The 111,216-nt window shown below is 52.8% G+C and carries 125 protein-coding genes and 9 tRNA genes (2 of these 134 cut by a window edge); 32 read left to right on the top strand and 102 right to left on the bottom strand.

Annotation, left to right across the window (positions count from 1 at the left end):
* The 22 genes from BA6348_RS11065 to BA6348_RS10965 form a co-directional block, all read right to left on the bottom strand.
* A protein-coding gene (locus tag BA6348_RS11065) for a copper amine oxidase N-terminal domain-containing protein (protein WP_122953029.1) crosses the window boundary here: on the bottom strand, positions 1–512 show its 5' portion. 520 nt of this gene lie to the left of the window's left edge; 512 of the gene's 1,032 nt are visible here — the first part of the coding sequence; it begins with the start codon at positions 510–512; the stop codon falls past the left edge of the window.
* Between the two features lie 26 nt (positions 513–538).
* The gene (locus BA6348_RS11060) at positions 539–808 is read right to left on the bottom strand and encodes a hypothetical protein (RefSeq protein ID WP_122953030.1); all 270 of its coding nucleotides are present in this window, start codon (positions 806–808) and stop codon (positions 539–541) included.
* Between the two features lie 518 nt (positions 809–1,326).
* Positions 1,327–2,700 (bottom strand): phage portal protein, encoded by a 1,374-nt coding sequence (locus BA6348_RS11055; RefSeq protein ID WP_122953031.1) that lies wholly within the window; start codon positions 2,698–2,700, stop codon positions 1,327–1,329.
* A gap of 12 nt (positions 2,701–2,712) precedes the next feature.
* Positions 2,713–4,302 (bottom strand): phage terminase large subunit family protein, encoded by a 1,590-nt coding sequence (locus BA6348_RS11050; RefSeq protein ID WP_307723488.1) that lies wholly within the window; start codon positions 4,300–4,302, stop codon positions 2,713–2,715.
* A gap of 55 nt (positions 4,303–4,357) precedes the next feature.
* Positions 4,358–4,747: a hypothetical protein gene (locus tag BA6348_RS11045; protein ID WP_122953033.1), complete on the bottom strand. Its 390-nt coding sequence runs from the start codon at positions 4,745–4,747 to the stop codon at positions 4,358–4,360.
* Positions 4,744–4,980 (bottom strand): hypothetical protein, encoded by a 237-nt coding sequence (locus tag BA6348_RS11040; protein ID WP_122953034.1) that lies wholly within the window; start codon positions 4,978–4,980, stop codon positions 4,744–4,746. Before BA6348_RS11040 ends, BA6348_RS11045 begins: the two co-directional genes overlap by 4 nt.
* Before the next feature lie 230 nt (positions 4,981–5,210).
* On the bottom strand, positions 5,211–6,677 hold the full coding sequence (locus tag BA6348_RS11035) for a TOTE conflict system archaeo-eukaryotic primase domain-containing protein (RefSeq protein ID WP_122953035.1): 1,467 nt from the start codon (positions 6,675–6,677) through the stop codon (positions 5,211–5,213).
* Between the two features lie 46 nt (positions 6,678–6,723).
* On the bottom strand, positions 6,724–6,915 hold the full coding sequence (locus tag BA6348_RS11030; RefSeq protein WP_122953036.1) for a hypothetical protein: 192 nt from the start codon (positions 6,913–6,915) through the stop codon (positions 6,724–6,726).
* Positions 6,916–6,979: 64 nt separating this feature from the next.
* Entirely contained in the window at positions 6,980–7,795 is an 816-nt protein-coding gene (locus tag BA6348_RS11025) for a hypothetical protein (protein WP_122953037.1), read from the bottom strand.
* 117 nt (positions 7,796–7,912) lie between these two features.
* Positions 7,913–8,095 carry a helix-turn-helix domain-containing protein gene (locus BA6348_RS11020; RefSeq protein WP_122953038.1) on the bottom strand — a complete coding sequence of 61 codons (183 nt, stop codon included), beginning with the start codon at positions 8,093–8,095 and terminating at the stop codon, positions 7,913–7,915.
* A 79-nt stretch (positions 8,096–8,174) separates the two neighbouring features.
* Entirely contained in the window at positions 8,175–9,065 is an 891-nt protein-coding gene (locus BA6348_RS11015) for an SU10 major capsid protein (RefSeq protein WP_122953039.1), read from the bottom strand.
* 59 nt (positions 9,066–9,124) lie between these two features.
* Positions 9,125–9,547 carry a hypothetical protein gene (locus BA6348_RS11010; RefSeq protein ID WP_122953040.1) on the bottom strand — a complete coding sequence of 141 codons (423 nt, stop codon included), beginning with the start codon at positions 9,545–9,547 and terminating at the stop codon, positions 9,125–9,127.
* 12 nt (positions 9,548–9,559) lie between these two features.
* The gene (locus BA6348_RS11005; RefSeq protein WP_122953041.1) at positions 9,560–9,772 is read right to left on the bottom strand and encodes a BhlA/UviB family holin-like peptide; all 213 of its coding nucleotides are present in this window, start codon (positions 9,770–9,772) and stop codon (positions 9,560–9,562) included.
* Positions 9,773–11,279: 1,507 nt separating this feature from the next.
* Positions 11,280–11,564, bottom strand: a complete 285-nt coding sequence (locus BA6348_RS11000) for a hypothetical protein (RefSeq protein WP_129552190.1) — start codon at positions 11,562–11,564, stop codon at positions 11,280–11,282.
* A gap of 513 nt (positions 11,565–12,077) precedes the next feature.
* Positions 12,078–12,347, bottom strand: a complete 270-nt coding sequence (locus BA6348_RS10995; RefSeq protein ID WP_122953042.1) for a hypothetical protein — start codon at positions 12,345–12,347, stop codon at positions 12,078–12,080.
* Between the two features lie 13 nt (positions 12,348–12,360).
* On the bottom strand, positions 12,361–12,552 hold the full coding sequence (locus BA6348_RS10990; protein ID WP_122953043.1) for a hypothetical protein: 192 nt from the start codon (positions 12,550–12,552) through the stop codon (positions 12,361–12,363).
* A 223-nt stretch (positions 12,553–12,775) separates the two neighbouring features.
* Positions 12,776–13,696, bottom strand: a complete 921-nt coding sequence (locus BA6348_RS10985) for a tyrosine-type recombinase/integrase (protein WP_122953045.1) — start codon at positions 13,694–13,696, stop codon at positions 12,776–12,778.
* Positions 13,697–13,827: 131 nt separating this feature from the next.
* Positions 13,828–13,903 (bottom strand) — tRNA-Val (locus tag BA6348_RS10980).
* 44 nt (positions 13,904–13,947) lie between these two features.
* A tRNA-Ile gene (locus BA6348_RS10975) sits at positions 13,948–14,024 on the bottom strand.
* Positions 14,025–14,176: 152 nt separating this feature from the next.
* Positions 14,177–14,581, bottom strand: coding sequence for a hypothetical protein (locus BA6348_RS10970; protein WP_129552189.1), 405 nt, complete (start codon positions 14,579–14,581; stop codon positions 14,177–14,179).
* A gap of 210 nt (positions 14,582–14,791) precedes the next feature.
* Positions 14,792–14,932 (bottom strand): hypothetical protein, encoded by a 141-nt coding sequence (locus BA6348_RS26655; RefSeq protein ID WP_155808619.1) that lies wholly within the window; start codon positions 14,930–14,932, stop codon positions 14,792–14,794.
* Positions 14,933–14,950: 18 nt separating this feature from the next.
* Positions 14,951–15,541, bottom strand: a complete 591-nt coding sequence (locus BA6348_RS10965) for a phosphatidylglycerophosphatase A family protein (protein WP_005828254.1) — start codon at positions 15,539–15,541, stop codon at positions 14,951–14,953.
* Between the two features lie 246 nt (positions 15,542–15,787).
* Here BA6348_RS10965 and BA6348_RS10960 point away from each other — a divergent pair, with 246 nt between their 5' ends.
* The gene (locus tag BA6348_RS10960; protein ID WP_005828252.1) at positions 15,788–16,492 is read left to right on the top strand and encodes an alpha/beta hydrolase; all 705 of its coding nucleotides are present in this window, start codon (positions 15,788–15,790) and stop codon (positions 16,490–16,492) included.
* Positions 16,493–16,494: 2 nt separating this feature from the next.
* Here BA6348_RS10960 and BA6348_RS26650 read toward each other — a convergent pair whose 3' ends face one another.
* Positions 16,495–16,653: a hypothetical protein gene (locus BA6348_RS26650; RefSeq protein ID WP_005828250.1), complete on the bottom strand. Its 159-nt coding sequence runs from the start codon at positions 16,651–16,653 to the stop codon at positions 16,495–16,497.
* 149 nt (positions 16,654–16,802) lie between these two features.
* On the opposite strand from BA6348_RS26650, the gene BA6348_RS10955 reads away from it, so the two are divergent.
* The 5 genes from BA6348_RS10955 (at position 16,803) to BA6348_RS27320 (ending at position 19,075) form a co-directional block, all read left to right on the top strand.
* Positions 16,803–17,312 (top strand): YjcG family protein, encoded by a 510-nt coding sequence (locus tag BA6348_RS10955; RefSeq protein ID WP_005828248.1) that lies wholly within the window; start codon positions 16,803–16,805, stop codon positions 17,310–17,312.
* Between the two features lie 81 nt (positions 17,313–17,393).
* The gene (locus BA6348_RS10950) at positions 17,394–17,846 is read left to right on the top strand and encodes a GNAT family N-acetyltransferase (protein ID WP_025846609.1); all 453 of its coding nucleotides are present in this window, start codon (positions 17,394–17,396) and stop codon (positions 17,844–17,846) included.
* A 178-nt stretch (positions 17,847–18,024) separates the two neighbouring features.
* Positions 18,025–18,543, top strand: coding sequence for a TetR/AcrR family transcriptional regulator (locus tag BA6348_RS10945; protein ID WP_005828244.1), 519 nt, complete (start codon positions 18,025–18,027; stop codon positions 18,541–18,543).
* Positions 18,544–18,701: 158 nt separating this feature from the next.
* On the top strand, positions 18,702–18,869 hold the full coding sequence (locus BA6348_RS27325) for a hypothetical protein (protein WP_242507476.1): 168 nt from the start codon (positions 18,702–18,704) through the stop codon (positions 18,867–18,869).
* The gene (locus BA6348_RS27320) at positions 18,833–19,075 is read left to right on the top strand and encodes a DUF3995 domain-containing protein (RefSeq protein ID WP_242507475.1); all 243 of its coding nucleotides are present in this window, start codon (positions 18,833–18,835) and stop codon (positions 19,073–19,075) included. The genes BA6348_RS27325 and BA6348_RS27320 overlap by 37 nt, the downstream gene beginning before the upstream one ends.
* A gap of 388 nt (positions 19,076–19,463) precedes the next feature.
* On the opposite strand, the gene BA6348_RS10935 is transcribed toward BA6348_RS27320, so the two are convergent.
* On the bottom strand, positions 19,464–20,309 hold the full coding sequence (locus BA6348_RS10935) for a PHP domain-containing protein (RefSeq protein WP_122953047.1): 846 nt from the start codon (positions 20,307–20,309) through the stop codon (positions 19,464–19,466).
* A gap of 109 nt (positions 20,310–20,418) precedes the next feature.
* On the opposite strand from BA6348_RS10935, the gene BA6348_RS10930 reads away from it, so the two are divergent.
* Positions 20,419–20,778 carry a YugN family protein gene (locus BA6348_RS10930; RefSeq protein ID WP_005828236.1) on the top strand — a complete coding sequence of 120 codons (360 nt, stop codon included), beginning with the start codon at positions 20,419–20,421 and terminating at the stop codon, positions 20,776–20,778.
* On the opposite strand, the gene BA6348_RS10925 is transcribed toward BA6348_RS10930, so the two are convergent.
* Both BA6348_RS10925 and BA6348_RS10920 read right to left on the bottom strand, forming a co-directional pair.
* Positions 20,748–21,692, bottom strand: coding sequence for an MBL fold metallo-hydrolase (locus BA6348_RS10925; protein WP_005828234.1), 945 nt, complete (start codon positions 21,690–21,692; stop codon positions 20,748–20,750). The two genes, BA6348_RS10930 and BA6348_RS10925, sit on opposite strands and share 31 nt — an antisense overlap.
* Positions 21,689–22,468: a YitT family protein gene (locus BA6348_RS10920; RefSeq protein ID WP_005828232.1), complete on the bottom strand. Its 780-nt coding sequence runs from the start codon at positions 22,466–22,468 to the stop codon at positions 21,689–21,691. Before BA6348_RS10920 ends, BA6348_RS10925 begins: the two co-directional genes overlap by 4 nt.
* 244 nt (positions 22,469–22,712) lie before the next feature.
* On the opposite strand from BA6348_RS10920, the gene BA6348_RS10915 reads away from it, so the two are divergent.
* Together BA6348_RS10915 and BA6348_RS10910 are read left to right on the top strand one after the other, a co-directional pair.
* Complete coding sequence (locus BA6348_RS10915) at positions 22,713–24,083, top strand: hemolysin family protein (protein ID WP_035987282.1); 1,371 nt, start codon at positions 22,713–22,715, stop codon at positions 24,081–24,083.
* Positions 24,084–24,187: 104 nt separating this feature from the next.
* On the top strand, positions 24,188–26,671 hold the full coding sequence (locus BA6348_RS10910; RefSeq protein ID WP_122953061.1) for a UvrD-helicase domain-containing protein: 2,484 nt from the start codon (positions 24,188–24,190) through the stop codon (positions 26,669–26,671).
* Between the two features lie 149 nt (positions 26,672–26,820).
* On the opposite strand, the gene fabI is transcribed toward BA6348_RS10910, so the two are convergent.
* The 3 genes from fabI to BA6348_RS10900 all read right to left on the bottom strand — a co-directional run bounded on the left by fabI (position 26,821) and on the right by BA6348_RS10900 (position 28,663).
* A complete protein-coding gene (gene fabI / locus BA6348_RS10905) occupies positions 26,821–27,594 on the bottom strand; it encodes an enoyl-ACP reductase FabI (protein WP_005828227.1) in 774 nt (257 codons plus the stop codon).
* 119 nt (positions 27,595–27,713) lie between these two features.
* Positions 27,714–27,866, bottom strand: coding sequence for a hypothetical protein (locus BA6348_RS26645; RefSeq protein WP_005828225.1), 153 nt, complete (start codon positions 27,864–27,866; stop codon positions 27,714–27,716).
* A gap of 68 nt (positions 27,867–27,934) precedes the next feature.
* Complete coding sequence (locus BA6348_RS10900) at positions 27,935–28,663, bottom strand: ZIP family metal transporter (protein ID WP_007784557.1); 729 nt, start codon at positions 28,661–28,663, stop codon at positions 27,935–27,937.
* 256 nt (positions 28,664–28,919) lie between these two features.
* Here BA6348_RS10900 and BA6348_RS10895 point away from each other — a divergent pair, with 256 nt between their 5' ends.
* The gene (locus BA6348_RS10895; protein ID WP_005828220.1) at positions 28,920–29,537 is read left to right on the top strand and encodes a MerR family transcriptional regulator; all 618 of its coding nucleotides are present in this window, start codon (positions 28,920–28,922) and stop codon (positions 29,535–29,537) included.
* A 160-nt stretch (positions 29,538–29,697) separates the two neighbouring features.
* Positions 29,698–30,786, top strand: coding sequence for an HD-GYP domain-containing protein (locus BA6348_RS10890; RefSeq protein ID WP_005828218.1), 1,089 nt, complete (start codon positions 29,698–29,700; stop codon positions 30,784–30,786).
* Between the two features lie 66 nt (positions 30,787–30,852).
* Here BA6348_RS10890 and trpB read toward each other — a convergent pair whose 3' ends face one another.
* Together trpB and BA6348_RS10880 are read right to left on the bottom strand one after the other, a co-directional pair.
* Positions 30,853–32,019, bottom strand: a complete 1,167-nt coding sequence (gene trpB / locus BA6348_RS10885) for a tryptophan synthase subunit beta (RefSeq protein ID WP_005828216.1) — start codon at positions 32,017–32,019, stop codon at positions 30,853–30,855.
* Between the two features lie 158 nt (positions 32,020–32,177).
* Positions 32,178–32,882 (bottom strand): TerC family protein, encoded by a 705-nt coding sequence (locus tag BA6348_RS10880; RefSeq protein ID WP_051556843.1) that lies wholly within the window; start codon positions 32,880–32,882, stop codon positions 32,178–32,180.
* 99 nt (positions 32,883–32,981) lie between these two features.
* Here BA6348_RS10880 and BA6348_RS10875 point away from each other — a divergent pair, with 99 nt between their 5' ends.
* From BA6348_RS10875 to BA6348_RS10850, 6 genes are all read left to right on the top strand, one after another.
* Positions 32,982–33,503: a hypothetical protein gene (locus BA6348_RS10875; protein WP_005828212.1), complete on the top strand. Its 522-nt coding sequence runs from the start codon at positions 32,982–32,984 to the stop codon at positions 33,501–33,503.
* 170 nt (positions 33,504–33,673) lie between these two features.
* Positions 33,674–35,098, top strand: a complete 1,425-nt coding sequence (gene pdxR / locus BA6348_RS10870) for a MocR-like pyridoxine biosynthesis transcription factor PdxR (RefSeq protein WP_122953048.1) — start codon at positions 33,674–33,676, stop codon at positions 35,096–35,098.
* Positions 35,099–35,842 (top strand): AzlC family ABC transporter permease, encoded by a 744-nt coding sequence (locus BA6348_RS10865; protein ID WP_122953049.1) that lies wholly within the window; start codon positions 35,099–35,101, stop codon positions 35,840–35,842.
* Positions 35,839–36,150, top strand: a complete 312-nt coding sequence (locus BA6348_RS10860) for an AzlD domain-containing protein (RefSeq protein WP_122953050.1) — start codon at positions 35,839–35,841, stop codon at positions 36,148–36,150. Before BA6348_RS10865 ends, BA6348_RS10860 begins: the two co-directional genes overlap by 4 nt.
* A gap of 89 nt (positions 36,151–36,239) precedes the next feature.
* Positions 36,240–36,719, top strand: coding sequence for a chemotaxis protein CheW (locus BA6348_RS10855; RefSeq protein WP_007784566.1), 480 nt, complete (start codon positions 36,240–36,242; stop codon positions 36,717–36,719).
* Positions 36,720–36,873: 154 nt separating this feature from the next.
* On the top strand, positions 36,874–37,752 hold the full coding sequence (locus BA6348_RS10850; RefSeq protein WP_025845848.1) for a M23 family metallopeptidase: 879 nt from the start codon (positions 36,874–36,876) through the stop codon (positions 37,750–37,752).
* A gap of 102 nt (positions 37,753–37,854) precedes the next feature.
* Here BA6348_RS10850 and BA6348_RS10845 read toward each other — a convergent pair whose 3' ends face one another.
* From BA6348_RS10845 to BA6348_RS10810, 7 genes are all read right to left on the bottom strand, one after another.
* The gene (locus tag BA6348_RS10845; protein ID WP_003842325.1) at positions 37,855–38,523 is read right to left on the bottom strand and encodes a hypothetical protein; all 669 of its coding nucleotides are present in this window, start codon (positions 38,521–38,523) and stop codon (positions 37,855–37,857) included.
* A 48-nt stretch (positions 38,524–38,571) separates the two neighbouring features.
* Positions 38,572–39,168 carry an RNA 2',3'-cyclic phosphodiesterase gene (gene thpR, locus BA6348_RS10840; RefSeq protein WP_005828918.1) on the bottom strand — a complete coding sequence of 199 codons (597 nt, stop codon included), beginning with the start codon at positions 39,166–39,168 and terminating at the stop codon, positions 38,572–38,574.
* 99 nt (positions 39,169–39,267) lie between these two features.
* Complete coding sequence (locus BA6348_RS10835) at positions 39,268–39,750, bottom strand: hypothetical protein (protein WP_005828919.1); 483 nt, start codon at positions 39,748–39,750, stop codon at positions 39,268–39,270.
* A 148-nt stretch (positions 39,751–39,898) separates the two neighbouring features.
* On the bottom strand, positions 39,899–40,939 hold the full coding sequence (locus BA6348_RS10830) for a hypothetical protein (protein ID WP_122953051.1): 1,041 nt from the start codon (positions 40,937–40,939) through the stop codon (positions 39,899–39,901).
* Positions 40,932–41,741 (bottom strand): 5'/3'-nucleotidase SurE, encoded by an 810-nt coding sequence (gene surE / locus BA6348_RS10825; protein WP_025845854.1) that lies wholly within the window; start codon positions 41,739–41,741, stop codon positions 40,932–40,934. The genes BA6348_RS10830 and surE overlap by 8 nt, the downstream gene beginning before the upstream one ends.
* Before the next feature lie 224 nt (positions 41,742–41,965).
* Positions 41,966–42,391, bottom strand: a complete 426-nt coding sequence (locus BA6348_RS10815; protein ID WP_005828922.1) for a tellurite resistance TerB family protein — start codon at positions 42,389–42,391, stop codon at positions 41,966–41,968.
* 104 nt (positions 42,392–42,495) lie between these two features.
* Positions 42,496–44,292 carry an SgrR family transcriptional regulator gene (locus BA6348_RS10810; RefSeq protein WP_122953062.1) on the bottom strand — a complete coding sequence of 599 codons (1,797 nt, stop codon included), beginning with the start codon at positions 44,290–44,292 and terminating at the stop codon, positions 42,496–42,498.
* Positions 44,293–44,432: 140 nt separating this feature from the next.
* Between BA6348_RS10810 and BA6348_RS10805 the strand changes: the two genes are divergently transcribed.
* A complete protein-coding gene (locus tag BA6348_RS10805) occupies positions 44,433–45,662 on the top strand; it encodes an MDR family MFS transporter (protein ID WP_122953052.1) in 1,230 nt (409 codons plus the stop codon).
* Positions 45,663–45,671: 9 nt separating this feature from the next.
* Here BA6348_RS10805 and BA6348_RS10800 read toward each other — a convergent pair whose 3' ends face one another.
* The 5 genes from BA6348_RS10800 to BA6348_RS10780 form a co-directional block, all read right to left on the bottom strand.
* A complete protein-coding gene (locus BA6348_RS10800; protein ID WP_005828925.1) occupies positions 45,672–46,469 on the bottom strand; it encodes an ABC transporter ATP-binding protein in 798 nt (265 codons plus the stop codon).
* The gene (locus BA6348_RS10795) at positions 46,462–47,394 is read right to left on the bottom strand and encodes an ABC transporter permease (protein WP_026557500.1); all 933 of its coding nucleotides are present in this window, start codon (positions 47,392–47,394) and stop codon (positions 46,462–46,464) included. The genes BA6348_RS10800 and BA6348_RS10795 overlap by 8 nt, the downstream gene beginning before the upstream one ends.
* Before the next feature lie 28 nt (positions 47,395–47,422).
* Positions 47,423–48,475, bottom strand: a complete 1,053-nt coding sequence (locus BA6348_RS10790; RefSeq protein ID WP_005828927.1) for an ABC transporter substrate-binding protein — start codon at positions 48,473–48,475, stop codon at positions 47,423–47,425.
* 90 nt (positions 48,476–48,565) lie between these two features.
* Positions 48,566–49,573: an ABC transporter substrate-binding protein gene (locus BA6348_RS10785; protein WP_005828928.1), complete on the bottom strand. Its 1,008-nt coding sequence runs from the start codon at positions 49,571–49,573 to the stop codon at positions 48,566–48,568.
* A gap of 126 nt (positions 49,574–49,699) precedes the next feature.
* Positions 49,700–51,022 (bottom strand): hemolysin family protein, encoded by a 1,323-nt coding sequence (locus BA6348_RS10780; RefSeq protein ID WP_007784581.1) that lies wholly within the window; start codon positions 51,020–51,022, stop codon positions 49,700–49,702.
* A 141-nt stretch (positions 51,023–51,163) separates the two neighbouring features.
* On the opposite strand from BA6348_RS10780, the gene BA6348_RS10775 reads away from it, so the two are divergent.
* From BA6348_RS10775 to BA6348_RS10765, 3 genes are all read left to right on the top strand, one after another.
* Entirely contained in the window at positions 51,164–52,828 is a 1,665-nt protein-coding gene (locus BA6348_RS10775) for a DNA repair helicase XPB (protein WP_122953053.1), read from the top strand.
* 53 nt (positions 52,829–52,881) lie between these two features.
* Complete coding sequence (locus BA6348_RS10770; protein ID WP_005828931.1) at positions 52,882–53,451, top strand: RNA polymerase sigma factor; 570 nt, start codon at positions 52,882–52,884, stop codon at positions 53,449–53,451.
* Between the two features lie 103 nt (positions 53,452–53,554).
* Positions 53,555–54,832, top strand: coding sequence for a 2-oxoacid dehydrogenase subunit E2 family protein (locus BA6348_RS10765; protein ID WP_235694719.1), 1,278 nt, complete (start codon positions 53,555–53,557; stop codon positions 54,830–54,832).
* A gap of 213 nt (positions 54,833–55,045) precedes the next feature.
* Here the strand turns inward: BA6348_RS10765 and BA6348_RS10760 are convergent, their stop codons facing one another.
* The 4 genes from BA6348_RS10760 to BA6348_RS10745 all read right to left on the bottom strand — a co-directional run bounded on the left by BA6348_RS10760 (position 55,046) and on the right by BA6348_RS10745 (position 57,840).
* Positions 55,046–55,306 (bottom strand): DUF2573 family protein, encoded by a 261-nt coding sequence (locus BA6348_RS10760; RefSeq protein WP_005828933.1) that lies wholly within the window; start codon positions 55,304–55,306, stop codon positions 55,046–55,048.
* An 81-nt stretch (positions 55,307–55,387) separates the two neighbouring features.
* Positions 55,388–55,831: a small multi-drug export protein gene (locus tag BA6348_RS10755; protein WP_005828934.1), complete on the bottom strand. Its 444-nt coding sequence runs from the start codon at positions 55,829–55,831 to the stop codon at positions 55,388–55,390.
* Between the two features lie 87 nt (positions 55,832–55,918).
* On the bottom strand, positions 55,919–56,914 hold the full coding sequence (locus BA6348_RS10750; protein ID WP_007784592.1) for an ABC transporter permease subunit: 996 nt from the start codon (positions 56,912–56,914) through the stop codon (positions 55,919–55,921).
* Positions 56,911–57,840 (bottom strand): ABC transporter ATP-binding protein, encoded by a 930-nt coding sequence (locus BA6348_RS10745; protein ID WP_122953055.1) that lies wholly within the window; start codon positions 57,838–57,840, stop codon positions 56,911–56,913. Before BA6348_RS10745 ends, BA6348_RS10750 begins: the two co-directional genes overlap by 4 nt.
* Positions 57,841–57,970: 130 nt before the next feature.
* Here BA6348_RS10745 and BA6348_RS10740 point away from each other — a divergent pair, with 130 nt between their 5' ends.
* Positions 57,971–58,759 (top strand): GDSL-type esterase/lipase family protein, encoded by a 789-nt coding sequence (locus tag BA6348_RS10740; protein ID WP_005828940.1) that lies wholly within the window; start codon positions 57,971–57,973, stop codon positions 58,757–58,759.
* On the opposite strand, the gene BA6348_RS10735 is transcribed toward BA6348_RS10740, so the two are convergent.
* The 9 genes from BA6348_RS10735 to BA6348_RS10700 form a co-directional block, all read right to left on the bottom strand.
* A complete protein-coding gene (locus BA6348_RS10735; protein ID WP_007784596.1) occupies positions 58,751–59,986 on the bottom strand; it encodes an MDR family MFS transporter in 1,236 nt (411 codons plus the stop codon). The genes BA6348_RS10740 and BA6348_RS10735 overlap by 9 nt on opposite strands.
* 229 nt (positions 59,987–60,215) lie before the next feature.
* The gene (locus tag BA6348_RS10730; RefSeq protein ID WP_005828944.1) at positions 60,216–61,064 is read right to left on the bottom strand and encodes a YtnP family quorum-quenching lactonase; all 849 of its coding nucleotides are present in this window, start codon (positions 61,062–61,064) and stop codon (positions 60,216–60,218) included.
* A 68-nt stretch (positions 61,065–61,132) separates the two neighbouring features.
* Positions 61,133–61,429 carry a hypothetical protein gene (locus tag BA6348_RS10725; protein ID WP_005828946.1) on the bottom strand — a complete coding sequence of 99 codons (297 nt, stop codon included), beginning with the start codon at positions 61,427–61,429 and terminating at the stop codon, positions 61,133–61,135.
* Between the two features lie 164 nt (positions 61,430–61,593).
* Positions 61,594–63,636, bottom strand: a complete 2,043-nt coding sequence (locus tag BA6348_RS10720) for an oxidoreductase (RefSeq protein ID WP_369750403.1) — start codon at positions 63,634–63,636, stop codon at positions 61,594–61,596.
* Positions 63,637–63,842: 206 nt separating this feature from the next.
* Positions 63,843–64,310: a hypothetical protein gene (locus BA6348_RS10715; RefSeq protein WP_005828949.1), complete on the bottom strand. Its 468-nt coding sequence runs from the start codon at positions 64,308–64,310 to the stop codon at positions 63,843–63,845.
* A gap of 86 nt (positions 64,311–64,396) precedes the next feature.
* Positions 64,397–64,708: a hypothetical protein gene (locus BA6348_RS10710; RefSeq protein WP_005828950.1), complete on the bottom strand. Its 312-nt coding sequence runs from the start codon at positions 64,706–64,708 to the stop codon at positions 64,397–64,399.
* A 204-nt stretch (positions 64,709–64,912) separates the two neighbouring features.
* The gene (locus tag BA6348_RS10705) at positions 64,913–66,385 is read right to left on the bottom strand and encodes an LCP family protein (protein ID WP_005828952.1); all 1,473 of its coding nucleotides are present in this window, start codon (positions 66,383–66,385) and stop codon (positions 64,913–64,915) included.
* 217 nt (positions 66,386–66,602) lie between these two features.
* A complete protein-coding gene (locus BA6348_RS26640) occupies positions 66,603–66,740 on the bottom strand; it encodes a hypothetical protein (protein WP_005828954.1) in 138 nt (45 codons plus the stop codon).
* Positions 66,741–66,794: 54 nt separating this feature from the next.
* The gene (locus tag BA6348_RS10700) at positions 66,795–67,748 is read right to left on the bottom strand and encodes a carbohydrate kinase family protein (protein WP_005828955.1); all 954 of its coding nucleotides are present in this window, start codon (positions 67,746–67,748) and stop codon (positions 66,795–66,797) included.
* A 274-nt stretch (positions 67,749–68,022) separates the two neighbouring features.
* Here BA6348_RS10700 and BA6348_RS10695 point away from each other — a divergent pair, with 274 nt between their 5' ends.
* Positions 68,023–69,240 carry an MFS transporter gene (locus BA6348_RS10695; protein WP_005828957.1) on the top strand — a complete coding sequence of 406 codons (1,218 nt, stop codon included), beginning with the start codon at positions 68,023–68,025 and terminating at the stop codon, positions 69,238–69,240.
* An 83-nt stretch (positions 69,241–69,323) separates the two neighbouring features.
* On the opposite strand, the gene BA6348_RS10690 is transcribed toward BA6348_RS10695, so the two are convergent.
* The 7 genes from BA6348_RS10690 to BA6348_RS10660 all read right to left on the bottom strand — a co-directional run bounded on the left by BA6348_RS10690 (position 69,324) and on the right by BA6348_RS10660 (position 76,809).
* Complete coding sequence (locus BA6348_RS10690; RefSeq protein ID WP_122953056.1) at positions 69,324–71,393, bottom strand: YecA family protein; 2,070 nt, start codon at positions 71,391–71,393, stop codon at positions 69,324–69,326.
* Between the two features lie 81 nt (positions 71,394–71,474).
* Complete coding sequence (locus BA6348_RS10685; RefSeq protein WP_005828962.1) at positions 71,475–71,747, bottom strand: hypothetical protein; 273 nt, start codon at positions 71,745–71,747, stop codon at positions 71,475–71,477.
* Positions 71,744–72,736 (bottom strand): hypothetical protein, encoded by a 993-nt coding sequence (locus BA6348_RS10680; protein WP_007784604.1) that lies wholly within the window; start codon positions 72,734–72,736, stop codon positions 71,744–71,746. Before BA6348_RS10680 ends, BA6348_RS10685 begins: the two co-directional genes overlap by 4 nt.
* A 204-nt stretch (positions 72,737–72,940) precedes the next feature.
* The gene (locus BA6348_RS10675; RefSeq protein WP_005828966.1) at positions 72,941–74,497 is read right to left on the bottom strand and encodes a YcdB/YcdC domain-containing protein; all 1,557 of its coding nucleotides are present in this window, start codon (positions 74,495–74,497) and stop codon (positions 72,941–72,943) included.
* 191 nt (positions 74,498–74,688) lie between these two features.
* The gene (locus tag BA6348_RS10670; RefSeq protein ID WP_005828967.1) at positions 74,689–75,639 is read right to left on the bottom strand and encodes a 3'-5' exoribonuclease YhaM family protein; all 951 of its coding nucleotides are present in this window, start codon (positions 75,637–75,639) and stop codon (positions 74,689–74,691) included.
* A gap of 16 nt (positions 75,640–75,655) precedes the next feature.
* Entirely contained in the window at positions 75,656–76,186 is a 531-nt protein-coding gene (locus BA6348_RS10665) for a YkvA family protein (RefSeq protein WP_005828969.1), read from the bottom strand.
* Complete coding sequence (locus BA6348_RS10660) at positions 76,183–76,809, bottom strand: DedA family protein (protein ID WP_005828971.1); 627 nt, start codon at positions 76,807–76,809, stop codon at positions 76,183–76,185. The genes BA6348_RS10665 and BA6348_RS10660 overlap by 4 nt, the downstream gene beginning before the upstream one ends.
* Before the next feature lie 189 nt (positions 76,810–76,998).
* On the opposite strand from BA6348_RS10660, the gene BA6348_RS10655 reads away from it, so the two are divergent.
* Positions 76,999–77,487, top strand: coding sequence for a DUF2062 domain-containing protein (locus BA6348_RS10655; RefSeq protein ID WP_122953057.1), 489 nt, complete (start codon positions 76,999–77,001; stop codon positions 77,485–77,487).
* A gap of 82 nt (positions 77,488–77,569) precedes the next feature.
* Here the strand turns inward: BA6348_RS10655 and BA6348_RS10650 are convergent, their stop codons facing one another.
* The 4 genes from BA6348_RS10650 to nadE form a co-directional block, all read right to left on the bottom strand.
* Positions 77,570–77,791, bottom strand: coding sequence for a hypothetical protein (locus BA6348_RS10650; protein ID WP_007784614.1), 222 nt, complete (start codon positions 77,789–77,791; stop codon positions 77,570–77,572).
* Between the two features lie 66 nt (positions 77,792–77,857).
* Positions 77,858–78,373: an MBL fold metallo-hydrolase gene (locus tag BA6348_RS27315; protein WP_007784616.1), complete on the bottom strand. Its 516-nt coding sequence runs from the start codon at positions 78,371–78,373 to the stop codon at positions 77,858–77,860.
* On the bottom strand, positions 78,333–78,680 hold the full coding sequence (locus BA6348_RS27310) for an MBL fold metallo-hydrolase (protein ID WP_238501288.1): 348 nt from the start codon (positions 78,678–78,680) through the stop codon (positions 78,333–78,335). Before BA6348_RS27310 ends, BA6348_RS27315 begins: the two co-directional genes overlap by 41 nt.
* Before the next feature lies 1 nt (position 78,681).
* On the bottom strand, positions 78,682–79,434 hold the full coding sequence (gene nadE / locus BA6348_RS10640; RefSeq protein ID WP_007784620.1) for an NAD(+) synthase: 753 nt from the start codon (positions 79,432–79,434) through the stop codon (positions 78,682–78,684).
* 134 nt (positions 79,435–79,568) lie between these two features.
* On the opposite strand from nadE, the gene map reads away from it, so the two are divergent.
* Positions 79,569–80,315: a type I methionyl aminopeptidase gene (gene map / locus BA6348_RS10635; protein ID WP_122953058.1), complete on the top strand. Its 747-nt coding sequence runs from the start codon at positions 79,569–79,571 to the stop codon at positions 80,313–80,315.
* A 202-nt stretch (positions 80,316–80,517) separates the two neighbouring features.
* On the opposite strand, the gene BA6348_RS10630 is transcribed toward map, so the two are convergent.
* Positions 80,518–80,757: a hypothetical protein gene (locus tag BA6348_RS10630; protein WP_007784622.1), complete on the bottom strand. Its 240-nt coding sequence runs from the start codon at positions 80,755–80,757 to the stop codon at positions 80,518–80,520.
* 352 nt (positions 80,758–81,109) lie between these two features.
* Between BA6348_RS10630 and BA6348_RS10625 the strand changes: the two genes are divergently transcribed.
* Together BA6348_RS10625 and BA6348_RS10620 are read left to right on the top strand one after the other, a co-directional pair.
* Positions 81,110–82,120 (top strand): LLM class flavin-dependent oxidoreductase, encoded by a 1,011-nt coding sequence (locus BA6348_RS10625; RefSeq protein WP_005835467.1) that lies wholly within the window; start codon positions 81,110–81,112, stop codon positions 82,118–82,120.
* Position 82,121: 1 nt separating this feature from the next.
* Positions 82,122–82,757: a TetR/AcrR family transcriptional regulator gene (locus BA6348_RS10620; protein ID WP_007784624.1), complete on the top strand. Its 636-nt coding sequence runs from the start codon at positions 82,122–82,124 to the stop codon at positions 82,755–82,757.
* A gap of 242 nt (positions 82,758–82,999) precedes the next feature.
* On the opposite strand, the gene BA6348_RS26635 is transcribed toward BA6348_RS10620, so the two are convergent.
* Both BA6348_RS26635 and BA6348_RS10615 read right to left on the bottom strand, forming a co-directional pair.
* Positions 83,000–83,173, bottom strand: coding sequence for a hypothetical protein (locus BA6348_RS26635; RefSeq protein WP_005835464.1), 174 nt, complete (start codon positions 83,171–83,173; stop codon positions 83,000–83,002).
* 198 nt (positions 83,174–83,371) lie between these two features.
* Positions 83,372–83,719, bottom strand: coding sequence for a PspC domain-containing protein (locus BA6348_RS10615; RefSeq protein WP_007784626.1), 348 nt, complete (start codon positions 83,717–83,719; stop codon positions 83,372–83,374).
* 178 nt (positions 83,720–83,897) lie between these two features.
* Between BA6348_RS10615 and BA6348_RS10610 the strand changes: the two genes are divergently transcribed.
* A complete protein-coding gene (locus tag BA6348_RS10610) occupies positions 83,898–84,140 on the top strand; it encodes a hypothetical protein (protein ID WP_005835460.1) in 243 nt (80 codons plus the stop codon).
* A gap of 77 nt (positions 84,141–84,217) precedes the next feature.
* On the opposite strand, the gene BA6348_RS10605 is transcribed toward BA6348_RS10610, so the two are convergent.
* From BA6348_RS10605 to BA6348_RS10580, 6 genes are all read right to left on the bottom strand, one after another.
* A complete protein-coding gene (locus BA6348_RS10605; protein ID WP_122953059.1) occupies positions 84,218–84,844 on the bottom strand; it encodes a flavin reductase family protein in 627 nt (208 codons plus the stop codon).
* Positions 84,845–84,868: 24 nt separating this feature from the next.
* Complete coding sequence (locus BA6348_RS10600; RefSeq protein ID WP_026557510.1) at positions 84,869–86,026, bottom strand: homogentisate 1,2-dioxygenase; 1,158 nt, start codon at positions 86,024–86,026, stop codon at positions 84,869–84,871.
* A 24-nt stretch (positions 86,027–86,050) separates the two neighbouring features.
* Complete coding sequence (locus BA6348_RS10595; protein WP_122953060.1) at positions 86,051–86,980, bottom strand: fumarylacetoacetate hydrolase family protein; 930 nt, start codon at positions 86,978–86,980, stop codon at positions 86,051–86,053.
* 340 nt (positions 86,981–87,320) lie between these two features.
* On the bottom strand, positions 87,321–88,247 hold the full coding sequence (locus BA6348_RS10590; RefSeq protein ID WP_005835452.1) for an RluA family pseudouridine synthase: 927 nt from the start codon (positions 88,245–88,247) through the stop codon (positions 87,321–87,323).
* Positions 88,248–88,329: 82 nt separating this feature from the next.
* Complete coding sequence (locus BA6348_RS10585) at positions 88,330–88,827, bottom strand: hypothetical protein (protein WP_005835450.1); 498 nt, start codon at positions 88,825–88,827, stop codon at positions 88,330–88,332.
* Between the two features lie 96 nt (positions 88,828–88,923).
* Positions 88,924–89,699, bottom strand: a protein-coding gene (locus BA6348_RS10580; protein ID WP_198508421.1) for an IS5 family transposase whose coding sequence is annotated in 2 segments (ribosomal slippage) — positions 88,924–89,372 and positions 89,372–89,699 — 777 coding nt in all. Because the reading frame shifts where the segments join, the coding sequence is not laid out codon by codon here.
* Positions 89,700–89,817: 118 nt separating this feature from the next.
* Here BA6348_RS10580 and BA6348_RS10575 point away from each other — a divergent pair.
* Positions 89,818–90,354, top strand: coding sequence for a GNAT family N-acetyltransferase (locus BA6348_RS10575; RefSeq protein ID WP_005835448.1), 537 nt, complete (start codon positions 89,818–89,820; stop codon positions 90,352–90,354).
* 17 nt (positions 90,355–90,371) lie between these two features.
* Here BA6348_RS10575 and BA6348_RS10570 read toward each other — a convergent pair whose 3' ends face one another.
* The 5 genes from BA6348_RS10570 to BA6348_RS10550 all read right to left on the bottom strand — a co-directional run bounded on the left by BA6348_RS10570 (position 90,372) and on the right by BA6348_RS10550 (position 93,541).
* Positions 90,372–91,070: an MBL fold metallo-hydrolase gene (locus BA6348_RS10570; protein WP_026557512.1), complete on the bottom strand. Its 699-nt coding sequence runs from the start codon at positions 91,068–91,070 to the stop codon at positions 90,372–90,374.
* Positions 91,071–91,072: 2 nt separating this feature from the next.
* Positions 91,073–91,705 (bottom strand): TetR/AcrR family transcriptional regulator, encoded by a 633-nt coding sequence (locus tag BA6348_RS10565; RefSeq protein WP_122953080.1) that lies wholly within the window; start codon positions 91,703–91,705, stop codon positions 91,073–91,075.
* A 212-nt stretch (positions 91,706–91,917) separates the two neighbouring features.
* Positions 91,918–92,439 carry a thiol peroxidase gene (tpx, locus tag BA6348_RS10560; RefSeq protein ID WP_005835444.1) on the bottom strand — a complete coding sequence of 174 codons (522 nt, stop codon included), beginning with the start codon at positions 92,437–92,439 and terminating at the stop codon, positions 91,918–91,920.
* An 88-nt stretch (positions 92,440–92,527) separates the two neighbouring features.
* A complete protein-coding gene (locus tag BA6348_RS10555; protein ID WP_005835441.1) occupies positions 92,528–93,061 on the bottom strand; it encodes a hypothetical protein in 534 nt (177 codons plus the stop codon).
* A gap of 48 nt (positions 93,062–93,109) precedes the next feature.
* Positions 93,110–93,541 carry a gamma-glutamylcyclotransferase family protein gene (locus BA6348_RS10550; protein ID WP_005835440.1) on the bottom strand — a complete coding sequence of 144 codons (432 nt, stop codon included), beginning with the start codon at positions 93,539–93,541 and terminating at the stop codon, positions 93,110–93,112.
* A gap of 129 nt (positions 93,542–93,670) precedes the next feature.
* On the opposite strand from BA6348_RS10550, the gene pyc reads away from it, so the two are divergent.
* Together pyc and fliD are read left to right on the top strand one after the other, a co-directional pair.
* Positions 93,671–97,117 carry a pyruvate carboxylase gene (pyc, locus tag BA6348_RS10545; protein ID WP_007784636.1) on the top strand — a complete coding sequence of 1,149 codons (3,447 nt, stop codon included), beginning with the start codon at positions 93,671–93,673 and terminating at the stop codon, positions 97,115–97,117.
* Positions 97,118–97,190: 73 nt separating this feature from the next.
* Positions 97,191–98,441: a flagellar filament capping protein FliD gene (gene fliD, locus BA6348_RS10540; protein WP_122953079.1), complete on the top strand. Its 1,251-nt coding sequence runs from the start codon at positions 97,191–97,193 to the stop codon at positions 98,439–98,441.
* 69 nt (positions 98,442–98,510) lie between these two features.
* On the opposite strand, the gene ytfJ is transcribed toward fliD, so the two are convergent.
* The 14 genes from ytfJ to BA6348_RS10470 all read right to left on the bottom strand — a co-directional run bounded on the left by ytfJ (position 98,511) and on the right by BA6348_RS10470 (position 108,696).
* A complete protein-coding gene (gene ytfJ, locus BA6348_RS10535) occupies positions 98,511–98,969 on the bottom strand; it encodes a GerW family sporulation protein (protein WP_005835438.1) in 459 nt (152 codons plus the stop codon).
* A gap of 116 nt (positions 98,970–99,085) precedes the next feature.
* On the bottom strand, positions 99,086–99,751 hold the full coding sequence (locus tag BA6348_RS10530) for a DUF2953 domain-containing protein (protein ID WP_007784639.1): 666 nt from the start codon (positions 99,749–99,751) through the stop codon (positions 99,086–99,088).
* 66 nt (positions 99,752–99,817) lie between these two features.
* Positions 99,818–100,789, bottom strand: a complete 972-nt coding sequence (locus BA6348_RS10525) for an S-layer homology domain-containing protein (RefSeq protein ID WP_005835435.1) — start codon at positions 100,787–100,789, stop codon at positions 99,818–99,820.
* A 217-nt stretch (positions 100,790–101,006) separates the two neighbouring features.
* Complete coding sequence (gene sleB / locus BA6348_RS10520; RefSeq protein ID WP_025848941.1) at positions 101,007–101,654, bottom strand: spore cortex-lytic enzyme; 648 nt, start codon at positions 101,652–101,654, stop codon at positions 101,007–101,009.
* Positions 101,655–101,755: 101 nt separating this feature from the next.
* On the bottom strand, positions 101,756–102,106 hold the full coding sequence (gene spoVAE / locus BA6348_RS10515) for a stage V sporulation protein AE (protein WP_005835433.1): 351 nt from the start codon (positions 102,104–102,106) through the stop codon (positions 101,756–101,758).
* Between the two features lie 16 nt (positions 102,107–102,122).
* On the bottom strand, positions 102,123–103,127 hold the full coding sequence (spoVAD, locus tag BA6348_RS10510) for a stage V sporulation protein AD (RefSeq protein WP_025848938.1): 1,005 nt from the start codon (positions 103,125–103,127) through the stop codon (positions 102,123–102,125).
* A gap of 3 nt (positions 103,128–103,130) precedes the next feature.
* On the bottom strand, positions 103,131–103,604 hold the full coding sequence (gene spoVAC / locus BA6348_RS10505) for a stage V sporulation protein AC (RefSeq protein WP_122953078.1): 474 nt from the start codon (positions 103,602–103,604) through the stop codon (positions 103,131–103,133).
* An 18-nt stretch (positions 103,605–103,622) separates the two neighbouring features.
* On the bottom strand, positions 103,623–104,483 hold the full coding sequence (locus BA6348_RS10500; RefSeq protein ID WP_007784646.1) for a DUF421 domain-containing protein: 861 nt from the start codon (positions 104,481–104,483) through the stop codon (positions 103,623–103,625).
* Between the two features lie 70 nt (positions 104,484–104,553).
* On the bottom strand, positions 104,554–104,760 hold the full coding sequence (locus tag BA6348_RS10495) for a DUF1657 domain-containing protein (RefSeq protein WP_005835427.1): 207 nt from the start codon (positions 104,758–104,760) through the stop codon (positions 104,554–104,556).
* A gap of 155 nt (positions 104,761–104,915) precedes the next feature.
* Positions 104,916–105,119: an alpha/beta-type small acid-soluble spore protein gene (locus BA6348_RS10490; RefSeq protein ID WP_005830919.1), complete on the bottom strand. Its 204-nt coding sequence runs from the start codon at positions 105,117–105,119 to the stop codon at positions 104,916–104,918.
* Positions 105,120–105,173: 54 nt separating this feature from the next.
* Complete coding sequence (locus BA6348_RS10485; RefSeq protein WP_005830917.1) at positions 105,174–106,328, bottom strand: MGDG synthase family glycosyltransferase; 1,155 nt, start codon at positions 106,326–106,328, stop codon at positions 105,174–105,176.
* Positions 106,328–106,909 carry a YkoP family protein gene (locus BA6348_RS10480; RefSeq protein WP_005830916.1) on the bottom strand — a complete coding sequence of 194 codons (582 nt, stop codon included), beginning with the start codon at positions 106,907–106,909 and terminating at the stop codon, positions 106,328–106,330. Before BA6348_RS10480 ends, BA6348_RS10485 begins: the two co-directional genes overlap by 1 nt.
* A 74-nt stretch (positions 106,910–106,983) precedes the next feature.
* A complete protein-coding gene (locus BA6348_RS10475) occupies positions 106,984–107,634 on the bottom strand; it encodes a TerC family protein (protein ID WP_005830914.1) in 651 nt (216 codons plus the stop codon).
* A gap of 286 nt (positions 107,635–107,920) precedes the next feature.
* Positions 107,921–108,696, bottom strand: a protein-coding gene (locus BA6348_RS10470; protein ID WP_207212834.1) for an IS5 family transposase whose coding sequence is annotated in 2 segments (ribosomal slippage) — positions 107,921–108,369 and positions 108,369–108,696 — 777 coding nt in all. Because the reading frame shifts where the segments join, the coding sequence is not laid out codon by codon here.
* Positions 108,697–108,860: 164 nt separating this feature from the next.
* Between BA6348_RS10470 and BA6348_RS10465 the strand changes: the two genes are divergently transcribed.
* Positions 108,861–109,880, top strand: coding sequence for a sensor histidine kinase (locus BA6348_RS10465; protein ID WP_340640809.1), 1,020 nt, complete (start codon positions 108,861–108,863; stop codon positions 109,878–109,880).
* Positions 109,881–110,406: 526 nt separating this feature from the next.
* On the opposite strand, the gene BA6348_RS10460 is transcribed toward BA6348_RS10465, so the two are convergent.
* The 7 genes from BA6348_RS10460 to BA6348_RS10430 all read right to left on the bottom strand — a co-directional run.
* Positions 110,407–110,480 (bottom strand) — tRNA-Gly (locus BA6348_RS10460).
* Between the two features lie 12 nt (positions 110,481–110,492).
* Positions 110,493–110,580, bottom strand: a tRNA-Leu gene (locus tag BA6348_RS10455).
* A 29-nt stretch (positions 110,581–110,609) separates the two neighbouring features.
* Positions 110,610–110,686: transfer RNA gene (locus tag BA6348_RS10450), tRNA-Pro, on the bottom strand.
* Between the two features lie 11 nt (positions 110,687–110,697).
* A tRNA-Arg gene (locus BA6348_RS10445) sits at positions 110,698–110,771 on the bottom strand.
* A 154-nt stretch (positions 110,772–110,925) separates the two neighbouring features.
* Positions 110,926–111,001: transfer RNA gene (locus tag BA6348_RS10440), tRNA-Gly, on the bottom strand.
* A gap of 69 nt (positions 111,002–111,070) precedes the next feature.
* Positions 111,071–111,157, bottom strand: a tRNA-Leu gene (locus BA6348_RS10435).
* A gap of 21 nt (positions 111,158–111,178) precedes the next feature.
* Positions 111,179–111,216 (bottom strand) — tRNA-Lys (locus BA6348_RS10430) (it continues 38 nt past the right edge of the window).

Raw genomic sequence — 111,216 nt, 5'->3', positions numbered from 1 at the left:
AGATTATATTTTTGCTCTAATTCCTTTTTCATCTTGTTATAACTGGCATAAGGATCAACTGCTATCAGTTGTGTTTTATCTATTTTTACGATATTTGCAATTGGCTCAAACTTAACCTCGTAATTAAATAACTGGGTAATAAGTGATGAAGGAACCATAAGCGTACCATTGACAACCTTGGGTGGAAAATCCATTAAGAAAGGTTTTCCATCTAGTTTTCCTAAATCTTTATTCGGGCTAATCTCAATTCTAATAGTGTCAAACTGATAACCTTTTAGGGTGCTTGTTGATTGATCCCATTCGACTTTAATATCTAAATTCTCAAAGACAGCTTTTGCTGGAATAAATATGGTACCACCATCTACTATTCCATTTTGTCCTTGTATTGCTTTATCATTTATCTTGACTGTAACAGGTGGGTAATCTTCTGCTGATCCGACTTTTTCAAATCCTAATACACTCAACAGCAAAGTAAGGACGAAGAAACATTTAATAAGTCGGCTATGTCTCATAGATTATCCTCCATATGCATATGGCACTAAGCAACTGGTTTGTTAATCTTATTTTTGATTTCTTCTAAAATATTTATCTTCTTATAGATATCAGATAAAAGTTCAATAACTTCAGCGAAGCCATGCAGAATTATTGTCGAAAAAATTGAAGCAACCCATACATAAATTGCAATACTCCAACTAAAATCCCTTGTGATATTACCTGCTACTATTCCGGCAATGATACCAACTACAACTTGAATATTAGCGACTGTTTTAACCGCTTTTGCTTTACCATTTTGATACTGTTCCGACATGAATAAAACCCTCCTTATAGAAATTATAGGAGGATTTTACCATACAATTAGGGCTTCTTGATCAATTTGTCGAAAAATTCTAGTATGTGGTCATGGGAAAAGAAAAACGCTCACCAGTGATTGGTGAATGGCCAGAATATTATTCGCTTAAAGTGTGTGTAAAATGATATGCTAGGCCGCCCTTTTTCCACTTAGGGGTATCGAACAATCCCAATGAAAACTTGATTTTATCACGTCTATTCCCGAACATTCCCCAGATTAAAACCGTTGATAATGTTAGTTATCAACACCTGACCACAAAACAGGCAAAAAATAGACCACAATCTCTATGAGTTAGTGGTCAACATATTAACAAATAAGCTGTCAAACTGGATCAAACAACAAAAGGCAGCAGAAGGAACGCAAAAATTTAAAAAAATCACGTTCCCTGCTATTTATTTTTATTGTTTCATCAGATGAAACGATTAGTATAACATGTGTGGGCGAGTGGACATTATCCCTTTCTACTCAATCCCTTATCATTCTTGCATTTGTTGCCCATCTTTATTTCCTAAATCATCAGATTTCTTATCATCTTTATCTTTTTTATTTCCCATATTATTTTCCATCTGTTCTTCTCTAAGTCGATCCATCTCTTGTGCCTTATTTGACGTATATGGGTTCTGCTCAACGGCTGTTTCCAAACTAAGCATATTAATACTACGCAGCTTAACGATGTTATCAACAATTTCAGTTCTATTCTTAGGACGAGCATATTGGAATATTAACTCTAATTCATCGAAATCATCTTGATTAACCGCAATTCCTTTTAACTCCATTAACTTCTTAAACACCTTTAACCTTTCCATTAACCCTTCTTTAAGCCATGATTCATTTAATGCACCACGTACATCCGCTACAGAATAGAGTAGAAGTAAGGACGTTTCTGAGATATTGCTCAACTCAACTGATGACATAGCAATGCCAGGTGTATTAGAAATTGTCAAAAGGGCTTGATATATCGTCCCGTATATCTCTTTGAAACTCATGTGATCCAGTTTATTGGATATCATATCTGCCGTAGAACCGTCATCTAAATTCAACGCATTACCGACCAAATGCGGATTAAACCCATCCCCTTTTAGGATCTGGCCTGATATAATCATTAGTGGATTGTGGTGTTTGTAAAATGAATCAGAAAATTTAGATAATACATCTTCTAGCTGATCAATTAATGGAATAATATCCTCTAAACTGCTGCGCCCACTATTCTCGTCCAATTCGTTCTGGTCATTCTTATACCTGATTGGAAGGCCACTAATATTCGTAAACTCTGCAACCTTCCTTAATTGTCCACCTACATCGTCCCATTTCTCAATCCGATCTTCATAAAACACATTGTAGTAAGAGCATCCATCAACTACATAATGTTCAATGAATCCAATATATTTATTATCCGGCGAAATGACTTCATATCCATCCTCCGGCTTTACGATATAGCTCTGAATATCCTTATTTTCATCCAGATAGCAAACTTCCCAACACATCCCATATTTAATCACATTGTCCAGAATCTTTTTCGTTACCCTATCATAGTTACCTTTCCGCCACACCTTCTTAAACTTCTTAACTGTTGCATCTTTGCCGGAAATAGTGATCGGGTTACCTAACAAGTATGTTGATTCAAAGTTTAGTATATTTTTTGCCAGATTTAGAACAATGGTTCTAGGGTAGTATTCTTTTCCGTTCCATACTTCTACACTCCGATTCAAGATTTTATGTTTGCCGTTCAGATATTCTCGTAAGTCAAGTACATGATTGACACGTTGTTGATGATATACCTTTTTGCATTCCTCCACAAACCATTCTAGATTCCCGTCAAATTTTTCTAAAACGTATTGTTGAATACTCATTTACTGACCTCCTTACGCAATATCAACATAATATTTATTTTGTTTCATCGCTTGGCACGCAAGCGCAGCCGCCACGATCAAATCGTCGTGATTACCTTCACCTTTTTTATTGTTCATTTTTCCGTCTACTTCTTGGAATATCTGCATCTGTTGAAGGGTTTCTTTACAGTGGAGATTAATAAAACCCCTTTCAAATTGTTCTTTAAAGTCACTAATCATGATTGATTTAGAAGTATTCGTTGTTGTCCAGCCCAATTGAAGCTTCTTTTTGCCTTTCTGATCGAATACTTTCTGCTTCAAAAGGTTCATGTATTCATAATCTTTCCGTAGACGTTCAATTAATGGTAGACCCAGGTTATTCCTTTCGATAGCAAGGTAAGCATAGTTACACCATTTCCCGATTGTATCCACTATTTCAGCAAAAAGATAAACAGGTACTTTGTTATGATAAAAACTCAGCACCTGTTCGCCTTCATTATCAAAAATGGTTACTGTTGAATAGTCGCCACCTGATCCACTGGCAGTATCCACTCCACCAAACATTTTGATTCCCTTTTTAGGCAATTTGTAGATGTACAATCCTCTGTTTATATATAGCTTTAAAACGTCTGGTAACTGGCTATATACTTCATTCGTTGAAAGTGGCTCTAAAATGTAATTCAGACGTTCTAACACTTTGGATTGGTCGAAAACACTTTGACCCGTAGAAATAAATGATTCCATTGGATTGCTAGGATACTCCTGATAAAACTCCTGCAAAGTCATATCAAGCAATTTATATCTACGCCACATCAGGAAACGTAAATTAGCACCTTTTTCAAATAGGATCTTCTCATCTGGCTCTAAATCCTTTTCTCTGAGCCGATTCCCTTTATTGTTTGCCTTAAACCATTCTTCCGCTTCGTCATGTTGATTGCGATTCTGTTCTTTATATAATTCATGATAGAACGGTATGAAATAAGGTTTATACTTTGAGTTGCCCTTGTAGGCAGACATAAACAACTTATAATAATGGTTGTTTGTCCCATTACTTGTCGTTTCTATGGTCAGTTTTCCATTGTCAATCAATGCCTGTTCAACGGATAGTAACTGTTTCTCTTGATTGGCATAATGGGCAAATTCTGAAAGGTGTGTCCATGTCGGACTAAAGCCCCTAGCAATTTCTTTGTTGCCTGCCACTGCACAAACAACTCGGCTACCATTTTCAAATAATAATTCATCTCTCGAATCCCTTTTTGTTTCGGGAAATAAGTCAGGGTATTGATCTCTTGGTAGCCACATGTTCATCTTTTTCAGTGTCTCAAATAAATATTTAGACGAATCTGTTTTATACGAAACAATCAAAATACTCTCGTTCTCCCTTGTGCAACAACGCCAAAGTGCCGCTGCGAGCATGTATGTAGATACGCCCGCTTTTCTCGCTTTATTCACCACAACAAAACGATTATTCTCTATTAACTCATCCAATTCAATTTGTGCTGAGTTTAGGTTAAACTTTACTTTCTGGTTTTTTGTGTCTGTAATATAAATGAAATTCTTGGCAAACAGTTCAAATGAACCCATTATCTTTTCAAGTTTTTGTTTTTTAGTTAGTGCAGCCACCGTTTCACATCCTTTCAGGTAAAACAATAAAGGGAGTGCCATATTAGACACCCCACTACAGTTCTAAATCGTCATCTTCTTCCTCTTGTTCAACAATATTTCCAAACGCTTTTAAAGCTTGTTGTTTATGATGTTCAATTTCTTTCTGGAGAGTAAGCAACAACTTAACCGCTTTTTCATCACCTTTAACCGCTTTATCCCTTACGGCTTCGTACATGTCAATTAAATCCTGTGCGGTTTTTGTCGCCAATACCATGCTGGCTATATTTTTAAATTCGTCAGTACGCTCCCATTTATGGAAACTGTTCATCGTCTTTTTGTTTACGGTTTTCAAAAACTCTTCCTCGGTCATGGTCTTGTTTGTGTCATACCAAAGGTTAAACCGATACTTTATGTATTGTTGCTTCGGAAACGGTAACTTGGCAATTACATCATATATGTTCATTGTGTGTCACCACCTTGATACTTTTCCAGCATTCTTTCTAAAGCAGCTCTAACATCATAATTAGGATCGTATTCAATCCCGTATTTCTCCATTAATCGCGTTAATGTTGCATTTACATCAATATTGGGATCATATTTGATTCCGTACTTTTCAGCCATTGCTGTAAGTTTACGGTTCGTTTCCTTTAAGCTATCTAATATCTCGTCCAATTCCTTCAAGTGTTTATTATCCATAGAGAAAATCCTCCTTAGTTTTGTTTTAAAATAGAAAAGGTGACTACCTTGATAAATAGCCACCATGAATAACTCAATTCCCAGTATTCCTATTGGATATTAAATATGTATGTACGAAATCACTATTAATACATTATTTATTATTTTAGCAATCTTTTTGGGGAGGATTTTTGCTTTCAGGGAATGAGCATACAATTAGTTGAACATGTCATAAATTCCAACTAATAATTTTAACCAACTAAACTTTCATATTGTCGTCTAGGTAATATCTTCTTCAATTCCTTATCAGTGAAATAGAATTTCAGACAATCAGAAAAATCATTTTGCTTATTTGGTATATAATTCTCAAAATCCAAACTTGGATTGTCATTACGTTCGGCAGAATTCTGCCACACGATGTTCATTCGATATAAATTTGGCAACTTTTTCTGTAATCCTTTTCCTTTTTGTTTCCTGTTACGTTCAACTACTTCAATGACTCCAAGTTCAATTAGTTTATTTACTTGTCGCTGTACCGCTTGGTCATACAATCCAGTAACCTTCTCAATATCCTTAAACGTCATATAAAAAACGCCTTGTGCATTAGCAAAGCGTTTAGAGTGTATCAACATAGCGTATGCAATTAGCTTCTGATTCTTCTCTGGACAATGTTCGATTATCCATTTGATTTCAGTGTAGGTTACAGTTAAATCTTTAACATTGGCTGTCAAATTGTAATTTTTCTCATACATATTTTTTACTGTGCGGTCAATTTCTTTGTAACACTCTTCCAGCTTGGTTGTATATGTATCTGGATTCTGCAATTCCATCCATTTATACAATTCTACAATCGTTTGTTCCTGCTCAAGTCCCATGTACTTAAAATACAATCCGACTAGGAATATTGAATTGTTACGGCTTCCTTGTATCTGTAATCCATTGTGTAACAAGTTAATTGCCCGATCAATCGAATAATCTTCATTTGGTTCATAACTTGGTAATGGTTTATGTTGTGCAAGTGCATCCTCTGTCTGGATTATGGTTTTCTTCTTGATTTTTTCGCCACTTTCACCAATGATATCAATGATTGTTTCAGATTTCATTTTTTCAATGGATAATAGGTATTCTTGGCTTTCTTGTGCATCCATTACCCTTAAACCATCTTCAATCAAACAGAATCCGCAAAAGTTACCTGTTCTTTGGTGTATGCCAAGCGGTATTTTAACGCCTAATTTATCCGTTACCCGAAATTCTACTTTATTTGCTTCGTCAAAGTATTGTTCTATATCTGATTGAGATATGGCGTATTGGAAAAACTTCTCGGCGTAATCGACTCGGATTAAATCCTCAAAGAATAAATCAATATGATAGCCCTTGTTACCGCTATAACTTATGTAGTGTTTAATTCCTAATCCATTTAGTGTATTGGCGACATTGTATGTAATCCATTTTGCCATTTGTTTATCTTGAAAATCTACATCAAACGTCATAAACTTACTGAAAAACTTTGCAAAAGTTCCAATTGTATATTCACCTTCAAGATGTTTTTCAAATTGCCAATCTTGAAGCGGTTTTACCTTTTTACCTTTACTGTTAATGTGTCCTGCTGTATATTGCCGATATCCAATTGGCTCTTTATATTGGATTAGATAATGCTTCCGTTGAATAAAATATAAGTCATTCAGTTTGTTAATGATTATTTTTTGGTCAATTGTCAATGTCTCATCTCCCTTGGTCTTAAACGAAAGAATGTAGCCACGTTGACTACGCTTGTTTTTGTTGCTCTCTCATTGCCTTATAATCCCTTAACCCTTGAGACAATTCTTCCGTCTGTTCAAATAGCCAAAAATGTTGACCATCCTTTGGGCTGATTGCCTGTGTAATAAATGGAATACCTTTAATGTGTTTTAAATAGCTTGCAACTGAACCGTTATAGCAGAAGAAAAATGATTTCATTGTTGAATCCCCCTGTTTAATAAATGAAGGGATGCACCATTGGTACACCCCATTAAGATAGCTTTTATAAAATTATCTTCTCAGTAAATGACACATGATCTTGTGATGTCAAAGCAAATGAAAATATCTTATCCATGTCATACGTCTTTTTACCAACGATATCTTCACCTTTGCGCTTATATGCTCTAACATGTTGAAATTCATCTGTAGGCAAAGATATGTCGAAATCAAAAAAACCTTGCAGCTCGGCAAGGTTAATGTTGGTTTGAAGCTTTCCATTTCCATTGATTCTAATTTTCCCATGCAGATTATACGCATAGATGACTTTATACATCTCATCCATAGTATGACGATTAAGTACGTCAATTAATTCTTCAAAACCTAGTTCTCTCAGATAATGATTATGTATGTAATTGAATCGTTTACTATAATGGCCTTTAAAAGCAACATCCACCGCAAGTAATATTGCTTTACCACGGTCTGATTGTGGAAGCGGTATGTCATAGTAAGACCAAATTTGAAGTAATGTTGAACCAGCATATTTATTACCATAATGTCCACGATGATTCTTTTTAATGTTATTTATGTTTGCTGATTGCGGATTAAAGTAGTCGCTTGCGCTCATCATCGTTAAATGATTATCCCAACATTTATGCTTAACCAATGCCATATCTACGCCTATTGGCTCTTTACAATTGGTTAAATTGATGCCAAACATATCGTGAAAATCATAAAACCAATTGATATTGTATCCTTTGATAGCTTTAAGCAGGGAACATCCTAGCAAGGTATCAATATCGTCACCTAGGACGGTATCAAACTTCCCAAACTCTTGATCAGCACACCAAATTGGATACTTCTGTTTTAATTCTTGTTTCATATGCGACTATGCCGATTAAACATAGACGCTTCCTACTAATATTATTGCTGTGCTTCCTCCCTAGACATTCAGCATAGGGAGAAAGCGTTATGTTGTGTCGTGCATATTACACCTCCATTAATCTGATTTGTATATCTCAATAAATTGTTTGTATTTGTCTAATTTATTTTTTGAAATCTCACATGTGTTACATTCCCAACGGCTTAATAAACTGATTGAGCAGCCAATATATTTGGCAATCTGAATCAATCGGATGCGTTTCTGTTTACGTTTGAGCATCCATTGTTCTCTTTCTGTCATGTTAATCATTTCCTCCCAAAAATGATTTGAAAAGAGGATAGAGCGATTAAGCCCTATCCCCATCTATGTATCTATGAAATTATGCTTTAAGTGTGTAAACGGCAACTGCTTTCTTAGAAGCAACTTTCAATGTTCCTTCAGCCACAACATGACCACGAACTGAATCGCCAACTTTGGCGAGTGGCTCGAATCGAGCATCACGAAGGAATGCAAGAGAAAGGTAATTAGGATCAAATACAGTCAACCTGTCAGCAGAAGCATGACGAGAAAGAATCAGATTTAGATTTCCGTAATTTGTTCGGATTGTGTCAACGACAAGACCAAATACATTTTGCTGAGCAATGTAGTTGTATTTATCTTTGTATAGTGCATCAATCTGTTCTTTCATGTCAGCATTGACCAATCCAAAGTATTCTCCAGTTGGCAGACCTTGATCCCAAAGCTTTTTAACCGTTGCTTTTACCTCATCTTCTGTAATCTGACCGCTTGTTGCACCAGTAATCATATTTGCAGGATCAGCCCAACCTTCAAGACCTTGCATCTTACGGATGAAAGGAGCAGTAGAACCGTCATTTTTTACACCTTTAGTTACCGCTTTTTCAAGGTTGACCTTTAACTCTGTAAGGCGATCCGCAACCTCAGCGGAGAAAATATTCCCTTGTCCCTGTACGTTAATGGCATTGCTTGTCCCGCTGATGCTAACACCCTTTTGGAAAATCTCAAGTACGTTAGACAATTCAGCACGACCACTTTGATAGAATGTTACACTCTCGTTGCCCTCTGGAACAGAAATGTCTTGGGTGTCATCGAGAACACGTTCACGCCAAGTGTGGACGGTTCCGTTAGCTTTTTCAGTACGTCCTTTTTCCAGCAACAGAGATACAAGAGGAGTATCCTGTACACCGATTTTTGTGATTTCCTTGGAAAGAGAAATAGATTCAGTTGTAGTTAGATTGTTAGATTTGAACATGAAAAATCATCTCCTTAAAATATTTTTAATAAAATGAAAAGTAGCCATACATTAGTTGACTACTTGAACAAACTCGCCAATTTGGATTCGATCATTCCAACGACATTTCCACTCTTTTCATGTTGACTGTATCTATCGGAAACTTTATGACCATTATCAGGTTTGTAACTATTATCAATCTTCATACCGTTAATTATTTCTTTTAGCTTCTTAACCTTCGCAGTAAGTTCATCAGTATCTTTGACTTGAAAGAAATCGGCAAATGCTTCAAGGCCTTCTGACTTAAGCGTTAATTGAATTTCCTTTTGCCACAACTCGGCTTGTTTTTGTTCTAATGCCTTTTCAGCATCAGATTTCTCGGCTGGCTTATACTTTGCCAATTCAGTTTGAATCGGATTCAATACTTCTGACTCCCATTTGGATTTTTCTTGTTCTAGTAATTCATTTACCTGCTCTTGTGTAAAAGTTTGATTCTCTTCCATTCAAACATCTCCTTATGGTTTCGTTAATGCAGTTACTTGTTTTTCTAAACCTTCAATTGCCTGAACAATTCTGTCCTGTGCCTGGTTTTGCTTGTCAATTTGTTCAAGCAACCTAATTTCCCTTTCTTTCGATTCTTTACGACTATCTAAGAAAAGCCAGACGAATAATACTGCAAAGATGCCTTGTGATACTATCATCTCAATTGGTAAGCCATTAGCATCCAATTAAATCACCTCCTTTCAATGTTAAAAAATTTTAATAAAAAAAAGAAAGATCGGGGATGACCTTTCTCTTCTTAAAAGGGGAGAGTATTAGATATATTGAAAACTGAAATTGGAAGGGAGTAGCCCTTCATTCATCGTCTACACTTGGTAGGCAATCAATGAAATTTACTCCATAGATATTACCTATTCTGATAAATACCATTCTAAATGATTAGATATATTTTTGTTTATTATAGACGATTAACTCAGTAGCAAAAAGTCCAGTAATATCAAGGCATTAAAAAAATAAGGTATGTTCGTTTTCGCTAGTTCCCTTATAGGCGATTATCTCTATGTTAAATTATCCTTATAAATCAATACATTGAGCATTATGGACATGTTTATTTTGTCTAGTTCCCTTATAGACGATTATTTCCATGTAGCAAATAGACAGGAAAAACCTTGAAAATAAAGGATATTTGAATCATGTTATAAAAATTATTTGTGTTCGTTTTCGTCATTTTAATTTTGTTTTTTATCCATAATAGAAAAATCAATATGGAATGCTGAAACCCATGTGGCTGTAGGAGAGAAGGCACTACTAAAAACTTCTAGCGTCTATATTTTTGCTTATTTTCATGCCATACGCGTCTTTTTATTTCTTTTTCGTTTTTCTTCCAGCATTCACGGCACATCTTATGGTTTTTTCCAGTAGATTAGATTGCATTACTTCCCTTAGAGACCATCCGTTTTTAACGGTATAGCTAAAGAAACCTTAATTTATCAATGTTTTTTGTATATGTATTTTTTAATTTATATTATCAAAAGGTTAAAAAATCCTTATGTATCAAGGGTTTGCAAAGTTTTTTAAAAGTGTCCACAAATTTATTTTTTCCTATATTCTCGCTGCTTTTCTGTTTTGTATTTCCTTCGATGATCTTTCCAACAATCACGACACATCTTATGATTTTTCCCAGTATTACCTATTCTGATAAATACCAAAAAACGACTTCACATTTAATTTTTTTCCTGTATTACCTATTCTGATAAATACCATTCTAATTGGTAAAGTTTTCACCTCTTCCCTTAAAGACGATTATCTACAATTTGAAATAAGTGCTACAAATGTTGATATATCAATGATTGTTGAAAAATACCGTGTTTTCAGTATGTTCGTTCGGTCGTTATTTTTATTTTATATCCATAATAGAAAATTGAGTAACAAGCGCTGAATCCCTTATGTATTAAGGGTTACAGCGATTTTAAAAGTGTCCACAGGATTGTTTTTTTCGATATTCTCTTTGTTTCTCAGTTTTATATTTTCTGCGATATTCATTCCAACATTCGCGACACATTTTATGATTCTTGCCAGTGGGCTTTATTCTTTTAGAGCAAACTTTGAATATTGTTTCTATGTTTCCCTTAGAGACCATCCTGTTTTAAATGGTCTTTTGCACAAGTGTTGATTTATCAACGTTTTTCAGGTATGTTGTATTTTTATTTATTAAACTAGTTGCTCGAAAATCCATTATGTATCAAGGGTTTGCAAGGTTTTTTCTAAACTTCTAGTATTTTTATATTTACTCTTATTTTTATGCCAACTTTTCCTCTTTAATTGCCTTTCTTTTTCCCTCCAACAAACATTACAATATTTCTTTCTATTTGAAACAGCTTCAATTCTTTCACCGCAACCATCACACTGTATATTCTTTTCACCATATTTTCTTTGAAGATTTCTCTTTAGATTCTCAACTAGAATATCACCAAAACTTGACCATAATGTTGTTTTGTAATTGCTTTTTTTTGTATTCATATAAATATTTAACTAGCACATCAACTAATTTATAAATATCAGGTTCGATATTTATGTGTTGGAAGTAATAATACCTGTTGTACCCCATTTCGTACAAACAAAAATAATAAATAATGTATTAATAGTGATTTCGTACAAACGCTCTCAGACCGTCTATATCGCCGTTTAAGGCGTTTTATATTTAGGTTAGATAAAATATACCTACTTTATATAAAAATTGCTGTATCGGGCTTATAGAGCGTCTGGTGACGTGTTTAACATCAATTCTATTTCAAAATTTCACACAGTAATTAATAAATTTTTGACATGTCGTGTTGGGCGGGTATGGTTAGAGTGGGCAAGGGGAAAGGGGAAAAATTTATTATCCTGACAATGAAAAAGAAGCGGATTGACCGCTCCTTTGAATGTGCTATTCTGCTTGTCTATATACTTGATTCATTGCTTTAGCGTACCGTTCAAACTCATCCGTCATCAACCATTCTTCATACATCTGGATTTCTTTTTCTTGATCCATTACGCAGCTACCTCCTGAATCAATTGATAACCAGCCGAATCAATTTCCCCATCTTCATCATAATCAATGACGTACTTGCAAAGCCCTTCTTCAACTTTGATAATCCCGTCAATTGGATTATCACCCAAACATACTGCATCTTTCAGATCATCAATGGACGCAAGATAATGTTCATATTGTTTTGCTTCCTCTTCGTCAATTGTTACAAACCAATCTTCAAGCGATGGGCAATAGCAAATGTACGCTTTTTTGGTTTCAGTTTTTTGCATGGTGAATCCTCCCTTAGTTTTGATGATTCAGGATTTCATTTCGTTTTTGGCGCAATGCTTCAATTTCTTGCATGATTGCTTGGCGGCGTTCAGTTGTCGTGGCTTTCTCGGAAAACTCTTTCGCCAAAGAAATATGACGTAAAGTAATGGACTGTAATTCCTCATGTAAAGTGTCATCACGCCAAAGGCGTAATGCTAAGGACATTATTTCACCCCCTTTGGCTTTAGGGCTGTGAAATACAGGATATGGAGTGTGTTTAAGTCGGGTTTGACAGGTACACGATGATTGGCGTATTTAATGTGTAGTCCTTGGCTATCTTCATGCAATACACGTTGATAAAACCGTCCAGCCATTAGCACTTTGATCTTTTTTCCGATCAGCGACTGTATATCAGATTTTTGGAGTGGAGTCATTGCTTGCCCACCCCTTATATCTCTAAGGAGTTTAAAGGATTAAATTTTTCATTTTGAGAAGCCAAAGCAACACCCCAAATTGCCAAATACCTTTGAGTCATAGCAATATTCGAATGCCTAAGCATTTTTTGCAATGTGAAAACATCACAACCGTTCATCAACATCCGATGGGCAAACGTGTGTCTAAAGGTATGAGCTGATAAGCGGCAATCAGGGAAATTCATGATTTCCTTCAACCGTTTAAAAACACATTTAACTGCATTGTCCGTAAGTTTTTTACCTTCTACATCAGTAAAAACATATTGAGGAACTTCACCAAACGTCTGCTCACAATATACCCTGTACTCACACAGTTCTTTGATTAACTTTTCCGTAATCGGAATGGAACTTTGTTGACGTTTCTTTCCAAAGACAATGATAGTACCATTTTTCAAATCGACTTCATTCCACGACAGATTAACCATTTCACCTAACCTAACACCTGTCCCAAGGAGGAACACAATCATTGTATAGTCCCTATAAGCAAAGAATGATTTTTCACGCTGCTTCAATCGTCTGTAATAACCTAGCATTTGTTGAATATGCCGATCCTGAAACACTTCAATCTTAATGTCCTCTTTACCATAGCCGATTTTTTTGGCTGGATTTTGTTTCTGCGTAATGACTTCGATTTCTTCAAGATAGTTGAAGAATATCTTGAGGACATGCAACTTACTGTTTCTGGTTGTAACATTGTTGTTTCGTTCCTTTTGGCAATACATAAGATAATTCTTAACTGTGTTCGGAGTTACATCACTTACATCAACAATTTCCTGTTTGCCACAATAATCCTGAAATTCATTGAGGGCTGACATGTACGATTCAATTGTTTTAGGGGACAGATTTTTAAATTCCCTATCGTCCTTAAAATCTTTGATGGCAAACTTTAATAACACGAAAAAGCACACTCCCTTCCAGTTTTCTGATACTGAAAGAAAGTGTGCTTCCTATTTGAAAGCGTGTTTGTATGCGACCACTTATTTTTCAAAGTGTTAAAAAGTCGCTCAAACCCTTGATATATCTGTTATGGTGATCCGGACTGGGTTCGAACCAGCGACCCCCACCCTGTCAAGATGGTGCTCTCCCAACTGAGCTACCGGATCATGGGATATGTATGTGATCTTAAACATCTTATGTACTCGCTTAATGGTGGGCCCTGTAGGACTCGAACCTACGACCAATCGGTTATGAGCCGACCGCTCTGACCAACTGAGCTAAGGGCCCGAATCGCACCGGACGTCGATCACATTTATTACTATACAGCATCCTGAAATGGATTTCAAGAGGAAATGAATAATTTCTTGTAATTTTTTTCACTCTTACCAAAAGCACATGAAAAACCGCGTAAAATCAGCCTTTCAGCGTGCTCTTCTCCCCTAAAAATCAAGCTTGTACACACTCCTTCGCATAAAAATCGCCGAGAACGAAAAAGTTTTTACGAAAGATATTTCCGCCCCTATTGTCTCTTCGCTGATGATGGTGGTTAGGGGTTCGGTTTTCAGGTTAAGGTTTCGATTAAGTTTTTCATTGAGGTTTTTTGTTAAAGCTTTTGTTGAGGCCTTTGTTGAAGCCTTTGCTGAAGCCCTTGTCGAAACATTCATCGAAACTCCCACAACTCCTATCAGCAATGCACCAGAAAGAACAGGAACAAGTCCGAGTAAACGACGGATGAACGAATGAACAGTTAAACAGGCGAACAGACGAATAGAGCGCCGGATGACCACTCCCCGCCCCATCCACCCCAAAACAAAAAGCCATCCCCCCGCCGCTACTCTCCCCACACTCCCGGCCCCGCTCACTCAAACGGCGGGCGCCCCGAACATGGGAACAGCACCAACGAAAAAATGGCTCTCGCTCATCCATTGCAAACACCTTTTCCCCTGCGAAACGGAAAAGCCTCACAGGCGAAAATCCTAAGAGAAGAAAACCCTAACAAGAGAAAACCTTAACAGACAAAAAACTGCAATGAAAAAAACGCAAAAAACCTGTCATCAAAAATCCTGCAGAGCAAAAAACCCGCCAAAACCGCCACACCCAAACCACAAAGATAGATAGGTAACAATCCAGGCAAGTAAGTCTGGATGCAAGCCTGCAAGCCTGTAAACCTCCAAACCGCAGTTCAGCAGTTCCACAACTCCACAGCTCCCCTGCTACCCGGCCTGCTCCGTCCCTTCACCTTTATCCTCCACGCGCAGCTCGGCTTTCAGCGCTTCCGCCTCGGAGCGGGCCAGCTCGGCTTCCTGTTCATCGCGCATGCGGTGGGCCATTCGGCTGGAAGCGTTTGCCGCCACGCTTGCGATCAGGTCGTCGAGGAATGTGTGTACGCGGCCCTCGGCGGACTTGGTGTCCAGTCTTTTGATGACGCCGACTTTATGTTTGTCCAGATGTCCAAAGGTTGTGACGGCGATGCTGCCGTATCCGAAGACCGATCCCAAAGCCAACGTCTCGTCGCACCCAAACAGGCCTTCGTCTGTTGCGATGATCGACTGGAGCGGCTCGGACAAAAGGCCCTTTTCCGCCAACGTATCCAACTCAACGCCAACTAAGATGGCGTGCTGCATTTCCCTTTTTTCCAAGACGGCTTTCACACTCTCGATGCACGGCTCCATGGTCAGGCCGGGATGGTACGGAGACTGCATGAGATAGACGATCTCCGCGATGTCCTCCACCGTGACGCCACGTTCTGCCAGGCGATTGAGAGCAGCGTTTCTGACTTCGATGCTGTGTACTTGCTTCTTCATATAAGAGACAACCCCTTCCACAAATCGAGTGAAGTCGTTTCCTACCATAGTATCACACGGTGACAAAATTGCGACAATCTTTCGCCCAAAGAACATGCGGACAACCTTGCCGTCCGCTTGTCGAAAAGCTCTTTGCCCACGAACCAACTCTCGTCATGGTTCTCGCAGCACACGAAAGCATTGGGCAGCCCATGCGCTCTCCTGTATAATAATTTTTGCGTAAACATCCATAAGGAGGACTTCGCTGTGGCCCTTGAGGAAATCGTCTTGGACAGCCGGCATTTGGGAACGCCGGAAAAACTGATTGTCTACACCCCCAAACGCTATTCGCCGCTCTACTCCTACCCGGTCCTCTACGTGCAGGATGGCGACGATTATTTGGCCATGGGCCGAATGGCGACCTTGCTGGATCGGATGATCGAGGACAAAGAGCTGCCCGATCTCATTGCCGTTTTTCTTCCCGTCGAAAAAACAAAGCGTTTTGACCGCTACCATCCGGACGGCAAGGAGCATCTGGCTTACACCCGCTTTCTGGCTGATGAAGTCGTCAGCTTCGTGGATTCCCGTTACTCTACGCACCCACTCGGCAACGGGCGGACCTTGCTTGGGGAATCGCTCGGTGGCGTCGTTTCCCTGTTTACGGCGCTGGCTTATCCGCATACGTTTGGACAGGTGGCCTGCCAGTCGGGGGCCATGGACGAACGGCTGAACCGCCGTGTCGCGGAAGCTGAGCTGACGGTGCCGCAGACGTTTTATCTGGAAATCGGGACGGAAGAAACCGCTGTGAACTCTTCGCGCGGCGTCCTGAACCTGTATGCGGCCAATGAGGAGCTGCGAGCCATTTTGCAGACGAAAAAGGCCACCCTCTTCTACGAAACGTTCGAGGGTGACCATACGTGGGGCCACTGGCAGCAAAACCTCCCCCGTATGCTGCGTACGCTTTACGGGTAAACTTACCGTGGCTGTTCTTCCTGCGGGCCTTCATCCTTTAAGGGCGAAACGAGTGCTTCTTCGAACTCTCCTTTGCGAATCGCCGACAAAATGGTGAAGGTCAGCACTGACAACAGGAGCAGGACGAGAAAAATGAATGTTATCATCATGGCCGTGTACATGCAGTGCGGCACCTCCTTGCACTACACAGTGTGTCCCGACGCGGCCGGAATATACGGTTCGACGCATAACATTACACAAATGAAGAATTTTCTGTTAAAATAGTTTCTTGTAGAGCATGCATGATAGATAGCAAGGAGGAGTGGTTCTCATGATGTATAGTATCGTAATCTTTCCATCCAGCAAGGTGCAAGAAGTGGCCAACTCTTACCGGAAGCGTTATGACCCTGCATACGCATTGGTACCTCCATATATCCGTTTGAAAGAAGCCTTTGACCTTGAAGAAGCCAAGCTGCCAGAGCTGGTGAGCCATCTGGAGCAGGTTGCCTCCTCTACTGAAAGCTTTACTGCTCATTTCCATCGGGTTTCTACTTTCCATCCGACGACGAACGTCATTTATTTGGCTGTGCAAAACAAAGAGCCATTCCACGCCCTGCACGAAAAGATCGTGAACCAGTGTGTGTCGGAAAAAGAAACCTACGCGTACGTACCGCATCTGACCATCGGGCGCGACCTGTCCGACGATGAACTGCGTGATGTAACCGGACAATTGAGCATGGCCAAAATCGACCTGACGAGCGAAATTGACCGCTTCCACCTGATTTACCAACTGGAAGACGGCATCTGGAGCGTTTACCAGACCTTCCTCTTGAAAAAATAAAGCAAGATTGGCGCCCTCCCCGTGAGCTTGGCTTGCAGGGAGGGATCTTTTTACCGCAAAACAGAAAAGGACGTGTCCTCTATGAAGCAGCAATCTTATGTGATCCAAAAAGTAAACTCGGACCAGGAAATGCAGGATGCCCTCGCTGTGCGAAAAGCGGTGTTCATTGATGAGCAGGAGGTTCCCGCCGACCTGGAGATTGACGAGCATGACCAGCCAGGAAGCGGCACCGTTCATTTCGTCGCGTACAACGAGCAGCAACCAGTCGGGGCAAGCCGCTTGCGGCCGTATGCGCCCGGCGTGGGAAAAATCGAGCGCGTGGCGGTACTAAAAGACGAGCGCGGCACCGGACTGGGGCGCCAGATCATGATCGTCATGGAAGAAGCCGCCAAAGAGCTCGGCTTTGACAGCCTCAAGCTGAACGCCCAGACGCACGCGCAACGTTTCTATGAAAAGCTCGGCTACGAGCCGCACGGCGACGTTTTCGATGAAGCCGGCATCGAGCATATCGCGATGGTCAAAGCGTTGCGCTAACCGATTTCATCGCCAGACTGCAAAACTTGTTCGTCTCGCCCTCCACCCTCCTTCACAATGGGAGCGGAGGGTTTGTTTGTATTTTTGGCTGGCGCGTCGCCTTTCGTCTTGACATGCCCTCGCTATCTGGAATAGGATGGAACCAAAACATACGCTACCGTATTTTCAGAGGTGAACGATGCAATACACACGCGAGGATTGGGTCCGGGCAGCGCTGGATACGCTTGGCGAGTCCGGCATCGAGGCTGTGCGCGTGGAAGCGATCGCGCGCAAGCTACGAATTAGCAAAGGCAGCTTTTACCACCATTTTCAGGACCGCCGCGATTTGCTCGACGCCGTGATCGACTATTGGGAGGAGCACGCCACAGAGCGGATCATCGCGGCCCCCCAAGCGGACGACGCCACTTTGGAGCGGCTGTTGTCGTTTGTTTTTACGACAGAGCGCAAAGTCGAAGCGGCGATGTACGCGTGGGCCAAACAAAACCCGGACTTGGGCAAGCGGCTGGTCGGAATTGAAAAACGGAGAATCGGCTACGTCGCGGCCTTGTACGAAAAAAAGGGGCTGTCCTCCGCCGACGCATCTGCCCGTGCCCACCTGGCTTACCTCGTCTACATCGGCTGGCTGGTGCGCGGGGAGCTGGATGAGCCTTTTGACATCTCCGGGCCTTTGCAGCATTTTTTGACGTGGGACTGTTGAAAGCTTCTTTGCTTGGAAAAGCTTCTCTGCTCGCGAAAAGCTCCCGCAAAAAGGAGTTTTTCACGGCCAAAACATACGGTTGCGTATCTTTTTGTGTGAAAGAGGATAAAAGGGAAAGCCGACACCAAAACGGTGGCAACCCCAAGGAGGCGTTTTTCATGACCACTCTGTTTGTCCTGTCCGCCGCGTTTTTACTCGCTGCTGTATCGCTGCTGCACGTCTACTGGGCTGTTGGCGGAAGCTGGGGAGCCTTGTCGCCATTCCTGTATCCGCGGACAGTGCCCGCCCCTTGTTTCGCCCGGGAAAAGCGGGAACGCTCGCAGTAGCAGGCTTGCTGCTGTTCGTCGACTATTTGCTGCTTGCCAAAAGCGGCTACCTTGCGCCACTGATCGCGCCTGCCCTGATCCAATGTGGCTGCATCGCCTGCGCCGCCGTCTTTTTGCTGCGCGCCATGGGCGACTTTCGCTATGTGGGCTTTTTCAAGAAAGTGACGCACAACTGCCTTCGCCCGCCAGGATACGCGGCTGTTTAGTCCGCTGTGCCTGTGGCTTGGGTTCGCGTTTGTGGCGGTTTTGCTCTAGGAGCAGCAGCAAACGGGGAGCTTCGCCTGCTGCTTTTTGCCCTGGGACTGGGATGGAAAAGCCGATCTGTCTGTACAAAAAGCCCCCTCTTCTGGGTTAGCCAAACTGGCTACAGACAGGGGGCTGACTTTTTTCTGATGAGACAAAAGGCTCCTGCGCTTTGGTTAGTCTTGCCGTCCAGCGATGGGGCATGGCGTTCTGTGCTTTGCACTGGCGAGCTATTGATTCAGGCTCGTTTCCCCTTTTCATTCCCGAGTGATTGAACACCGTGCCCTTTCACTTCCGGGCGAATGACTCGTTCGCCTTTCTCGCTCCCCAATCATTGTCCTGGGCCGCCCGTTACCCCCTCCGCTGCTGCGCTAACTCCCGCAACCGCTCCACGACCTCCAGCGACGCCGTGTGCGAGCCGAGCATGGCGTGAAACGGCTCCTCGCCGCGCCAGCCGTGAAAATCCGAGCCGCCTGTCATGACGAGGCCGTGCTCGTCGGCCCATTTGCTGTAGCGCAGCTTTTGCAGCTCGTCGTTGTCCGGGTGGTTCACTTCGATTCCGTCCAGCCCGAATGCGATCAGTTCGCGCACAAGCTCGTCATCGTCGTACAGTCCCGGGTGCGCCAGCACGGCTACGCCGCCCGCCTCCTGAATCAGCGTGATTGCCTCCTGCGGCGTGATGCGCGGCGGGTTGACGTACGCCGCTCCCCCTTTTCCCAGGTATTTGTCGAACGCTTCTTCCATCGTAGCGACGACGCCAAGCTCGATCAGTTCCTCGGCGATGTGCGGACGGCCGATGTTTTTGTCCGTCCCCTGCTTGCGGCGGTAGACGTTTTCCAGCGTGATCGCAATGCCCAGCTCCTGCAGGCGGGCGATCAGCAGTTGGTTGCGTTGATGGCGCGTCTCGCGCAGGCTCACCAGCCGCTCCTGGAACGCCTGATCTTCGTAAGGCACAAAATAGCCGAGCACGTGAATGTCCTGGCCATTGCCGACCGAGCTTACCTCCACGCCCGGGATGATTTCCACGCCGAGCTTCGCTCCCGCCTCCATCGCTTCGGCTACGCCTGCCACCGTATCGTGGTCCGTAATCGCAAGAGCAGCCAGTCCGGCTTCTTTTGCCAGGCGCACGTTTTCCGCAGGCTCGCAGGTGCCGTCTGACGCCTTTGTATGAGTATGTAAATCTGCTTGCTTGAGCATGTTGCTTCCACTCCTTCTTTTCGTTTTCTCTAAGTCTGAAATCCGCCCACCACTCATAGGATGGTACCAAACCCGAATTTTCTCACAGGTTGAGCCGAGGAGGATGTCCATGCGGTTAAAAAACAAGACCCTGACCGGTGTCGTGCAGCCACTCTCCTATGTCGACAAAATGCTCAGACAGCAGGGGTTTCACCGATCAGGCGGGGACGGCATGCCCACGTATGATGTCGTCATGTACGATTCTGCCAGCAGCAGCACGTATTTCCTGCGCATTCCCACCAATTTCACCAACTCGTCAACAGGCAAAGGCGAGATGACTGTCAAGCTGGGTCATCCGTATCTGGAAGCGAAATTTTACATGAACACCTCGGAAGAAATTTTCTTCATACCGAAATCCGTTCGGGAAGCAGCCGAGCACAAACTGGCAGAGATTGCCGATTACCTGTCTTCTCCCTCCGCTCCATCCTGAACCGTGCTCCACAGCCATCTGTTCGCAGCAAACCGATACGCCACTCTCTTTTCTTTTGCCAGGCCGACGAGATAGCCCATGAAAGCCGTCCGGAACAGGGCGTAGCTTGTCGCGTTCTCGATGGAAATGTGCAAGCGTTCACACAGGAGGGCGAGAGCGTCTTCTACTCCGCGCTCCTCTCTTAAAATGTCTTCGATGACGGCGTAAATCCGTTCATGCCATTCCATATTTTTGTGCACCGCACCTTGAGAGGAGGTGGTGTACGCTCCATGACCGGGCAAATATCCTCTGCAATCGGTCGACAGGAGCTTGCGCAAACTGTTCATCGTCTCATGTGCATCTACGAGAAACGGCAGCTTGTGCTTTTCCAATACTTCTTCACCCAAATAACTGTCCGCGGCAAAGCAAATGTCCTCGCAGATCAGACCGACCTGCTGATAGCTGTGCCCCGGCAGAGAAAGGATCGTAAACGGCACACCGTCGATTTCCAGCATCCCTTCTAATGGAAGGAGGTGGTCCACCCGGGAAGCTTGCGCCAGCAAAAACTTGTTTTTCAGCTCCGCAAGCGGTTCTGCTCCCATGTTCAAGTAGATGGGTTCCAGAACCGGATAGCGGATGATCGCTTCTTCCAGCGGTGGCGCGAATACTTTGGCTTCGGGCCAGCATCCGAGCAGGTAGGCGTTTCCTCCGAAGTGATCGGCATGAGCGTGTGTTTGAATGATCGCGCACAAGGGCTGGGCAATCGCGTCCAGCCCTTTTTTGATTTTTTTGGCGGTTTGCGCCTCCAGTCCGGAATCGATCAGAATCGCTCCGCTGTTGCCGATAACCAGGCCGATGTTGACGTGACCGGGAAAATAGCCGACCCGCTCGGTTATCATTTGCGGTGTATAGGCAGACACGATGTTGTCCCTCATTTCATCCTTTTCCTATTTATTTTCTCCAAAATGTCTGCTTCCCCTGCCCTGTTTGCCGATCTCCCTGCCGCTTTTGCGCGAACAGGCTCGCTTGGGCCGCTTTTTCTTTGCGCAATCGGCGAAAGCGACAGGCCAGGCCCGCGCTTCTCGCGTGTGCCTGCCTGCCAAGTATGCAGCGGACCGATGATCGTATAGGGAGGCTGCTGCCGTCCAAGCCCGCTGAACATGTGCGTCGTCGCCGCTACCGCGATGATGGTCACAAGCGAAAACACCGTGCGCTCCAGCCCGATCGTATGCAGCGAACAGAGGACGATCAACCCGTCGATGGCGAGAATCAGCAGCGCCACAGACATGTTGAAGCGCCTGGCCAAAAATTGCGCCAGCAGGTCGGTCCCCCCTGTATTCGTGTCAAAAGCGAGCATCAGACCGACGCCCATTCCGATCAACACCCCGCCCGTCACCGCTGATGCGGACGTCGACCAACTGTTGAAGCCGCGCAAATCCGAGAGCACGTCGATAAAAAACGAAGAGATCAGCATTCCGTGAAAGCTGTGGAAAAACAGCCTGCGGTCATAAAAAAAGACGAGGACATAAACCGGGATACTGACACCCATCATCACCATTCCGGGCGGCCATTGCATGTAATACGTCGCAAGCAGCCCGATCCCGATCATTCCCCCATCCATGAGGCGGTGCGGCACCAAAAACAGGTTGACGCCAATGGCAACGAGCACACTTCCGACGATGATCGCCACACTTTTTTGCAGCCAGTACACGCGCCTCCCCTCCCCCGGACAACTGCTCGCTTATGTGTATGAAAAGACAGATTCGGGTATGTCCTGACAATGTGCAAAATGCGCCAGAGCAAATCGGAACGTTTTGACTCTTCGGTTGACCTATTGGTATACTTACCTGTAACAAGGAAGATACGAATATTTAGCCGTTTTTGTTCGTACATTTAAAATACACTTAGCGTAACGGAGGTGAATTCTCCGCCTTTCGCACCGCGGGAGGCTGGAGGTGCGCTTGGAGAGTCCGATAGGGGAGATTACGCTGAATCTGCTGCTCGTGGTGTTTTTGGTCCTTCTGAACGGCTTCTTCGTCGCAGCAGAATTCTCGTTGGTAAAAGTTCGCCAAACTCGTCTGGCCCAGCTCGTCAGTGAGGGCAACAACAAACGTGCCCACTACGCGCAAAAGGTCACCCGCGAGCTCGACGCCTATTTATCCGCCTGCCAGCTCGGCATCACGCTGGCATCGCTTGGACTAGGCTGGGTTGGTGAGCCTGCAATCGCCCATTACGTCGAACCCATGATGGCCTATTTTCAATTCCCGTCCTATATGGTGGGGCCCGTTTCGCTTGCCATCGCGTTTGCCATCATCACATTCATGCATATCGTGTTCGGGGAGCTTGCTCCCAAGTCGCTTGCCATCCAGAGAGCGGAAGCAACCTCGCTGTGGACGGCTGCTCCGCTCATGTTTTTCTACAAGCTGAGCTATCCGCTCATCTGGTTTTTAAACGGCGCGGCCAACCTGTTCATCCGGCGTCTGGGCATCGAGCCTGCCCGGGAAAACGATCCGGCCCATACAGAGGAAGAAATCCGGCTGCTCGTCAACCAGAGCCATAAGAGCGGGCATATCGACCAGACGGAAATGGCCCTCGTGGACAACGTGTTCGAGTTTTCCGAACGCCTTGCCCGGGAAATTATGATCCCGCGCATCGACATGATTTGCCTGTACGACGACAACACATTTGACGAAAATCTCCAAATTATCCGGCAATCCCGCCATTCGCGCTTCCCTGTCGCGCACGAAGACAAAGACAGGCTGATCGGCTTCGTTCACACGTCCGACTTTTTCCTGTCGGCGCTGACAACCGGGAAAGCCGAGCTGAAAGATTTTCTCCGTCCCCTGCTCACGGTGCCGGAATCGATGGAAATCAGTCACGTATTGCGGCTGATGCAAAAACGCCGCTCGCAAATTGCGATTGTCATTGACGAGTACGGCGGTACGGCGGGTATTTTGACCATGGAGGACATTCTGGAAGAAATTGTCGGCGACATCCAGGACGAATTTGATGAGAACGAGCGCCCGGAAATCGAAGAAAGCGCAAGCAATGCCCTCTCCGTTTCCGGCAAAACGCTTTTGACCGAGCTGAACGATTTTTTGACCATCGAGATCGTCTCCGATGAGGTCGACACGATCGCCGGTTGGCTCTACAGCCAGTTAAACGAGGAAGTGACGCTCGGAAAAGCCGTCATGTACCAGGGCTATCTGTTCACCATCAGCGAGCTGGAAAACCATCGCATCACCCGTGTAGCGATCACCCATCTGGATGAGGAAGATTCAGCCGCCCTTCCCGACGATACGATTTTACTGCACGCTCAATCGTAAAGAACGACTTTTTTGGCACGTGTCCCCTGCCGCCAGGGGGCACTTCTTGTTTCCACGGTCCGCGTACGACTTTGACAAAGAAGCTGCTTTATCGAGGTGTCATCATGAACTATGCGTTACTAGACAACAAACCTATCCTGTTGCAGCCCGAGACTTACAACCGCATCCCGTACTGGCGCATGGCCGCCCGGCAGGACAAGGTTCGCTGTCCAGCCTGTACCGCCGCGCTGCGCCTGATTGCCGGAATCAGCTTTGAGCCGTACTTCGCGCATCCGGAGGGAGCCGTCTGCCCGCTTTTGGCGCAAGACAGCTCTGCTTCCATGGAGTGGCTGCAAGCTTTGGACGAGACTGCTGCGGCCGTTCTGCACCCGCTTGTGACTGGCGCAAGCCCTGGTGCTGCGACTGACGCTGCGCCCGCTCTCGCTGATGATCCGCATACGCGCGCGCCTGAGCACGCGGCTGCTGCCGACAGTTCGCTCGCCTTTTCGGATGCGGCCGTCCCGGCTCCGGCACAAACGCCAGACGAGCCTGCTGCCCGGGAAGAAGACACGGCGATGATCGGCTCTTTTCGCTTGCCGAAAAAAAGGGCGATTGGCAGCACGGTCACGCCTGCACCGCCTCCGTCAAAGCCTCCGGTCTTTCGCAAACGGTTTATGCCCAAAAAGACGATTGCGCATTTGGCCGAGCAGCAGTTGGACCAGCCGCTTCATCCTACCCAGCAGCAAGCCGTGCAAACGACTGACGGCCCGCTTTTGATCCTCGCCGGAGCCGGCAGCGGCAAGACGCGGGTCATGACGGCCCGCACCGCTCATCTCATCAAAGACTTGGGCGTGGAGCCAAAACGGATCATGGTCGTGACGTTTACGACCAAAGCAGCAGAGGAAATTCGCCAGCGCATCGCCCGGCAACTGCCGTCCGGCCAGGCTCGCGAGCTGATTGCCGGAACGTTCCACAGCATTTTTTACCGCATGCTGTTGCACCATCAGCCAAACGGCTGGGATCAGCAGCGGCTGCTGAAAAAGGACTGGCAAAAGTGGCGGCTGCTGCGCGAAACCGGAGCATTGCTCGGCCATGACGAGCTTATGGCGCTGAAAGAAACGGACATCACCGAAGCGCTCAGCATCGTCAGCCGTTGGAAAAACGAATACATTCTCCCGCAGGAAGCGGCTTTTCGCGAGGCGGCGACCGATGCGGAAAAACGGGCCGCCCAGCTTTACCCGCTCTACGAGGCCGCGAAAAAAAAGCACCAGTGGTTTGATTTTGACGACATGCTGCTCGGCTGCTACGAGCTGTTGCGCGATAACCGCGATCTGCTGCAACGCTACCAGGAGCGGATCACCCACGTCATGATCGACGAGTTTCAAGATATTAACCGCATCCAGTACGAAACGGTCAAGCTGCTCGCCGCACCGCAAAACAACCTGTGCGTCATCGGCGATGATGACCAGTCGATCTACGGCTTTCGCGGCAGTGACCCCCAGTACATATTGGGCTTCACCAAAGATTTTCCGCAAGCTTCCACGATTACGCTGGAAGTCAACTACCGCTCCCACTCCTCGATCGTCAGCCTCGGCTATTCGCTGATCGGCCACAACCGATCTCGCTGGGAAAAAGCGTGCCGGTCGTTCCATCGCGAAGAAGGCGACACGTTTTTGTTCGAACCGGACGACGAAGAAGAGCAGGCATCCCGAATCGTGGATGAAATCGTGCATCGGCGCGAGCAAGGAACGGCGTTCGGCGAGTGCGCGGTGCTGTACCGCACGAACGAGTCGGCCCGGCCGATCCTGGAGCGGCTGAGCGAGGCAGGCATTCCGTTTCACTACACGCAGGAGGAAGACTCGTTTTACCAGCGCCAGACTGTACGCTGGACGTTGCACTATTTGCGGCTGGCGCTCAATCCGGACGATACAGACGCGTTAAAAGAAATTTTGCCGACGCTCTACATCTCCGGCGATGCCTGGAATGCCGTGCGCAGCCAGGCGATTCTCGAGGACAAGCCGATTTTGCACATCCTCCCGCATCTGACCCAGCTCAAGCCCTACCAGCGCAAGCATATGCAAGCGATCAACGACATTCTCGCCGCCTGCAAAGACTGCCCTCCTGCCCAGGCGCTGGAGCTGATTTACGAGGACGGCAAGCTCCGCGAATATTTGAAAAAGCGGGCGCGTGACCGGGAAGATGGCCGGGAACGCTGGAGTGACGAGCTGCAGCAACTTCTCTCTGCCGCCAAGCGCCACGCGACGATCCGCGACTTTTTGGCCTACATCGAGCAGATGATTAGACAGGAAAAAGAGTGGCGCAATCTGCGGCCACTCCCGGATGAAGCTGTACACGTATTGAGTATTCATCGGGCAAAAGGGCTGGAGTACGATCACGTCTTTCTGCCTGATCTGGTCGAAGGCGCCCTGCCGCACGAGTACACGCTGGACGAGCTGCGCAAAGGCGGGGCGACAGCCCTGGAAGAAGAACGGCGCCTGCTATACGTGGCGATTACCCGGGCCCGCCGCAGCCTGTGTATCGGTATCCCCCGGGAGCGCTTCGGACGCAAGACCCGCCCCTCCCGTTTCATCAGCGAAATGGGCCGGTAAATACTGATAGCCGCCGCCCATGTAAATCAGAAACTCTTCCATGTTCGTAATCAATGGAAACATAAGCCAGGCTCCCTTCGTCGCATTTTGGTTAGTATGCGAGCAAAGGGAGCCTGTTATTCATTCGTATGGGCGCAAAACTTGGCCGCTTAGCCGCCGATGATGTTGTATCCGGCGTCTACGTGCAAAATCTCGCCCGTAATGCCTCTGGACAGGTTGCTGAACAGGAAGAGGGCTGTATCGCCTACTTCGGTCTGGTCAATCGTCCGGCGCAGCGGCGCTTTTTCTTCGATTTCTTTCAGAACCGCGTTGAAATTGCGGATGCCTTTTGCCGCCAGGGTGCGGATCGGACCTGCGGAAATCGCGTTGACGCGAATGTTTTCCTTGCCGAGATCGTTCGCGAGGTAGCGCACCGATGCGTCCAGCGCTGCTTTGGCTACGCCCATGACGTTGTAGTTTTGCACGACGCGCTCGCCGCCTAGGTAAGTCAAGGTCACGATGCTGCCGCCTTCTGTCATCAACGGACGAGCTGCGCGGGCAACCGCCACCAGCGAGAACGCGCTGATGTCTTGCGCAAGCGCGTAGCCGTCACGGGAAGTGTTGACAAATTCGCCTTCCAGCTCCTCGGTTTTGGCAAACGCGATGCAGTGCGCCAAGCCGTGAATGACGCCGACTTTTTCCCGAATCGTCGCAAACGCCGCTTCCACTTCTTCATCTTTGGTCACGTCGCAGTTGACCAAGAGCGATTCCTTGCCCAGTTTGGCGGACAGCTCTGCCACGTTTTCGCGCAGACGCTCTCCCTGATAGGTAAAAATCAGGTTCGCTCCTGCGTTGTGCAAAGATTGCGCAATTCCCCAAGCGATGCTGCGGTGGTTCGCTACACCCATGATTACGATATTTTTGCCTTGCAACAATGTATTCATTATGTATTCGCCCCTTCCCAAGCTATTCCCCGCCATTATAACCGATCTTGTCCTTCGTTACGAGAGGGGCGGAAGAAAAGAGCGCGAAACGCTTCGTTTCGACAGCGGCTTTTTGGCTGTTACTCGGCGGCTCCATCCTGTTCAGTCAGCGGCTTTGCAGAAGCAAACGTCCCCCACGTTTCGTCAAAAGGATTCAGCGACGTCCCCATGACCGGGAACTCCGTTACTCCCTGTGCGGCTTCGTCGAACTGGTTCAGATTGGGCTGGTTCATGCTCACAAGACTCCTTCCATCCTGCTGCGATTCCATTGTTTTCTTAGGCTGGCAAGGAGCGCCCCTGTTTATGCATGCAGATGATTGGCATGCATGTACGCCGACAGCACAATGTAGATCAGCACCGCGCCAAAAAAGTAGACGCCGTATTCCGCCCGCCTCGCCTGCACGATATACGGCACGAGGTGGCTTGCTGACACGTACAAAAAAATTCCCGTCGTCATCGCGAGCATCACGCTCGACCAGTCAGGCGGAAAAAACCGTTCGGCAAGCCCGAAGCTGCATGCCCCCACTATCGTGGCAATCCCGAGCGAAGTCGCGCCCCACAATGCTTTTTTCCGGGAGTTCGTCGCGGCGAGCATCAAGGAGGCTACCGTGACCCCATCCGGTATTTTATGCAAAAGCATCGCCAGCAGGACAGACATGCCGACCTCTGCGTCCACCGTCAAGCTCGCCACGAGCGACACCCCTTCGACAAAAGCGTGCAGCAAAAAGCCGCCCAGCACCCCGATCACGCCCGTCGAGCCGATTTCCCCTCCGGCCGCCTTTCCGAGCAGCTCCAGCGCGAACAACGCGGCAAAGCCTACGAGCACAAACGGCATCATCCGCAAGCTTTCCCCCTGGATGACGTGCGGCATCAAGTCCAGCATCGTAATCGCCAGCAACAATCCGGCCCCTGCGCTAATCATCGCGAACAGCGCTTTGCGCGACCAGGCGCGAAGACAGAGCAGAAGCCCGCCGATACAGCTCGCAAGCGCCGCAGCAAGCAAAACAAGCCAAAAGAAAGGTTGCATCATACGGTCCTCTCCTCATCCCGCATGAGTATGGGGACGTGTATTCCTTCCATATGTACGCGCCTGTCCGGGTCAATATGAGTGAGCCAGCCACAATTTGTCCGGCTCGTGACGGAATGACAAAAAACGGAGCACCTGTCCGAAACGGGCGAAATGCCACTACTTTTTAGAACCTTTGTCGATTCTCTCTTACCCGGAAAAAAATGGTGCTATAATGAGTCCACCGGGAATACCGAGGGGAAAAAAGGAGTGATTCGGGATGGATGTACAAGTTTGGATGGCTTCGAAAGAGGTAGCTGATCGCCTTGACGTACATGTTCGTACGCTGCGCAACTGGCTGGACTTGTTCGTACCCGCAAAGGAACGTCTGAAAAATCCGCAGGGTCACTATTTGATTAGCGAAGCGGGCTTTGCCCTCTTGAAAGAAGTGAAGGAACGCAAAGATAGCGGAAACAGCTCGCTCAAGGAAATTCAGCGACAGCTCATAGATGAAGGCCGTTTGTCGGAAGAAATGCTGACTGCCGAAGAGTACGCCAGTGCGGAAGAAACAGCCGTAGCCCTCAGTTCCGGAAGCAACCTGGAAGCAGGCGTGAAGGAAATGGAGCTGGCCGTTCACGAGACGCTGCTGAAGTTCCAGCAGGAGCTGGCCCAGCTTTCCTCGCTGAACAACATGCAGTCGGCCATCCTGCAAAAAATCGCCGACATCGAAGAGATGCAGGAATCGCTGCGCCTGGAGATGCGCCGCGTCACCTTCGAGATGGATTTGATGCAGCAGCGACTGACCCGCCGCAAGGAACGGTACGCCCGCCACGAGCCACGCTGGTCGTTGAATCCGTTTCGCTGGTTTACCCGCTCCGACCGGGCGGCAGAACAGTGAGTTTGGCGAAAAAACGACAAAATGGGAAAAACCGACAATTTTAAGAAGTGACGGCAAGCAGTAGTGCCCTAGACTTTCCATATGATAGAATTGTACTAAGCGAACTGGCAGAATATCAGGACTATTTACATTCTATCGACAAAGGACTGGGGCTTTCGTTGTGAGAAAATTGCATATTACTTCAGTGAAGCCAGGAGATGTTATTGCCAAAAGCATTTTTCAGGAAAACGGGAACGTCCTGCTCGGGATGGGCGTACAACTGACGGAACGCTACATCGAACGCCTCAAGCAATTAGGGATTGATACGCTCTACATTCAGGACAAGCGTACAGACGACATTATCCCGGAAGACGTCATTCGCGATGAGACGCGCAAACAGGCGGTCGATGCCGTGTACAAGAAGATGACCACCCTGATGGACCAGCCGCACATGAAACGCCGTACCTCTCTGCCTGATTTTGGAAGCGCTTTTCAAAAGGTGTTCAAAGAGATATTGCAAGACTTGAGCAGCAGAAAAGACGTGCTCGTCAATCTGTCCAATCTCCACGTAATGGACGGCTATTTTTTTCACCACGCCGTCAATGTCGCTGTGCTCGCAGGTGTGGTTGGCCTGGCAAAAGGCTACAACCAGCAACAGATGCTGGAGCTTGGCATCGGCGCCTTGCTGTTTGACATCGGAATGACCCAAGTGCCAAAAGAGCTGTGGAGCTTGCGCAAAGAGTTGACAGCCGAAGAGCGTCAGCGCCTGCAATACCACACCGAAGAAGGCTTCAATCTCCTGCGCAGCCAGCATAATATTTCCGTCGTTTCCGCGCACTGTGCGCTGCAGCATCACGAGCGCTACAACGGGACGGGCTATCCGCGGCAGCTCTGTGGCAAGGACATTCACGAATACGCGCGCATCGTCGCGATTGCGGACGTCTACGACGCGCTGATCTCGCCGCGCCCTTTTCGGCAAAGCTATTCCCCCTCGGATGCGACCGAGTATTTGTTTGCTTCGGGGAATACGTATTTTGATCTGGAGCTGCTCAAGCTGTTTTTGCAGCACGTCGCCATTTTCCCGATTTCCTCCACCGTTCAGCTCAGTTCGGGACATACGGGCGTCGTCTCGCGGGTCAATCCGCTCGCCGTCAACCGGCCGACGATACGCATCCTGACCAACGAGGACGGCTCCGAGGTCGCTGCGCCGTTTGAAATCAACCTGTACGACAAAGAATGGATGAGCGTCACGATTGTCAAAACATTGTAACAATTCCAGTCATAGAAACAGCAGCCACTCCGCTATCGGAAGGGCTGCTGTTGTTTGCGCTATTTTCTAGTCACGCAACAGGCGAAATACTTGCTCGACGTCTTTGTCGCCGCGACCGGACAGGTTGACGATCACAATCTGCTCCCGCGACAGCGTCGGGGCAAGCTTCAGCGCGTAGGCGATGGCATGGGCGCTTTCCAAGGCAGGGATGATTCCTTCCGTCCGGGACAGCTCCTGGAAAGCGGCGAGCACTTCTTCGTTCGTCACGGTGTAATATTCCGCCCGCCCACTCGTCTTGAGTTGGCTGTGCTCCGGCCCGATGCCTGGATAGTCCAGCCCGGCAGCAATCGAGTACGTTTTTTTCGGCTCTCCCTGTTCATCGAGCAGCACGAGGCATTTGAAGCCGTGAATGACAGCCGGAACCCCTTCGGTCAAGGTCGGGGCCTGGTCTGGCTCCACTCCGATCAGGCGCACGGAAGGCTCGTCAATGTAATGGGCAAAAGCACCGATCGCGTTGCTTCCGCCCCCTACGGCAGCGATGACGGCATCAGGCAACCGCCCTTCCTTCTCCAAAATTTGGCGCTTCGACTCCTCGCTGATGATCGCCTGGAAGTGCTTGACCATCGTCGGGAACGGATGCGGCCCTACAGCAGAGCCTAGCAAGTAAAACGTGTTTTGGTAGTTTTGCACCAAATCGTTCAGCGCTTCGTCTACCGCGTCTTTCAATCGGCCCTGCCCTTTGGACACAGGCACTACTTTTGCCCCTAACAACTCCATCCGGAACACGTTCAGCGACTGGCGCTTCGTATCTTCCTCGCCCATGTAGATGATGCATTCCATGCCAAACATCGCGCACGCTGTCGCCGTCGCCACGCCGTGCTGCCCCGCTCCCGTCTCGGCAATGATCCGGTGGGCGCCCATGCGCTTGGCGAGCAAAATTTGCCCGATGACGTTGTTGATTTTATGGGCACCTGTATGGTTCAAGTCTTCACGTTTCAAGTAAATTTTCGCGCCGCCCAGCTTGTCCGTCAAATGGCGGGCATACGTCAACGGATTTTCCCGTCCGACGTACTCCTTCAAATAATACCGGAACTCTTCGTTGAACTCGGGATCGTCCTTGTACGTCTCAAACTGCTCTGCCAAGTAATCCAATACTTCCTGCAGCTCTGGGGGAACAAAGCTCCCGCCGAATTCACCGAAATATCCCTTTTTGGTCTGCTCTGTCAAAGACATGCTCATCTCTCCTCAGCTATTACTGGACTCTTCTAATTTTTTCAATCATATAAGATAAAAAGAGCGTTTGTCAACGAATGTAAAGTTTATTCTGAAACTTCTTTGTTTACTGGACAGAAACGGGCAAAACGCTTTCCCGCTCCCGCCCAGGCGACTTGTCATCGCGCCTTTGCATGCGAACGCTGCCAGTACCCGAGCAGCAAAACTGCGCCCACCAACACGACCTTAAACAGCACCACCAGCCATGGCACCGGGGCGATCCATTCGCGGACCGCTTCCTCTGTGAAAATCATGTTGGCTGCAGCGAGGGCAAGCACTCCAGCCCCGACATAGACGAGCCAGGCGAACCGTTCCATGACGCGCAAAATCAACTGGCTGCCAAATACCATCAAGGGCACGCTAATCAGCAGCCCGATGACGATGAGGATGATATTCCCTTGCGCCGCTCCTGCGATGGCGAGAACGTTGTCCAGCCCCATCATGACGTCGGCCACGACGATCGTTTTCACCGCCTGCACGATATCCTCGCTCGCGTCAATGTCCTCCTGCCCGTCCTCCTCCCGCAGCAGCCTGTAACTGATCCACAGCAAAATCAGCCCGCCGATCAGGTACAAGTACGGGATTTTCAGCAAGTACACCGCGAGGATCGTAGCGATGACCCGGACGATTACGGCGAGCATCGTCCCCCAGATGATCGCCTTTTTTTGCTGCGCGACAGGCAGCTTGCGGCAGGCAATGGCGATGACGACGGCATTGTCTCCGCTCAGGACGATATTGATTGTAATAATGAGCAAAAGCGAAGAGTAAAAACCAGGCTCGAACAATGAATTTCCCTCCGTTTCCTTTTGCGTAAAATCTGTCATTTTTACGGTCACAAGCAAAAACAGCCGGTTCTCCCGCCGTGTCCGGGCTTGTTGTCACTGGGCGATTTCAGTATGATGGTAACGAGGAGGGTTGTCGAAATGTCGAAACAATTCGTTATTGAAGCGATCATGTTGGCTATCTACGGGGAGTTGATGGTCCCATCGCAACCGGTAGAATACCTGATACCCGCGTCGACAATCTATGAATTGGACGAATTTATCCAGAGTCCTGAACCAATCATGCCCTACTCCGGCGACGATCAGTACGTGCGTCGGGTCATGAAGGAAATGAGCCAGTTTTTTGCCGATCCATTCAATCGCAAGCGACTGGAAAAAGGACTGATTGCCCCCTGGTCCAAAGTTCCGTTCACCTTTCCGAACGGCGTCACGCTGACGGTCATCAAGGTGGAGGACAACGCCATGTGGGGAGAAATTTTTGATCCCGTCGAGACGCAGCTTCTGCTGACGTCCGTACGTTTTGAAGTCCCGCTGCTCACAGACCAGCCCGATTTTCAGGATCGGATTTTGGAATATATCGTACCTGTTCAATTTTACGATGTGGATGATTTCGATTTCGCCCTGGAGCAAGGCATCTCGCTCAACGACCTGCGCGAGCCGTAAAAGTTGCGAAAGCATGCCCGCAAAAAACAGACGAACAGACTGACGAGCCTGTGCTTGTTGGTCTGTTCGTTTTCTATTATGGCTTTTTATCCGAAGAAAATTGGCTCTTTTATTCTCATTTTTTTATGCGTATAGTGAGACAAAAGAAAGGGAACAAAGGAGCCGTTTTTATGGGGAGAACTCCGATTTACACCCGCGTTTACAACCAGCTCAGGTACCAAATTTTGAGCGGCGAGCTGCCAATTGGCTCCCATTTGCCGCCGGAGCGAAAGCTCGCTGCCAGGCTCGGCGTCAGCCGCAATACCGTCGTCAGGGCGTATGCCGAGCTGGAGGTGGAAGGCTTCATCGCCGGAAAAATGGGCAGCGGCCGCTACGTCGAGGCTCTCCCGCCTGCCCCGGCCTTGAGCAGAATCCACTGGAGCAGCCAGCACAACTACACGCATCTGCACGCCGCGCCGCCTCATATGGCTGAACTGCTGGCGATTACGGATACGTACCCGGACACGATCAACTTCGCGCATGGCGACGGAGGCAAGCATACGCTCGTCACTTCCGGCTTTCCCGCTTATGTCAAAAGCGCCGCCGACCAGATCAACTCCTACTTTTTCACATCGGTCCAGGGCTTTCCCCTGCTGCGCGAGCAACTCGTCCGCTGGATGGGCTTCGAACAAGTTTCTTCGCCCGAGCAAGTTTGCGTGACTAGCGGCTCGCAGGAAGGGCTGTACCTCATCACGTCCATGCTCGCCAGGCCCGGAGACTGCATCGTCACGGAAATGCCAACGTACTTCGGCTCGTTGCAGCTTTTTCAGTCGCTGGGCATCCAGGTGATTCCCGTTCCGCTCGATCAGGAGGGCATGAAGACGGATATTTTGGAAGGCATTCTTGGCCGCTACCGCCCGCGCTTCATCTACACAGTCCCGACGTTTCACAACCCGACTGGCTACACGCTTTCCCTGGTGCGCCGCAAACATCTTCTGTCGCTGTCCGAGCACTACGGCATCCCGGTCGTGGAGGACGACGCCTACCGCCACTTGCATCTGGACACACCGCCGCCGCCAGCCCTCAAGGCACTGGACCAAGCCGGCCACGTCATTTATTTAAACACGCTGTCCAAGCTATTGTTCCCCGGGCTGCGCATCGGCTGGATCGCCGCCAATCAGCATTTTATCCAGCTTGTACGCAGGCTCAAGGAGCTGTCCATCTCTACCAACATGCTGGGACAGATCGCTCTTGCCAACTACTTGAAAGCCGATGCGCTCACGCCTCATCTCGCTCGTTCACGCAACTTGTACCGGCAGCAGGCCGAAGTGATGGAAGCCCATCTACAGCCGCTGACAGCACTCGGTCTGCAATATGAAAAAGCAGCGGGCGGCTTTTACTTCTGGGTCTCGCTTCCGGAAGGCGTCGAAGCGCGCAAGCTGATGCAAACGTGCAGGCAAAAAGGCGTGTCGTTCACGTGCGGGGACATGTTTTTGCTGCGCCATGCCGAGCAGCCCTACATCCGTCTCTGCTTCACCCACGAGCCGCCGAGCCAGATCGAGCGGGGAATGTCGATCATCAGCGAAATTCTCACGCGTCAAAAGGAGGAAGCGTAAATGAAGCTGTCCAAACATTCAGCCAGCTTGTTTTGGCAGGGAGCCTGGGACGCGCTGCCGCTTGCGGCCAGCTACATTTTGTCGGCCATCATTTTCGGGATGATGGCGCTTGCCGCTGGCTTGACCGTCTGGGAGAGCGTGGCGATGTCGCTGTTCATCTACACGGGAGCGGCCCAGTTCAGCGCGGTCGGGATGATTGCGGAGCATACAGGCATGTGGGCGATCCTTCTCACGACGTTCCTGTTGAACACGCGCCATTTTTTGATGGGACTGTCGGTATCTTCGTACTACCAGGGCTTGCCGCTTGCCCACGTGAACGTCCTGGCCTTTTTTATGACCGATGAACAATATGCCGTCTCACTGAATCGGTTTCGCCATCATCAGAGCGAGGCGGCTTATTTGTACGGGGTCAGCCTGACTTTGCACGCTTGCTGGGTGTTGGGCACGTGGGCAGGCAGCCTCGCCGGAGAGTGGATTCCTGATCCGGGGGCGCTTGGCCTTGGGTTCAGCTATATCGCGATGTTCATCGCCTTGTCCTATTTTCAGCTCACCTCGCTTTCGCGCATCCTCACGTTTCTTTTGTGCGGAGGGCTGGCCGTCGGCGTCGCCTTGCTTTTGCCAAACGGGCTGCATCTACTCGTAGCGGGACTGGTCGCCTTTTGCATCGGATTCGCCTTGCCTGCCAAGGAAAAAGCCGCTTCATCGCCACAAGCCGAATCGGCACAGGGGGTCGAGACTGCATGAATCTGTTCTGGCTGTTTGTCCTCATGAGTATCGCCACGTACTTCTCCCGCCGCGCTTTCATGCGCCTGCCCAGCTACTGGATGTCGCCACGGCTGAAAAGCGGGCTGAGCTACATTCCGGTAGGGATTTTCGCAGCGCTCATTTTCCCGGCGCTGTTCGTGCAAAACCAGTCGCTCGTCTTCCAGCCGATATTCTTCGTCGCCGGGATCGCCTGCCTCATCGTCATGCTGCTCAGCAAAAACGCCTTTCTCAGCTTTGGCGTCAGCATGGCGATTGTCGTGATCGCCTCGCTGCAGCTCCTGCCCTAACCTGGCGGAAAAAATGCCGCCGCAGAGGTTTGTCCATGGTACAATGTGGGTAAAGACATAGGAAAGCGGTCCGGGGAGGAATTGTATAAATGGAACTGACAAAACGAAGCAACGGTACAGATTGGGAGGCAGAAGCGGCAACGGCCCAATCGATCTTGTTTAAAATGGGAAGCGAGTATTACGGGCTCTCCATTGCTTTGGTGCGCGAAATCATCAAGCCACTGCCCATCACCCGTTTCCCCAAGTCGCCTGTGTACGTGGAAGGCGTCATCGACCTGCGCGGGCGGATTTTGCCGATCGTGAACCTGCGCAAAATGTTCGGCCTGGAGCCGATTGCCCAGACGGATGACACCCGCTTTGTCGATTTGCAACTGGAAGGGCTGAATATCGGCATCATCGTCGACGCGGTGTCCGAAGTGATGAACATTCCACAGCATCTGATCGAACCGGCGCCACCGATCGTCGCTGGCGTAGAGGGCAAGTATTTGCAAGGAATTGCCCGCCTGGACGATAAGTTGATTATGCTTTTGGATGTCGATGAAATTTTTGGTCAATGGAAAAAAGTGTAGGCGATAGCCTGAGCGAAACCAGTACATGACAACTGTACTGGTTTTTTTGTACGGTCGTCCTGCCGCTTTGGACGGCGGTCTTTGCGAAACCTGGCGGCAGCTTGATGCGTACTACTCGTTGCAATCATTTTCTTTTTAACGGAGCGTGAATCCTGTGCATACTCATCCGCTTTTCCCGCTGGCAAAAGCAATTCCGCTCGCTCTCTGCTGCGGTCAGTATAAAACGCTGTACAGCATGTGCAGCGCGGCCTTTCGGGACGAGGTCAGTCTGGAGGAATTTGTTTCCTTCGCCTCCGACTTTCAGCGCGATGGCACCCCATATGCGGAACAGCCACTCTCCGTCGTGCCGCTTGCGGGGATGAGCCGTTTCGTCTGGACTACAAGCGATGGACAAAAAGGCTTGTCCGCGGCGATCGACTCGCAAGGAACCATCCACGGGCTTCGCCTCGCCCATCTGACGCCCCATCCGGAAACGGATCGCATCGTCAGCCGCCACCTTTACCGCCTGCCTTTTCGGGGCGAATGGTTCACCTTTTGGGGCGGCATGAACGAGCTGGTCAACTACCATTACGCGTATGACAACCAGCGCTACGCCTACGATTTTTTGCTGCTCAAGGACGGCCGTTCCTGCAGCGGCGATCCTTCTGTCAACGAGAGCTACTACGCCTTCGGGCAGCCGATTGTGGCTCCGTGCGCCGGAACAGTGGTCAAGGTAGTCGCTGACGTGCCGGACAATTCGCCCGTCGGGGTGATGAACGAGCAGCAACCTGCCGGAAATTTCGTCGAGATCGACCACGGACAGGGCGAATTTAGCGTGCTGGCCCACCTTCAGCAGCATTCCATCACGGTGAGGCCAGGCGACCGGGTCGCAGCCGGGGATGTGCTCGGGCGGTGCGGGAACTCGGGCAATTCCAGCGAAGCGCATCTGCATTTTCAAGTCTCCAACGCCCTCGACCCGTACACCGCCGTCTCGATTCCGATCCGGTTTCAGTCGCACGCTGCGATCGTCCAAGGGATGTTTGTCCGTGGCTGATTCCCCGATCGCGGACTCCCTTGCTTCCCGATTGGAAAACTTGGCGGCACAATTCTTATCTGTACAAAAAAAGAGCGGGAGCCATCCCGCCCTTTCTGTTTTCTACTCCCTGCCCCCACTTGCCAAATACGCATAATTCACCCAGACCATTTCTTCGATCCCTAAAATCTCTTTGAAAAGATCCACCGAATCGTACAAAAGCGAAGCGCCGGTTTCTTCGTCTACATCTGTCAGCAGTTGCAAATCAAACAGCGAGCGCAACTGCTGCACTTGTTTTGGCCCCGCGATCCGACTGAACGATTGCGGCTTGATTCGCGTAATTCCTTTGCCTACCTCTCGCCGATACAACTCCGAACGCACAACCCGGTCCAGTATGTCTTCATACTTTTGCCGAACGTCCTCGCTGTCTGTAATCCCTTCCTGCAGGTCAATCTCCGGATAAAGTCTGCCGAACTCCGCCTCCGCCATCTCCACATCCAGTGAATAGCTGATCGTCGCCGAAGAGACTTCGAAACCAGCATCGAACAGACGAAACCCCCAGCCATTGTCTTCTGCGTCGTGAAACCAAAGCAGCGGCACGAATTGCTTCGACAGTTGAAGCAAAAACTCAAGCGTCGAGGAAGTTTCAATCCACTCATCCTGCAGGAAAAATGCGTTCCAGTCGCCATTGATGCTTCTGTGGAAGTACGGTTGCGAAGACTTGGACAAGGCAATCAGCACTTTCGGTTCGTATTTGCGTGGATAAAGAATGCCGGTCGTGAACTCACCCATCCGTTTTCCACCGCTTTCTGGAAAGCTTTCCCTGGTCCTTTTCTTAGTCTATTCAGGTACCGCTTGTTTTTTGCTGTGATCTTTATCAAACGTGCTCGTGTGGATCACCGTATGCACAGCTCCCTCCGGCAAAAGCTCCGAACGGTACAGATGGACATGCCGCACCTTCCAGCGAGGCGCGTCGGCTGCCAAGTACCGCTCGTTCCAGTCGAGCAGCGGCAGCCCTTCCGGCGATGCTTGCGGTCCGCGGGCGAGCGTGATGTGCGGACGGTAGCGCTTGCGATCATACGACACCCCCTGATGTAGCTCGAACCGTCTGCCGAGCAGCAGGTGAAGCTGCTTGAGCGGATTCGTTTGCCCGCGCAGGCCGAGCCAGAGGACGCGGGGATGCTGGGCATGGGGAAACGCCCCGAAGCCGCCGATGCGCAGTTGAAACGGTTCGATAATCGCGCTGACGATGTCCATGTCCTCACAGATGGCCGGGACGAGCGCTTCGTCGACTTCGCCGAGAAAATGCAGCGTCAAATGAAGATTGTGCAGCGGCTGCCATCTGTCTGCCTGTACTTCCGATTTCAGCCGCTTTTGTACATCGGCAATATAGCGGACAGCCTCTTCGGGAATGTCCAGGGCCACGAACAAACGCATAGACGGATTCCTGCCTCCTTTTTATCCAAACGCCTGCCTTGCCGCGAACGAAAAATAGCCCCCCTGTGACGGAGAGCCATTTTTTACATCCACGCCGCGTTAGGCAGCCATCATCTTTCCGGTTACGATGCCCAAAACGCTGCGCACATATTCGCCGAGTCGCCCGGAGCCAGGCTGATACGTAAAACGAAGCGTCAATTCGACATGTCCCACATGTCCCGCAGGAGGAATGTTCCAGAAAAGGTCCGCTTCTCCGTACAAAATTTCCTCAATGCGCTGCTTCTTGCCTTCGATGTCCAGATCAGGATCGTGAGACAACGAGAATTTCATCATGATGGAAAACGAATCTTTTTTGATCCCATCCCGCAAGCTTAATTTGCCGTGGATCGCGACGAGTCCCGCTTCTCCCCACAAGTTGTACTCCAGCAAAGCCTGGCATTGCGGTTGAACCTGCAGCTCAAGAGCCGGAAGTCCTCCCTCAATCGTAAGTGCGTGACGCTTTGCCAACAGTTCGATCTCCCCTTGAAAACGGTGAGCGCATTCGGAAACAGCCTGGAACAAATCGGGCTCTACAGCGTACATCGTCGTCACCTCTCCCCAACGGATTATCTGCTTTACTACTTCGAAACTCCCCTTGTCGTATCCTTTGTTGAAAAATGACTTATTTACCCATATTTCCTCGAAGGGCAAAAGATTCCTATGAAAATTCTTTTTCACAATGTTGCAACATTCATTCGTACGGGACGGGCATTCCCGGAAACGCTTTCACAAACAGGGCTCGCAGGTGCTCCTGTACACGCTCGTCCAGCTCCAATTGGTAGAGTGCGCCATTTTCATAGCGCAAAAAGGGAAACGCTCCCAAGCGCAAAGGAGAAACTTCTTTAGTCTCCACATACTCCGGCAAAGTCAGCAGGAAACGGGAAAACGGGTTAGCCTCGTCCTCGGACATATGGACGACTTCAAACAGGTCGGACAGGCCGGGCGTCACAATCAGCTCCAGCAGCTCGCCGCGCTCTGCGACCCAGACCGTAAACGACGATTCCCTCACTTCGCTGCGCGCGTGCCTGCGCATCACCCAGACCGCCTGGCGGACCGTACTCATTAACAGATGCTGCGCGCCTTCTGCCCCATGTGCCTCAACCATCCGCCTGTAGCGGAAAACAAAGGCCAGCCCTTCTTCTGCAAGCACAGCGTCGGGCAAGGAAAGCGCCGGGATGCTGAGCGTCTCCTCCTCGCGCACCTGCGCCTCCTGCGGTATGGCTTCGCTTCTCCCCTCGAACAGCGAGCGAATCATTTCCCGGGTGCGCTCAACCTCTGCTGTGGAAAACGAAATGGCCTCGGAGTATATGTGCGTCAGCTCGCCTCCCTCGTAAGCCAAATAGTGCAAAAAGGTGCGCGGCTGCTCCAGCATTTTCAGCGCCATGCCCCGCTGCTCCGCCTGCCGGATGTCAAAAGTGAGCGGAAAGCCGAGCGGCTGCAGCGGATCGGACAAAGTCCAGATCACGCCGAGCAGCTTTCCCTGGTACGTCTTGAATTCGACGGAGACAGCATCGCGCGTCTGCTCGACGAAGGCGTCCACCGATTCAAACACCAGGTACAGCTCGACTTCGCCCTGCCCGTTCAACCGGGCAAAATAGGGCAGCCCGGCCTCGCTCGCAAGCTCGTACAAATCACGGTACGCGCTCTTGTCGAGCACCTCGCCCTGCGTCGCCGCCTCGGGCGATCGCAGGGCACGGTCCGGGCTGAGCACAGGATAAAAGTCCTCACTCATCCGGTTGCTCCCCCTGTTTTGCCCACGCCTGCATCAGCGGCCAGCCATCCATCTGCGCGAGCAGCGCACGGTCCGTCGCATCAATGTGCACAGGCGTGATGGCGATATAATCATGCTTCACGAGGTCGTAGTCAAACGGCTCGGCAATCGGCATGACTTGCGGATACTCGCGTGTCAAAAAGTACCCTTCCGCTTCCTCGCTGTACTTGTCTTCATAATGATGCAGCGAAAGCGTGGCCGGGACGATGCCTTTCACCTGCGCCAACGGAACGTGCGGGATGTTGACGTTCCAGAAAACTTCCGGGGGCAGCTCGCCTTTTACTGCCCGTTCGCTGAACTCTTTCACCAGCGGCTCAATCATCTGCACGACATCGCCGTAATTTTCCTGGTCATACCAGTTATCGTAGGACAGGGCTACGCCAGGAACGCCCAAAATGACCGCTTCCCGCGCCCCGCTGCACGTGCCGGAGTAATAAATGTCACGCCCCAGATTCGTTCCGACATTGATTCCGGAAAAGACGATATCCGGTTTTTCGTCCGCGGCAAACAGCAAATGGTACGCCGCCTTGACGCAGTCGGCCGGATTGCCGTTCACGGCCCACGCTTTGACGGGAAGACCGTAAAAGTCGCGTTTTTCCGGTGCCAGTGCGGTACGATAGGTTACCCCATGACCGACACCGCTTTTTTCTTCAACGGGAGCCACCACAAAGATTTCCGCTTGGTCCAGTACGAGCAGTGCTTCCACCAATCGCTTGATGCCCAGAGCATCAATGCCGTCGTCATTCGTCACTAAAATTCGCAACACAAGATCTCCTCCTTCATCGTGGCGCCCATCTTCACTTGCACGTGGCTTCCTTTTATTGTACTTTAGAAAGCTTTGCCAAGCCAAGCTTCCAGAAGCTTCCGGTCGAGAGCGCTGCCTCTTTGCCTATTAGAAAACTTGGCTGCGCCAAGCTTTTGGCGCAGCCTTCGTTGCCCTTATACTTATCTGTATGAAAAAAAAGGCCCCAACAACGGGGGCCTTGCCTATTCACCGACAATGTCCTTCCAGCGGTCGCGCCAGGCAATGCCTTCGCGAATCCACTCCTCAACCTGCGCCTGCTTCTCCTCCGAGATGCCAATCAGGCAGGCGATCCGCGCGATTTCCTTCGTCTCCGACGGCGACAGCTTCCGGTCGATCAAAGCCATGTGATACAGCTTGCGCATCATCACGAGCTTCTCGCTTTGGCTCATGTCAACCAGATCCTCCACAATCGTCTCCGGGCGCTTCGGATAGTCGATGTCATCCATTAAAATTTGCCGTTCTTTCAAGGTAAAATGTTCCGAATTGACGATGTCATGAATGCGATCCACTTCTCTTGAACCTATATAACCGTCGGCATGCCCAACGCAAATCATCAAACGAATGGAGGCAAACAAAATATGTTTGTCCTTTTCTGTTCTCGTATACAACGTGCGGTTCCTCCTCCGAGCTTAAGTAACAAACGATAATATCTACATCTAATAATACGATGAAAGAGGAAAGCGGTTTCACACGATTATGTGACAAATTTATGCTACTCTCTCAAAAAAACGGACCGAAAGTCAATCCAGCCGTATGCGTCAAGGCTTACCCCCGACAATCGCGGGTGCGCGATCATCTCGATGCGGTTCGCGTACAGCGGAACAAACAGATGGCGGGCCTTCAGCCTGTCCATGATCGCGCGCACGACAGCCTGCCGCTCCTCTGTCGTTGTAGTTTGCCCCATCTGGCGAATCAGTTGCTCGACCTCCGCTTTTGTCCGCTCGTCCAGGTGGTGCGTAATGCTCAGCGCCTCTGCCCGCAAAAATTCAACGAGCGACAGCTCTGTGCGTTCATCCGCATTGGCGCTGTCCACGACCAGGTCGGCTGCCTGCAGCACGGCAGGTTGGGCCAGCTCTTCAGGCGACGCGTAGCGGATTTCGATGACGATGCCGTATTCCTTCGCCTTTTCCCTGATCCACTCGGCATCCTCCACGTGGTCCGCATCTGGGTAGGTGTACAGGGCAAGCTTCTCCCCGCGGTAGCCGCTGGCTGCAATCAAGCGCGCGGCCTCTTTGGCATCGGGCAGACGTGTATCCTGCTGCATCCGTTCTCCCCATACCTCAGCCTGCTCTCTTCCGCCTTGCAGCGCCGCTCTCAGCGCTGCGCCAGATAGCATGCTGGCGACCAAAGCGCGGAACGCATCGTCTGCGAGCGGCCCTTTTTTGGCTGCATTCAGGCTGACGTATTGAAAGCATTGCTCCTGGCGGACGACGTCTCTCCAGGAGGCATCTGCCAGCTCATAGGCCGGATGCGCTTTGTCCACGACCAGCATGCTCTCCTCGGTCAGCTCCGGCTGGCGCATCCCAGGGACGCACCAAAGTTCAATCCGGTCCAAAAACGGCCGCCCGGCAAAGTACGGCGCAAACGCTTCGAGCACGAGCATGGAGTCGTCATGGCGCACAACCCGAAACGGCCCTGTCCCTGCCGGAAGCCGGGCGAATTGCTCTCCCATCTGCTCGGCATAATCGCGCGGAACGATCGCCATCTGCTCTTTGCTCAGCGCTTGCAAAAACAGCTCATCCCGCTGCTTCAGCCTGATCGTCACCACATAGTCATCGCGGACGTCCACCGCCGCAATCGAGCGGGCAAGCCAGCGGTGCTTGAACGATTGCTGCATCAGGCGCAGCAGGGAAAAACGCACATCGTCAGCCGTCAGCGTGCATCCATGATGAAACAGCACCCCTTTTCGCAAATAAAACGTCCAGCGCGTCCCGTCCTCATCCGCCTCCCAGTAAAAGGCGAGATGCGGCTCCACCCGCTTCGTTGCCGGATCGAAACGGACCAGCGTATCGAACAAATGCTTGACCAAATGCGTCTGCGAGCGCAGCAACACGTGGATCGGGTCCAGCCCTGCAAACGGTCGGTCGAAAAAAAGACGCAATGTATCCACTCGGCCACTACTACCCTTTTCCCGGGTAATCCGCGCTCCAAACTGGATATTCATCCAGCGGGAAAAATGTTGGGCAAAAGTCGGCCAAGCCTGCCCGTATTGCTCCAACAGCTCCTGCGAAGCGCGAATCTCGCCGGTTTGGACGAGCTCCTTGGCCACAGACAGCAGCAAGTCTGCCGGGTCGAGGACGAGCGTCAGCACCGAACGGTTCCCTCTCCCTCGTCCCGGCTGCCAGAGCAGCCAGCCGCGCGCCTGCATCTTTTTCAGGGTCAGCGTAGCGTTGCGCAACGTACAACACAAGATCGCCGCGACCTCTGCCAATGTAATGTCCAGCGGCCGACCAAACGCTTCCTTTGGCCTGGCCGCGCATAAACGAATGTACTGTTCAACAAGCTGCACGAGATTCACCACCGATTTCGCCAAAAAACATGAAAAAATGCTTCTCCTAATCCTACGCTTTTTCTCCTGACTGCGCCAGCTTACAATTCTCGAAAGAAACAAAGCCAAACCGAAAAAAACCGGAGAAAGGACACACACTTATGAATCTGTTACTCGCTTCCCTTGCCCGTTTTCTTGCTGCGTATCCGCCCTTGCTGTGGGTCCGCCTGTTCGGGGAAACGCTCACGTCCCTGTCCAGCACGATGATCGCTCCGTTTCTGGTCCTGTACTTGAGCGAAAACGTCAGCGGCTCCGTCACCGTGACCATGCTGGTGATTGGCTTGCAGCCCTTTTCCGAGATTGTTCTGACCTTGTTTGCAGGCGGGTTGACGGACCGGATTCGCCGCAAAACGATCATGCTTGCAGCGCTGCTCATCCAAGGCTTCGCCATGCTCGGAATGGCCTTTGCGGATTCTATCGCAGCTTTCGCGGTGCTGTACATCATCAATGGCGCTGGCCGCTCCCTGTTCATCCCGGCAAGCCGCGCCCATCTGGCCGACGCGATTTTGCCCGCGCAGATGGCGAGCGCCTTTGCGCTATTGAATACGTCCAGCAGCATCGGGGCGGCGATCGGCCCGCTCATCGGGGTCATTTTGTACCAGTACGATCCCGCCATGGCGTTTTTGCTCACCGCTATCTCGCTCTTGCTCTACGCGATTGCCGTCTGGTGGAAAATTCCGCAAACCCCGCTGCCTGACCTGCCTGCCCAAGCCGGAGAAAACGCCCGTAGCGGCAAGCGCGAAAGCTGGCAAGCGTATCGCCCGGCACTCGCAATCATGACGCTGTCGCTGCCGATCAGCCTGTTTTACGCGCAAACCGAGACGAATTTGCAGTTGCACCTGAAACATACACTGCCTGACTACTTGCACGCACTTGCGCTGCTCATTGCCGTCAAAGGCGTCCTGATTATTTTGTTCGAATTTCTGCTGGTCAAATGGACCCAGCATCTGCCTGCCCGCCTGCTGATTACTGGCGCGTACGGCTGCTTCATGCTCGTCTCGCTTGGCTATGCCTACATCGACTACTTGCCGCTTTTGCTCGCCATGCAAGTGCTGCTCGTCATCGGCGAAAGCGTCGGCCTGACACAGCTTTTGGCTTTTGTCACACGCATTTCCCCGCCTTCCATGCGCGGACGGTACTTTGCCATCACCGGAACGCATTGGGACATTTCCCGCACGTTCGGTCCGTATCTCGGCAGCCTTGTTTTGCTGCACAATGGCGGTGCGCTTCTGTTCACCCTTGTCGCCGTCATTTTGGCGATTGGAGCGTGGGCGATGCACCACTATTTGCGCAGCAAAGAAAAAGCCCTCCCGCATGCGCAGGAAGGCTGATAAAAAGCGTCAGGTCAACAGGAAGCGGTCTTCGCTGAAGCTCTCGCCGCCACGGGCTGCTTCGAACGCGCGAAGCAAATCCTGCGGCTTCATCGTCCGCTTCTTCTCGTCCGGAATGTCGAGAATGATGCCGCCATCGTGCAGCATCAGCAGGCGGTTCCCCATGTTCAACGCTTGCTCCATATTGTGCGTGACCATGATCGTCGTCAGCTTGTGGCGCGCGACGATCTTGTCGGTCAGCTCCACGATGAGCTGCGCCCGCTTCGGGTCCAACGCCGCTGTATGCTCGTCCAGCAGCAAAATTTTCGGTTCCGTAAAAGTAGCCATCAACAGGCTGAGCGCCTGGCGCTGACCGCCGGAGAGAAATCCGACTTTTGTCTTCAAACGGTTTTCCAGCCCCTGGTCAAGCTGCTTGAGTTGCTCGCGGAACAGCTCGCGCTTGTGGTTGTTCACCCCGAAGCCGAGTGTGCGGCGGCGGCCGCGGCCGAGCGCAATCGCCAGGTTTTCTTCAATCGTCATGTTCGGCGCAGTACCCGCCATCGGGTCCTGGAACACCCGCCCGATCAGCTCGGCGCGCTGGTGCTCGCCGAGGCGCGTCACGTCCTTGCCGTCAATCGTGATCGTTCCGCTATCCGGGAACAGCCCGCCGGAGATCATGTTCATCATTGTCGATTTTCCGGCCCCGTTGCTGCCGATCACGGTGATGAACTCTCCGCGCTTGACGTGCAGGTTGACGTTGCGCAGGGCGATTTTTTCGTTCACCGTGCCTGCGTTGAACACTTTGTTGACGTTCGAAATTTTAAGCATGTCCGTTTCCTCCCCTTGCCGTGCGTACCGCTTGCTTTCTCCAGATGCCTTTGGCAACGGTCGGGACGGTCAGTGCCACGATCACGATCAAAGCGGTAATCAGCTTCATGTCCGACGGATTCAGCCCTGCTTGCAAAGCCAATGCGATCACCAGACGGTACACGATCGAGCCGAGAATGACGGCGAGCGTGACTCTGAAAATGGAGGAGCTGCCAAACAGCACTTCTCCGACAATAACAGAAGCAAGACCAATCACGATCATCCCGATCCCCATGCCGACGTCGGCAAAGCCCTGGTACTGGGCAACCCATGCGCCAGATACCGCTACCAGACCGTTGGACAGCGCCAGACCGATAATGGTCGTCGTATCGGTGTTGACACCGAAGCTGCGAATCATCTTCGGATTGTCGCCCGTCGCGCGCAGGTCGAGGCCAAGATCGGTGTGCAGGAACCAGTCGATTACCAGCTTGAGCAGCAAAATCCCGACGAGAAACACGACGGACACGCCTGTCAGCAAAGTGACTCCGTTTACTGTCAAATTCGGAATGCTCAAGTCTTTTACATAGGTGAACAACGTATCTTCACGAAGCAAAGGCAAGTTTGCCTTCCCCATGATCCGCAGGTTGATCGAATAAAGGGCGATCATCGTCAAAATCCCTGCCAGCAGTGCGTTGACCTTCCCTTTTGTATGCAAAACGCCGGTAAATGCCCCTGCCAGGCCTCCGACGACGAACGCCAAGAGGGTAGCCAGGTACGGGTTGGTTCCATCGATGATAAACTTGGCTGCGATCGCGCCGCCCAGGGCAAAGCTGCCATCTACCGTCAAGTCAGGTACGTTCAGAATGCGAAAGGTCAAATACACGCCCAGAGCTAAAATTCCAAATAGCAAGCCCTGCTCGATGGCTCCCATTATTGCCAAATTCATAGAAGAAATCCTCCTGTTGCTGCGTTTATTACTCGATCACTTCGCCTGCGCGGTCGAGCATGGATTGCGGAATGGTCACTCCCATTTTCTCCGCTGCTTTTTTGTTCAAGACGAGTTTCATGTCTGCTTGCATCTCAACCGCCATGTCAGCCGGCTTCGCTTCGCCCTTCAAAATTTTCACGGCCATGTCCGCAGTTTGCTCGCCCAATTTGGTGTAGTCGATGCCGTAAGTGGCAATCGCCCCGCTCTTCACGGAGTTTTCCTCGCCTGCGATCACCGGAATTTTTTGCGCTTCCGCTACGCCCAGTACAGCCGCGATGGACGATACGACCATGTTGTCGGTCGGCACGTAGAACGCATCGACTTTGCCTACCATCGACTCGGCCGCTTGCTTCACTTCTGTCGCGCTCGTGATTGCCGCTTCCTGGATGGTCAGGCCGAGCTTGTCCGCAACCGCTTTGGCTGCGTCTACCTGTACCTTGGAGTTTACTTCACCCGAGCTGTAGATGACGCCTACCGACTTCGCGTCCGCTTTCAGCTCCTTTACCAGCTTGAGCTGCTCTTCGACCGGGTTCATGTCGGAAGTACCTGTCACGTTCGCGCCTGGCTGCTCCATTGATTTTACCAGACCAGCCTCGACCGGGTCAGTAACTGCCGTAAACAAAATCGGAATTTCTTTGCTCGTCTGCGCTGCTGCCTGCGCGGTTGGAGTGGCGATCGCCAGCACGAGGTCTACTTTGTCCGCCTCGAATTTTTGCGCGATGGAAATCGCTGTGTCCATGCTCGCCTGCGCCGATTTCACGTCAATTTTCACTTGCTTGCCGTCTTCGTAGCCGTTTTTCGCAAGCTGCGCCACAAATCCTTCACGCGCTGCATCCAAGGCAGGGTGCTCTACGAATTGGGAAATGCCAATCGTAAACTGCTTGTTCTCAGCAGAAGGCGCCGGCTGATTCGCAGCAGGGGTTTCCTGCCCGTTGTTCGCCGGAGTAGCGCTTTGCTGTCCACATGCGGTAACAGACAAAAGCAGCAAAGGAAATAAAATACTCTGAATTTTTCTGATAGTCTTTTTTTGTTTAACCATGCGATAAATACCCCCTTGAAAAATTTTTACTAATTTTAACACGGATAAAACAGTTTTAAAAGAATAAAAAGAGAGCTTGACGCTCTCTTTTTACTTGATGATTTCTTTCGCCTGCTGTTTGAGTGCCTCAGAAATCGTGAGACCAAACTTCCCGGCAGCCGTTTCATTGATGTACAGGTCGGCCTGCTTTGAAATTTCGACTGGAGTGTCGGCGACCGCTTGTCCTTTCAGGACGCGGGCAGCCATCTCTCCTGTTTGTTTGCCAATCAGGTAGTAATCGATTCCGTACGTGGCGACTGCGCCGCGCTTGACGGTGTCGGTGTCAGAAGCGAAGACAGGAATCTTGTTCGCTTCCGCTGCTCCCAGTACGGCCTCAAACGAAGACACGACGGTGTTGTCAATCGGAATGAACATGGCGTCTGCTTTTCCAGCAAGTCCCTGAGCTGCCAGTTGCACCTCGGAGAGCTGGGAAATGCCCGCCTTGACGATTTCTACGCCTTCTTTGCTCGCTGCTTCTTCCAGTTCTTTTACCTGAACCTCCGAATTCACTTCAGAGGTGGTGTAGATGACGCCCAGCTTTTTCAACTGTGGCAGGAAGGTTTTGACCAGCTTCAATTGCTGTTCCATGGATACTTTGTCGCTCGTACCGGTCACGTTTTTGTCCGGTTTTTCCAGACTGCTGACCAGTTGAGCCGAGATCGGGTCTGTTACGGAACTGAACACAACAGGTTTGTCGGCAATCGCCTTGGCTGCAGCCTGAGCGGACGGGGTAGCGATCGCTACGACCAAATCCTTTTTGTCTCCGGCGTACTTTTGCGCAATTGATACCGTGTTGTTCATATCGCCATGGGCGTTCTGGTAGTCAACCTCCAGATTTTTGCCCTCTTCGTAGCCGGATTCCTTCAAGCCATCCAAAATTCCTTGATGAATCGCATCCAGTGCCGGATGCTCTACGAATTGCGTCAGGCCAATTTTCACGGTTTGCTCCTGGCCGGAATTAGCCGTGGTAGCCTCGCTTTGTCCACCTGTTTGATTTCCACATGCTGCCAAAGAAAAGGCCAGCAATGTGGTCAGTACCATACTGACTGCTCGTCTCATCTGTACTTCCTCCTCTAAGCTCTGCTCTCTTAGCCACTGACCACCCTCCGGCGGCCGGGCCTTTTTGCATTTGTGCAACTTGTGTCCCATTATAGCATATTATTGCGTCCTGAAAAGCTTTTTTCATCAATCTTTCGTACCGATTTCTTCCTCGACGTTCGCCAGTTTTTTGACAAAAACTCTGGTAATCCGGTAATGATCGACTTCCCCGACCACGAACTCGTACTTGCCTTCGCGCACCCGGTCGCCCACGCGCGGCGGGTGGTCAATCTGCATGTAAATCCAGCCGGCAAGCGTATCCACCTCGCTTGATTCCAGATCAATGTCCAGGTAGTCGCCCACTTCCTCCAGGAGCATCCGGCCGTCGAGCGACAAAATCCCGTCGTTTTTCTCGACTTCCGGGCGCTCATCGTCAAACTCGTCCTGGATGTCTCCGACGATTTCTTCCATAATATCTTCAAGCGTGACCAGCCCCGCTGTCCCGCCGTACTCGTCAATGATGATCGCCAGTTGTCCCCGCTGTTTTTGCAGCATCGTCAAAAGACGGCTGATCGAGATCGTCTCGGGCACAGTCAGGATCGGGCGCATCAGCGTCTGCAAATCTTTGTGCTCGCCCTCCAACAGACCCGTCAGCAAATCTTTGATGTGCAAGCTCCCCACGACGTGATCCTTGTCACCGTCCACGACCGGATAGCGGGTAAAACGGCCGTTTTGCACCAGCCGGACGTTTTCCTCGAACGGATCGCGCAAGTTCAGCACCACCATGTCTGTGCGCGGAACCATGATTTCTCGGGCCATCGTCTCGGAAAAGTCGAAGATGTTGTCGACGAGCATCAGCTCGGTTTGGTCGATCAGCCCGCTTTTGTGGCTTTCGTTGACGAGAATGCGGATTTCTTCTTCGGTATGCGCTTCCTGATGCGGCTCCATCGAAATGTGAAACAGCGCGAGAAAGCGGCTGGCCGACCAGTTCAAGAGCGCAATGAACGGATACATGATTTTGTGAAACAGTTGAATCGGCCGGGCCACAGCCAGCACGACCATTTCCGTGCGCTGGATCGCCAACGTTTTCGGTGCCAGCTCCCCCAGTACAATGTGCAGAAAGGTAATGACCGAAAACGCGATAATAAAGGAAATGCTGCTCACCAGCGTCTCGTTGAGCTGAAAATAGCGAAAAACGGGATGCAGCAGATGAGCCACCGCAGGCTCGCCCAGCCAGCCAAGCCCGAGAGACGCCAGCGTGATGCCAAGCTGGCACGCAGACAAATAAGCGTCCAAATTTTGGATGACCTGCTCGACGTTTACGGCGCGCTTGTTCCCTTCCGCCACCAGTTGGGCAATCCTCGATTCCCTCACTTTTACGACGGCAAATTCGGTTGCGACAAAGAACCCGTTGAGGAAAACGAGGATCAAGACCAATCCCAAGTTGAACAAGCTTCCCCACGTTCCCATGCTCCTCGCCTTCCTTTCCGACCATGCTTTGGGATATTGTTTCCCATCCAACCGTAAATGTTACCTGTTCGTTTTTCTTTCTTTTCCGGATTGTGATACCATAGTGCTGATTCATATGCCGTTTGTAACGAGGTGAATCTCTTGTCTTATCGTCCAGACTTGCCGATGATCGTGCAAAGCGATCGCACTATTTTATTGGAAACGCAGCATCCGCAGTTTGCCGAAGCCAGACAGGCCATCAGCGGGTTTTGCGAACTGCTGAAAAGCCCGGAGTACATCCATACGTACCGGATGACGCCGCTGTCGCTCTGGAATGCGGCCGCGAGCGGGATGCAGCCGCACGAGGTGACAGACATCCTCGGCGCGTACAGCAAATACAGCGTGCCGCCAACCATCGTCAAGGAAATCGACGAAACGATGCGCAAATACGGTCTGATCCGGCTCGAACGCCGCGGGGACGACCTCGTTTTACATAGCGACGATCCGCTCGTTCTCACGGAGCTTGCCGGATACAAGTCGATCGCGGCCCTGCTCGAAGACGGCTACGTGCTCAAAAGCTACGCGCGCGGCCTCATCAAGCAGGAGCTGATCCGGTTGGGGCTGCCTGTCCAGGATTTGGCGGGCTATTCGCAAGGCGAATCGTGCCCGGTCAGCTTGCGGGCGAACAGCGCTGTGGGAAAGCCGTTTGCCTTGCGCCCGTACCAGCAGGAAGCGGTAGACGCCTTTTACCGCGGCGGCTCCGCTCTAGGCGGAAGCGGCGTGCTCGTGCTGCCCTGTGGAGCCGGGAAGACCGTCATTGGCATTGGCGCGATTTCCCAGTTGCAGACTGCTACGCTTATTTTGACGACGAATACGACTTCCGTGCGGCAATGGATCGCCGAGCTGCTGGACAAAACCGATCTTGATCCCGAGCTTGTCGGCGAATACACCGGCGATCACAAGGAAGTAAAGCCGATAACTGTGGCAACTTATCAAATTCTCACATACCGCCCCACCTCTCTGGATGAATTTCCTCATATGAAACTCTTTTCAGAGCGTGACTGGGGGCTTATTATTTACGATGAGGTGCATTTATTGCCTGCACCTGTTTTTCGTGTTACTTCCGGGATTCAGGCGACACGCCGACTGGGCTTGACGGCTACGCTCGTCAGGGAAGACGGCCGGGAAGAAGACGTCTTTACACTGATCGGGCCGAAAAAGTACGAGGTTCCTTGGAAAGCGATGGAGGATGCGGGCTGGATTGCGGAAGCCCGCTGCCGGGAAATCCGGCTGCCTTTTGAGCCGAAGTGGCGGGAAGCGTATGCGCATGCGACGGCACGGCAAAAGTTCCGGATCGCCGCCGAAAACCCGAAAAAGCTGGACGTTGTCAAAAAGCTGCTGGAGCGCCACGAAGGCGACCGGGTGCTGATTATCGGCCAGTACGTCGACCAACTGGAACAGATGGCGACTGCCCTGCAACTGCCGCTGATTACGGGCAAAGTGCCGGAAAAAGAGCGCGAGACGCTGTATCAACAATTTAAAAAAGGGGAAATCACACGCCTGATCGTCTCCAAGGTGGCCAATTTCGCCGTTGATTTGCCGGACGCCAATGTGGCGATTCAAATCTCGGGCACGTTTGGCTCCCGCCAGGAAGAAGCGCAGCGACTGGGACGAATCTTGCGACCAAAAACCGAAAATAACACCGCTCACTTTTATACACTGGTGACACGCGATACGAGAGAGCAGGAGTTTTCGCTCCACCGTCAGCTTTTTCTCGTCGAGCAAGGCTATCCATACGAAATTATAGAAAACGAGATGCTGGTCTGAAACGTTTCGGAAAAAGCCAGCGTCACATAGAGGGAAGGGAGGCCGGAGATTCAATGCAATCCGACGCCGAAATCATTCAGCGGATTCTTCAGGGCGACATCGAAGGGTATCGCGACCTCATCCAGCGATATCAGCATATGATCTACGTATTCATCTACAAAATGGTGAACAATCGCGCTGATGCGGAGGATCTGACTCAGGAAGTGTTCGTGAAGGCGTATGAGAAGCTGTCCACGTTCCGAGGCGACTCTCAGTTTTCATCCTGGTTACATACGCTTGCTCGCAACAAGAGCATTGACTTTTTACGCAGACGGAAGTTTCACGACTCCGACGAGCAGTTGGCGTATGTGCCGTCCAATACGCGGGACGAGTCTCCGCAAGAATCGCTCATGAACAAGGAGCAGCGCAGGGAGATCGAGGAGGCATTCGCCTTGCTGTCGGATTCCTACCGGGAAGTGATCGTCCTTCGCTGCACGCATGAATATCCGTTCGAAAAAATTGCTACTCTTCTCGGCATCGCCGAGTCTACAGCACGCGTCCGTTACTTGCGCGCTCGCCAAGAACTCGCAAAATTGTTATCACGCAAGGAAGGGGGGCTCGTACATGAACTGCCAGGCATTTAGAAAAGCATGGCTAGATGACACGGATAGCGATATTTTTTCCCATATAGAGACCTGTGAGGATTGTATCGCATGGATCGAAACACAAATGACAACCGAAGAGGAGGTGCAGTTCTTGAAAGAGGTTCCACCGCCTCAAGCGAACCTGGAAGAGAGGATCATGCAGGCCATCTACCAGAACGCCGGACAAGGTGTGCCCCCTCACGCCGCAACCGTCGCTGTGCTTCCACAGCAAGCGGCAGCACCTATGCCCAGCAAGCGTCGGACCAAAGGCTTCCCTTCATTCGCCTGGGTCAGCGCAGCGGCAGTCCTTTTGGCAGTGGGCTTCATCAGCTACCAGCAGCTCCAAGACGGTCAATTCCAGACAGCGTCACAACAGCCCGCAGCAAACCAGGCAGGCGCTGGCACCCAGATCGCGACGCATGCCACCGAAGCGATGCAAATGCAGGACGCTGCTCCGGCATCCTCGCCTGCCTCTGCCCAATCGGCGGCAAATGCCTATGCTAGCAGCGAGCAACCGCTGGCAAAGCAAAACGAGGCAACAGCCAAAGCGTCTCAGCCTGCTTCCCCGGCTACGCCAAACGCCGCTTCGCCATCGGCCAGCCATGAGCTTGCGCTAAATACGCAGGAACCCAAAACAGCAGCACCCCAGACGCAAGCGCCGCAAGCCGAGGGAGAGGCGTCCATAGCTTCCCGCAGCGTTCTGACAGGTTCAGAGGAACAAGGCGCAAACGCCAAGGCAGCCCTGGCAAAAGAGGCAAACGGAGCCGAGAACAACCTGGTCGCCGGGAAAAAAGCCAGAGCCGCCGCAGAAGACCAGCAAGCCTATGGGATTACTGCCATGGGCGAACCGGAAGCCAAACAAGCGAAACAAGCGGAAAGCAGTGACAGCGGCCTTGTAGGGCCGACGCTGGCTATGACAGCCAAGCAGCCGATCACGCTGTCGACCTTCTCGGACACGGATACAGCCGTCCAGGCATCGGATATGCCTGTTCCCGTGCTTGCGCAAAACGCGAACAGCTTTTCCTTGAGCACGATCTCTGTCCAGTACGAATCGGAGACGAGCCAAAAGGTCACGCGCCTCTCAGCGGATTACAAGCGCAACGACGACTGGATTCGCATCGAGGTAGTTCGCAATGCGAAAGGCAAACGCAGCCTGTCGATCCCCGGCACGTTCTCCGCTACCCAGCTCTTTGCCGTAAACGGCGAGCAGGCCATCGCCGTCTCGTTTGACAATCCGGACAAGAAAAGCTCTGTCGCCGAGCACGCCGTTCATTTCAACGCCCAGTCCAATAACCAGTCGCTCTACGTAGTAGTAACCGCCCACGGCATTTCCTTGGACGAATTGATCGAAACTTCCAAGCAGATGACCTGGAAGCCTTAGCCGCAACCGGAAGACGCGTTTCTGGCAGACACGACCTGTCGCATCAGGTGCGTGTCTTTTTTGTTGGCTCGCGCGCGGATTTTGCCCCCATGCGGCATCTAGAAATTCGCCTCGCCCCGCCAGCAACGGCTGAATCGTTACGACTTTTTTTCGCAAAAAAATACGCCGTCTTTTGCCCTGCATCGCAAAAAGACGGCGTTTCTTCTTTATAAGCTAGTGAGTCTGGTTTTTCGCCTGGTTCCACTGCTTGATTTGCTCGATAATTTCCCGGATTTGATTGCGCGCAGCCTGGTGCTCCGGCTCGCTACCCCAATGCTGGATGAGCGGCGGCATCGCTTTTGCCATCGTGGTGTACAGGCACCATACTTTTACCATCTCGACGCGCTCCGGCGTCGCTTCACCCGTCAACAGCTCGGTAAACTTGTGCAGCAGTTCATCCAGTTCGGGCACCAGCGCTTCTTTTTTCTCACTCATGGATCATCCCCCGCTTTCCTTTCCTTTTTCATTTCTTGGAACATTGTATGCAAGATTTCTGCCCGGCAAAAGGGAGATTTTTCAGCCCATCGGTTTTGGTGTCAAGAACTGGAGCAGACCGTAGGCGACTGCTGCCGTAAGGATGACGCTCCAGATCACGATGCCAATCGACATCCACCACATCAGTTTGCCTGTCGGTGCGCCGAGCGAAATGCCGATCGCAGCCCCTAGCGGAGCGCCTGTCAACAGCGGAGAAGCCAATCCGAGGCCGATTACGCCGTACTTCTCCCAGATGCGGCCCATCCGGCTCTGGCGCCCTGCTTTTTTCTCCACGCGCTTCATCAGCCAGCTTCTGAGCGAACCGCCCAAATAGATGACAATCCCGGCGCTGGCAATCGCGCCAAGGGCACTGAATATCCCGGTAAGCAACGGAGGCAGTTGCAGCATGAAGCCAATCGGAATCGCTCCCCACAGTTCAAGCATACTCGTCAGTGCAACCGTCCCGCATTTCCATAACATGTCCATAATCTCACGCCAATCTCCTCTCGGTGCCATTCTTGGTCCTTCCATGAAATACGAATGAAACGGAAAAAGGTAGCGTTTTTTTCCAGATCAGGAAGTTACGTCTCTGCGGGTAAAGACGGTGTATGCTACAATCAGCGCCGCGACTGCCCAGATCGTCAGTACAGCCAACGAGAACGGCAGCGTCATTCCTTTGATCGGAGGCAGCGTGCCATTGAGGTAGTCGGTGAGCTGCAAGTTGACGACAAACAAGTATTTGGACGACTCCCACGACGAAGCCATCTGCGTCAGGATCGTCCCGCTGATGAGCGCCGCCATCATGATGCCCATGCCTGCGGCGGCGCTGCGAATGAGGACGGAGACCATGAACGTAACGGTTCCGACGACGATGCAAACAAACCAGCCGAGCCCATACTGCATGAGCAGAAATTGCCACTGCGGCAGCATGAACGCTCCCGACGTCACAAGCTCCCCGCCTGTCACCTCGAAGCCTGTGAGAATCGGCAAATCCCAGCCGGAATAGCCAAACACGACACCCGACAGCAAGTAGGCCAAGATGAGCGTCATCAGTACCGTAAGCGAGGTGAACAGCAACAGCGTGATGTACTTGCTGGTCAGCACCTTCCAGCGCCGCACGGGTCTGGTCAAAAGCAGCTTGATCGTCCCTTCACTAAACTCGGCCGACACGATATCGACCGCCAGCACGACGATAATCATCGGCAAAAACATGGAGATCGCCTGATCCATGAAGCCGCGGGCAAATGTCGGGCCTCCGGGCGCCATCGGATTGATATTGTGGTCGAGGTAATACTGCTGCTGCTGAATCCGGATTTTGATAAAATCGCGCCATTCTTCCGGTAGACGGCTGGACGCGAGCCGGTTTTGCATGTCGACGATCTGCTGGGTCAAGAGCGGCCGCCAGTCCGTCGTGCCCATCCGCTCCTGAGCCGTCACGACCGAGCGGTACTGGGCGTATGTAAAAATCGGGATCAGAATGGCCAGGATGAGCACGACCACGAGAAAGCGGCGGCGGCGCAGCAATTTGACGGTTTCGTTTTGGACGAGGCCCAGCATGCTTTGATTCATTTCTCTCCCCCTCCCCCTGTCAGCGTCAGGAACAAGTCTTCCAGCGTCACGGTTTTCGTGGCAATCCCGATTACCGGGACTCCCGCCTGCACCAGCTTCTGGTTGACTTCGCCTACCCGCTCCATATCCATCCGCGTCTTCACGCTTTCCTCCCCGACCGCCAAAATATCCGTCACGGCGTTGTGCCCGCGCAATACATCCAGCGCTTTTGGCAGGTGGGCGTGCGGGATCGTCCATTCCACCTGGTCGGCAAACTGCTCCATCAACTCGCGCACCAGTCCGACCGAAATGACTTTTCCCTGGTTGATAATCGCCACCCGGTCGCACATCATCTCGATCTCGCTGAGCAGGTGGCTGGAAATGAAGACCGCAAGCCCCTCCTCCTCGGCCAGACGGCGAATGAACTGGCGCAGCTCGCGAATCCCTGCCGGGTCAAGCCCGTTTGTCGGTTCGTCGAGAATCAAGATTTTCGGCCGGTGCAGCAGCGCTTGCGCGATCCCCAGCCGCTGCCGCATCCCGAGCGAATACGTTTTGACTTTGTCGTCAATCGCCCGTTCCAGGTCGACGAAGCGGACGATTTCTTCGATCCGCTCCTGCGTAATCCCTCCGCTCATGCGGGCAAACTGCTCCAGGTTTTCCCTGCCTGTCAAAAATTTGTACAGCTCGGGATTTTCCACGATGCAGCCGACTTGCGCAATCGCCTCCGGGAAGTTCTCCGAGAGCGATATCCCGCCGATGCGGATATCTCCCCCGTCTGCTTTAGCCAGACCGACCAGCATGCGAATAGTCGTCGTCTTGCCCGCGCCGTTCGGCCCCAAAAAGCCAAACACTTCGCCAGCGAGCACGTCGAATGTAATATCGTGAATAATCTGCTTTTTGCCGATCGTTTTTTGCAATCGCGATACTGCGAGGACTGTGTCGCCCAAGGTGCGCCCTCCTGTCTTTGTTCCGCTTCCCGCAACTGACGGCAGCGATTCGTTTATGGTACACTGGCATAAGATGTCCCACCACATTATACCATGTCTACCCACTTCCCATCGAATAGGAGGATAGCCGATGCGCACATCCGGCAAACTTCTCTGGCGCACTACAGGGTTGTTGTCGCTTCTGTCCTTTTTATTGTTTGCCGCAGGCTTTGTCCTGGCGATGAACCCGCAGCAGTTGGCCCCGACCACGGGAGCGCCACCTGTGGAAACCGAGGAACCGCCTGCCCCTTTGCCAAAAGAAGGCGTCCACAAAGTCGTCGCGCTCGGAGACTCGCTCACCCGCGGCGCTGGCGATGCGAACGGCCAAGGCTATGTCGGGCTCGTCCGGCAAGCGCTGGAAAAAAAGGCGGGCCACCCGATTACGTTTACGAATCTCGCCATTAACGGGCAAGAGTCGTCCGACCTGCTCAAGCAAATGTCCGAAGCGCAAGTCAAAACGCTGCTCGCCGAGGCCGATCTGATCCTTTTCACCATCGGCGGCAACGACTTGTTCAGGCAAACGGGCGGGCTCTACACGATCGACAAAGAAAAAGTGGCCGCAGCCACGGACAGGCTTGCGACCAACTACGAGGAAATCATCCGGCAAATTCGCCAGTTGAACAGCAAAGCGACGATTGTTTACACGTCGTTGTACAACCCTTTTGGCAATACGGAAGCGGCTGTCGATACGGTGCAGCCCGTTCTGGACTGGAACAGCACGGCCTCCGCGATTGCCTCCCGCTATCCGCAGGTGTTCGTCGTGCCGACGTATGACATGTTCCTGCGCAAAGAGCAGGCGTATTTGTACACCGATCATTTTCACCCGAATGCAGAGGGCTATGCCCGCATCGCGGAGCGCATTTTGCAGGCGCTAGAGTGATTCTGCCCTGCTCTGATTGAGCGACTTGCCGTGGGTAGCGAAGTACACCCGTTGGCCCGCCCACTGGAATGCGCTGCTCACCATGGAAAACGCCGCTACGGTCAAGAACAGTGTCGTGCCGCCGTAAAGCCCGAGCAGCAGGCCGCCCATCCACGGGCCGATGAACTGTCCGAGGTTGCTGAAGCTTTTCGCGCCGTAATAGCTGCCGCGCATTCCTTCCGGGGCCATGCGGTCAATCAGGACGTCACCTGCGGTAAAGGTCAAGATTTCCCCAAACGTAAACAGCACCATCCCGATAATAAAGACGATCCAGGAGTTGGCGTAGGCAAAGCCGACGTCGCCCAGCGCATACATGACGTTTCCCACCACAATGGCGGTGAGAGGCGTCTTTTTTTCGGCCCATCGGGTCAGCGGCATCTGCATGAGCACGACCACGACAGCGTTGACGCTCATCAGGATGGCAAACAGTTCTGCGCCGGACGCAACGGTCATTTCCGTGAATTTGGCGAGGGTAGACGACATCTGCGAATAGCCGATCGCGCCCAGCACGCCTGCGACCATGTAGTAGCGAAACGCCTTGTCGTGCACGATCACGCTGAAGGCCCGCCCAAAGGTGACCGTCTCTTTCTTTTGCCCTTCAATTTGTTTGATCCCGAACTTGTTCAACAGCCCTTGCAAGCTGATGACGTACACGAGGTAAATGAGCGCGGTAATCAGAAACGGCAGGGCGACGGACGTCTTCGCCAGCACGGCGCCTGCGATCGGGCCAACTGCGACCCCGACGTTGATCGCGGTGTAGCGCAGGCCGAATACCCGGAAGCGTTTCTCAGGCGGCGTCACGTCTGCCATCAGCGCCTGCGACACCGGCTCGTAAAACGAGCGACAGAGCCCGCCTGCCATGTTGAGCAAAAGCAAAATCAGCGGGTTTTTGCTGAGCGCAAACCCGACGAATACGAGCGTCCAGACGTACAGCGCCCCCAGCATGACCCGTCTGCGGCCGATCCGGTCGGACAGCGTCCCGGCAATGAAGCCGCCAATCGTTCCGGCGAGCGGCCCGGCCCCGATGGTCAGGCCGATCATTGCCAGGTCCATATCGGTTTGGTTGGATAAGTATAAAAACAAAAACGGCATGCTCATCGAGCTGGCAGCCCTGACGAACACGGTCCCGACGACCAGCGACCAGACGATCGGGTGGTACTCTTGCATACGTGATTTGATCCAGCTCATTGTCTCTCTCCCCGCAACTGTTCTGCTTCGTCCTGCCTACCAGAACAGATGCTCTGTGATGTTCCTATTGTAGTGAGCCGTCTATCGTTCGTCAATGAGCATTCGAAATTTTTGGATTATGAAAAATTTCTATGAGGCTTATCGAAATTTCGATAGCTTGAAAAATGTTTGGCGTGGCTGGAGTATCTTTTTCCCGCCTGCAAGCAAAAAAACCGGGAGCATCCCGGTTTTACTCTACAATCTTTCTATAATCAATAAGTTCTCCCTTGTCGTTCCACTTCACGGCCCGGTAGACATTATCGTGGTAAAAGGTGAACCACGCCTCTTGGCGGATGCCGCCGTGAATCCATTCTTCCTTGGCGAAGATCGAGGTCATCGGGTAGTCGTCGTAAGCCATGACCCACAGCGGATTTTGGTGGGCGTGCGTCGGCATGATATCGGCGAGGTGCAACAACAGGTGGCCTTGGCTTTCCATGCGGACGATGGCATGTCCCTGGCTGTGGCCGCCTGTGTGGTGCAGGGTAATGCCGGGAACGACCTCGAAAGTGGCGCCGTACGTCTGCACCTGCGACTCGATGGGACGCCAGTTGTCCTCCCAGTATGTATTGCGCGAACGGATGTTGGGCTCTCGCATCTCGGCCCACTCCTGCTCCTGTACGTAGATCACTGCGTTCGGAAACGTGGAAAAAAGCTGGCCGTCCCGCACCGAGACGAGGCCATTCGCATGATCGTAGTGCATGTGCGTCATGATGACGATGTCGATGTCAGCAGGCGTCAAGCCTTTTGCCGCCAGCCCTTCCTGGACTTGCGATTCTTCCACCAGCCCAAAGTTGCGCTTCTGCTTCTCCGTCAGTCGGTCTTTGCCGATACCGGACTCGATCAGGATGCGTTTTCCGAAAGCTTGTACCAAAATCGGGTCCGCTCGCAGCGGAATCTGGTTCAAATCGTTCGGAGGGTAGCGTTTGCTCCAGAGCGGCTTGGGAACCACCCCAAACATCGCGCCTCCATCGAGCTGTGTCAGACCGCCTTTGAGCCATGCCAATTGCAGCTCGCCTACTTGCCATTCGTTACCTGCCAATTCATCCAGCCTCCTCGCCTGCATTTTCTGTAAAGAAAAAAAGCGAAAAGCACCCCGCCAAGGGTGCCTTACTGCTTCTCTGCCACACTCACGGTTCTGGTCGCAGGAGCGATTTCCAGCAAAAGCTCGCTCGATACAGCCTGCACGGTAACATCCGAGTCGGAACGTCTATGATGAAGCACGAGTTGAGCAACCTTTTCATTTTCGCGGTACATACTGATTAATGTCTGAAGTGGGTTTGCACTACCACCTGCAATCATCTTAAACCCCGGGGCAATCGTAAACGTCCATCCCTCCACCTCTACTACCTGCGCAGTGGAGTACAGGAAGTAACGCTTTCCTAAAAGAATGCTATTGTGGTTCATCAAGGCGAAAGCCCCCAATCACATGAATTTAAACAGTATGCCTTCATTGTGCAAGAATTTAAGTATGTTGAAAAGCGATTCGACAAAAGTTCCGAAAAGACGACTTCTTTTTCTCATCATACACGATCCAGCCTATTTTCGGAATAGAAAATCTTTTGCGAACATCAAATCGCTCTGCCAACCTGTGCCCCTTCCAGGATCGCCCGCTTGGCGTCCAGCTCTCCCGCCTCTTTTGCCCCGCCGATCAGATGAACCGGGAGGCGGTTCGTCAGTGCGTGATACAGCGATTGGTTCGGCGTAGCGCCAGCCGCGATAATCACCGTATCGGCAGGCACGAGCTGCTCTTCGTCGTTTACGCTGATGTACACCCCTTCCGGAGCGATTCGCTTGTACTCGATCTGGGTCAGCATCTCCACGCCTCTTTGCTTTAATTGCGCCAATGTCGCCCAGCGGGTCGTTTTGCCCAAGCCGCTGCCGACATGCTTGCCTCTGCGCAGCATGAACACTTTTCGCTTGCTCGCTTGCAACCTGTGAATCGTCTGTTCGTCCACGATCCGGTAGGAGAGCAAATACTCCGCCGTTTGCGCGGAAATGACTTCATTGTGGACGAGCAAATGCGACAAGTCACAGGCGATCCCCCCTGCTCCCACAATCGCCACCTTGTTTCCGACCTTCGCCTTTTGCTCGAACACTTCGTTGTACATGACGACATGCCCAAGCTCCCGGCCAGGAATCTCCGGCACACGCGGGACGACTCCCGTGGCGATGACAACTTCCGCAAAGCCTTCCGCCACCAGCGCATCCGCCTCTGCTTCCGTCCCCAGCCTGATCTCTACGCCCAGCCGCGCAAGCTGCGTGCGATAGTAGCGCAGCGTTTCGTTGAATTCCGCTTTGCCCGGCACTTGCCGCGCGTAGTTGAGCTGGCCGCCAATCCGCGTTTGTTTTTCGAACAGGACGACCTCGTGCCCGCGCTCTGCCAGCACGCGCGCCGCCTCCAAGCCCGCGGGACCCGCGCCCACGACCGCCACCTTTTTCCGAACTCCCGCCGGAACAATCGCCCATTCCGCCTCTCTGCCGACCTGCGGATTGACCAGACAGGAAGCCACTTTGCCGTCAAAAATATGGTCGAGGCAAGCCTGGTTGCAGGCAATGCACGTGTTGACCTCGTCATACCGTCCTTCCACGCTCTTCGCCACGATTTGCGGGTCTGCCAAAAAAGGCCGGGCCATGGAGACGAGATCGCAATGCCCTTCCCGCAAAATTTCTTCGGCATGGCGCACATCGTTAATCCGGTTGCTGGCGATCACCGGGATGCTGACAGCCTGCTTGACCTGCCGGGCGACCCACACGTACGCTCCGCGCGGGACCATCATCGAAATCGTCGGTACTTTCGACTCGTGCCAGCCGATTCCGATGTTGAGCGCATTCACGCCTGCGTCCTCCAGCATGCGGGCGAATTGCAAAGTCTCCTCCATGCTCGTGCTGTCCGGAATCAGATCGAGCCCGGACATCCGAAACACGACAGGAAAATCAGGCCCAACCGCCTCGCGCACCCGCTTCGCCACTTCGATGCCAAACCGCGCCCGGCGCAAAAAGTCTCCCCCCCAGTCGTCCTGGCGATGGTTGGTGACTGGAGAGAGGAACTGGTTGATGAGATAGCCTTCCGAGCCCATGATCTCCACCGCGTCAAATCCGGCCTTTTGCGCGCGGACCGCTCCGGCGGCAAAGGCAGCAATCGTCAGTTCGATCTCCGACGCATCCAGCTCCCGCGGCTTCCAGCGATTGATCGGGGCTTGCAACGGCGACGGCGCTACCGGATCAAGCCCGGTTGCCTCCTTGTACGCATAGCGGCCTGCGTGAAAAAGCTGCAAGGCAATTTTGCCGTTGGCCTGGTGAACTTTTTCCGTAATCACCCTCAGTTGCTCGATGTGCTCATCCAAGTACACGTTGCAGTACACTTCGCCCATGCCGCCCTCTGGCAGCACAGCAGCGCCTCCCGTCACGATCAGCCCGGCTCCCCCTCTGGCCCGCTCCGCGTAAAACTCGGCGAGCCGTGCCACACCGTCCGGCAGTCGTTCAAAACCGACGTGCATCGACCCCATGATGATTCGGTTCGGCAGTGTCATCGCCCCAATTTGGACAGGTTCCTGTACGTTTGCAAGCTTCAAAATATGCCCCTCCCTCAATACGAATGAATACTCATTCATTTTCTATTGTATTCGATTCTGCACACCAGCTCGCAAATCCTGCCCGTTCTGCTGGCAAAACCAAACAAAACTCACCGTGCGGGGGAAGAACATCCAAAAAGGCCCAGGAGCACTTCTCCTGAGCCTGTGTGTCGCAGCCTGTGTGTCGCAGCCTGTGTGTCGCAGCCTGTGTGTCGCAGCCTGTGTGTCGCAGCCTGCCTGTCTGCCTACCCGAGCTTGACCAACTCGCCCAAATCTGCCGCGAACCTTTCCAATGTCTCGTTCAAGTCCGCTTCTTCCGCTGCGCTCTGCGGCGTCTGGACGACAAAGTGATAGTCCACCTGCACGCTCGTCTCGGCGAGCTTGCCTGGCTCTATGTAACGGCGCTTTTCCGACAGCGAGCACTCCGCCACCCGGCTTCTGGCCTGCGCCCACAACGCCTGGATCTGTTCTGCCGCCAGCTCGTACGGATACGCGATCTCGACCTCTACCTCGCAGCTTTTTTCATCTTCCAGCAAAAACAGATGAATGGTAGCTACAGGCTGTTCTTCTTCAAAGGTGCCCGCGAAGGAAATCATCACTTCACGCATTTCCTCGTCTTCGAGCAAAGAGCGGTCCGAGCGCAAGACGATATCCGTAATCATTCCTCGCGCAGACAGCAGTTGATTTAGTTTTTCGACCAATAATTGCAGCACGTAAATGGTTCCTCCTGTTAGTTGCGTTATTCCTTATCCAGCTAGAAGTATAGCACGATTGCCCCGGACACGAAAAACCCCTTCACTCAGGAAGGGGTCGGTGTATTGTTCATATTTTTTTGGTTCATAAATTCAGAGAGCCACGCGCGTCTTACTTCCTTGTTCGGGCAATAGCCTAAAATGTAGCTTTCCCCGCGCATATATTTTTCCTTAATCCACTCTTTGTGCTTGCGGAAAAAGGCGTGTTGGAAATCGATCGGCATCTGCTGATATTCTTCCAGCGCTGAGGGGTTCTGGAGGAAAAAATCTTCGTCGTACACAAGCTCTTCATTTTGTTGGCGGCTGATGAGGTACACAAAGGCAATCACCAGAAACAGGTTCACCAAGAAAATCGTCATCCAAATCCCTCCAGTCAGGTCCTTAATTATCTGATTAATCTGTCTTATCAGCATATTATTATTGTACCACGAAATTGGTGTTTTCTAAACCTTTCGTTTCATTTTTCGTAAAAAAAAATCTATTGAAAATAGAAATGCTTGGCTATGTCGAAAAAAAAGCACCCGCTCTTCCGAAAGAAAGAAGCGAGTGCCTGTTTGGCGTACTTATGATTTGCTTGTCGGGCTGCCTTGCGTCGCTCCGCTGTCCTGCCCGGTGACAGGAGGGGAAACGATGTCTGGCGGCGGCGCCGGTGTTCCGGTATTGCCTGCTGGTGCGGAAGGCGGCTGGGTCGCATTCCTATTCGAAGCTGGCGTCTGCGCGTCAGGCACAGTGGTCTGGCCTTGAGGCTGCTCGGGACTGACTACATCCGGGGGGGGAGCGGCGCCCTCTTCCGCAAGCTCCTGTCCTTCCGCTACTTCGATCGGCTCCGTCTGCTTTTTCGGCTCCTCTGTCGCTTTCGGCTTGGAAGTCGCCGGAGCCGCTGATTCTGTCGTTCTATTTTTGGTCGACTTGCTGCTGCTGGAGGCAACCGATGATTCACCCGCTCCGAGGATCGGGGAGTTGTTCAACTGTGCGACTACTTTGCCGGACAGGCCCATCTCCGCCTGCAAGGAGCTGCGGATCAGCTCCAGCTTTTCTTTTTCCAGGAACGTATATCCGCCCTGCCAGTACGCTCCGTTGTCGAGCGTGGTCAAGGTAGAAGCGTTGAAGCCTTTGAAATCATAGGCCAACCCTTTGATCTGCTCTTTGGACAGGTCGGTATGGATGTGCTTCGCGCCTACTTCCATGATGTTAAAAATTTTGGTCAAGCCGTCCAGGGAACCGACTTTGTCGACAACGGCGCGGATCACTTCCTGCTGGCGGCGGTTGCGATCGAAGTCGCTAGAGTAGTATTTCGTTCCGCGATTGTCGTGGCGGTGGCGCACGTAGCCAAGTGCCTGCTCGCCGTTCAGCGTCTGGAGTCCCGGATTCAGATTGATGTGCGTGTCGTCGGTCGGATCGTCGTACACGAGCTTGCGGTCGACGTTGACCTCGACTCCGCCCAGCTCGTCGATTACCGCCTTGAAGCCGTCAAAGTCGACAGCGACGTAATGCTCAATCGGAATCCCCAAAATTTCGTTCAACGTTTTCTTCGTCAAGGAAATGCCGTCTTCGGTCGGCGTCTGGTTGTTGCGCTCTGCCTGTCTCCGCTCTGCCTCGCCGTTGGCGTAAACCGAGTTGATCTTGTGGTAGTCGCGATATCCCGGAATTTTCACCCGTGTATCGCGCGGGATGGATACCATCGTCACTTTTTTCGTCTGTGGATTGGCGACCGCGACGATCATGACGTCCGTGTTCATCGAGCCTGTCTCGGGACGCGAGTCGGAGCCGAGCAAGATGAAGGACATCGGCTTGTCGGCGTGGTAAACCGGGTCCGCATTTTTCGAAGCTTCCGAAGCAAAACCATTTTCTACCGGCTTTGTTACTACATCCAGAGTGTCTTCAATTTTCCAATAAATTGCTCCGGCAACTCCGCCTACCAACAACAGGACCGTCAATGTGAAAATCATCAGGAACCTGCGCAGCTTGCGGCTGCGGGTCGGCTGTTTTTTCTTGCGTGGAGCAGAAGCGCGTGTTTTTACAACAGTTTCTGGCATATGTATCAATCTCCTTGTTTGCGCACGCTTTTTGACAAAAGAAAAGGGAGGCACAATTGTGAACAGTGCCACTCAACCAGATGCACTAATATTTTCTTCTGTTGGTAATCATCTGATTCAGATATTGTATCACAGGATTGTCTTCATTTGTAGAAAAATGTTCCTTACAAGAGAAACTCCCCCACCGTTTTTGTCGATGGGGGAGGCTTTTTGTTTGTTATTGCAAGCCTTTTGGCGCCTGGCTAAAACCTTGTACGGGACCCTCCGGCTGCTTTTGCTTGGAGCGGTGAGAATCGCCGCCTTGGCGCACGTGACTTTCCTGCTTGCCGTTTACGTCGTTCGATTTCTTTTCCATGTACACTCCTCCTCGCTGCTGATACGCAAGTAGTGTACGTCATCTTATGTATTCTCATTCCCGCTCGAAAATCTGCATTTCTTTTCCGGCAAAAAACTCTTTTCGCTGCAAAAGCGCGCGCAGGTCGTAATCGCCCGTTTTGTGCTGGCTCAACTCGGCGAGCGCCATTCCGTAAGCCGCTTGCTCTCGGAGCAGGGGCGTCATCCGTTGCGCGTAAATAATCCCCGCGGCAAATGCATCACACGCCGCTTCGCGGATCGGCGTAGGAGGAGCCGCTACCCAGATGGACTCTTCCTGGCGGCACAGATACAGGCCAGCCTCGCCGCAGTTCACCATAAGCTGATGGAGTCCCTGCTCGAGCAGCCGCTTTGCACACGCTTCCACGTCGCTAAAGGAGTGGAGCGATTGGCCGCACAGCACCTCGACCTCGTCAATGCTCGCGATCAGCACGCGGACTCCCGGCAAAAACGGCCGCCATTTTTCCGCCTTTTTCACAGAGACGGGATCGACCACCACGATTTTTCCCAATCGGTTTGCTTCGTCTACAAAAACGCGCATGACAGCAACAGGCAGGTTCGCATCCATAAACAGCCCCGCTGCATGCGGCAGGCGCTCCAGGGCATGCTGAACCAGCTCGTCTGTCCACGCTTCATTGACTTCCATATCGGCCACGGCTGTGTACAGCTCGCCATCGAGGTCGCGAATCGCCAAATACCGTCCTGTCGATTTGCCGGCGATTCGCACCATTCCATGCGTCGCTACTCCGCTTTTGGCCGTCACTTGTCTCAACCATTCTCCGTCAGCGTCTTCCCCTACGAGAGCGAAGAGCTGCACTTCTTCCCCCAACCACCCCAGATTTTCCGCCACATTTCGAGCTACTCCGCCTGCCACTTGCTGAACATGCCCTGGATTGCTCGTCCCAGGCAGCAATCTGGCAGAAGTGACTCCTTGCACGTCCACGTTGGCTCCACCCACGCATAGCCAGTATTCGGTCATCCCTTTCAGCACTTTGGCACTCCTCCCAGCCTTTTGCTCATGGTCTAGTCCATCTTCTCCCCCATCTTTTTCGACAACGCTCTGGCATTTACCTACCGGGTTGAAAACTTCCTCGCCAGAAAGCCGTTATGTCTTGCCGCCATATGCCGTCCAGACAGTAATGACGCCTCCCTCTATTCCGTGCTACAGTGAGAAAAAGTGCGTGGGCGAACTGCGTGGGCGAACAGAGGGTACATGGGTAATTGCGCTGTTTTTTTACACTACAACTAAATGGAGATGAACTGACATGAGTGCCACATCTACGCCGCTCCAGGCATCCGGCGGGGGGAAAGCGGCACCTACCGTCTACCGCATGCTGTTTGCCATCAGCCTCGTTCATTTGCTGAACGACAGCCTGCAAGCGGTCATTCCCGCCCTGCTTCCGATCGTGGAAAAAAATCTTGCGTTGACCTTCACGCAGGTAGGGGTCATCCTGTTGGTCATGAACTTGACTTCCTCCGTCCTGCAGCCGGTAGTCGGCTACTATTCCGATCGCAAATCGCAACCGTTTTTGCCGCCGCTCGCCTTGCTCGTCTCGGGGATCGGGATGCTCGCGCTCGCGTTTGCGGGCAGTTACTACCTCGTGCTCGTCGCCGTTGCCTGCGTCGGAATCGGCTCGGCCGTCTTCCACCCGGAGGCGTCCCGCTTCGCCCATCAGGCGTCTGGCCCTCGCCGCGGCCTGGGGCAATCGATCTTCCAGGTAGGGGGAAACGCCGGGCAAGCGCTGGCACCGCTGATGACCATTCTCGTGTTCGCCAATCTCGGCCAGCCTGGCGCAGCCTGGTTTTTGCTGCCAGCCGTATTGGCAAGCTGCGTCCTGCTCTACGTGGCGCTCTGGTATCGCGGCCAGCAACGAATGAAGAAAACGGCTGCCGCCGTCGTCGCGTACACGAATCGCAAGCAGCGGCTGATCGCCCTCTGGCTGCTGATTCTGATCGTCAGCGTCCGCTCGTGGATGAACGCAGGCTATCAGAGCTTTTACCAGTTTTACTTGATGTACATCAAGCACATGGACTATTCCAGCGCCCAGCTCGTCGTGTTCGGCTTCCTGTTCGCCGGAGCCGTCGGGACCTTCTTCGGCGGCCCGCTCTCGGATCGGTTCGGAAAACGCAATCTGCTGATTCTCTCGACGCTCGGATCGCTGCCGTTCACCTTGTTGACACCATACGTCTCCGGGTTCTGGGCCTTTCCGCTCTTGGTCGTAAGCGGCTTTATCATGCTTTCCAGCTTTTCGGTCACAGTCGTCTACGCCCAGGAGCTTCTGCCGGGCAAAATCGGCACCGTATCCGGCCTGATTATCGGCCTGGCATTCGGGATGGGCGGCATGGGCGCGCTCGTGTTCGGCTATTTGGCAGACATCTTCGGCCTTGGCTTCGTCATCACGCTCTGCTCCGCGTTGCCGTTGATCGGCTTCGTCGGACTTTTGCTGCCAAAAGACAAGACGCTGCGAGAATGGGCACGGTAAGCGTGTCCTGGCATCAGGAAGGAAAGAAAAAACCCGAGGAGCCTTTTCCCCGGGTTTTGTTTGTTTGTCGATCAAGCTGTTGGTTAGACCAACACGCCAGTCCGCACTCCCAGCAGTTGGGCAATGACGGGCGGGTACAGCTCAGGCGTGCCATACAGGCGCCAGAGGCCGTCCTCGCCTTTGCCGACCAGACCGGAGACGATCCAGTCAGATGTCAGCACGTCTTTCACATCTGCCGCTACAGCCAGCGTCATTTTCTCGCCGTCAGGGCGTTTGACTACCAAACCGTCGGCGTCGGCGCCAAGCACGACCAGCGCTTCTTCTGCGACATCCTTCGGCACAGTCGCCTGGCCGTACAGATTCTGGTTCGCTGCTTTTTCCAGCAGACCGCGCATGCGGTAGGCTTCCGGCAAGCTTTCTTTCAACTCGGCAAACAAGGACTGCATGTTCGCATGCAAGCTTGTCTTGCTGTGCTTGTCCAGCCATTTGAAGAAAGCGGTCATGACCGACAACAGGTTCGTTGCCAACGTCTTCGTCACGGCATCCGCGCGTGTGTAAATATCGTGCACGAGGAAGTAAGCCAGATCTTCCTTGCGCAGTTGTTCCCATGTAAACGAAGGACCGAACGCGCCTCTTACAAAAGAGCGGAAGTTGTTCATAACCTCGTCGTACTTTTTGACAGTTGCTTCCGACTTGCCGTCCGTCATCTCCTGAACGAAGCGGTTGATGTCGGCGAGCCTGTCCGGGTGGACCGTGTACACGCTCTCCGGCAAGCCTTCGATCAGCGGGCGGGTGAGCAGGTTGTTCACGTGCAGGCTGTCGTTTTGAAGCGACAGACGCGGGCGCAACATATCCATCCGAATGTAGCGCGCAAGGCCTTGTCCTACTTTATGGTCTTGCTCCAACTGCTCCAGCAGGCTCTCCAGCTTGGCGTGCAGCTCTTTGCTGTCGGTTGCCGCAACCAGGACAGGGGCCAGCTCTTCCAACGCTTCGTGTGGCGTCACCAGCCATTTTTCCGCAAAATACGTTTGCACGGCCCACTGCAAAACCTTCGGCGGCAGCGTAGGCTGGCTGGTAATAAACAAGGTGCCTTTGGACAGCTTGGAGCCGGTCGAGGTCAGGACGCGAATCTCTTCCTCCTGCTCGTAGGCAAGCAGCAACAGCAACTGCGCTACTTCCTCCAGATCCGGTGCGTATCCTTCCAGATACAGCTTGTCATCCTCAAGCAGCACCTCTGCCTGCACTTCATACAGCTCCAGGAGCGCATCCTTCAAAGCCGGGAACAGGTGCTCTTCCTTGCGCGTGGCATACACCCACACTTCTTTTGTACCGTCGGACTTTTTCAGTTCGAAAGCAGGGTTTGCCTCAATCGCCTTGAGCAGTTGCTCGCGATTTTGCAACGGATACGTGCGACGGAGCAAGGAGCTTTGGCCCGCTCCTGCCTGTCCGTTGTCCGTTCCGCCAAACTGGACAATAAAACGGTACAGCGCCGTGGTGTACACCCGTTTGCTCGTGTCGGCCGCCGCTTCTTCGACTTCCGGATGCTCCTTCAGCCATTCCAGCAAGCTGTCCTTGACGTGCGGCTGCAAAATGATGCTGCCGGAAAACAGCATGTTGCGCAGCCCCAGGTTCAAGAGACGTCCCACGATGATTTGCCCAGGCATGACGCTCAGGCTGTTGGATCGCAGGATGTAATGCTTCTCCAGCGTGAGCGGCTGTTGAACGGTCATGACATCCCGCTCAACCTCCATGATTTCGTACACATTCAGATGCAAGTCGGCAAAAGCACGGCGAAGATCAGGCTCCATCCGGCGACCGTGCTGCTTGATGTAGTTCTCAAGCAACGTGCTTCCGCCTGTTCTTACATCCAGGACACACCAGTTGAAGAAATGCGCGGCCCACTCTGGACGCGTGACCTCTTCTTCGGTCAGGCCGACTTCTGCCGAAAACCGGCTGCGCGCTTCCTGAATCGTCTCGCTGGTCACATTGCCGCCAACGAAATGATTCAGGCGCTCCACCCAGCCCGCGTATTCCTTCTGCAATTTTTGCTCGTGACGGCTGCGCAGCTCCGCAATCGGAGTGACTACCCCACAGCATTTCTTGTATTTTTTTCCGCTCCCGCAAGGGCACAGTTCGTTTCTTCCTACTGACATAGAGGGTTTGGATCTCCTTTCCATCCCACGCGGCATGCGCGGGGAATCCTGCACAATCCCCCTATTTTACCGCATTTTCCATCATGTGTTCAAGTGTTCTCGTTTTGGTTCATGAGCGATTCCCACATCACTTTTGCCTTCCCATTGGCTGATAAACAGCTCCAGGCGGTTCATCAACCGGACGATGCGCTGCTTCTCGCTCATGCATGCAGAAATAGCAGAGAGCTGGTTGGCGGCAAAAAGTTCCACCACTTCCTGCTCCATGTCTTGAAGGCGAATCCGATAACTCGCGATGACGTCGCGCAGCAAATCAAATCGCTGTTCCAACCGGATCGTGGCCTCAAGCTTACTCATTGTTGCTCACTGGTCGCCAGTACTTGCTGAATGCCAAGCACGATCTGCTCATGCTTATGTTTCTCTTTCATCAGCACTTCTATAGCTTGCATATTGCTTTGTTGAAAATGGGCGACAACCTCCTGGGACATCTCCTGGTTGCGGCCTTCCAGGCGGCTGATCGCCTGTTGCAGCAATTGTTGTACTTCCTCCAGCACTCGCGTGTTCGTAGCGTTTGTCATGTTCGTTTCCTCCTTGGTAAAAATTGGTTCCTGCTGTTCGGTTGCCTGCTGCAAAAGATTCACTGATTCGGGGGCAACTTCCTCTGTTTCATTCTCGATGATGGCTATCGATTCAGAAGAGTCTGCCGCTGCGATTTCTTCCGCAGCCAGCTCCTCATCGGTCACATCACTGCGCGCAATGATATACAGCGTATCTCCCTCAATCCGGAAACGGTCGTCCAGCATGGGCAGAAAAGCAGCATCTGCCGCTATCCTCACTTCTTGCTCCAAAAAATGAACAAGCGAGCGGGCAGCTACTTGCGTGATACCATTGTCCCGGCAAAAATCGTACACCTGGTCATTCGCTTGTGTCCACTCTGCCAAAAACCATCTGTCGTCACCTTGGTACTGCACAAAGCGAGGGTCGCGTTCCAGTTGCAACATGCGAAGGATCTGGTTCCAGCCAAACTGCGTCTGACGGCGCAGCTCTGCGACGATCTGCTCCAGCTTTTTCGGCGCTTGCGTGTCGCGCAAAAAGCGATACGCCAGGTCGTACACCTGATGAGGCTGGTAGGTGATCTCCACAATCGCCTCCGAGCTGGCAACCCGCACTGGCGACTGCTCCATCTTCAACACTTTATCAAGTAGTGTCGAACTGTCCAGATCCATCAAAGCAGTCAGCTCATTCGCTTCCATCCGGGAACAAATCTCCGTACGTGGGAGGGAGCGCTCACCGGACCGGAATACCTTCTTGACAATACTTGGTAGGGTATAGGTTGGCCGTTTCATGCACTTTCTCCTTCTCGTGATCGGCATTTTTGCCAAATCAAATGGGAATCAAGAAGTTATTCTACAAAAAGAAAAAAAATCCTACCAGCCGTGAAGTGTTTGTCTATTTTGAAAAGAAAAGCTGCAAGCCCGGCCATTTGCGAAGGAATAAGCCCGCATAGAAGAACCCGGCACGCTCTGTCGCGATGCCGGGCCACTGCCTGTCTAGTATGATGCTGTCCACTCGATCCAACTGTCCACGACTTCGCCTGTAGCCGCGTCCACCTGCATCGCTTCCGTATCGGCCGTTGGCAAATAGACGAGCTGCGGAGTGGTCGCAGTCTGTCCCCCCACCTTCGGGTAGTCGTACGCCAGGCGCAGGACCATGCTTTGCACAAAAGCTTGCTTCGCTTTTTCCTCGCCGATGACGCCCGACTGATCGATGGTCGCAGGCATGGCTGGGATTTCGTTCACCTTTGCTGCCACGACCGTTCCCTTTTTCGCGTCCACCTCGACCGTGAACAGCGGCGTTTTGGCCGGGATGTCATTGCTGTGCGGGAAGAAGGCGTAGCTGTAGATCGGCCGGACGAGATTTTGGTCTGCCCAGCCAGGCAAATTGTCAAGCTGGCTGGTTTTTCGCACCACGAAGGACTGTTCCTTGGTCAGCAAATGCTTCTCGGCAAATTCGAGCGCCAGCGCCTTCGCCTCTTCGGCTTGCAACGGCTTTTCCAGCTCTTTCTCTGCCGATCCGTCGAGCCTGAACTCGATGAGCGACTTCGTTTTGCGGTCGACCAGAACAGAGGCGCTCTGGTACATTCTCGCGTTCCACTCGTACAGATCGGTATCCCGCTTTTTCGCTTTCTCCGATGGCGCCTGGAACGTCAGCGTATTCACGCGCAGCTTGAACGTCGCCTCCAGCCACTGCTCCATTTTTTTGCGGTCGCCCCAGATGCTGTTGTCAGCCGAGCCTTTCAGCTTGAGAACCTCGCTCTCTTTGCTGTACACAGCAGGGACGACTTCTCCGGTCACGGCGTCAATTACCGGCAGCTCTGTCGGCTCGTACACCAGCTTGCCCGCGGCCGCGTCGTACACGAGTTGCATGCGAAGCTGGTTTTCCCACTCGCGTTTCGCTTTCTCCAGCGGAATCGCTTTTTTCGGGTCAGCCACCTCCGACGCCAGCGGCAGCTTGATTTTTTCCTGATGAAACTGGACAATTTGCCCGGACGCGTCTATGAACGCGCGGCCCATTTCTTTTTTCACCCAGACATCGTTGAGCAACGGGTAAAACGACACGACGGCCAACTGGTCGAGCTGCGACCTCCGATCCGTCGAGAGCATCGGTTGGGCAGCGATGACGTGGCTGACAGGCACCTGCTCGCGGATAAAATCGCTCAGCTTTTGATAGCTTTGTTTTTTGTCCCATTTTTTCGACTTGTCCCGATCTGCGCCTTTCAGCTCCAGGGACGTAATGTTGCCGTCAGCATCGACGACCAGTTCCAAAGATACCCCTGCCGTAATGACGTTTTTCCTGTCGGACAGAGAAATGATCGTCTCGGATTTGCTGCCTGTGCCGATCGAATCGACATGCAGCTCCGACAGCGCTGGCACGTAATCGTCCCGCAGCTCGACCAATAGCTTGCGCATGTCGTCTGGCAACGGAATGATGTCGAGATCAGATTTGCCGTCGTAGGCGTAAACGTGAGCCGGCGCAAACGGAACTCCCGGCGCGGCCAGTACGCTGGCTGCCAGCAAAAGCACAGCCATTTTGCTCCTTTTTTTCACAGATTCTCCTCCTTTGCAAAGCCAATCATCTAGTAAGACGCCCTTGCAAGGAAAAGGTTTCAGAAAACTTGCGCCGCCAAAGCTCCCGGAAAAATCCCTGTCCGTCCGGCGGCAAGTAAAAAGGCCAACTGTCTGATTCGCGCAGTTGGCCTTTGTCCTCGTCTCGTTTCTCTAGCAAGGCTGCGGATACGTTAATAGCCCCGCCAAACTTTTCGTCTGAGCGCTCCGGCGTACGCCCATTCTTCGTCTTCGCTCATGTCGGCAAGCGTCTGTCCGAGCGCATTCATTTTACTGTCAATCTGGTCGAGGTAGTGGAACAGGACCGCAGTCGGCGTCTTGCCGGATACTGCGCTTCCCCAGCCGTTTTCCACTTCCCCGTGGTGGCTCAGGATGCAATGCTTGAGATGCAGCACTTCGGCATCCCCCAGCGGAATGTCGAGCTTGCGGCAAATGCCGCTCACCATCTCTACGCCCATAACCAGATGGCCGATCAGTTGGCCTGGCGTGGTGTAATCCGGGGCGATCGGGTCAGACAGCTCGTACAGCTTGCCGATATCGTGCAGGATGCAGGTCGCGTACAAGACGTCCCTGTCGACCTGCGGATAGAGCGGCAGCAAGCTTTGCGCCGCTGTCAGCAACGAGACGATATGCTCCAAAAGCCCGTGATAATAGTTGTGGTGCATCCGCACCCCTGCCGGGTAATGGCGGAGCCGGTCCCTGATCTCCTCCGTGGCGAGCGCCTCCCGGATGATCGCCTTGAGCGTGTTGCTCTTCAAGCTGTCCACTGTCGCTTCCAGCTTCGTCCACAGCTCGTCCACCGGAACAGGCGACACAGGGATGAGCGACTCCATCGCGACTTCGTCTGATGCCGCTGCCGGGCGGATGCGCTGGATCACCAGTTGCTTTTTCCCCCGGTACAACTGGACGGTGGCATCAATTTTTACGACCGATTTGACGGCGATCCACTCTTTCATTTCCGGGCTGACGTCCCACAACTTCGCCATGATCGTCCCGGAGCGATCTCCCAGTTCCAGATTCAAATACTCGCTCTGGTTGCTTGCGACCCCGGCTTCCTTGTTCTTCACCAGGCAAAAAGCGACAACACGCTCTCCCTCTTGATAATCAAGCAAATATTTTGTCATCTGTGTCCCATCCTGTTTATTTTTTTCGGAACAAAGTTTCTTCCAGCTTTTTCACGATTTTTTTGCCGACGAGGTCATCCGCCGACTTCACGACCTTGGTAATGACGGCGAGCAAGTCATCTTTGCCGTTCCAATGCTCGCGAACGATTTTTTCGTCCACGTCCACCAAAATCCGGCGCAGGGCGTAGACGGCCAAAATGACGTCGTCCAGCAGGCCAAAGCCTCCCACAAGCGCCTCCGGAATAAAGTCGATCGGCGTAATGAAGTACGCAACAGCCACTCCGGCAACCGCCTTGGACTGGACGCCGACGCGCTTGTCGAGCAGCAGGCGCGCAAGCAGCACGAACAGGTCGGGCGCGAGCAAAATATAGCTGGCGACCGTGTCGTTTACGCCCTTGTCTTTAATAAATGCCTCGATCTTGGCTCGCAGTTTATCGTAAAAGCGCTGATGCACCTCCGGCAATTCGATCGGAACGAGCTGCTCCGGCTGGCGCACTGCCGGAAGCTGGCTTGCCTGCTGGTTTTCCTGCCGATTCTCTTCACTCATTGCATTCCCCTCCGTTTTTGCTTTTTCAAACTCGCCTGATGCCGAAAGTACGACCAGGCCGCAATGATTGCGAACACCGCGATAAAAAAGATCGCCAAATTGCGCGAGATGAGATTGAACAGCTCGTCCCAGCGCTCTCCCAACTGCCAGCCCAAGGTGACGAACAGCAGGCTCCAAAACAGTCCGCCCGCATACGTGTACAGCAGGAAGGTCGGAAATGGCAGTCTTGTAATCCCTGCAAAGTAGGCAGTAAACTGGCGCACGCCCGGAATAAAGTAGCCGAGCGGCAGCGCCCATTTTCCTACGCGGTTGAACCATTCTTCCGTTTTTTTATAGACGGTGTAGCCCATTCCGAGCCGTTTTCCGTAGCGCTCCAGAAAAGGGAAGCCCAATGTCCGGCCGATCCAGTAAGCCGTCGTCATCGCCGTTACAGAGCCCAAGAAGCAGACCAGAAAAGTAGGCCAGTATGCGAGTTGGCCAGTCGAAACCAAAAACCCGGAGAAAACGAGCAAGGTCTCTTCCGGCAGCGGCATCCCCAAAATTCCCAGAAAAAACAAGCCAAACAGAGCTCCATAACCGTACTGCGCAATATAGTCGCCAAATGTTCCCATAACCTCTGTCATGAAAGTCCACCACTTTTCTTGCAGGTCTGCCCTCTCCATTATGCCAAAAGATAGTACCATTCACAAATGATACGCTTTTGTTGGCGGCGGGGAGCGGGGAAAGCTATGAATCTATAGAAAACTGGACATACTCTTGTTGATCCGACGAAAACGGCAGCACATGACCACACGACAAACGAGGGACAGCGGATGTGGACCAAACTGTATCGAAAACTGAAACTCGAATACTACAAGCTGATCCGCATGAAGGGTGCCCCGTCTTTTGTCGCCCGCGGCTTTTCGGTAGGAATTTTTGTGGAGTTTATCACCTTGCCTACCTTTGGCCTCGCCTTTTTGCTGCTCTTTCCGCTGGTCAGGCTGTTTCGCGCCAGCTTGCCGGCCGGCTTGATCGCGTTTGTCATCGGAAAGCTCGTCCTGCCGATCTTCATGGTCATCAACTACAATATTGGGTACGCTTTAGTCGGCAAACCGTTACAGCATCCCACAGACCCGCATCAGGCCGCCTGGCGGGAGTGGCTCGTCTGGATGCAGGACAAGGGGCTGGCTTACTTCACGGGAAGCGCCGTAATGGGCCTCTTCGTCGCATTCGCCAGCTACTTTTTGGTGCACGGAGCTTTGCAGTTGTATCGCCGGAAAAAAGGGCGCCGCTCGCTGTCGCAAAGCCGCACGTCGCCTTGACGGCCACAGCGCTTCGCTTCGGACAAATAAAAAAGGCCGGTACCGACAAATGCTTGTCAGTCCGGTCTTTTTCCTGTGCAGCTTATGCGAAGTAGCCTTTATTCCGCAGTTGCTCAATGATTTCAGCAACAGTATAGCCTTGTGTCAAGAGCTCCATCGTAACTTCCACTTGTTCTGGGGACAGGCCGTTCGCTCCGAGGCTTTCCTTTACCAACACGTCGTTAGGACGGCGGAAATACGTTTGCAACGTACGCTTCACGCGGCCTTCCAGACTTGTTCGCAGCATCAATTCAGTCGTCGACATCTGTTCCACCTCTTTCCTCGAAAGTTTTGTGCGTAACCTCTATTATCGTACAAAACCGCCCAATAATCAACCCGTAAGCGACTTGGCTTCCTTCATCAGTTGCACCCGGTTCTGCTCGTGGGCATCGCGCAAATGTTCGTTGATCGGCTGGCCGTCGTAACAAATTTGCCCAAAACGCTCGGTCAAGGTCTGTTCGTCCAGTCCGGCTGCCACCCCTTCGAAGATGAGCGTTCGCGTATCGTGCAGATACTGCTGGTCGCGCCTGATCCGGTGCATGATTTCCTCGCGCCCTTTCGCCGGAACGCCGTGCCCCGGCACGACCTCCGCGATCTCGCCGTCCTCCACCAGCTTCTGGATCGCGGCCAGACTGGCTGCATAGTCGCTACTGTCCGCAATAAAAGGAAACTCGAGATTGGAGAGCATGTCGCCTGCCACGAGCAGCTTTTGCGCGCAAAAAAGCGTCGCCAACTGGTCTTGCTTATGCCCGGGCACGGGGAGAAATTTTACTTCCTCCCACGCTTCCGTCTGCTCGACCAGCTTGTCAAACAGAGGGGGGAACCAGCTCGTACGGGCGATGCACATAGTACGAGCCGTCAAATCGGTTTGTTTTCCGCAGTTGTTTGGCAAGCCGCTCAGGCGACGCAATCTGTTTGTGCCCGATCAGCCTGGCGTCCGGGAAGCGAGGGTAGCCCGCGATGTGATCCCAGTCGCCGTGCGTCAGGACGAGAACGAGCTCCCGCCCGTCTCGCACGCTTTGCACGTAGTCGGCAATCGCCTCGATCTCGTGCGGAAAATAGGCAGGGTCAAACAGGTAGAGCCGATCGTCCGTCGAAACGACGGCGCTGGTCGTCTGCCACAGGCAACTGGTAAACAGCTTGTAGTCGGCCATATTAAATACCTGGCATCAGATTGCGCTTGTGCTCCGAGATGCGGTGCAGGTAGTCGATCCGTTCTTTTGCTTCCGGTCTGGTCTCGCCTGTAATCAGCAGGCGGTCGAGGTCCTCGTACGTAAAGCCCATTTCCTGCTCATCTGTCTGGCCTTCCCACAGATCGGCAGAAGGCGCTTTGGTAATAATCGACTCCGGCACGCCAAGCTCGGCTGCGAGGATGCGCATTTCGTGCTTCGTCAGGCTTGCCACCGGGTTGAAGTCGGCCAGGCCGTCTCCGCCTTTGGTCATATAGCCGACGTGAATTTCGCTGCGGTTGCACGTATCCGCGACGAGGTAGCCTTTTTGATTGGCAATCGCGTACAGCACGGTCATGCGCAGACGGGCTTTCGTATTTCCTTTTGTCTTGTCGCCAAGCGCAAGCACGCCTTCAATGGCGGGCACGAGCGCATCGTAGGCAGGGCCTACATCGACGGTGTGCAGGTTGAGTCCGATCGCTTCCGCCAGGCGCTGCGAGTCTTCCGCATGGACGTTTTGCGAGTACGCGGGCAACCACACGCCAACGACGCGATCGCGGCCGAGAGCGCGTACACACAGCGCAGCCGTTACCGCGCTGTCGATACCGCCGGAAATGCCGACAACCACACCGCCGAGCCCGTTTCCGTCAATTTGCTCGCGAATAAACGCAATCCGTTTTTCGATATCGTCTTTTACATGAATCTGGTAGTTCGCCAGATACTCTTGAAACTTGTCCACGCTACCTACCCCCCGGTTGTTTCGTTCTTCCTCATCCTACCATGCGGTTTTGCCTGTGGCAATTAGCCCCAAACAGGTCTACACTATATACTGTAGAGAGCAAGAGAACTAACGCGAGGACAAGGAGAGAGTCGATGATTATCCTCAAGACACCCGAAGAAATCGAACTGATGCATGCCGCAGGCAAAATTTTGGCCGCCTGCCATCGCGAAATCGCGTCGATGATTCGTCCCGGGATCACGACCTGGGAAATTGATGAATTTGTAGAAGAATTTTTGGCCAGCCATGGCGCCACTCCTGAACAAAAAGGCTTTCACGGCTATCCATATGCCACCTGCGCGTCGGTGAACGACGTGATTTGCCACGGCTTCCCGAAAAAGGAGCCGCTGCGCGACGGAGATATCGTCACCATTGACATGGTCGTGCGCAAAAACGGCTGGCTGGCCGATTCCGCCTGGTCGTACGAGGTGGGCACCGTCTCCCCGGAAGCGAAAAAACTGCTTGAGGTCACGAAAAAGTCGCTGTACCTGGGGATTGAACAAGCTGTTGTCGGCAACCGGATCGGGGACATTTCCCACGCGATCCAAACGTACGCCCAGGCGCAGGGCTACTCGGTTGTCCGCGACTTCACGGGCCACGGGATCGGGCAGGAAATGCACGAGGAGCCGTTCGTTCCGCACTTCGGTCCTCCGGGCAGAGGCCAGCGCCTCAAGGAAGGCATGGTCATCACCATCGAGCCGATGCTCAATATCGGTACCTACCATGCGACCATCGACGAGGACGGTTGGACGGCGAGAACGCGCGACGGCAAGCTGTCGGCCCAGTACGAGCACACGATTGCGATTACTGCGGATGGGCCGCTTATTTTGACCAAGCAGTAGGCACATACAAAAATGTGCGGTTGCGCAGCTTGGCTTGCGCTTGAAAGGGGCTGTCTCAACAGTCGATTTTTCGACTTTGAGACGCCTCTTTTTGTATTTCGGAAACGTTGCTCCGTCATCGACCGATGATGAGGTGGACAAGACCGCCCGTTTTCCCAGACGATACGCGCGTGTAAAAGAAAAAAGCACCGCATGGGTGCCTTCACTCGTTATGTTCATTAGCCATTGCATTGAAAATGATTAAATACTCATTGTTGTCTATTTTCACTTCTTGAGATACCTCCACTTCTGCGTATCCATCCTCTTGGAATGTTTGGATCATCTCTCTTAGCAAATCAGAAAATGGACCCGTTTTTCTGTTCATTTTCAAATCTACAAACAGTTGCGTCCGTTTCATTCCCTCACCTAATTCTTCACATATAGTGGAAATTGCGTTATTCATTACTACCCTATGGCCCCTTGCAGGAATGTCATTCTTCCTAATTTTACCACCAAACTCTTTGGCTTCGCCAGCAACGCTCCAAGTCTTCCTTATATGTTGAAAGACTTTAGACAGTTCCTTTTAGCTTTTTTATATTCTTTTTAGATCAGCAAAAACTCAGAGTTCGTCTTATTTTACAAATAATGGAATATAGTACTAAAGAAAGGAATGGTTTAACGGCAAACTTTATAAAGGACGCAAAGTGCCGCCACAGCCGATTGAAACATTGACAGCCCCCTTCCCTCTTCGTAAGATGCAAGTACGTTTGTTACCGATCAGTAACAAAATTGACCCTCAGAGGAGGTTTCTTTTCATGACAAAAGCATTGCGCGACATCCCGCTGTCTGTTCTGGATCTCGCTCCTATCGTAGAAGGCAGTACGGCTGCCCAGTCGTTTCAAAACAGCCTGGACCTGGCGCAAAAGGTGGAAAAGTGGGGATTTCACCGCTACTGGCTCGCCGAGCACCACGCCATGCCCAGTGTCGCCAGTTCCGCCACCGCTGTGCTGATCGGCCACATCGCGGGCGGCACCTCGACGATGCGCGTCGGCTCCGGCGGGATTATGCTGCCCAATCACGCCCCGCTGATTATCGCCGAGCAGTTCGGCACGCTGGAGTCGCTCTATCCGGGACGTATTGACCTCGGATTGGGACGGGCTCCCGGCGCGGACCAGCGCACGGCCCGGGCATTGCGGCGCGACCTGCGGATCGGCGGAGACGATTTTCCCGAGCTGCTGGAAGAACTGCGCGAGTATTTGCGTCCGCGCACCAGCGACAATGCCGGCGCGCTGCGGGCTATTCCCGGCGAAGGCTTGAACATCCCGATCTGGCTGCTTGGCTCCAGCGATTTTTCGGCGCGTCTCGCAGGGCTGCTCGGACTGCCATTCGCGTTTGCCGGTCATTTTTCGCCCAATTACACCTTGCCTGCGCTGCAAACGTACCGCCACTGCTTCCGTCCATCCGATGTGCTGTCCGAGCCGTATGCCATGGTGGGCGTCAACGTCATGGCGGCCGACACGGATGAGCTTGCCGAGCGGCTGGCGACCTCGCACTACCAGGCGTTCCTCAACCTCATCCGCGGCGATCTGAAACCGATCCAGCCGCCTGTAGACAATATGGATGAGCTGTGGAGCGAGTTTGAAAAAATGTCCGTGCAAGCCCAGCTTCGCTCCTCGATCATCGGCAGCCCGGACACCGTCAAGCAAAAGCTGCAGGAGCTACTGGAGGCGACCCAGGCGGATGAATTGATGATTACGACCCAAATGTACCGCCACGAGGATCGCGTGCGCTCCTTCGAGATCGTCGCAGACGTGTGGAAAGCGTAAAATGGGGTCTGATTCGCCGATGACGTCCACGAAGCGAGTCCGGGTCCCCCGCGAAAAAGCGCAGGAAATGATTTTGCAGGCGGCTGAGGAGCTTTTTTACCAGGAAGGCATCCACGCCGTCAGTGTCGACGCCATCGTGGAGCGGGCCGGAATGAACAAAATGAGCGTCTACCGCCAGTTTTCCTCGAAAACAGCGCTGATCCTCGCCTACATGCAAAAAAAGCAGGCGGCCTTCTGGCAAGAGTGGGAGGAAAGCATGGCGAAGCATCCGGAGCGACCGCGGGAACAGCTCGTCCAATTTTTTGCCGATCTGGCGGCCCGCGCGTCCTCCAAACAGTTTCGCGGCTGCTGCTTCCTCAACGTCGCCGTAGAGTTTCCCGACCCTGCCCATCCTGTGCGCGAGCTGGTCTGCGCGCATCAAAAGCGGATTTCCGACGCCTTTTTGGAGCGCGCTGTCGCCCTCGGCGCAGCGAATCCGCGCGAGCTGGCCTACACGCTGATCTTGCTGATGGAAGGCACTTATGCGGACAGCCAGACGTACGGAACCGACAGCGCCGCGATTCAGTTGCTCCCCGGGATCGTCGAGAAACTGCTCGCTGCCGCTGTCTGCACGGACGCGGGCGCAGATGCGAATTAGCGAAACGCCAAAACGCCGTGATGCCGCCGTCCCGCTTTTGCGCGGCGGCGGCGGGCAGCTTTCGGGGGCAAAAAGGCTCGATTCCGTTGCCCGAGTCTCTCTTCCTTTTGCGCAGCAGCCTGTCGACAGGCAAGCTTTTGCTTTCCCCATCCGGGACCAATGTAAAAAGTGGCCGTCTGCCTTTTGCGCAGTCGCCACTTTTTGCTGTTTGGGGACCTACTGTCGTTGTCAGCGATCGGTTATCACTGGCCGCTGGTTGCGTACTTTTCTTTGTTCGTCATCGCTTCCAATGCCTGGACATCTTTCTCAAGCTCTTGGATGTCTTCTTCAATCAGCTTTTTCAGGTGCTGCTTTTCCCGCAGCATTTTGCGGGTTTGCTCCAAACGCTGATTCAAATCGAACACGCCGAGATACACTGCTTCTCCCTCCCTATGTACATTCTCCCACCTTACATGTTATGCCGAAAAGCGCAGAAGTTGCCGATTTCGTTCCGCTGATTTTTCGCCGCCGACAACGCCAGGAAGGGCTTCTTGTGTCGGCAAAAAAGAGACGTGCCTTGTCGGCATAGGAAAAAGGCCCCCCGTACGCGGCAGGAAGCCTCTCCCCTCGACTTTTTACAAGCCTTTGTACTTGCTCAGTTCTTCCCGCAGGCGATAAACTTCCTGCACCAGCGCCCGCTTTTCCAGGCGATCGATTTCAGAATCGAGGTCGTTCATGCGCGCACGTCCTGCCATCGGAGCATCGTACATGCCGAACCCGTCACCCGCGTAAGCCCAGTGCGGTTCTTTTGGCATAATCATCGCCAAAAGGATGTAGAGCAAAATCGGGATTCCCGTGCAAACGGTCAAAATGACGACCCCTACGCGCACGAGCGTCGAGTCCACGCGCAAAAACTGGGCGATCCCTCCACAAACCCCAAACAATCGTTTATCTTGCGAAGAGCGATATAGACGTCTTTCCATCGTACCATTCCTTCCTCTCTACAGTGTCCGCTTGCCTTCTATGTCTTTAAGGATACCCGAGAGCGCCCAGCGGCAAAATGGCCCGCAGAGGGATTTGTCCTCCGCCCCTGGACGGATATGCGCTTCGCCCGTATGAAATCGGGACAGATAAGTCACGCTACATACGAGGTGATCGACTATGCCGCTACTTGTGCTCCTGTTGCTGGTCCTGTTCACAGGCGGATGCTCCCCGGCTGGCTGGCAGGACCGCTCCTACATTCAAAGCGATCGCGAGCTGTACTACCAGCAAAGCGTGGTTCATCCGCTCGGGCTGGAGCCGAACGCCACCCCTTACGGCACGCCTGCCAATGCCGGGACCGCCTCCGACTACAACAGTTGGATCAGGCCGGACGCCATTTCCCGCTATCCCGGCCTGAACTAGCGATCGCGAGCGGACACGAGAAAAACCGTTCCAGCCGCACACCGGAACGGTTTTTCTCTGTTTGCACAACATCTGCGCTATTTGGACCCAGCGGAAGGATCGTAGACAGGACGCGGACGGTCAAACAAATCGCCCAGCGTCGCATACGAATGCCCCGCCAGCCTGCTCACAGGCGCAAAGGCGTGCGGGTCAATCCTGCCCGCGTGATACAGCTCGTCGGCAGCATGCACATGCACGACCTCGCCGATGATGAGATCGGAGGTGGTGGGGGTGCCAAGCTCGACAATCTTATGCAGCCTGCATTCAAAATGAATGCGCGACGAAAGCAGCCTTGGAACCTTGACCGCCGCAGACGGGCCAACCTCCAGCCCGAGCGCGTCTACCTCGCTTACGTCTGGCGGATAGTCTGCCGAGGTCTGGTTGACCGCATCGACATTGTGGATGTCCACCATATTGACGACAAATTCGCCTGTCTGCAAAATATTTCGCGCCGTATCTTTTCTGACGCTGCCCGGCTTGCGCATGACGGCGACAGAAACCATCATCGGCTCGATGCTCGCGACATTGAAGTAGCTGAAGGGAGCGGCATTGACGACTCCCTTGTCATCGTGCGAAGTTACCCATGCGATCGGCCGCGGAATGATGCAGCCGATCAACAACTTGTATTTGTCCTGTCGCTCCAGTTCGCGAATCGCGATTTCCATTCCTATCCCGCCTTTTTACGTCGTTCACTCGGACGGCAGCCAGCTCGACATGTACGCTTCGTCCTCTACCGCCAACGCCTCTTTCGTGACGTAAAGCGGCTGGAACGTATCGAGCATCACTGCCAGCTCCTTCGTTTCTTTTTTGCCGATGCTGGCCTCCACCTTGCCAGGGTGCGGCCCGTGGGGAATTCCCATCGGGTGCAGCGTAATCGAACCTTCGTAGACTCCTTTTCGGCTCATGAAGTTGCCGTCGACGTAGTATAACACCTCGTCGCTCTCGACATTACTGTGGTAGTAAGGCGCGGGGATCGCCTGCGGATGGTAGTCGTACAGGCGCGGGACGAACGAGCAGATGACGAAGTTTTGTCCGGCAAACGTCTGGTGGACTGGCGGCGGCTGATGAATCCGGCCGGTAATCGGCTCAAAATCGTGAATACTCAGCGCATACGGATACAAGTAACCGTCCCAGCCCACGACATCAAACGGATGGAAGTCGAAAAAGTAGCTGTAGACGACGGACTGCCGTTTGACGCGCACTTCGAAGTCGCCGCTCTCCACGTGCGTCACCAGCTTTTCCGGCACGCGTATATCCCGTTCGCAAAACGGCGAATGTTCCAACAATTGCCCGTGCTCGTTGCGATAGCGCTTAGGGGCGACGATTTCGTTTTGCGACTCGATCACCAAAAAGCGGCTCTGCACCGCAGGCACGATCCGGTACGTCGTGCCGATCGGGATGACCAGATAATCGCCAGGTCTGTACGCAATCGTGCCGAAGATCGTCTGCAGCTCGCCCTCGCCCTCGTGGACAAACACGACTTCGTCCCCGTCCGCATTGCGGTAAAAATAGTCCATCGGCTCAGTCGGCGAGCAGACGCCCATGACCACGTCGCTGTTCCCGAGCAAATAGCGGCGGCCAAAAATCGGATCGCCCCCTGGCGGCAAGTCAAACGTCTTGAAATGCTGATGCTTCAAATCCGCCTGCTCCACAAGTTCCAGGCGCACGTCCGCGTATTTGCGCGTCTCGCGCACCTGTGTCGGCGGGTTGTGGTGATAGAGAATCGACTGAATCCCGGAAAAGCCTTTCGTGCCCATGACCTGCTCGCGGTACAGCTCTCCATCCGGCTTGTAAAAAGTCGTGTGTCGCTTTTGCGGCACTTCTCCCATGCGGTGATAAAAAGCCATCCTGCTTCCCCCTTTTTTCCATCGTTATTCGCTGATCGTATTGACGAGCACGCCGAGGCGCTCGACTTCCAGCTCGACCACATCGCCCGGCGCAAGCCAGCCGTGCTGTTCCGGCCCCAGCTCCAAAATGCAGCCGGTGCCAACCGTGCCGGAGCCGATGACATCGCCCGGATACAGCATGCAATCCTGCGAGGCGCGCGCGATCATTTCCGCAAACGTATAGTGGATGTCGCGCAAATTGCCGCGGGAGTACTCCACGCCGTTCACCCGCGCCACCATCGCGAGATCGTAGCGGTCGCCTTTTTCCCCCGGCACACGCACAGCTTCCAGCTCGTCTGGCGTCACCAGCCACGGCCCCATCGAGGTAGCGAAGTCTTTGCCTTTGGCTGGCCCCAGCCCGACCTTGACCTCTTCGCGCTGGATATCGCGCGCGCTCCAGTCGTTGAGAATCGAGTAGCCCGCAATATGCTCGTGCGCCCGCTCTACAGGGATATCCGTCCCCGCCTTGCCGATGACGCAAGCCACTTCCAGCTCGTAGTCCAGCCACCGGGTCGTCTTCGGCCGCCGAATGCTCGCCTCCGGTCCGCTAAAAGCCGCCGTGTTGGAAAAGTAAAAGACGGGAAACTCGTACCATTCGGGAATCATCTCCAGCCCGCGGCGTGCTCGCGCCGTTTTCACATGCGCCTCGAAGGCGTAAAAATCGCGAAAGCTGGCGGGACGCGGCAACGGCGATCCAAGACGCACCCCCTGCAACGCCACGTCTGTTTCGGAAGCAGGTGCGCTTTCGGAAATCGACGCCAGCCGCTCCCTCCACGCGTCCCACTGCTCCAGCAGCTCCTGCATCGTGCCCGGCGCGCCTGGAAGTGCGCTTGCGATGTCCCTGACTGTTTCGCCAAGCAGCAGCCCTGCCCGCCACGCCGTTTGCTCGTCTGGCCGATAGGAGACTACTTTCATGCGCTCCACTCCTTTTCTTTGGATGAGCAATCCTGGCTGCGTCAATGATTGGCACAGCCTTCGTTGCCCTTTTACTGGATAAAAATCTTATCCATGCTTATCTGTACAACAAAAAAACCCAGCTTACCCCGTTCGCTCATCCGGTGCATGACAAACAAGAGGGTTCCCCCTGGCTCTTGTCAACTATGCCGAAACATGCGTCAGGCGCAAGCTGGGTCTGTCTGCTACCGAAAAAAATCTTGCGGGATTTTTCCCCGCAGACAACCAGCGTATTTCCTGTTTCTTCTATCATATCGAAAACGCTTTCAGCTTTCCAGAGGAAATGGCCGAATTTTTTCGGCTACATCCCTTCCTTGTCATGCACAGGCAGCGCGGGAAAAAACTTTTGCAACAACGCCTGCATGTCGTCTGGCAGCGGCTCTGCAAACGCCATCGTCTCCTTGCTGCGCGGGTGGACAAAAGACAGCCGCGCCGCGTGCAGCGCCTGCCTGCCGATATGCTCCCGCCCGCCTGCGTACAAGTCGTCGCCTGCGAGCGAATGCCCGATGCTCTGCATGTGCACCCGAATCTGATGGGTGCGCCCCGTCGCAAGCTTCAGCTCCAGGAACGTCATGCCGTCACCGCGAGCCAGCACGCGATAGTGCGTGACGGCCGCTTGTCCATCCGGCCGAATCTGCCGCGTGATAAAGGAGTTTTCCGCAAGCCCGATCGGCGCATCAATCGTCCCTTCCTCCGAAGCGATGATCCCCTCGGCAATCGCCTGGTAATAGCGGTGCAGCGTCCGGTCCTGCTGCATCCGGCTGAACTGCTCGTGCGCCCACTGATTTTTCGCGACAATCATCAAGCCAGACGTATCTTTGTCCAGACGGTTGACGGCGCGAAATCTTCTCGCTTCGCCGCGCTTTTTCCAATAGGCGATCACGCCGTTGGCAAGCGTGCCTCCCGGATGGTTGCCCGTCGGATGCACGACCAGGCCGGCCGGCTTTGCGATCACCATCAAGTCCTCGTCCTCGTAGCGGATACATAGCGGCATTTCTTCGGGAGCCACCGTCTCTTCTTCCTCTATGTCTACCATGACAGCCAGTTCATCCCCGGCTTGCAGCCGTTCGTTCACAAACACGAGCGTGCCGTTGCGCGTAATCGTTCCTTTGAATTTGGCCCGGATCAGCAAGCGGCGCGACACACCGTAGCGCTTTTGCAGCACTTCCCGTACCGTCTGGCCCTCATCTGCCTCGTCCGCCGTAAAGCGTATCAATTCTTCCTGCATGTTGTCTCTCCTTTAGGTCTTCCCTGCATTCCCTGCTGTCCAGTATAGCAAAAAGACCCGCCGCAAGGACAACCTGCTTCTGCTACAGCGGGCGCTGCTGCCCGTTTTGCCTGACCTCAATCACGAAGGCATGTCCCGCATCTCCCTGGCTCCACTGGCCGCGCACGTCGAACAAATACCAGCCTGGCTGCTCGGGCACCTTCCACTGGTTGCCGTTTTCCAGCAATTGCTCGATTCGCTTCGTCCCGATCCATTGCGCAACCGTCAACGATTCATCTGTAGGCGGGGGCGAAAACGTAACCGTCAGCACGGCTCCCGGACTCACCTGCAGCGGCTTGGGCTTTTGTTCGCCGATCACTTCCGGGGGAGCGGCCATATCTTTGCAGACCGCCTCGTTTTCGTAGCTCCAGCAGGATGAGGTCGGAACCGTCGCCGCTGTTTTTCCTTGCCACGCGATGACAGGCTCCGGCGGTTGGGCGAGCTGTTGCGAATGCGGCTGATGGACCCAGCCAATCTGGCAGCCTGCCAAGAGCAAGGCAGTTGCCACGTACAGCGCGGCTATCCTTTCTACCTTTTTCATCCAATCACCTCTCCCATTAGACGAAAAAAAGAGCGATTCGTTTCAACCGTTTTTGGAAATTCGTGCTATTCTATCTAGGATGTGTCTGAAAACTCATTATTGAGTTAGTTTAAAGATGGACGCGACATATACAAACGCTAGGAATGATTTGGCCAGCTTGTCGTAACGAGTAGCGATTCGTCGAAAATGTTTGATTTTATTGAAGAAGCACTCCACCAAGTGCCGTTCTTTATAGCGATACCAATCCACTTTCCAAGGATTTTTATTATTCGCTTTAGGCGGGATGGTGTACGCTGCCTGCTTAGCCGTAATCCAATGCCGAATGCCTTCTGAGCCGTAGGCTTTGTCACCAACAATATGGCTTCCCGTAAGATCAAACCCTTGAAGCAAATTGATCGCTGGAACGGAATCATAGACGTGCCCCCCCGTGAGAAGAAAAGCGAGGGGATTCCCTAATCCATCGACGACGGTATGAAGTTTGGTTGTCTTTCCGCCACGGCTGACGCCTATGTGCTGATTTACTTCGTGTCCTTCTGCGTTTTTTTAGCACCCGCACTGTGTTGATGAGCTTTGACCGATGTAGAATCGATGCTCAAGTTTTCAAAGTCAGGTTCTACGTGAAGAGCTTGGAAGATGGCGACAAGTAATCCGGTATCTCTCCACTTGCAGAAGCGACTGTAGACCGTTTTCCATGAACCATAAAGTTCTTCCGGCAAATCTCGCCAAGCCGCACCACTTCGGGCAATCCAAAGAATGGCATTAAACATGGTACGATTACTTAATTTGGACGGACGTCCTGTTCGATAGGGGGGGAACATGTCCTGAATTTGTTCCCACTGTTCATCGTTTATTTCGTACCGTCTTTGAATCATGCTCGTTGCTCCATTCGTTTTTCCTAAATCATACCACATTTTCTTTAGTTTTCAGACACGTCCTAGTAAATTCACCTGGAGGCGCGGCCATGCCTCGCAAAAGAATGGAGAGATAAGGATGACCGAACCGTCTGTCAGTGAACGCTCCGGCCTGCTCATTCGCGAGTTTGATCCGCAGCGTGACTCGCTGGAAGCATTGACCCGCCTGTTGAACACCGCTTATCAAACGCTTGCCGAAATGGGTTTCCACTTTGTCGCCGCGAGCCAGGACGCAGCCACTACCGCGAAAAGAATCGCCTCCGCTACCTGTCTAGTCGGCTTGCTTGACGGTCAAATCATCGCGACCATTTCTTACTATCCGCCAGCCAAGACAAAAGGCACGCCCTGGTACGACGAGCCGTTCGTCGCCAAATTCGGCCAATTCGCTGTCGATCACCGTTATCGCAAGCACGGCATCGGCAGCCTCTTCATCCAGCGCGCAGAAGAGCTGGCGATCGCGGACGGGGCCACGGAACTTGCGCTGGATACGGCCGAAGGGGCGGAACATCTCAGACGCTACTACGCGGCAAAAGGCTATCGCTTCATCGCGTACGCGCAGTGGAGCACGACCAACTACCGCAGCGTCCTGATGAGCAAAAGACTGTCGCACGACTGAGCTTTGCGCTTTTGTCCCTACTGTAGCGTGCTCGCCGGAATGGAAAAGGTGCGGGACATTTCGGCCAAATACCCGTCGAGTTGCTCGGCGGGATTGTGCACGGCATCGCCATGGCATACTTCCAGCCGCAGCGGCTGAAGCTGCCGCAAAATCCGGCTGCTTTTCACCGCCTCTGTCATGTCAGCGGTGAACATCGGCATAGGACGATGCAGCCTGCCTCGCTTCGACGTAAACAAGTCGCCCGCCAACAGCACACGATCCTGCTCGTGATAGTAGATGACATGCCCTGGCGAATGGCCTGGCGTCCAATACGGCTGCAGTCCGGCGATGGCGGCCAATCCTCCGCCTTCTGCTTCCGGCAGCGGCTGCGCCAGGCCAGCCTGTACGTTGAACTCCCGTTTTTTGCGGCGCGGGTACAGCTCGCGGCCTTCCATGTACGGAATCTCGATCCGATGCGCATACACTGGCACTTGCTCCGCCGCGACGAGCTTTTGGACGGCCCCGACATGATCGGAGTGGCCGTGCGTCAGCAAGATGCGCTTCAGCGGGCCCGCGCCTTGTTTTTTCAAAAAAGCCGCAATGCCTTTTGCCATGAACGGCATCCCCGCATCGACCAGGGTCACGCCGTCCTCCTCCAGCACCGCCCAGACGCGCACGGGAATCAGCATCCACGCCTTGATGCACCATATATGCGCCGAGATTTGCTCTGCTTTCATCTTCAACCACTCCTTGTCATCAGTTGTTTGCTGCCCGCGAGGATGACGTCGACAGCGAGATCGAACGTCGGGGCCAATCTCTCCAGCAGACCGTCCAGCGTTTCCTCTGAATGCGTATAAGTCCCGACAATGCCGTGCAACGTATAAAAGTAAATCCGTGAAAACGCAAGCGCTTCCGCTTCCCCGACCTCTTCGGGCAAGGAGAGCTGCATCGCCCGGCGCAGCAGCGCAAACAAATGCGTGCGCAGCGCCTGGAGCTCTTTTTCCGGCTGCTCGACGTCGATGCGGGATGCTTTCACCATGAAAAACAGCGTGTACATGTTGCGGTTGCCGAGGCAAAAGCGGATGAACTGTCGGCTGATTTCGCGCAGCTTCGCCTCGGGGGGTACGGCTTCGTTTGCCAGCGTGCGCTCCATCTGCTCGGCCAGGCTTTGCAGCGGGCCTTTGGAGAGCTGATGCAGGAGCGCTTCCTTGTCTTTGAAATAAATGTAGAGCGTCGTATGGGAGCAGCCTGCGGCCTTGGCGATCTCGCGAATCGAGACGGCTTCGAATCCCCGCTCCGCGAAAAGCGCTGTCGCCGCAGCAAGGATGGCGCGCTTCGTTTCCTCTGAACGTACTTCCTGTCTGCTTGCCATGATTAAGCTTCACTCCTGATCTGATGTCCACCGAAGAAGTAACCAGTGGTTAGTAACCGTTGGTAATAATATAACCACTGGTTACTAAAATCGTCAAGCCTTTTTTTCCAAACACAGGAAACGCTCTGGCCCAACCGCAGCAAAAGCAAAAACCCCCTCTCGTCTCCAGGACGAACAGGGGGTTTCCTCAATACCAGCTTATGGCGCGAAACTTACTTCGCAGCTTTCGCAGCAGCGATCGCAGCTTCGTAGTTTGGATGCTCGCCAGCAGCAGGCACGTATTCTGCATAGACAACCTTGTCGTTTGCATCGACAACGAAAACAGCGCGGGACAAAAGACGGAACTCCTTGATCGCTACGCCGTAAGCCGTACCGAAGGACAGGTCTTTGTGGTCAGAGACAGTTTTCACTTTGTCGATGCCAGCAGCACCGCACCAGCGGTTTTGCGCGAATGGCAGGTCAACGGATACAGTCAGCACAGTTACGCCTTCCAGACCGGCAGCCTCTTCGTTGAAGCGGCGAGTTTGCGCGTCGCAAACGCCAGTGTCGATGGACGGGATTACAGAGATGATGCGCACGGTTCCTTTGGAATCGTCCAGTGTAACAGGGGACAGGTCGCCGCCTACTACGGTGAAGTTAGGAGCAGTATCTCCCACTTTGATTTCCGGACCGAGCAGGGTTACAGGACCCCCTTTGAAAACAAATGCGCCTTGACGTTCAACAGCAGTTGTCATGATTTCTTCCTCCTCACCAAATCTTTCATATGTACCTCATTTATCATACCCTATCATTCACTTTTTTTCACTATGCCAATAGTAGAAATTACAGATTCACTTGCACTTTCCCTGACGATTTGGCATCGCCCTTCACGATCCGCTTCACTTCGTGCTCGTACTCCCAGTCGGTTTTCGCGTTCAGCTCGTGGCAACGCATCAGCGCGTGATAGAGGGCGAAGACGAAGTCGACATGCTTCATCTCGTAGCGGGTTCCGTGCGCTTTTGGCAGGGCGGTGTTGATAATTTCGATCTGATAGGTAGCCTTCTCCCGCTTCTCCCTGACGGGGACGATGTAGCCCATCTGCTTCAGCACAAAGCCGTAGTCAAACTGGCCCTCGTCGTCAAAGTCAATCGTGTCGTCAGACGTAGCCAAATACTCCAGCAGCGTGCCCATATCCAGCGTCTCAAAGCAGGCCGGCTTGGGCAGCGCCAAGACCGAGCCATCCTGGTTCACAAAATAAATATGGTCGCGATAATGGAAGATCAGTTCGTCTTCGGGAACTTCCTCGGAAAACATCCAGAAGCTTTGCGGAATCAGCAAGCGCCAGATTTGCGCAGGGTTCGCATTCATCAATTCCATGGCAGGGTCCCTCCTTTACCCTACCAGTTTTGGCAAAACGCGCCTCTGCTATTCAGCCGCCTCTTCCATAAACCTCCGCCAGTCGCCGTGCTCTACCTTGGTCCCGGCTTGTCTCACGTAGTCATGGTCCAGGTAGCGATAGACGTACACGGGCACCTCCTGCCCCGTTTCGGCCAAACGGGCAACAACGACAGTCCGCTCGTACTCGTTGCGCGGGTCCCCCTGTCCATAATACGTCTCCAGCTCGTCGAGGACAGCCAATGCCTTTTCGTACACCTCAGGGGCAAAGTCAAGAATCGCGCCTGTCACTTCCGCCCCTTCCCCCAGCAGCAAGCCGGGATAGCCTTCTGGCAAATGATAGATTTCTCCTTCGATCGTCGCCTTGGCTTCCGTATGGGGAAACGGCTTGACGCAAAGCGCATGATTGTGAAAACCTTTTAGCAATGTGCCGTAAACGAAAACGGGAAGCTGCTTTTGCACATGGACTCACTCCAATCTGTTCGCTGATGGTGAAAAAGAAAAAAGGGTGTCTTGTATAGCGAAAATTTTGTATATTTATGCTATATATATTTTTTCATGTCTCGTCATGAGACGGAGGGGGAGAGAAATTTGGCAAAGAGAAAGATCAATCGGTTACTGGTAGCAAACCGCGGCGAGATCGCGATCCGCATCTTCCGCGCTGCCACTGAGCTCGGCATTCGCACTGTCGCGATTTACTCCGAGCAAGACAACGTCTCGATTCATCGTTTCAAAGCGGACGAGTCCTACCTCGTCGGTGCCGGAAAAGGCCCGATTGAAGCCTATCTGGATATCGACAGCATCATCGAGATCGCCAAGCGCAACGATATCGATGCGATCCACCCAGGGTATGGCTTCCTCGCCGAAAATGCCGATTTCGCCAAGCGCTGCCAGGAGGAAGGGATCATTTTCATCGGACCTTCTCCTGAACTGATTGAAAAATTCGGTGACAAGGTAGAAGCGCGCAAGCTTGCCATCGAAGCGCAAATTCCGGTCATTCCAGGGACGCCGGAGCCGATCGAATCGCTGCAGGAAGCTCTTCTGTTTGCCAAAGAGTACGGCTATCCGATCATCATCAAAGGGGTTTCCGGCGGCGGCGGCCGCGGCATGCGCATCGTGCGCAGCCAGGACGAGCTGCAGGAGTCGCTTGATCGCGCCCGATCCGAAGCACGTTCATCGTTTGGCAACGCCAAAGTGTATTTGGAACGCTATCTGGAACAGCCCAAACATATCGAAGTGCAAATACTGGGCGACAACCACGGCAACATCGTGCATTTGTACGAGCGCGACTGCTCCGTCCAAAGACGCCACCAAAAAGTCGTGGAAGTGGCGCCAAGCCTTTCTCTTGACGACAACCTGCGGGAAGAAATTTGCCAGGCCGCTCTCACCCTCATGAAAAAAGCTGGCTACTCCAACGCGGGGACGGTCGAGTTTTTGCTCACGCCGGATAAGCGCTTTTACTTCATTGAAGTCAATCCGCGCATTCAGGTGGAGCATACGATTACCGAGCTGATTACCGGCATCGACATCGTGCAGTCGCAAATCCGCGTCGCGGAAGGACACGCCCTCTCCGATCCGGAAATCGGGATCGCCTCGCAGTCCCAGATTCAAATGAGCGGCTATGCGATCCAGTGTCGCGTAACGACCGAAGATGCGGAAAACAACTTCCTGCCCGATGCTGGCCGCCTGTCAGCCTGGCGCTCCGGCGGTGGCTTCGGCGTCCGTCTCGACGGCGGAAACGGCTATCCCGGCGCGATCATCACACCGTTTTACGATTCGCTTTTGGTCAAAATCTCCACGTACGGAACCAGCTTTGACCAGGCCGCGCGCAAAATGCTTCGAACGCTGCGCGAATTCCGCATCCGCGGTGTGAAAACCAACCTGCCTTTCCTGGAGAACGTCGTGACGCATCCTGATTTCCTCAGCGGGAACTACGACACCTCCTTCATTGATACAAAGCCGGAGCTGTTCGTGTTCCCCGGTCGTCAGGACAGGGGTTCGAAACTACTATCGTACATCGGCAACACGATTGTCAACGGCTATCCGGGCATGGCAAAGCCGGACAAAAAGCCGCACTTTGACACCCCGCGCATTCCGCGCACGCCGTTTGCCCAGCCGTATCCGGACGGCACGAAGCAAATTTTGGACAAGGAAGGCGCCGCTGGCCTCGTCCGCTGGATTCAGGAGCAAAAGCAGGTGCTCGTGACCGACACGACATTCCGCGATGCCCACCAGTCTTTGTTTGCCACACGCGTGCGCACCTACGACCTCGCCTCGATTGCCGAAGCGACAGGCAAGCTCGGCGCGGGACTTTTCTCCCTGGAGATGTGGGGCGGTGCCACGTTTGACACGTCCATGCGCTTCTTGCAGGAATCGCCGTGGGAGCGGCTGCAAATTTTGCGCGAGCGCATCCCGAACGTCCTGTTCCAGATGCTTTTGCGCGGGGCAAACGCAGTCGGCTACACGAACTACCCGGACAACGTCATTCAGGCGTTTGTCAAAGCTTCTGCGGAAAACGGCATCGACGTCTTCCGGATCTTCGACAGCCTGAACTGGCTGCCGGGCATGCAGACAGCGATTGATGCGGTGCGCGAAACAGGCAAAGTGGCCGAAGCGGCGATTTGCTACACGGGCGACATTTTGGACCCGACCAAAACGAAATACACCCTGTCCTACTACGTCAACCTGGCAAAAGAGCTGGAAAAAGCCGGGGCGCACATCCTCGCCATCAAAGACATGGCGGGCCTCTTAAAACCTTACGCTGCCTATGAGCTCGTCTCCGCCTTGAAGCAGGAAATCGGCATTCCGATCCACCTGCACACGCACGATACGTCCGGCAACGGCGCGGCGATGCTGCTCAAAGCAGTCGAAGCAGGAGTCGATATCGTCGACGCGTGCGTCAGCTCCATGTCCGGCCTGACCTCGCAACCGAGCCTGAACGGCTTGATCGCGAGCCTCGCCCACACCGAGCGCGATACGGGCCTGTCGCTTGAGTCGTTCAACAAGCTGTCCGATTACTGGGAGGACGTCCGCCCGTACTACCAAGGCTTCGAGAGCGGCATGAAGGCCAGCAACACAGAAGTGTACGTCCACGAAATGCCGGGCGGCCAGTACACCAACCTGGAACAGCAGGCTAAAGCGGTCGGTCTGGAAGGACGCTGGGACGAGGTGAAGCGCATGTACGCTGTCGTCAACCAGATGTGCGGCGACATCGTGAAGGTCACCCCTTCCTCCAAGGTCGTCGGCGACCTGGCCCTGTTCATGGTGCAAAACAACCTGAACGAAGAAAACATTTGGGAAAAAGGCGAACGCCTCGACTTCCCGGACTCTGTCATCCAGTTTTTCCAAGGCTACCTGGGCCAACCGCCAGGCGGCTTCCCGAAACGTTTGCAACAGCTCGTGCTGAAAGGCCGCGACGCTTTCACCGCTCGCCCTGGCGAACTGCTGGCGCCGATTGATTTTAACGAGGTCGCTGCTGAGCTGGTGGAAAAAATCGGACGCGAGCCGAGCGAGCTGGATGTGCTGTCGTACATCATGTACCCGCAAGTGTACCTGCAATATGACCAGCGCCTGAAAGAATACGGCGACCTGTCCGTCCTGAACACCCCTACGTTCTTCTACGGGCTGCGTCCAGGCGAAGAGACGGCGATTACGATCGAGCGCGGGAAAACGTTGATTATCAAGCTGGTTGCCGTCGGCGAACTGCATCCGGACGGCCGCCGCATCATTTACTTCGAGCTGAACGGACAGCCGCGGGAAATTTTCGTCCGCGACCAGTCGGCCAAAGTCTCGGAGACGATCCGGCGCAAGGCTGATCCGCAAAACTCCGCTCACCTGGGCGCCTCGATGCCGGGCAAAGTGTTGAAAGTGCTCGTGTCCGAAGGGGACAAGGTACGCAAAGGCGAACACCTCCTCGTCAGCGAAGCGATGAAGATGGAGACGACCATCCAGGCGCCGCAGGACGGAAAAGTCAAGGCCGTTTACGTCAAAGCGGGCGAAGCGATCGAAACTGGCGATCTGCTCATTGAAATGGAGTAGGCATCGTCTATAATGGAAAGTAGCAGACGATGATTTCCATCGTATTCCAATTGTTCGCAAGGAGGCGATCGACTTGAAATTGGATCGGGTCAGCCATATTCCGTATAGCCAGCGAGTCGGCCGCTACCATTTCCAGATGGTTCAGGCGAAGCTCGGCGCACCTGTCGAACCGATTTTTGGCTATAGCCTGCAGCCATACTACACCCGACAGCAACAGTGGATGGCTGATCTCTCCGATTCCTTGTCCCGCCTGTACCGCTTTTTTGCTGACCTGGACAACGCTGCGCGCGAGTTTGATCCGTCTCGGCCAAACAGCGCGATCAACCAGCGAGCTGTCGCCTCCTCTGCTCCCGAAGCGGCAGCCGTCCAGGCAGATTCGCAAGCAGCGAGCGGCACGCACCGTTTGCGCATCGTCTCGCTGGCGAGCGGACAGTCCCATACAAGCAAAGCGTTGCCGGGCGACGCTCCTACCGTCGTCTTGGAAGGCCCGCAGCAATTTGTCCTGCGCATGGGCGAGCAAGAGGAGCTGTTTTCCTACGATTCGCAAGCCAGCGACTCTCACGCGGACAGCCTCCGCTCCATTGCGGAAGCGCTGCGGGGCAGTTCCCTTGGCCTCGACGCCCGGATCGTCTCCGAAGGCCAGTCCATCGCCTTGACGGTATCGTCGCGGCAGAGCGGAGCCGCCGCGGCTTTTGAACTGCGGGATGTGACGGGAAATACCGTTCGCTCGCTTGGGCTGGACCGCGTCACGCAGAAAGCATCAGACGCTGTCTACTTGTGGGATGGCGTGCAGCACACAAGCCCGTCCAATCGCGTAACGCTCTCGGACGGTGCGGTGCAGCTTTCCTTGCGCCAAGCGGGGGAAAACGAGATTGCCATCACCATCTCGCCCGACATGGAGCAACTGCTGCGGCACACCCGCACGCTGGTCAACGGCTACAACCGCCTGCATGCGTTTTTGGCGGAGCAGTCTCCTGTACTCGCGACGCAAAAGCTCGACACGTTCACGCGGATGGCGCAAGCATCCGGCGGAACGCTCGGCAACTATGGGCTTCGCGTACAGTCGGATGGGCAGATCGCCCTGGATGAGTCGGCCTGGCGTGCGGCGGTGTCCGCGAACTTTTCCGGGTTTGCCAAGGAAATGGCGGGCCTGTCCCGCTCTTTTCGCGAGGAAGTCATTCGGGTGCAAAGCAAGCCGTTTGCCTCGTTCTCCCGCTCGTATGAAGCGGCGACGTCGGCCAATCCGTACGAGCAGACGACAGCCTCTGGCATGCAGTTCCGCTTTGCCGCGCGAACTGGCTTGTTTTTCAATCAATTGTGGTAAAGGCTTGCGAGCCACGCCAATAAAAAACAGGTATGCCCTGGCCATAGGCCGCATACCTGTTTTATTTTCTTATCCCCGGTCTATCAGCTCTTCCAAGTCGTGCTCGTCTACTCTCACCCTTACCGGCTGGGTATGAACAGGTGGTTCCTCCTGCTTTTTAAACAGCGACTGCATCTTGTCCACAAACTGCGGGACCGAATCGAGAATCCGGTCGTACAGATGCGTCGTATTTTCAAGCGGTATGGAGCGGATTCCTTGTTTTCCGACCACTAAAAAGGCAACCGGAGTAATCGAGACGCCGCCCCCGCTACCGCCGCCAAAAGGGTGGCCTGCGATTCCCTGGTGATGCTGGTCGTACTGAAACTCGCTTCCCCCTGCCGCAAAGCCAAATCCTACCTTGGAGATCGGGAGAATCACGCTGCCGTCAGGTGTCTCGACCGGATCGCCAATGATCGTGTTGACGTCGACCATTTGCTTGATGTTTTCCATCGCTGTACGCATTAAGCCCTGAATGGGGTGGTCTGCCATAATAAGCTGCTCCTCCTTCCTGTATGTCTCATCTGTTAACATTCCCCCAACGATTTCAGAGCATGTACTGCTGGCTTTCGTTATTATGCTGAACCTATGAGCCGACTTCTGCTTTTTTACGCCTGCGATGGCGTCGTTTGCCATTTGCGCTGGTTGCTTCTTCTGATCCGCAGCGCAATTTTCAATAAGGACAAAAGAAAATGACCCAAATAAAAATGAAAGACGCAGCGAAACGTCGTCTGGATGACGGCTGCGTTCCAGACTGGCTGGACGCTCATCGCCGGCATCGCCCGCAGCGAGATGGAATGCGACAGGACGCCGACAATCACGCTTTTGACGCCCCAGATGATCCCGGTCAGTGCCCCGGTCTCAGCCGCCTGCCCAGTGCCCAAAAGCGTATGCCACTCCAGCTTGGTGCAGTGAATCTGCTTGCACAAGTCTTTGATGAGCGGCAACAAATCCCGCACCCGATCGACAAGCTCCCGGTAGTTGTGATACAACTCTTTCACTTGCCTGCGGGTAAAGTCTTTGACCTTCTCCTGTATTTTGCTTCCTTGCTGGATCGTGTCCACCTGCGCTACCAACTCCTGGCCGGCAGGAGACACCTTGAACAGCAGCATCGGGATCTCGTATTTTCGGGAAAACAAGCCGTGCCATACCGTAATCTCGACTTCTAGCTGGTCGTCTTCCTCTTTTCGACTGTAGTAACAAGTGATTTTCACTGGCGTGACGGCAAGCAGCGCCAGCAAGGCAAACAATCCGGCAAATACCCAGCCCCACAAAAAAATCCCCCCTTTCCACCGTTAGTATCAGTGGAAAGAGCAGGAAATATGTTCGAAAACTTCGCGTTAATCCAGCACGTACACTTTCACGCCTTGCTTCATGCCGTAGCTGCGGGCTTGCTGCAAGGTCGGCAAATACAGGTCGACATGGCGCTGTTTGACTGCGCCGCCGATGTCGGCCGCGACCGCATAGCCGTAGCCGTCGATATACAGATGGCTTCCCAGCGGAATGACGGACGGATCGACAGCGACGACACCCTCGCGCAGCGGATACTCCAGGTATGAGAGGATCGGCTGGTTCGGATTGCTGTACGCGGTCGTCTGGACGGTCAGCGCTTGCTTGTAAGCGGTTCCGTTAAAAAGCTGCTGCGAACTTTTCGCGGCCTCGCTTTTGACCAGGTGCAGCGCCGCATACGTGGCTGCTTCCGCTCTCGTCATCGCGTTTTTCGGCTTCAAGGTACCGTCTGCATACGGGCTGACCAAGCCTTTTTCCAGCGCGTAAACGAATGCCCGCTGGTAGCTCTTGCCCACGCTTTGCCCATCGGGATACTTGGCCAGTGTCTGGATCGTCGTCGACCATTTCACCTGGTTGACGGCACCGCTTTCGCCCTTGGAGCGAATCAAAATGGACACAAGCTCTTCTCTGGTGACAAGCTCATCAGCCTGCAAAAACAATTGGCTTCCTTGCTTCGTTCCGTGGACGATCCCGAGCCGATAAGCTGTTTCCGCAAAAGGAGCCATCCAACTGCTTGCAGGTATGTCGGCAAACGGCGACTGACTTGTCGTACCCGGCGCAATGCCCTTTGCTTTCACAAACATCGTCACCAGCTCGCCGCGAGTGACAGGATCGTCCGGGCGGAACGACTCGGCGTTGCCAACAGCCCCTGCTATGTAAAGTTTTTCAATTTCTTTTTTGGCCCAATGGTCGGCAATGTCTGTATAAGGTGTCGCATTCGTCTCGTTTGTCTTTGCCTCTGCGACTGGCGTGCCGATGACCAGCAAGGCTGCCAGCGAGGCCAGGATCAGTTGTTTCCTCATCATCATCCTCCAAAAAAGCGATTTGCAATCCTTTCGTTTCATTTTATCGAAACATTTCGGGAACACAATGTACAATTGTTCCCAATGGCCGCTTGGACAGAAAAATAGCGCTTTGGGCCGGGCAGCCCCGTACACCGGACCCGTTTGCCTTCGTGAAAAAAGGCCCCTGATCGGCGCATGGTGCGCCAAAATCAAGAGCCTTTTGTTCCGCGCTGCGTTATTTGGCGAAAATATGCTTGCCGATCTTCACGACTTGCGGACGAGACCAGATCCATTTGGAGGTGGCGGTCGATGGATTGAAGTAATAGAGCGCACCATTGGTTGGGTCCCAGCCTCTTACTGCTTCCCATGCGGCCCGGTAGGCCGTCTTGTTGGGGCTCAACCAGTACTGTCCATCAATGACCGCCGTAAACGCGTACGGCTCGAAAATGACTCCCTTGAGCGTGTTCGGAAAGTCTTTGGACTTCAGACGGTTCAGGGCTACCGCCGCGACGGCCACCTGCCCGGTAAAGCTTTCTCCCCGTGCTTCTGAATAGACCAACTGGGCGAGCATTTGCATCTCGTTTCGATTGACCGATACTTTTTTTAACGCCCGCCATGTATTTGTACCAGCGACGCCATCGACTGGCAGTCCGTATGCTTTTTGAAACTTTTTGACTGCCTGGACGGTGTTCGCTCCGTAGCTGCCATCCAGCCGGTCCGTATAATACCCCAACAGTTGCAGACGATACTGCAAATCCCACACATCCCCGCTCTCGCTGCCTCGCTTCAAGAGCGGCGCAGCAAAAGATTCAGCAGGGCAAACAAACGCGACGGCAAGCATCGCCGCGAGCAGGGTCGTCAATGTTTTTTTCATCCATGACATGAACATCCCCTCCTTACGCCACCATTCTACTAGCTGGCGAAAGTAGGTTCAATTCAAGCATTTTGGCAGCACAGGTAACATATGACGCGCTTTTTCCTCTTTTAGCCTTTTGGCCGGAAGATCAGGGCCATGAAAAAGCCAAAGACGATCGCCGCCGATATGCCTGCGCTGGTCACTTCAAAAATGCCGGTCACAATGCCGATCAGCCCGTGCTGCTCTGCTTCGGCCATCGCGCCGTGGACGAGGGCATTGCCGAAGCTGGTGATGGGAACGGTAGCGCCTGCCCCGGCAAACTGGACGAGCGGCTCATACAGCCCGAAGCCGTCCAGCACCGCCCCGGCGACCACCAGAGATGACATCGTATGCGCCGGTGTCAGCTTGACGACATCCATGAGAAACTGGCCGATCACACAAATGATTCCCCCTACGAGAAACGCCCATAAAAACGTCATGCTATCACTCTCCAGGTCACTCGGACTCGATGGCCACGGCGTGTGCGACACAAGGGATGCTCTCCCCTTGCTGATACGAGATGGGCGATAGCAGCGCGCCTGTCGCCACCACCAGCATCCGCTTCCATTCGCCTGCGCTCATCCTCCGCAGCAGGTGGCCATATGTAACGGTCGCAACGCAGCCGCAGCCGCTCCCTCCGGACCAGACATTCGGGTTGTCTCCATAGATGAGCTTCCCGCAATCAATGTAGCGCTGCAGCGGCACCATCACGTTATGTTTAGGCAATAGTTCCGACAAAATCGCATGCCCCACTTTCCCCAAGTCTCCCGTTACCACCAGGTCGTAGTGGTCGTGCGGGAGCTGGAAGTCGCGAAAATGCGTTTCGATCGTCGACAGCGCAGCCGGAGCCATCGCCGCCCCCATGTTGAACGGATCGGTCATCCCCATGTCCACGACTCGGCCAATCGTGGCGCCTGCTATGCGCAAGCCTTTACCTTTGTTGCCGACGACCGCTGCTCCTGCTCCCGTAACCGTCCACTGGGCGGTCGGCGGCTTCTGGGAGCCGTACTCTGTCGGGTAGCGGTATTGCTTTTCTGCCGCCCCGTTGTGGCTGGACGTCGCCGCGAGCACGCAGTCCGCCGCCTGGCTGTCCACGAGCTGCGCAGCCAGTGCCAAGCCTTCCATGGCGGTCGAGCACGCCCCGAAAATGCCGAGAAACGGGATCGCCAGCGTGCGGGCGGAAAAGCTGGCGGAAATGATCTGGTTCATCAAATCGCCTGCGAGCAAAAAGTTGATCTGCTCCTTCGCCAGCCCCGCTTTTTCGATGGCTTTCGAGCACGCTTCCTCCAGCAGCACCTTTTCCGCCTTTTCCCAGCTCTCCTGACCGATCATCAAGTCCCCGTGCAGCGTATCGAAATCCTCTGCCAACGGCCCCTGTGCTTCAAATGGCCCGCCGATGGCAGCGTGGCCGAGAATAACCGGCTTGGAGGGAAACACCCACGACTGATGGCCCTGGCGCATGCGTCACCCTCCCATCGTAAACAACTTTTTTAAAAGACCGATGACGAATGCGGCAGCAACACCAAACACAATGACGGAGCCAGCGAGCTTGAACATATTGCCGCCGACGCCCAGCACCAGTCCTTCGCTGCGGTGCTCGATGGCGGCTGAGGTGATCGAATTGGCAAAGCCGGTCACCGGAACGCTCGTGCCCGCCCCCGCCCATTGCGCAATCCGGTCGTAGACGCCCAGCCCTGTGAGCAGCGCCGAAAGCAGGATCAGGACAGCGACTGTCGGATTTCCGGCCGTTTTCTCGGTAAAGTCAAAGTATCGGATGAACAGCTCTGTAATCCCCTGGCCAATCAGGCAGATGAGGCCCCCCACGAAAAAGGCGCGGATGAAGTTGCGCACGAGCGGACGCTTAGGCTCATGGCGCATCGCCAACTGCTGATACTCTTGCTGCACGGGGGTCAGATTCTTCTTTTTTTGATCCGCCACTTTTCTCTCACTCCTTTTTTACCGTATCAAAAACGGCTTCAATTGGTCGATGACTTGCTGCAATTGCTCCGCGTCACGCTGATAAGTCTGTTTGGCCTCTTCGCTTTTCGTCGCAAGGGCAAACAGCTCCAGATCGGCCTGGCATTTTTTCAGTGTCGCAAACGTCAGCTTCATCGCTTGCGGGGCGGGCACCTGAATTTTGTCGTCATACAAATCGAGGTACAGCTCGCCGCCTTTGTCGACCTGGCCGAGAAACACGTTCTCCAGCGCCACGCCCGCTTTTTGCAATTGCGTGCGCACCCAACGGCGATTGTAGCCCGCTGTCGCCAACGGCTCGTCCATGATGACGCCATCCATAATGACGACCTGGTTTTCTTCTGCCGGCGACACGGTCAATTCCAACTGCTGCGGCGTCACGGGTTGGTTCTCGGACTTCAAGAGCACGCTCAGTTCCCCGTTTGTCTCCATCAGGGCGAACTCCACGTCCGCTACCCGGAACACGTTTTTGATTCGCAGTTGCTCCAGCAAATCTTCCGCCGTGAGACGTTCCTTTTTCAGATTGTCCTCCAAAATTTTCCCTTCTTTAATAAGAACGGTCGACTTGCCCTCGAAAAAGTCGCGCAGCACCTTGCTTTTGAGCGTCAGCCATTCCATCAGGACAGGGACAATCGCAAAAACACCCATGGCAATCAGACTGTGAACAATCGGTCCGTCTATCTCCGTCGCCATGAAGGCAGCGATGGAGCCGATCGTAATGCCGACGATGTATTCAATGAGCGAAAGCTGCTTGATTTGCCGCTTTCCAATGATTTTCGTCAGAATAAACAAGTATGCCAGCGCTCCCAGCGAGCGTAGCAAAATATTGAACCAGTCAGGCATGCTCCACCTCCGTCAGCCCTTAAAAGAAAAGCCAAGAGAGAGGGAGTCCCTCTCCCTCATTCACAGCAGGCTAGAAGCCTTTGTACTGTGGCTCTTCGTTCTCCAACTCTGTCACGCGTTGCTGCAGGTTGTTCACAATCGTTTGGGTTTGCTCGGCAGCTTCTGTGTACAGTTGCTTCGCTTGCTTGTTTTGCGTGCTAAGCGCGAACGACTCCAAATCTGCCTGCGCACCCTTCAGGCTGGCAAGCGCCTGTTTTACTTGTGCTCCAACTGTCATAATCCTTTCACCTCCCAACACCTATAGAATCAGCCTCTCACGCTGAAAATATGCGGTCGAGTTTGCCGTTTTTTCTGTAACTTGTTTCCAAATAATTCTATATGCATGAAAAAGGAAAGACACCCGCAGGTGCCTTCCCTCATCCAGCTATGCAATTAGCCACGGCCAGCCAATTGTTGTTCAGCGAAGGCAACAAGACGTTTTGTGATCTCGCCACCCACTGAACCGTTTTGACGGGAAGTGGTGTCCGGACCAAGCTGAACGCCGAATTCAGAAGCGATTTCATACTTCATTTGGTCCAGCGCTTGGTTTGCTTGAGGAACCACCAGATTGTTGCTAGAGCGGTTGTTGTTAGCCATCTGTAATCACCTCCTCGTCGTTGGTAGGTTTAATATGTGTGAAGTTTTCGTTGTTCATTCGCCTTTTTCATTTCCAAATTTAGACTCCAGTTGAAAAAGCAGCTCAGCGATATGGGTAGCCGCTGCCGGACGCCTTAGCTTGTCCATCTGCCGGGCGATCCTATCCTTTTGATCGGAGTGGCGCCAGCGCCTGATAATCTCCCGGATTTCCTGCGGCGTACTCGCCAGCACGGCTGCGTTTTGCTGCGTGAGAAAAGCGCTGTTATGCCTTTCCTGACCGGGCAGCGGCTGGTACAGGATCAGCGGCGTCCGCAAAGCGAGCGACTCCGCGCACGTAATGCCTCCGGGCTTGGTCACGTACACGTCTGCCGCGCCAATCCACTGCCACATGCAGTCTTCAAAGCCTTTGACGACAAGCTGGTGCCGCTGGCCGCTGTGCGCTTGCTCTGCCTCCAACTGCTTTTTTAGGCGGGCATTTTTTCCGGTTAGCGCGACGACCTGCAGCGGCTCCTCCTCTGTGAGCAAAGCGCGAATGACTTCTTCCATCTGACCGTAGCCGCCCTCGCCTCCGCCGATCAGCACCGTAAAGCGCTCCGGAGCAATTCCCAGCCGCTTTTTCCACTCGTGCCTGGCCGTCTTCTCTGCCAGGCTGAACGCATGGCGGATCGGAATGCCGCAGACGTGAATTTTTTCCGGGCGGATCTGGTAGCGCCGTTGCAGCCGCTCTGCCATCTGCTCATGCGCTACCATATAAGCGTCGATCTGCGGATCTACCCAAAAGCGGTTAATGTGAAAATCAGTCGGCACACTGACCAACCGAAACGGCTTGTCCGCCTTTTTCTTCGCATAGGCAAGCGCCGACAGGCAGTAGGCATGCGTCGCAATTACGACGTCCGGCTGTTCCGCCTGCAGCACCCGCCGAAGCAGTCGCGTCGAGAGCCACCAGCCAAGCGGCTTGGACAGCGACTTTCCCCACATCTCATCCTGTTCGTACATGCTGTGCCAGATGGGCTTGGCGTATTTGAGCATGTTGAAATAAAAAAAACGGGACAGCACGCGCAAACCCGGGCTGGCTGTCTGTAAGCCTCCGATCACCCGGGCTGATTCCGCACCGTCCATTTTTTGCAAAACCTCCTGAAGCGCCTCTGCCGCTACCCGATGCCCACTGCCTGCCCATTCCTCGGTGACCAGTAAAAAACGTTTGGCCATCAAAGCGTATCTCCTGTCGACGCGCCTTGTCCGTAACGCGCAAGCAACAACTCCTTGGACATGTAGACCCGTTTTAGCGGCATGTCGTGCTTCCACGTCTGCACCCGTCTTTTGCCGTTGGGATGAACCAGCCTGAGCATGAGCCGCAAGTACCAACGCTTGTAGCGGAAAAACCAGTTCATCGGCACGTCCGAGATGGAAAAGCCCAGCGGGGCGACTCCTTTGTGCAGCATGGTTGTGCCTACGATTCCTTTGATTTGCTCCCGCTCCTCCATCGCTTCCAGAAAGGCGGCCAACCTGGGCAGCGACTGCAAAATATGCCTGCGCAACAGCAAGGCGACCCGCAGCTCGTCCTGCACTCCCCGGCAGAGCGTAGCAAAGTAATAGTTGTGAATATGTATTTTCAAAATCAGATCGCCGTCATGAATGGTCCGCTCGTCTGACGTGCGTAATGTCTCCCCCCGATAACGCAAGGGAACGACCCGGAAGATGTTGTTCCCTTTTTCGATGTAGGTAAGTCTGGTGCACCGTTGGTAGATTTCATCCCAGTATCCCCATAGCATCAAGAGATTTGTGTTCATGTGCAACGGTTCCTTTCCAGCGATGTTTACTTTGTTTGTAGTATTCCCCAGTATCGCTTCCTTTCATTACCTCTTCAGGCCCTTTTCATCCGTCCCCACAGCATGATCGCTGCCGAGGCAATGGCCGGGAGCCACATGTGGTTAAGCATCAGCGGATTGATCCATTTCCACACGTACGGGTCTTCGAGACACATGTCCACCGCTGTAAAGGCCAACACCCCGCCGCCGAGAATGACCAGGCCTGGAAAACGGTTCATAAGCCTGGCGACCCATGTGCTTCCCCACATTAACAGCGGAATGCTCATTCCCAGTCCAAGCAAAACCAGCCATATATCGCCATGCGCCGCTCCACCAACCGCCAAAACATTATCCAGGCTCATTACAAAATCCGCCAATATAATCGTTCTGACCGCCTGGCCGATTGTCTGATTATGCGCTACCTCTGTCGTTTCCTCCTGGTTGCTCACCATCAGCTTGATGGCAATCCATAAGAGCAGTCCTCCCCCGACCGCCTTGACAAGCGGAATATCGAGCATCCAGGTCGTCACGCCCGTCAACCCGATTCGCAGGACAACAGCCCCGATCGTTCCATACAGGACAGCACGGCTTCGCTCCCGCAGAGGCAAGCCCCGACAAGCCATACCTATGATGACAGCATTGTCGCTGCTCAACACCAGATCAATCATGAAAATATGCACCAGACCCAGCCAAAAATGCTCTCCCATCCCTGCCTCCCTGGTCCATGTAAATGTTTGTCCATTCTACTTTATGCGACTAGAATCGGACTCATGATTGAATATTTTTCCGAATAAAGGCGTATTTCAGCGGATTTTGTCAATAAAAAAATCCCACAAAAAAACATTTTATCGCGAAATCGGGATAATTATACCTTGTCTAATCTTACCCTTTTCCCTTACGATTTTAGTGGGGTGGATAATGCGATGGTGGAGACTGTGACGCTTAATCTATTGAACGTTTCACGGAAAATTTTAGGATGTGTCTGAAAACTCATTATTGAGTTAGTTTAAAGATGGACGCGACATATACAAACGCTAGGAATGATTTGGCCAGCTTGTCGTAACGAGTAGCGATTCGTCGAAAATGTTTGATTTTATTGAAGAAGCACTCCACCAAGTGCCGTTCTTTATAGCGGTACCAATCCACTTTCCAAGGATTTTTATTATTCGCTTTAGGCGGGATGGTGTACGCTGCCTGCTTAGCCGTAATCCAATGCCGAATGGCTTCTGAGCCGTAGGCTTTGTCACCAACAATATGGCTTCCCGTAAGATCAAACCCTTGAAGCAAATTGATCGCTGGAACGGAATCATAGACGTGCCCCCCCGTGAGAAGAAAAGCGAGGGGATTCCCTAATCCATCGACGACGGTATGAAGTTTGGTTGTCTTTCCGCCACGGCTGACGCCTATGTGCTGATTTACTTCGTGTCCTTCTGCGTTTTTTTAGCACCCGCACTGTGTTGATGAGCTTTGACCGATGTAGAATCGATGCTCAAGTTTTCAAAGTCAGGTTCTACGTGAAGAGCTTGGAAGATGGCGACAAGTAATCCGGTATCTCTCCACTTGCAGAAGCGACTGTAGACCGTTTTCCATGAACCATAACGTTCTTCCGGCAAATCTCGCCAAGCCGCACCACTTCGGGCAATCCAAAGAATGGCATTAAACATGGTACGATTACTTAATTTGGACGGACGTCCTGTTCGATAGGGGGGGAACATGTCCTGAATTTGTTCCCACTGTTCATCGTTTATTTCGTACCGTCTTTGAATCATGCTCGTTGCTCCATTCGTTTTTCCTAAATCATACCACATTTTCTTTAGTTTTCAGACACGTCCTAGATTTGGCTCCAAGAATTACTACGATATGGTTACAGGAAATTGTTCGCAGTATGGAAATTCCTGTAACCATTCCTCGTGATTTTGCGGAGAAACGAACTGTGCTCTTAGCCCGTTATCTGGTGGAAGACGTAGATCAGGACATGCAGAACTGGGCACTGGATATGGGAGAGTGGCTGCGTTCGCAGGAGTTCCCCTTTTCCTCCATTTTGCGTACGTATCAGTTGTATCGAAATGTCTTTTGGCGCGTGCTTCAGCCTGAACTGCAACAATGGTCCCTCTCTCCGCAGGAGATGCACTATCTGGAGCGACAACTGGGGAAGGCGATGGATGAGAGTGTGTTCTGGGCTGTCTATCATTTCGAGCAGATGATAAACAAGGAGCTCGTGCAAAAGGAAGAAACGATTTCCTACCTGCACAATGACAAACTGACCATGCTGGGGAAAATCGCCGCCAACATGGCGCATGAGCTGCGCAATCCGCTGTGCGCGATTGAAGGCTTTCTCAAGCTGATTAGCGAGTCTACGCAGGAGCAGGCACAACTGCAGACGTACATTCAAGTCGTGATGCATGAATTCGAAAATTTGCACCGGCAAATAACAGGTTTTCTCAGCTTCTCCAAAAAACCGATTTTAGATGAAATTTTCAAAACTGTCCAAGTTGAGCAACTGCTCGCCGAAGTAGAAACGCTCATTACTCCGCGACTGGTAGGAGAAAACATACGCTTTGAAAAACAAGTCCACTCCTGCGCCCTGGCTTGTTATGAGGAAGGCTTAAAGCAGGTCGTCGTCAATCTGTTGAACAATGCGATCGACGCTGTGCAAAATCGAACAGACAAGTACATCCACGTCATTGCCACCGCTTCGGATGGCTGGCTCTATTTGAGCGTGGAAAACAACGGAGAAATGATTCCTCCCGACATTGTCGAGATTTTGTTCCAACCGTTCTTTACGACCAAGCAAAATGGGACAGGCATCGGTCTGTCTATCTGCAAAAACATTATCGACAAACATAATGGCACCATCCATTGTGATTCCAACGAAAATCGTACCCGTTTCGTCGTGTCGCTGCCGATTTTATCGCCAGAAGAAGCAGCCGTCCAGGCAGCGGTATCTACGTGAAAGCATTCATTTTCTCCGCTTCTCCGCGCAAAAAAGCCTCCTGAGATTCAGGAGGCAATGCAAGAGATCCGTTACCTATTCGTTCGGTAAGCGACCTTAGCCTTACTGTACACGAAAACATATGTTTCTACCACTGAAAACGTCAGACAGCTTTCGACATCTGTTTTATGCAGCAGTCTGTCCCTCTATAGATGATGAAAACGTTCGTGCTCTTAAGCCCCGTTTGCGGGCGTTTCCTATTGGGCTTGGGCGAATTAGCGAGCTTGGGGCTGGGCCTATACGCACACGCTTGCACACTCGCTTTCGCGCCCGCATGCAAAAGGACCTGTGGCAAGGCTGAAGTGAATCGCCGCCTCGTCTCACAGGTCTTTTTCTGTGTGTGCGTCCTCCTTGCTTTTGTTCTTGCGTCGCTTTTGCCTCGGCCAAACGGTTCTGCCCAAGCTTGGCCGCAAGCGCTGTTTCGAGCTGAATCATCTTTTTTATTGCAAAAAAGCAGAGAGCCGATTGGTTCCCTGCTTTTTGTGTATGGAGCGGGTGATGGGAATCGAACCCACGCGACCAGCTTGGAAGGCTGGAGTTCTACCATTGAACTACACCCGCATCTGACTTATATGGTGCCGAGGACCGGACTTGAACCGGTACGGGAGAAACTCCCGACAGATTTTAAGTCTGTTGCGTCTGCCCATTCCGCCACCCCGGCAATTTCGTTACGAATCTTTGGGCAAATCATGGTCGGGAAGACAGGATTCGAACCTGCGACCCCTTGGTCCCAAGCCAAGTACTCTACCAAGCTGAGCTACTTCCCGACTGTAAAAAGCGTGCCCTGAGAGATTCGAACTCCCGACCTTTTGATTCGTAGTCAAACGCTCTATCCGGCTGAGCTAAGGGCACATGGTAAACGGAATGTACGACAAGTCTCGCTTCTTCCTGGCGCTGCTGCGTCGATACGCTACCTGCCAAGCCAGATCAGAAGAGCCTGTGACGTGCTTCCTTGTTGTTCTGTGAGGGGTAAACCCGGAACGGGTGAGAGACCCGAGAACATTTATGGAGCGGACGACGGGTCTCGAACCCGCGACCTTCGCCTTGGCAAGGCGACGCTCTACCAATTGAGCTACGTCCGCATTTTGATAAGCTGTGAAATCCCCGTACAATGCTTGAAATACACTACAAGGCTTCGTTTTTTGATTGAATGGTGCGGTCGAGAGGACTTGAACCTCCACGGTGTTGCCACCACTAGAACCTGAATCTAGCGCGTCTGCCAATTCCGCCACGACCGCATATCCACTTGTCAAAAATACTGGTGAGCCATGAAGGACTCGAACCTTCGACCCTCTGA

This window comes from Brevibacillus agri (assembly GCF_004117055.1).
Classification (GTDB): domain Bacteria; phylum Bacillota; class Bacilli; order Brevibacillales; family Brevibacillaceae; genus Brevibacillus; species Brevibacillus agri.
The sequence above is the reverse complement of the archived record's forward strand: the minus strand, read 5'-3'. Positions and strand labels throughout refer to the sequence as shown.

Excerpts from the sequence above, each read along its gene's own strand:
- BA6348_RS10625 (WP_005835467.1), top strand. The coding sequence starts at position 81,110 with ATGACAAAAGCATTGCGCGACATCCCGCTGTCTGTTCTGGATCTCGCT.
- BA6348_RS10500 (WP_007784646.1), bottom strand. The coding sequence starts at position 104,483 with ATGCCTGACTGGTTCAATATTTTGCTACGCTCGCTGGGAGCGCTGGCA.
- BA6348_RS10770 (WP_005828931.1), top strand. The coding sequence starts at position 52,882 with ATGCAATCCGACGCCGAAATCATTCAGCGGATTCTTCAGGGCGACATC.
- BA6348_RS10680 (WP_007784604.1), bottom strand. The coding sequence starts at position 72,736 with ATGAAACGGCCAACCTATACCCTACCAAGTATTGTCAAGAAGGTATTC.
- BA6348_RS11055 (WP_122953031.1), bottom strand. The coding sequence starts at position 2,700 with ATGAGTATTCAACAATACGTTTTAGAAAAATTTGACGGGAATCTAGAA.
- BA6348_RS10480 (WP_005830916.1), bottom strand. The coding sequence starts at position 106,909 with ATGAACACAAATCTCTTGATGCTATGGGGATACTGGGATGAAATCTAC.
- BA6348_RS10895 (WP_005828220.1), top strand. The coding sequence starts at position 28,920 with ATGGATGTACAAGTTTGGATGGCTTCGAAAGAGGTAGCTGATCGCCTT.
- BA6348_RS10690 (WP_122953056.1), bottom strand. The coding sequence starts at position 71,393 with ATGTCAGTAGGAAGAAACGAACTGTGCCCTTGCGGGAGCGGAAAAAAA.
- BA6348_RS10630 (WP_007784622.1), bottom strand. The coding sequence starts at position 80,757 with ATGAATAACGCAATTTCCACTATATGTGAAGAATTAGGTGAGGGAATG.
- BA6348_RS27310 (WP_238501288.1), bottom strand. The coding sequence starts at position 78,680 with ATGGCCGACTACAAGCTGTTTACCAGTTGCCTGTGGCAGACGACCAGC.
- trpB (WP_005828216.1), bottom strand. The coding sequence starts at position 32,019 with ATGTCTTTGACAGAGCAGACCAAAAAGGGATATTTCGGTGAATTCGGC.
- BA6348_RS10805 (WP_122953052.1), top strand. The coding sequence starts at position 44,433 with ATGAATCTGTTACTCGCTTCCCTTGCCCGTTTTCTTGCTGCGTATCCG.
- pdxR (WP_122953048.1), top strand. The coding sequence starts at position 33,674 with ATGGGGAGAACTCCGATTTACACCCGCGTTTACAACCAGCTCAGGTAC.
- BA6348_RS10655 (WP_122953057.1), top strand. The coding sequence starts at position 76,999 with ATGTGGACCAAACTGTATCGAAAACTGAAACTCGAATACTACAAGCTG.
- BA6348_RS10725 (WP_005828946.1), bottom strand. The coding sequence starts at position 61,429 with ATGAACCACAATAGCATTCTTTTAGGAAAGCGTTACTTCCTGTACTCC.
- BA6348_RS11030 (WP_122953036.1), bottom strand. The coding sequence starts at position 6,915 with ATGAAATCATTTTTCTTCTGCTATAACGGTTCAGTTGCAAGCTATTTA.
- BA6348_RS26650 (WP_005828250.1), bottom strand. The coding sequence starts at position 16,653 with ATGTACACGGCCATGATGATAACATTCATTTTTCTCGTCCTGCTCCTG.
- BA6348_RS27315 (WP_007784616.1), bottom strand. The coding sequence starts at position 78,373 with ATGTGCATCGCCCGTACGAGCTGGTTCCCCCCTCTGTTTGACAAGCTG.
- BA6348_RS10955 (WP_005828248.1), top strand. The coding sequence starts at position 16,803 with ATGATGTATAGTATCGTAATCTTTCCATCCAGCAAGGTGCAAGAAGTG.
- BA6348_RS26645 (WP_005828225.1), bottom strand. The coding sequence starts at position 27,866 with ATGAACCAGCCCAATCTGAACCAGTTCGACGAAGCCGCACAGGGAGTA.
- BA6348_RS10790 (WP_005828927.1), bottom strand. The coding sequence starts at position 48,475 with ATGGTTAAACAAAAAAAGACTATCAGAAAAATTCAGAGTATTTTATTT.
- spoVAE (WP_005835433.1), bottom strand. The coding sequence starts at position 102,106 with ATGACGTTTTTATGGGCGTTTCTCGTAGGGGGAATCATTTGTGTGATC.
- BA6348_RS10475 (WP_005830914.1), bottom strand. The coding sequence starts at position 107,634 with ATGGGAGAGCATTTTTGGCTGGGTCTGGTGCATATTTTCATGATTGAT.
- BA6348_RS27325 (WP_242507476.1), top strand. The coding sequence starts at position 18,702 with ATGACCACTCTGTTTGTCCTGTCCGCCGCGTTTTTACTCGCTGCTGTA.
- BA6348_RS10590 (WP_005835452.1), bottom strand. The coding sequence starts at position 88,247 with ATGCAGGAAGAATTGATACGCTTTACGGCGGACGAGGCAGATGAGGGC.
- BA6348_RS11015 (WP_122953039.1), bottom strand. The coding sequence starts at position 9,065 with ATGTTCAAATCTAACAATCTAACTACAACTGAATCTATTTCTCTTTCC.
- BA6348_RS10615 (WP_007784626.1), bottom strand. The coding sequence starts at position 83,719 with ATGGAAAGACGTCTATATCGCTCTTCGCAAGATAAACGATTGTTTGGG.
- BA6348_RS10710 (WP_005828950.1), bottom strand. The coding sequence starts at position 64,708 with ATGACGATTTTCTTGGTGAACCTGTTTCTGGTGATTGCCTTTGTGTAC.
- BA6348_RS11060 (WP_122953030.1), bottom strand. The coding sequence starts at position 808 with ATGTCGGAACAGTATCAAAATGGTAAAGCAAAAGCGGTTAAAACAGTC.
- BA6348_RS10860 (WP_122953050.1), top strand. The coding sequence starts at position 35,839 with ATGAATCTGTTCTGGCTGTTTGTCCTCATGAGTATCGCCACGTACTTC.
- ytfJ (WP_005835438.1), bottom strand. The coding sequence starts at position 98,969 with ATGGCAGACCACCCCATTCAGGGCTTAATGCGTACAGCGATGGAAAAC.
- BA6348_RS10950 (WP_025846609.1), top strand. The coding sequence starts at position 17,394 with ATGAAGCAGCAATCTTATGTGATCCAAAAAGTAAACTCGGACCAGGAA.
- BA6348_RS10670 (WP_005828967.1), bottom strand. The coding sequence starts at position 75,639 with ATGACAAAATATTTGCTTGATTATCAAGAGGGAGAGCGTGTTGTCGCT.
- BA6348_RS10910 (WP_122953061.1), top strand. The coding sequence starts at position 24,188 with ATGAACTATGCGTTACTAGACAACAAACCTATCCTGTTGCAGCCCGAG.
- sleB (WP_025848941.1), bottom strand. The coding sequence starts at position 101,654 with ATGTCATGGATGAAAAAAACATTGACGACCCTGCTCGCGGCGATGCTT.
- BA6348_RS10900 (WP_007784557.1), bottom strand. The coding sequence starts at position 28,663 with ATGATGCAACCTTTCTTTTGGCTTGTTTTGCTTGCTGCGGCGCTTGCG.
- BA6348_RS10610 (WP_005835460.1), top strand. The coding sequence starts at position 83,898 with ATGCCGCTACTTGTGCTCCTGTTGCTGGTCCTGTTCACAGGCGGATGC.
- BA6348_RS10575 (WP_005835448.1), top strand. The coding sequence starts at position 89,818 with ATGACCGAACCGTCTGTCAGTGAACGCTCCGGCCTGCTCATTCGCGAG.
- tpx (WP_005835444.1), bottom strand. The coding sequence starts at position 92,439 with ATGACAACTGCTGTTGAACGTCAAGGCGCATTTGTTTTCAAAGGGGGT.
- BA6348_RS10485 (WP_005830917.1), bottom strand. The coding sequence starts at position 106,328 with ATGGCCAAACGTTTTTTACTGGTCACCGAGGAATGGGCAGGCAGTGGG.
- BA6348_RS10880 (WP_051556843.1), bottom strand. The coding sequence starts at position 32,882 with ATGACAGATTTTACGCAAAAGGAAACGGAGGGAAATTCATTGTTCGAG.
- fabI (WP_005828227.1), bottom strand. The coding sequence starts at position 27,594 with ATGAATACATTGTTGCAAGGCAAAAATATCGTAATCATGGGTGTAGCG.
- BA6348_RS10585 (WP_005835450.1), bottom strand. The coding sequence starts at position 88,827 with ATGAAAAAGGTAGAAAGGATAGCCGCGCTGTACGTGGCAACTGCCTTG.
- BA6348_RS10865 (WP_122953049.1), top strand. The coding sequence starts at position 35,099 with ATGAAGCTGTCCAAACATTCAGCCAGCTTGTTTTGGCAGGGAGCCTGG.
- BA6348_RS10935 (WP_122953047.1), bottom strand. The coding sequence starts at position 20,309 with ATGCTCAAGCAAGCAGATTTACATACTCATACAAAGGCGTCAGACGGC.
- BA6348_RS10570 (WP_026557512.1), bottom strand. The coding sequence starts at position 91,070 with ATGAAAGCAGAGCAAATCTCGGCGCATATATGGTGCATCAAGGCGTGG.
- BA6348_RS10795 (WP_026557500.1), bottom strand. The coding sequence starts at position 47,394 with ATGAATTTGGCAATAATGGGAGCCATCGAGCAGGGCTTGCTATTTGGA.
- BA6348_RS10855 (WP_007784566.1), top strand. The coding sequence starts at position 36,240 with ATGGAACTGACAAAACGAAGCAACGGTACAGATTGGGAGGCAGAAGCG.
- BA6348_RS10930 (WP_005828236.1), top strand. The coding sequence starts at position 20,419 with ATGCGGTTAAAAAACAAGACCCTGACCGGTGTCGTGCAGCCACTCTCC.
- BA6348_RS10620 (WP_007784624.1), top strand. The coding sequence starts at position 82,122 with ATGGGGTCTGATTCGCCGATGACGTCCACGAAGCGAGTCCGGGTCCCC.
- BA6348_RS10800 (WP_005828925.1), bottom strand. The coding sequence starts at position 46,469 with ATGCTTAAAATTTCGAACGTCAACAAAGTGTTCAACGCAGGCACGGTG.
- BA6348_RS10735 (WP_007784596.1), bottom strand. The coding sequence starts at position 59,986 with ATGAGCTGGATCAAATCACGTATGCAAGAGTACCACCCGATCGTCTGG.
- spoVAD (WP_025848938.1), bottom strand. The coding sequence starts at position 103,127 with ATGCGCCAGGGCCATCAGTCGTGGGTGTTTCCCTCCAAGCCGGTTATT.
- BA6348_RS10835 (WP_005828919.1), bottom strand. The coding sequence starts at position 39,750 with ATGTACGCTGTAGAGCCCGATTTGTTCCAGGCTGTTTCCGAATGCGCT.
- BA6348_RS11000 (WP_129552190.1), bottom strand. The coding sequence starts at position 11,564 with ATGAATACAAAAAAAAGCAATTACAAAACAACATTATGGTCAAGTTTT.
- BA6348_RS10785 (WP_005828928.1), bottom strand. The coding sequence starts at position 49,573 with ATGAGACGAGCAGTCAGTATGGTACTGACCACATTGCTGGCCTTTTCT.
- BA6348_RS10495 (WP_005835427.1), bottom strand. The coding sequence starts at position 104,760 with ATGACAGTTGGAGCACAAGTAAAACAGGCGCTTGCCAGCCTGAAGGGT.
- BA6348_RS10845 (WP_003842325.1), bottom strand. The coding sequence starts at position 38,523 with ATGGGTGAGTTCACGACCGGCATTCTTTATCCACGCAAATACGAACCG.
- BA6348_RS10685 (WP_005828962.1), bottom strand. The coding sequence starts at position 71,747 with ATGAGTAAGCTTGAGGCCACGATCCGGTTGGAACAGCGATTTGATTTG.
- BA6348_RS10990 (WP_122953043.1), bottom strand. The coding sequence starts at position 12,552 with ATGTCCTTAGCATTACGCCTTTGGCGTGATGACACTTTACATGAGGAA.
- BA6348_RS11045 (WP_122953033.1), bottom strand. The coding sequence starts at position 4,747 with ATGAACATATATGATGTAATTGCCAAGTTACCGTTTCCGAAGCAACAA.
- BA6348_RS10665 (WP_005828969.1), bottom strand. The coding sequence starts at position 76,186 with ATGAGTGAAGAGAATCGGCAGGAAAACCAGCAGGCAAGCCAGCTTCCG.
- BA6348_RS10965 (WP_005828254.1), bottom strand. The coding sequence starts at position 15,541 with ATGAAGAAGCAAGTACACAGCATCGAAGTCAGAAACGCTGCTCTCAAT.
- BA6348_RS10595 (WP_122953060.1), bottom strand. The coding sequence starts at position 86,980 with ATGAAAGTAGTCTCCTATCGGCCAGACGAGCAAACGGCGTGGCGGGCA.
- BA6348_RS10525 (WP_005835435.1), bottom strand. The coding sequence starts at position 100,789 with ATGAGGAAACAACTGATCCTGGCCTCGCTGGCAGCCTTGCTGGTCATC.
- BA6348_RS10925 (WP_005828234.1), bottom strand. The coding sequence starts at position 21,692 with ATGAGGGACAACATCGTGTCTGCCTATACACCGCAAATGATAACCGAG.
- BA6348_RS26640 (WP_005828954.1), bottom strand. The coding sequence starts at position 66,740 with ATGGAAAAGAAATCGAACGACGTAAACGGCAAGCAGGAAAGTCACGTG.
- BA6348_RS10995 (WP_122953042.1), bottom strand. The coding sequence starts at position 12,347 with ATGCAAAAAACTGAAACCAAAAAAGCGTACATTTGCTATTGCCCATCG.
- BA6348_RS10760 (WP_005828933.1), bottom strand. The coding sequence starts at position 55,306 with ATGAGTGAGAAAAAAGAAGCGCTGGTGCCCGAACTGGATGAACTGCTG.
- BA6348_RS10600 (WP_026557510.1), bottom strand. The coding sequence starts at position 86,026 with ATGGCTTTTTATCACCGCATGGGAGAAGTGCCGCAAAAGCGACACACG.
- BA6348_RS11040 (WP_122953034.1), bottom strand. The coding sequence starts at position 4,980 with ATGGATAATAAACACTTGAAGGAATTGGACGAGATATTAGATAGCTTA.
- BA6348_RS11025 (WP_122953037.1), bottom strand. The coding sequence starts at position 7,795 with ATGAAACAAGAATTAAAACAGAAGTATCCAATTTGGTGTGCTGATCAA.
- BA6348_RS10660 (WP_005828971.1), bottom strand. The coding sequence starts at position 76,809 with ATGACAGAGGTTATGGGAACATTTGGCGACTATATTGCGCAGTACGGT.
- BA6348_RS10605 (WP_122953059.1), bottom strand. The coding sequence starts at position 84,844 with ATGGAAATCGCGATTCGCGAACTGGAGCGACAGGACAAATACAAGTTG.
- BA6348_RS10875 (WP_005828212.1), top strand. The coding sequence starts at position 32,982 with ATGTCGAAACAATTCGTTATTGAAGCGATCATGTTGGCTATCTACGGG.
- BA6348_RS10705 (WP_005828952.1), bottom strand. The coding sequence starts at position 66,385 with ATGCCAGAAACTGTTGTAAAAACACGCGCTTCTGCTCCACGCAAGAAA.
- BA6348_RS10490 (WP_005830919.1), bottom strand. The coding sequence starts at position 105,119 with ATGGCTAACAACAACCGCTCTAGCAACAATCTGGTGGTTCCTCAAGCA.
- BA6348_RS10650 (WP_007784614.1), bottom strand. The coding sequence starts at position 77,791 with ATGTCGACGACTGAATTGATGCTGCGAACAAGTCTGGAAGGCCGCGTG.
- BA6348_RS11010 (WP_122953040.1), bottom strand. The coding sequence starts at position 9,547 with ATGGAAGAGAATCAAACTTTTACACAAGAGCAGGTAAATGAATTACTA.
- BA6348_RS10750 (WP_007784592.1), bottom strand. The coding sequence starts at position 56,914 with ATGAATCAAAGCATGCTGGGCCTCGTCCAAAACGAAACCGTCAAATTG.
- map (WP_122953058.1), top strand. The coding sequence starts at position 79,569 with ATGATTATCCTCAAGACACCCGAAGAAATCGAACTGATGCATGCCGCA.
- BA6348_RS10695 (WP_005828957.1), top strand. The coding sequence starts at position 68,023 with ATGAGTGCCACATCTACGCCGCTCCAGGCATCCGGCGGGGGGAAAGCG.
- BA6348_RS10565 (WP_122953080.1), bottom strand. The coding sequence starts at position 91,705 with ATGGCAAGCAGACAGGAAGTACGTTCAGAGGAAACGAAGCGCGCCATC.
- BA6348_RS10720 (WP_369750403.1), bottom strand. The coding sequence starts at position 63,636 with ATGAATGAGTATTCATTCGTATTGAGGGAGGGGCATATTTTGAAGCTT.
- thpR (WP_005828918.1), bottom strand. The coding sequence starts at position 39,168 with ATGCGTTTGTTCGTGGCCCTGGACATTCCCGAAGAGGCTGTCCGCTAT.
- BA6348_RS10755 (WP_005828934.1), bottom strand. The coding sequence starts at position 55,831 with ATGGACATGTTATGGAAATGCGGGACGGTTGCACTGACGAGTATGCTT.
- BA6348_RS10830 (WP_122953051.1), bottom strand. The coding sequence starts at position 40,939 with ATGAGTGAGGACTTTTATCCTGTGCTCAGCCCGGACCGTGCCCTGCGA.
- BA6348_RS10945 (WP_005828244.1), top strand. The coding sequence starts at position 18,025 with ATGCAATACACACGCGAGGATTGGGTCCGGGCAGCGCTGGATACGCTT.
- BA6348_RS10740 (WP_005828940.1), top strand. The coding sequence starts at position 57,971 with ATGCGCACATCCGGCAAACTTCTCTGGCGCACTACAGGGTTGTTGTCG.
- BA6348_RS10555 (WP_005835441.1), bottom strand. The coding sequence starts at position 93,061 with ATGGAATTGATGAATGCGAACCCTGCGCAAATCTGGCGCTTGCTGATT.
- BA6348_RS10780 (WP_007784581.1), bottom strand. The coding sequence starts at position 51,022 with ATGGGAACGTGGGGAAGCTTGTTCAACTTGGGATTGGTCTTGATCCTC.
- BA6348_RS11020 (WP_122953038.1), bottom strand. The coding sequence starts at position 8,095 with ATGACAGAAAGAGAACAATGGATGCTCAAACGTAAACAGAAACGCATC.